Annotated in this window: 112 protein-coding genes and 2 tRNA genes (2 of these 114 only partly in view); 42 read left to right on the top strand and 72 right to left on the bottom strand. The window is 68.4% G+C overall.

The window, feature by feature from the left end; all coding sequences use genetic code 11:
• The 3 genes from GT347_RS09010 to xdhC all read right to left on the bottom strand — a co-directional run.
• On the bottom strand, positions 1-102 hold the beginning of the coding sequence (locus tag GT347_RS09010; RefSeq protein ID WP_160551634.1) for an 8-oxoguanine deaminase. It extends 1,293 nt beyond the left edge of the window; 102 of the gene's 1,395 nt are visible here — the first part of the coding sequence; the start codon lies at positions 100-102; the stop codon falls past the left edge of the window.
• Positions 99-1,307, bottom strand: a complete 1,209-nt coding sequence (locus GT347_RS09015; RefSeq protein WP_160551635.1) for a urate hydroxylase PuuD — start codon at positions 1,305-1,307, stop codon at positions 99-101. Before GT347_RS09015 ends, GT347_RS09010 begins: the two co-directional genes overlap by 4 nt.
• Before the next feature lie 137 nt (positions 1,308-1,444).
• Positions 1,445-2,272: a xanthine dehydrogenase accessory protein XdhC gene (xdhC, locus tag GT347_RS09020; protein WP_160551636.1), complete on the bottom strand. Its 828-nt coding sequence runs from the start codon at positions 2,270-2,272 to the stop codon at positions 1,445-1,447.
• Between the two features lie 53 nt (positions 2,273-2,325).
• Between xdhC and GT347_RS09025 the strand changes: the two genes are divergently transcribed.
• Positions 2,326-2,838, top strand: a complete 513-nt coding sequence (locus tag GT347_RS09025; RefSeq protein WP_160551637.1) for a hypothetical protein — start codon at positions 2,326-2,328, stop codon at positions 2,836-2,838.
• A 13-nt stretch (positions 2,839-2,851) separates the two neighbouring features.
• Here GT347_RS09025 and uraH read toward each other — a convergent pair whose 3' ends face one another.
• Positions 2,852-3,202, bottom strand: a complete 351-nt coding sequence (gene uraH / locus GT347_RS09030) for a hydroxyisourate hydrolase (protein WP_160551638.1) — start codon at positions 3,200-3,202, stop codon at positions 2,852-2,854.
• A gap of 127 nt (positions 3,203-3,329) precedes the next feature.
• Here uraH and GT347_RS09035 point away from each other — a divergent pair, with 127 nt between their 5' ends.
• The 6 genes from GT347_RS09035 (at position 3,330) to GT347_RS09060 (ending at position 10,507) form a co-directional block, all read left to right on the top strand.
• Entirely contained in the window at positions 3,330-4,010 is a 681-nt protein-coding gene (locus GT347_RS09035; RefSeq protein ID WP_160551639.1) for a GntR family transcriptional regulator, read from the top strand.
• A 16-nt stretch (positions 4,011-4,026) separates the two neighbouring features.
• A complete protein-coding gene (puuE, locus tag GT347_RS09040) occupies positions 4,027-4,977 on the top strand; it encodes an allantoinase PuuE (RefSeq protein WP_160551640.1) in 951 nt (316 codons plus the stop codon).
• A gap of 2 nt (positions 4,978-4,979) precedes the next feature.
• Entirely contained in the window at positions 4,980-6,755 is a 1,776-nt protein-coding gene (gene uraD / locus GT347_RS09045) for a 2-oxo-4-hydroxy-4-carboxy-5-ureidoimidazoline decarboxylase (protein ID WP_160555278.1), read from the top strand.
• A 26-nt stretch (positions 6,756-6,781) separates the two neighbouring features.
• Positions 6,782-8,038, top strand: a complete 1,257-nt coding sequence (locus GT347_RS09050) for a M20 family metallopeptidase (RefSeq protein WP_160551641.1) — start codon at positions 6,782-6,784, stop codon at positions 8,036-8,038.
• A 131-nt stretch (positions 8,039-8,169) separates the two neighbouring features.
• Positions 8,170-9,177 carry an AAA family ATPase gene (locus GT347_RS09055; RefSeq protein WP_160551642.1) on the top strand — a complete coding sequence of 336 codons (1,008 nt, stop codon included), beginning with the start codon at positions 8,170-8,172 and terminating at the stop codon, positions 9,175-9,177.
• 40 nt (positions 9,178-9,217) lie between these two features.
• Complete coding sequence (locus GT347_RS09060; protein WP_160551643.1) at positions 9,218-10,507, top strand: hemolysin family protein; 1,290 nt, start codon at positions 9,218-9,220, stop codon at positions 10,505-10,507.
• A 5-nt stretch (positions 10,508-10,512) separates the two neighbouring features.
• Here GT347_RS09060 and GT347_RS09065 read toward each other — a convergent pair whose 3' ends face one another.
• The 3 genes from GT347_RS09065 to GT347_RS09075 are packed head-to-tail and all read right to left on the bottom strand — an operon-like array spanning position 10,513 to position 13,104.
• The gene (locus GT347_RS09065; protein ID WP_160551644.1) at positions 10,513-10,692 is read right to left on the bottom strand and encodes a hypothetical protein; all 180 of its coding nucleotides are present in this window, start codon (positions 10,690-10,692) and stop codon (positions 10,513-10,515) included.
• Positions 10,693-10,735: 43 nt separating this feature from the next.
• Positions 10,736-11,356 carry a lytic transglycosylase domain-containing protein gene (locus GT347_RS09070; protein ID WP_160551645.1) on the bottom strand — a complete coding sequence of 207 codons (621 nt, stop codon included), beginning with the start codon at positions 11,354-11,356 and terminating at the stop codon, positions 10,736-10,738.
• A 2-nt stretch (positions 11,357-11,358) separates the two neighbouring features.
• Positions 11,359-13,104: a proline--tRNA ligase gene (locus tag GT347_RS09075; RefSeq protein WP_160551646.1), complete on the bottom strand. Its 1,746-nt coding sequence runs from the start codon at positions 13,102-13,104 to the stop codon at positions 11,359-11,361.
• Between the two features lie 178 nt (positions 13,105-13,282).
• On the opposite strand from GT347_RS09075, the gene GT347_RS09080 reads away from it, so the two are divergent.
• Positions 13,283-13,933, top strand: coding sequence for an RNA pyrophosphohydrolase (locus GT347_RS09080; protein WP_160551647.1), 651 nt, complete (start codon positions 13,283-13,285; stop codon positions 13,931-13,933).
• Positions 13,934-13,943: 10 nt separating this feature from the next.
• Entirely contained in the window at positions 13,944-14,465 is a 522-nt protein-coding gene (locus tag GT347_RS09085; RefSeq protein ID WP_229722807.1) for a CNP1-like family protein, read from the top strand.
• Positions 14,466-14,477: 12 nt separating this feature from the next.
• Here the strand turns inward: GT347_RS09085 and proB are convergent, their stop codons facing one another.
• From proB to rplU, 4 genes are all read right to left on the bottom strand, one after another.
• Positions 14,478-15,644, bottom strand: a complete 1,167-nt coding sequence (proB, locus tag GT347_RS09090) for a glutamate 5-kinase (RefSeq protein ID WP_160555279.1) — start codon at positions 15,642-15,644, stop codon at positions 14,478-14,480.
• A gap of 26 nt (positions 15,645-15,670) precedes the next feature.
• Positions 15,671-16,765, bottom strand: a complete 1,095-nt coding sequence (gene cgtA, locus GT347_RS09095; RefSeq protein WP_160551649.1) for an Obg family GTPase CgtA — start codon at positions 16,763-16,765, stop codon at positions 15,671-15,673.
• 121 nt (positions 16,766-16,886) lie between these two features.
• Positions 16,887-17,147 (bottom strand): 50S ribosomal protein L27, encoded by a 261-nt coding sequence (rpmA, locus tag GT347_RS09100; protein WP_160551650.1) that lies wholly within the window; start codon positions 17,145-17,147, stop codon positions 16,887-16,889.
• 12 nt (positions 17,148-17,159) lie between these two features.
• Complete coding sequence (gene rplU / locus GT347_RS09105) at positions 17,160-17,471, bottom strand: 50S ribosomal protein L21 (protein WP_160551651.1); 312 nt, start codon at positions 17,469-17,471, stop codon at positions 17,160-17,162.
• A 242-nt stretch (positions 17,472-17,713) separates the two neighbouring features.
• Between rplU and GT347_RS09110 the strand changes: the two genes are divergently transcribed.
• Both GT347_RS09110 and GT347_RS09115 read left to right on the top strand, forming a co-directional pair.
• Positions 17,714-18,640, top strand: a complete 927-nt coding sequence (locus GT347_RS09110; RefSeq protein WP_160555280.1) for a polyprenyl synthetase family protein — start codon at positions 17,714-17,716, stop codon at positions 18,638-18,640.
• A gap of 61 nt (positions 18,641-18,701) precedes the next feature.
• A tRNA-Pro gene (locus GT347_RS09115) sits at positions 18,702-18,778 on the top strand.
• Between the two features lie 107 nt (positions 18,779-18,885).
• Here the strand turns inward: GT347_RS09115 and GT347_RS09120 are convergent.
• On the bottom strand, positions 18,886-19,143 hold the full coding sequence (locus GT347_RS09120; RefSeq protein WP_160551652.1) for a hypothetical protein: 258 nt from the start codon (positions 19,141-19,143) through the stop codon (positions 18,886-18,888).
• Between the two features lie 198 nt (positions 19,144-19,341).
• On the opposite strand from GT347_RS09120, the gene GT347_RS09125 reads away from it, so the two are divergent.
• Positions 19,342-20,151 (top strand): alpha/beta fold hydrolase, encoded by an 810-nt coding sequence (locus GT347_RS09125; protein WP_160551653.1) that lies wholly within the window; start codon positions 19,342-19,344, stop codon positions 20,149-20,151.
• Between the two features lie 38 nt (positions 20,152-20,189).
• Positions 20,190-21,311 (top strand): sensor histidine kinase, encoded by a 1,122-nt coding sequence (locus GT347_RS09130; RefSeq protein ID WP_160551654.1) that lies wholly within the window; start codon positions 20,190-20,192, stop codon positions 21,309-21,311.
• Here the strand turns inward: GT347_RS09130 and GT347_RS09135 are convergent.
• Together GT347_RS09135 and GT347_RS09140 are read right to left on the bottom strand one after the other, a co-directional pair.
• Positions 21,308-22,063 carry an EAL domain-containing protein gene (locus GT347_RS09135; protein WP_229722808.1) on the bottom strand — a complete coding sequence of 252 codons (756 nt, stop codon included), beginning with the start codon at positions 22,061-22,063 and terminating at the stop codon, positions 21,308-21,310. The genes GT347_RS09130 and GT347_RS09135 overlap by 4 nt on opposite strands.
• Before the next feature lie 97 nt (positions 22,064-22,160).
• A complete protein-coding gene (locus GT347_RS09140; RefSeq protein WP_160551655.1) occupies positions 22,161-23,135 on the bottom strand; it encodes a Bug family tripartite tricarboxylate transporter substrate binding protein in 975 nt (324 codons plus the stop codon).
• A gap of 114 nt (positions 23,136-23,249) precedes the next feature.
• Here GT347_RS09140 and GT347_RS09145 point away from each other — a divergent pair, with 114 nt between their 5' ends.
• The 3 genes from GT347_RS09145 (at position 23,250) to GT347_RS09155 (ending at position 25,465) form a co-directional block, all read left to right on the top strand.
• Positions 23,250-24,233, top strand: a complete 984-nt coding sequence (locus tag GT347_RS09145; RefSeq protein ID WP_160551656.1) for an ABC transporter substrate-binding protein — start codon at positions 23,250-23,252, stop codon at positions 24,231-24,233.
• Positions 24,234-24,248: 15 nt separating this feature from the next.
• On the top strand, positions 24,249-24,965 hold the full coding sequence (locus GT347_RS09150; protein ID WP_160551657.1) for an MgtC/SapB family protein: 717 nt from the start codon (positions 24,249-24,251) through the stop codon (positions 24,963-24,965).
• A gap of 101 nt (positions 24,966-25,066) precedes the next feature.
• The gene (locus tag GT347_RS09155; RefSeq protein WP_160551658.1) at positions 25,067-25,465 is read left to right on the top strand and encodes a virulence factor; all 399 of its coding nucleotides are present in this window, start codon (positions 25,067-25,069) and stop codon (positions 25,463-25,465) included.
• A gap of 9 nt (positions 25,466-25,474) precedes the next feature.
• On the opposite strand, the gene GT347_RS09160 is transcribed toward GT347_RS09155, so the two are convergent.
• A complete protein-coding gene (locus GT347_RS09160; protein WP_160551659.1) occupies positions 25,475-25,972 on the bottom strand; it encodes a Spy/CpxP family protein refolding chaperone in 498 nt (165 codons plus the stop codon).
• A 294-nt stretch (positions 25,973-26,266) separates the two neighbouring features.
• On the opposite strand from GT347_RS09160, the gene pilB reads away from it, so the two are divergent.
• Entirely contained in the window at positions 26,267-28,009 is a 1,743-nt protein-coding gene (gene pilB, locus GT347_RS09165) for a type IV-A pilus assembly ATPase PilB (protein WP_160551660.1), read from the top strand.
• A 43-nt stretch (positions 28,010-28,052) separates the two neighbouring features.
• On the top strand, positions 28,053-29,270 hold the full coding sequence (locus tag GT347_RS09170; RefSeq protein WP_160551661.1) for a type II secretion system F family protein: 1,218 nt from the start codon (positions 28,053-28,055) through the stop codon (positions 29,268-29,270).
• A gap of 50 nt (positions 29,271-29,320) precedes the next feature.
• On the opposite strand, the gene GT347_RS09175 is transcribed toward GT347_RS09170, so the two are convergent.
• Positions 29,321-30,196: a Gfo/Idh/MocA family protein gene (locus GT347_RS09175; protein WP_160551662.1), complete on the bottom strand. Its 876-nt coding sequence runs from the start codon at positions 30,194-30,196 to the stop codon at positions 29,321-29,323.
• Between the two features lie 157 nt (positions 30,197-30,353).
• Here GT347_RS09175 and GT347_RS09180 point away from each other — a divergent pair, with 157 nt between their 5' ends.
• From GT347_RS09180 to GT347_RS09195, 4 genes are read left to right on the top strand one after another with little or no spacing between them, the layout of a single operon-like run.
• Positions 30,354-31,232, top strand: coding sequence for a prepilin peptidase (locus GT347_RS09180; protein ID WP_195812407.1), 879 nt, complete (start codon positions 30,354-30,356; stop codon positions 31,230-31,232).
• A gap of 16 nt (positions 31,233-31,248) precedes the next feature.
• Positions 31,249-31,848: a dephospho-CoA kinase gene (coaE, locus tag GT347_RS09185; protein WP_160551663.1), complete on the top strand. Its 600-nt coding sequence runs from the start codon at positions 31,249-31,251 to the stop codon at positions 31,846-31,848.
• An 8-nt stretch (positions 31,849-31,856) separates the two neighbouring features.
• Positions 31,857-32,612 (top strand): cell division protein ZapD, encoded by a 756-nt coding sequence (gene zapD, locus GT347_RS09190; RefSeq protein WP_160555283.1) that lies wholly within the window; start codon positions 31,857-31,859, stop codon positions 32,610-32,612.
• Positions 32,613-32,640: 28 nt separating this feature from the next.
• Complete coding sequence (locus GT347_RS09195) at positions 32,641-32,862, top strand: DNA gyrase inhibitor YacG (protein WP_160551664.1); 222 nt, start codon at positions 32,641-32,643, stop codon at positions 32,860-32,862.
• A 101-nt stretch (positions 32,863-32,963) separates the two neighbouring features.
• Here GT347_RS09195 and GT347_RS09200 read toward each other — a convergent pair whose 3' ends face one another.
• The 4 genes from GT347_RS09200 to secA are packed head-to-tail and all read right to left on the bottom strand — an operon-like array spanning position 32,964 to position 38,273.
• On the bottom strand, positions 32,964-33,395 hold the full coding sequence (locus GT347_RS09200; protein WP_160551665.1) for an NUDIX domain-containing protein: 432 nt from the start codon (positions 33,393-33,395) through the stop codon (positions 32,964-32,966).
• Positions 33,388-34,260 (bottom strand): ATP-binding protein, encoded by an 873-nt coding sequence (locus tag GT347_RS09205; protein ID WP_160551666.1) that lies wholly within the window; start codon positions 34,258-34,260, stop codon positions 33,388-33,390. The genes GT347_RS09200 and GT347_RS09205 overlap by 8 nt, the downstream gene beginning before the upstream one ends.
• Before the next feature lie 4 nt (positions 34,261-34,264).
• The gene (argJ, locus tag GT347_RS09210; RefSeq protein ID WP_160551667.1) at positions 34,265-35,494 is read right to left on the bottom strand and encodes a bifunctional glutamate N-acetyltransferase/amino-acid acetyltransferase ArgJ; all 1,230 of its coding nucleotides are present in this window, start codon (positions 35,492-35,494) and stop codon (positions 34,265-34,267) included.
• Positions 35,495-35,513: 19 nt separating this feature from the next.
• Entirely contained in the window at positions 35,514-38,273 is a 2,760-nt protein-coding gene (secA, locus tag GT347_RS09215) for a preprotein translocase subunit SecA (RefSeq protein WP_160551668.1), read from the bottom strand.
• Positions 38,274-38,547: 274 nt separating this feature from the next.
• Between secA and GT347_RS09220 the strand changes: the two genes are divergently transcribed.
• On the top strand, positions 38,548-38,853 hold the full coding sequence (locus GT347_RS09220; RefSeq protein ID WP_160551669.1) for a DciA family protein: 306 nt from the start codon (positions 38,548-38,550) through the stop codon (positions 38,851-38,853).
• 21 nt (positions 38,854-38,874) lie between these two features.
• On the opposite strand, the gene GT347_RS09225 is transcribed toward GT347_RS09220, so the two are convergent.
• The 7 genes from GT347_RS09225 to GT347_RS09255 all read right to left on the bottom strand — a co-directional run bounded on the left by GT347_RS09225 (position 38,875) and on the right by GT347_RS09255 (position 48,273).
• Positions 38,875-42,606, bottom strand: a complete 3,732-nt coding sequence (locus GT347_RS09225; protein ID WP_160551670.1) for a pilus assembly protein — start codon at positions 42,604-42,606, stop codon at positions 38,875-38,877.
• The gene (locus tag GT347_RS09230) at positions 42,603-43,223 is read right to left on the bottom strand and encodes a pilus assembly PilX family protein (protein WP_160551671.1); all 621 of its coding nucleotides are present in this window, start codon (positions 43,221-43,223) and stop codon (positions 42,603-42,605) included. Before GT347_RS09230 ends, GT347_RS09225 begins: the two co-directional genes overlap by 4 nt.
• 1 nt (position 43,224) lies before the next feature.
• Complete coding sequence (locus GT347_RS09235) at positions 43,225-44,418, bottom strand: PilW family protein (protein WP_160551672.1); 1,194 nt, start codon at positions 44,416-44,418, stop codon at positions 43,225-43,227.
• Entirely contained in the window at positions 44,415-44,915 is a 501-nt protein-coding gene (gene pilV / locus GT347_RS09240; RefSeq protein ID WP_160551673.1) for a type IV pilus modification protein PilV, read from the bottom strand. Before pilV ends, GT347_RS09235 begins: the two co-directional genes overlap by 4 nt.
• A gap of 19 nt (positions 44,916-44,934) precedes the next feature.
• A complete protein-coding gene (locus GT347_RS09245) occupies positions 44,935-45,588 on the bottom strand; it encodes a GspH/FimT family pseudopilin (RefSeq protein WP_160555284.1) in 654 nt (217 codons plus the stop codon).
• On the bottom strand, positions 45,588-46,067 hold the full coding sequence (locus tag GT347_RS09250) for a type IV pilin protein (protein ID WP_326830395.1): 480 nt from the start codon (positions 46,065-46,067) through the stop codon (positions 45,588-45,590). The genes GT347_RS09245 and GT347_RS09250 overlap by 1 nt, the downstream gene beginning before the upstream one ends.
• A gap of 205 nt (positions 46,068-46,272) precedes the next feature.
• Positions 46,273-48,273 (bottom strand): helix-turn-helix domain-containing protein, encoded by a 2,001-nt coding sequence (locus tag GT347_RS09255; protein ID WP_160551675.1) that lies wholly within the window; start codon positions 48,271-48,273, stop codon positions 46,273-46,275.
• Between the two features lie 182 nt (positions 48,274-48,455).
• On the opposite strand from GT347_RS09255, the gene GT347_RS09260 reads away from it, so the two are divergent.
• The 8 genes from GT347_RS09260 (at position 48,456) to GT347_RS09295 (ending at position 57,128) form a co-directional block, all read left to right on the top strand.
• The gene (locus tag GT347_RS09260) at positions 48,456-49,247 is read left to right on the top strand and encodes an SDR family oxidoreductase (protein ID WP_160551676.1); all 792 of its coding nucleotides are present in this window, start codon (positions 48,456-48,458) and stop codon (positions 49,245-49,247) included.
• Between the two features lie 45 nt (positions 49,248-49,292).
• Positions 49,293-50,546, top strand: a complete 1,254-nt coding sequence (locus GT347_RS09265) for a branched-chain amino acid ABC transporter substrate-binding protein (RefSeq protein WP_160551677.1) — start codon at positions 49,293-49,295, stop codon at positions 50,544-50,546.
• 13 nt (positions 50,547-50,559) lie between these two features.
• Positions 50,560-51,501 carry a branched-chain amino acid ABC transporter permease gene (locus GT347_RS09270; protein ID WP_160551678.1) on the top strand — a complete coding sequence of 314 codons (942 nt, stop codon included), beginning with the start codon at positions 50,560-50,562 and terminating at the stop codon, positions 51,499-51,501.
• Positions 51,502-51,505: 4 nt separating this feature from the next.
• Entirely contained in the window at positions 51,506-52,771 is a 1,266-nt protein-coding gene (locus tag GT347_RS09275; RefSeq protein ID WP_160551679.1) for a branched-chain amino acid ABC transporter permease, read from the top strand.
• Positions 52,768-53,526, top strand: coding sequence for an ABC transporter ATP-binding protein (locus GT347_RS09280; RefSeq protein WP_160551680.1), 759 nt, complete (start codon positions 52,768-52,770; stop codon positions 53,524-53,526). Before GT347_RS09275 ends, GT347_RS09280 begins: the two co-directional genes overlap by 4 nt.
• Positions 53,523-54,257, top strand: coding sequence for an ABC transporter ATP-binding protein (locus GT347_RS09285; RefSeq protein WP_160551681.1), 735 nt, complete (start codon positions 53,523-53,525; stop codon positions 54,255-54,257). The genes GT347_RS09280 and GT347_RS09285 overlap by 4 nt, the downstream gene beginning before the upstream one ends.
• A 46-nt stretch (positions 54,258-54,303) precedes the next feature.
• Positions 54,304-55,245, top strand: a complete 942-nt coding sequence (locus GT347_RS09290) for a BKACE family enzyme (RefSeq protein ID WP_160551682.1) — start codon at positions 54,304-54,306, stop codon at positions 55,243-55,245.
• Positions 55,246-55,376: 131 nt separating this feature from the next.
• Positions 55,377-57,128 (top strand): tannase/feruloyl esterase family alpha/beta hydrolase, encoded by a 1,752-nt coding sequence (locus GT347_RS09295; protein WP_160551683.1) that lies wholly within the window; start codon positions 55,377-55,379, stop codon positions 57,126-57,128.
• A 10-nt stretch (positions 57,129-57,138) separates the two neighbouring features.
• Here the strand turns inward: GT347_RS09295 and GT347_RS09300 are convergent, their stop codons facing one another.
• Positions 57,139-57,990, bottom strand: coding sequence for an aldo/keto reductase (locus GT347_RS09300; RefSeq protein ID WP_160551684.1), 852 nt, complete (start codon positions 57,988-57,990; stop codon positions 57,139-57,141).
• Positions 57,991-58,178: 188 nt separating this feature from the next.
• On the opposite strand from GT347_RS09300, the gene GT347_RS09305 reads away from it, so the two are divergent.
• Both GT347_RS09305 and GT347_RS09310 read left to right on the top strand, forming a co-directional pair.
• The gene (locus GT347_RS09305) at positions 58,179-59,024 is read left to right on the top strand and encodes an SDR family oxidoreductase (protein ID WP_160551685.1); all 846 of its coding nucleotides are present in this window, start codon (positions 58,179-58,181) and stop codon (positions 59,022-59,024) included.
• Positions 59,025-59,120: 96 nt separating this feature from the next.
• A complete protein-coding gene (locus GT347_RS09310; protein ID WP_160551686.1) occupies positions 59,121-60,092 on the top strand; it encodes a LysR family transcriptional regulator in 972 nt (323 codons plus the stop codon).
• Between the two features lie 13 nt (positions 60,093-60,105).
• Here the strand turns inward: GT347_RS09310 and GT347_RS09315 are convergent.
• The 10 genes from GT347_RS09315 to GT347_RS09360 all read right to left on the bottom strand — a co-directional run bounded on the left by GT347_RS09315 (position 60,106) and on the right by GT347_RS09360 (position 68,089).
• Positions 60,106-60,181 (bottom strand) — tRNA-Thr (locus GT347_RS09315).
• 46 nt (positions 60,182-60,227) lie between these two features.
• Entirely contained in the window at positions 60,228-61,256 is a 1,029-nt protein-coding gene (locus tag GT347_RS09320; RefSeq protein ID WP_160551687.1) for an Ig-like domain-containing protein, read from the bottom strand.
• A gap of 50 nt (positions 61,257-61,306) precedes the next feature.
• Positions 61,307-61,657 carry a hypothetical protein gene (locus tag GT347_RS09325; RefSeq protein WP_160551688.1) on the bottom strand — a complete coding sequence of 117 codons (351 nt, stop codon included), beginning with the start codon at positions 61,655-61,657 and terminating at the stop codon, positions 61,307-61,309.
• Positions 61,658-62,082: 425 nt separating this feature from the next.
• Positions 62,083-62,634: a ClpXP protease specificity-enhancing factor gene (locus GT347_RS09330; RefSeq protein ID WP_160551689.1), complete on the bottom strand. Its 552-nt coding sequence runs from the start codon at positions 62,632-62,634 to the stop codon at positions 62,083-62,085.
• 13 nt (positions 62,635-62,647) lie between these two features.
• Positions 62,648-63,259 carry a glutathione S-transferase N-terminal domain-containing protein gene (locus GT347_RS09335; protein ID WP_160551690.1) on the bottom strand — a complete coding sequence of 204 codons (612 nt, stop codon included), beginning with the start codon at positions 63,257-63,259 and terminating at the stop codon, positions 62,648-62,650.
• A 102-nt stretch (positions 63,260-63,361) separates the two neighbouring features.
• Entirely contained in the window at positions 63,362-64,123 is a 762-nt protein-coding gene (locus GT347_RS09340) for a cytochrome c1 (RefSeq protein WP_160551691.1), read from the bottom strand.
• Between the two features lie 20 nt (positions 64,124-64,143).
• A complete protein-coding gene (locus GT347_RS09345; protein WP_160551692.1) occupies positions 64,144-65,544 on the bottom strand; it encodes a cytochrome b in 1,401 nt (466 codons plus the stop codon).
• Positions 65,545-65,556: 12 nt separating this feature from the next.
• The gene (gene petA / locus GT347_RS09350) at positions 65,557-66,174 is read right to left on the bottom strand and encodes a ubiquinol-cytochrome c reductase iron-sulfur subunit (RefSeq protein WP_160551693.1); all 618 of its coding nucleotides are present in this window, start codon (positions 66,172-66,174) and stop codon (positions 65,557-65,559) included.
• A 104-nt stretch (positions 66,175-66,278) separates the two neighbouring features.
• Entirely contained in the window at positions 66,279-67,313 is a 1,035-nt protein-coding gene (pdxA, locus tag GT347_RS09355; RefSeq protein WP_160551694.1) for a 4-hydroxythreonine-4-phosphate dehydrogenase PdxA, read from the bottom strand.
• On the bottom strand, positions 67,310-68,089 hold the full coding sequence (locus tag GT347_RS09360) for a Nif3-like dinuclear metal center hexameric protein (RefSeq protein WP_160551695.1): 780 nt from the start codon (positions 68,087-68,089) through the stop codon (positions 67,310-67,312). Before GT347_RS09360 ends, pdxA begins: the two co-directional genes overlap by 4 nt.
• A gap of 96 nt (positions 68,090-68,185) precedes the next feature.
• Here GT347_RS09360 and GT347_RS09365 point away from each other — a divergent pair, with 96 nt between their 5' ends.
• The 6 genes from GT347_RS09365 to GT347_RS09390 all read left to right on the top strand — a co-directional run bounded on the left by GT347_RS09365 (position 68,186) and on the right by GT347_RS09390 (position 74,045).
• Entirely contained in the window at positions 68,186-69,358 is a 1,173-nt protein-coding gene (locus GT347_RS09365) for a S1C family serine protease (RefSeq protein WP_160551696.1), read from the top strand.
• Positions 69,359-69,549: 191 nt separating this feature from the next.
• Positions 69,550-70,677: an ABC transporter substrate-binding protein gene (locus tag GT347_RS09370; protein ID WP_160555285.1), complete on the top strand. Its 1,128-nt coding sequence runs from the start codon at positions 69,550-69,552 to the stop codon at positions 70,675-70,677.
• A gap of 109 nt (positions 70,678-70,786) precedes the next feature.
• Positions 70,787-71,668 (top strand): branched-chain amino acid ABC transporter permease, encoded by an 882-nt coding sequence (locus GT347_RS09375; RefSeq protein WP_160551697.1) that lies wholly within the window; start codon positions 70,787-70,789, stop codon positions 71,666-71,668.
• A gap of 3 nt (positions 71,669-71,671) precedes the next feature.
• Positions 71,672-72,535, top strand: a complete 864-nt coding sequence (locus GT347_RS09380) for a branched-chain amino acid ABC transporter permease (protein ID WP_160551698.1) — start codon at positions 71,672-71,674, stop codon at positions 72,533-72,535.
• Positions 72,532-73,317, top strand: a complete 786-nt coding sequence (locus GT347_RS09385) for an ABC transporter ATP-binding protein (protein WP_160551699.1) — start codon at positions 72,532-72,534, stop codon at positions 73,315-73,317. Before GT347_RS09380 ends, GT347_RS09385 begins: the two co-directional genes overlap by 4 nt.
• Entirely contained in the window at positions 73,314-74,045 is a 732-nt protein-coding gene (locus GT347_RS09390; RefSeq protein ID WP_160551700.1) for an ABC transporter ATP-binding protein, read from the top strand. Before GT347_RS09385 ends, GT347_RS09390 begins: the two co-directional genes overlap by 4 nt.
• A gap of 56 nt (positions 74,046-74,101) precedes the next feature.
• Here GT347_RS09390 and tatC read toward each other — a convergent pair whose 3' ends face one another.
• From tatC to GT347_RS09540, 30 genes are all read right to left on the bottom strand, one after another.
• Positions 74,102-74,902, bottom strand: coding sequence for a twin-arginine translocase subunit TatC (gene tatC, locus GT347_RS09395; protein WP_160551701.1), 801 nt, complete (start codon positions 74,900-74,902; stop codon positions 74,102-74,104).
• A gap of 51 nt (positions 74,903-74,953) precedes the next feature.
• The gene (gene tatB, locus GT347_RS09400) at positions 74,954-75,415 is read right to left on the bottom strand and encodes a Sec-independent protein translocase protein TatB (RefSeq protein ID WP_160551702.1); all 462 of its coding nucleotides are present in this window, start codon (positions 75,413-75,415) and stop codon (positions 74,954-74,956) included.
• A gap of 34 nt (positions 75,416-75,449) precedes the next feature.
• Complete coding sequence (gene tatA, locus GT347_RS09405; protein ID WP_160551703.1) at positions 75,450-75,698, bottom strand: Sec-independent protein translocase subunit TatA; 249 nt, start codon at positions 75,696-75,698, stop codon at positions 75,450-75,452.
• A gap of 58 nt (positions 75,699-75,756) precedes the next feature.
• Positions 75,757-76,131 carry a histidine triad nucleotide-binding protein gene (locus tag GT347_RS09410; protein WP_160551704.1) on the bottom strand — a complete coding sequence of 125 codons (375 nt, stop codon included), beginning with the start codon at positions 76,129-76,131 and terminating at the stop codon, positions 75,757-75,759.
• 5 nt (positions 76,132-76,136) lie between these two features.
• On the bottom strand, positions 76,137-76,502 hold the full coding sequence (locus GT347_RS09415) for a DUF4870 family protein (RefSeq protein WP_160551705.1): 366 nt from the start codon (positions 76,500-76,502) through the stop codon (positions 76,137-76,139).
• A gap of 4 nt (positions 76,503-76,506) precedes the next feature.
• A complete protein-coding gene (locus tag GT347_RS09420; protein ID WP_160551706.1) occupies positions 76,507-76,902 on the bottom strand; it encodes a phosphoribosyl-ATP diphosphatase in 396 nt (131 codons plus the stop codon).
• Positions 76,899-77,288 (bottom strand): phosphoribosyl-AMP cyclohydrolase, encoded by a 390-nt coding sequence (gene hisI, locus GT347_RS09425; protein ID WP_160551707.1) that lies wholly within the window; start codon positions 77,286-77,288, stop codon positions 76,899-76,901. Before hisI ends, GT347_RS09420 begins: the two co-directional genes overlap by 4 nt.
• 147 nt (positions 77,289-77,435) lie before the next feature.
• Positions 77,436-78,215 carry an imidazole glycerol phosphate synthase subunit HisF gene (gene hisF, locus GT347_RS09430; protein WP_160551708.1) on the bottom strand — a complete coding sequence of 260 codons (780 nt, stop codon included), beginning with the start codon at positions 78,213-78,215 and terminating at the stop codon, positions 77,436-77,438.
• A 29-nt stretch (positions 78,216-78,244) separates the two neighbouring features.
• On the bottom strand, positions 78,245-79,093 hold the full coding sequence (locus GT347_RS09435; protein ID WP_160551709.1) for a D-hexose-6-phosphate mutarotase: 849 nt from the start codon (positions 79,091-79,093) through the stop codon (positions 78,245-78,247).
• A gap of 11 nt (positions 79,094-79,104) precedes the next feature.
• Entirely contained in the window at positions 79,105-79,845 is a 741-nt protein-coding gene (hisA, locus tag GT347_RS09440; RefSeq protein ID WP_160551710.1) for a 1-(5-phosphoribosyl)-5-[(5-phosphoribosylamino)methylideneamino]imidazole-4-carboxamide isomerase, read from the bottom strand.
• Between the two features lie 48 nt (positions 79,846-79,893).
• Positions 79,894-80,562, bottom strand: coding sequence for an imidazole glycerol phosphate synthase subunit HisH (gene hisH, locus GT347_RS09445; protein ID WP_160551711.1), 669 nt, complete (start codon positions 80,560-80,562; stop codon positions 79,894-79,896).
• Positions 80,563-80,614: 52 nt separating this feature from the next.
• Entirely contained in the window at positions 80,615-81,235 is a 621-nt protein-coding gene (gene hisB, locus GT347_RS09450) for an imidazoleglycerol-phosphate dehydratase HisB (protein WP_160551712.1), read from the bottom strand.
• Positions 81,232-82,368 (bottom strand): pyridoxal phosphate-dependent aminotransferase, encoded by a 1,137-nt coding sequence (locus GT347_RS09455; RefSeq protein WP_160551713.1) that lies wholly within the window; start codon positions 82,366-82,368, stop codon positions 81,232-81,234. Before GT347_RS09455 ends, hisB begins: the two co-directional genes overlap by 4 nt.
• Positions 82,365-83,684, bottom strand: a complete 1,320-nt coding sequence (gene hisD / locus GT347_RS09460; RefSeq protein WP_160551714.1) for a histidinol dehydrogenase — start codon at positions 83,682-83,684, stop codon at positions 82,365-82,367. Before hisD ends, GT347_RS09455 begins: the two co-directional genes overlap by 4 nt.
• Before the next feature lie 8 nt (positions 83,685-83,692).
• Complete coding sequence (hisG, locus tag GT347_RS09465) at positions 83,693-84,349, bottom strand: ATP phosphoribosyltransferase (protein WP_160551715.1); 657 nt, start codon at positions 84,347-84,349, stop codon at positions 83,693-83,695.
• Positions 84,346-85,629 (bottom strand): UDP-N-acetylglucosamine 1-carboxyvinyltransferase, encoded by a 1,284-nt coding sequence (gene murA / locus GT347_RS09470; protein WP_160551716.1) that lies wholly within the window; start codon positions 85,627-85,629, stop codon positions 84,346-84,348. Before murA ends, hisG begins: the two co-directional genes overlap by 4 nt.
• A complete protein-coding gene (locus GT347_RS09475) occupies positions 85,629-85,877 on the bottom strand; it encodes a BolA family protein (protein WP_160551717.1) in 249 nt (82 codons plus the stop codon). The genes murA and GT347_RS09475 overlap by 1 nt, the downstream gene beginning before the upstream one ends.
• Before the next feature lie 122 nt (positions 85,878-85,999).
• The gene (locus GT347_RS09480) at positions 86,000-86,758 is read right to left on the bottom strand and encodes an ABC transporter permease (RefSeq protein WP_160555286.1); all 759 of its coding nucleotides are present in this window, start codon (positions 86,756-86,758) and stop codon (positions 86,000-86,002) included.
• 8 nt (positions 86,759-86,766) lie between these two features.
• On the bottom strand, positions 86,767-87,705 hold the full coding sequence (locus GT347_RS09485; protein WP_160551718.1) for an ABC transporter ATP-binding protein: 939 nt from the start codon (positions 87,703-87,705) through the stop codon (positions 86,767-86,769).
• 79 nt (positions 87,706-87,784) lie between these two features.
• Positions 87,785-88,105, bottom strand: coding sequence for an STAS domain-containing protein (locus GT347_RS09490; RefSeq protein WP_160551719.1), 321 nt, complete (start codon positions 88,103-88,105; stop codon positions 87,785-87,787).
• 5 nt (positions 88,106-88,110) lie between these two features.
• On the bottom strand, positions 88,111-88,761 hold the full coding sequence (locus tag GT347_RS09495) for an MlaC/ttg2D family ABC transporter substrate-binding protein (RefSeq protein ID WP_160551720.1): 651 nt from the start codon (positions 88,759-88,761) through the stop codon (positions 88,111-88,113).
• Between the two features lie 135 nt (positions 88,762-88,896).
• The gene (locus GT347_RS09500) at positions 88,897-89,688 is read right to left on the bottom strand and encodes an MlaA family lipoprotein (RefSeq protein WP_160551721.1); all 792 of its coding nucleotides are present in this window, start codon (positions 89,686-89,688) and stop codon (positions 88,897-88,899) included.
• Positions 89,685-90,170: an outer membrane lipid asymmetry maintenance protein MlaD gene (mlaD, locus tag GT347_RS09505; protein ID WP_160551722.1), complete on the bottom strand. Its 486-nt coding sequence runs from the start codon at positions 90,168-90,170 to the stop codon at positions 89,685-89,687. Before mlaD ends, GT347_RS09500 begins: the two co-directional genes overlap by 4 nt.
• Before the next feature lie 59 nt (positions 90,171-90,229).
• Positions 90,230-91,012 carry a lipid asymmetry maintenance ABC transporter permease subunit MlaE gene (gene mlaE / locus GT347_RS09510; RefSeq protein WP_160551723.1) on the bottom strand — a complete coding sequence of 261 codons (783 nt, stop codon included), beginning with the start codon at positions 91,010-91,012 and terminating at the stop codon, positions 90,230-90,232.
• Positions 91,009-91,872, bottom strand: a complete 864-nt coding sequence (locus GT347_RS09515; protein WP_160551724.1) for an ABC transporter ATP-binding protein — start codon at positions 91,870-91,872, stop codon at positions 91,009-91,011. Before GT347_RS09515 ends, mlaE begins: the two co-directional genes overlap by 4 nt.
• Positions 91,873-91,964: 92 nt before the next feature.
• Positions 91,965-93,443, bottom strand: coding sequence for a glutamate synthase subunit beta (locus GT347_RS09520; RefSeq protein ID WP_160551725.1), 1,479 nt, complete (start codon positions 93,441-93,443; stop codon positions 91,965-91,967).
• A gap of 26 nt (positions 93,444-93,469) precedes the next feature.
• Entirely contained in the window at positions 93,470-98,203 is a 4,734-nt protein-coding gene (locus tag GT347_RS09525; RefSeq protein WP_160551726.1) for a glutamate synthase-related protein, read from the bottom strand.
• Between the two features lie 176 nt (positions 98,204-98,379).
• A complete protein-coding gene (locus tag GT347_RS09530) occupies positions 98,380-99,081 on the bottom strand; it encodes a transposase (protein ID WP_160551727.1) in 702 nt (233 codons plus the stop codon).
• 25 nt (positions 99,082-99,106) lie between these two features.
• Positions 99,107-100,012 (bottom strand): class I SAM-dependent methyltransferase, encoded by a 906-nt coding sequence (locus GT347_RS09535; protein WP_160551728.1) that lies wholly within the window; start codon positions 100,010-100,012, stop codon positions 99,107-99,109.
• Positions 100,009-100,581: a DUF1415 domain-containing protein gene (locus GT347_RS09540; protein ID WP_160551729.1), complete on the bottom strand. Its 573-nt coding sequence runs from the start codon at positions 100,579-100,581 to the stop codon at positions 100,009-100,011. Before GT347_RS09540 ends, GT347_RS09535 begins: the two co-directional genes overlap by 4 nt.
• Before the next feature lie 129 nt (positions 100,582-100,710).
• Here GT347_RS09540 and GT347_RS09545 point away from each other — a divergent pair, with 129 nt between their 5' ends.
• From GT347_RS09545 to GT347_RS09555, 3 genes are read left to right on the top strand one after another with little or no spacing between them, the layout of a single operon-like run.
• Positions 100,711-102,105 (top strand): hypothetical protein, encoded by a 1,395-nt coding sequence (locus GT347_RS09545; RefSeq protein ID WP_160551730.1) that lies wholly within the window; start codon positions 100,711-100,713, stop codon positions 102,103-102,105.
• Positions 102,106-102,116: 11 nt separating this feature from the next.
• The gene (locus GT347_RS09550) at positions 102,117-103,496 is read left to right on the top strand and encodes a hypothetical protein (RefSeq protein ID WP_160551731.1); all 1,380 of its coding nucleotides are present in this window, start codon (positions 102,117-102,119) and stop codon (positions 103,494-103,496) included.
• 10 nt (positions 103,497-103,506) lie between these two features.
• Entirely contained in the window at positions 103,507-104,943 is a 1,437-nt protein-coding gene (locus GT347_RS09555; protein ID WP_160551732.1) for a hypothetical protein, read from the top strand.
• Between the two features lie 30 nt (positions 104,944-104,973).
• On the opposite strand, the gene GT347_RS09560 is transcribed toward GT347_RS09555, so the two are convergent.
• The 4 genes from GT347_RS09560 to GT347_RS09575 form a co-directional block, all read right to left on the bottom strand.
• Positions 104,974-106,140 (bottom strand): deoxyguanosinetriphosphate triphosphohydrolase, encoded by a 1,167-nt coding sequence (locus GT347_RS09560; protein WP_160551733.1) that lies wholly within the window; start codon positions 106,138-106,140, stop codon positions 104,974-104,976.
• An 8-nt stretch (positions 106,141-106,148) separates the two neighbouring features.
• On the bottom strand, positions 106,149-107,288 hold the full coding sequence (gene aroB / locus GT347_RS09565) for a 3-dehydroquinate synthase (protein WP_160551734.1): 1,140 nt from the start codon (positions 107,286-107,288) through the stop codon (positions 106,149-106,151).
• Between the two features lie 77 nt (positions 107,289-107,365).
• The gene (locus tag GT347_RS09570) at positions 107,366-107,896 is read right to left on the bottom strand and encodes a shikimate kinase (protein WP_160555287.1); all 531 of its coding nucleotides are present in this window, start codon (positions 107,894-107,896) and stop codon (positions 107,366-107,368) included.
• 8 nt (positions 107,897-107,904) lie between these two features.
• On the bottom strand, positions 107,905-109,567 hold the 3' portion of the coding sequence (locus GT347_RS09575; protein WP_160551735.1) for an Ig-like domain-containing protein. It continues 365 nt past the right edge of the window; only the last 1,663 of its 2,028 coding nucleotides appear in the window; the start codon falls outside the window, past its right edge; its stop codon occupies positions 107,905-107,907.

The following is a 109,567-nucleotide window of genomic DNA, read 5'->3' on the forward strand; positions in this document are numbered from 1 at the left end:
GATGGTGTGGCCGCGCACCAGGATGGAGGCGTTGCGCAGCTCGGTGCCCGCGTCGTCCTGCGTGGCGATGCAGGCGGCGTTGCGGATCAGCAGGGTCTTCATAGGGCGATGCTGGCGCCGGACTGGAACCAGCGGCCGATCAGGGCGCGCTCGGCATCGGTGATGCCGGTGGCGTTGTTCAGCGGCATGGTCTTCATCACCACCGCCTGCTGGTAGACCGCGTCGGCGTGCTGCTTCAGGCCCTCGGGCGAATCCAGGCGCACGTTCTTCATCTGCATGGTGGCGCCGTGGCACATGTAGCAGCGTTGCTCCAGCACGGCCTTGACCTGGGCGTAGCCGGCCGGTGCGGCGGCTTCCTGCGCGGACAGCGGCGCCACCGGCGCCGGCCGCAGCCACCAGATGACGGCGGCGATCACCGCCACGCCCACCAGCGCATAGGCCACCGGATGCCGGTTGCGACCCAGCTTGTAGCCATGGCGCAGCACGAAGAACTGGCGGATCGCCGCGCCCGCGAACATCATCAGGATCAGCACCAGCCAGTTCTGCGGATGGCCGTAGGTGAAGCTGTAGTGGTTGGACAGCATCGCGAAGATCACCGGCAGCGTGAAGTAGGTGTTGTGCACGCTGCGCTGCTTGCCGCGCTGGCCGTGGATCGGGTCCACGGGACGTCCGGCCTTGATGGACGCCATCACCTGCTTCTGGCCGGGGATGATCCAGAAGAAGACATTGGCGCTCATGGTGGTGGCCAGCATCGCGCCCACCAGCAGGAAGGCCGCCCGGCCGGCGAACCAGTGGCAGGCCAGCCAGGAGGCGATGCACACCAGCACCAGCAGGATGGCGCCCACGATGGCATCGCCATTCTTGCGTTTGCCGAAGGTCTGGCAGACGAAGTCGTAGAGCATCCAGAACACCACCAGGAAGGACAGCGCCACGGCGACGGCCGCGCCCGGCTGCCAGTCCATCAGCGACTTATCGACCAGGTAGGTGCCGGCGTTCCAGAGATAGCTCACGGTGAACAGCGAGAAGCCGCTCAGCCAGGTGCTGTAGCTCTCCCAGAAGAACCAGTGCAGGTGCTTGGGCAACGCGGGCGGCTGCACCTGGTACTTCACCGGGTGGTAGAAACCGCCGCCATGCACCGCCCAGAGTTCGCCGGTGGCGCCCTCGCCGCGCAGCTTTTCCTCCTCGGGGGTGGTGAGGCTGCTGTCGAGAAAGACGAAGTAGAAGGACGACCCCACCCAGGCGATCGCGGTGATGACGTGGACCCAGCGCAGCAGCAGGTTGGCCCAGTCGAGAAGATAGCTTTCCATCGGTCCTGACCTTGAACTGCTCACCACTGCGGGCGCTCTGAGCAGCATGGGCCGCGAACCGGGGTCATCGTGGAAGAAAACCCATGCTCCGCTGCGGCCGGAATTTTTGTGCGCGCGAGTGTATACAAAAAGCTGGCTTACGGCCCGCGCGCTGCTTCCAGCGTTTGCAATAACTGTGCCGCCACCGCCACGGCGATCACCTCGGGCTCCTTGCCGTGGATGCCGGGCACGCCGATGGGGCAGGTCACGTGCTGCAGTTCTGCCTCGGTGAAGCCGCGGGCCAGCAGGCGGCTGCGGAAGGTGGCCCATTTGGTTTTGCTGCCGATCAGGCCGATGAAAGGCAGGTCGCCGCGGCTGCGCTGGCGCTGCAGGCAGGCGGCGACCACGTCCAGGTCCTCGGCATGGCTGAAGCTCATGATCAGCACCCGCGATTGCGGCGCCAGGCCGGGCACGGCGGCATGGACGGGGTCGGAATGCTCGCAGACGAGGTCGCCGTCGCCCTGGGCCACGTCCAGCGGGAAGATCTCGTCGCGGCTGTCGATCCAGCTCAGCGAGAAGGGCAGCGCGGCCAGCACCCGCGCCAGGGCGGCTCCGACATGGCCGCCGCCGAACAGGGCCACGGGCACCTGCCGGCCGGCCAGGCGCGAGCGCAAAGCCGGGATGTCGTCCTGCCCGACGGCGGTGTAGCGCAGGAAGACCACGCCGCCGCAGCACTGGCCGAGCGAGGGGCCCAGGGCGTAGCGCCGCAGCGGCTCGCCCGCCGGGCCGCCGTCCAGCAGGCGCCGCGCTTCGGCGATGGCATCGAATTCGAGCCGCCCTCCGCCGATGGTGGCCACGGTGCGGTCGGCGAAGACGGCCATCCAGGTGCCGGCCTCGCGCGGCGCCGATCCCTGGGTGGATTCGACCTCGACCAGCACCGCCCTTTCATCCACCAGGGCCGACAGCAGGCGGCGCAGCGCGCTCATGCGGGCAAGCCCCTGCCCGACAGGGCCTTCGACTGCTGCCACACTAGCCGCCTATGTCCGTACCCCGTTCGCTGCTCCGCCGCATCGCCGCGCTGTTCGGCGGCATCGCCGCCCTGCTCGCGTCCTGCCGCTCCGCCCCGCCCGACCTGGTGCCGCCGGCCGCCACCGACCAGCCGGCGCCGGCGGTGATAGGCCCCATCCCCGGCAACAAGGGATCGGCCCGCATCTCCGCGGCCACCACCGAACGCGCCTACCGGCAGGACGGCGCCTCGCACCTCTACGGCCTGAACGCCGAACGCATCTACAAGGGGCAGCTGCCGCCGCTGCTCTACGCCATCGGCACCTTGCAGGTGCATCTGGACGCCACCGGCCGGGTCACCGGCCTGAGCTGGATGCGGGCGCCGCGCCATGCGCCGGAAGTCATCAAGGAGATCGAGGCGACCGTGCGCCGCGCCTCGCCCTTTCCCGCGCCGGCGCGTATCGGCCGCATGACCTATACCGACACCTGGCTCTGGGACAAGAGCGGCAAGTTCCAGCTCGATACCCTGACCGAAGGCCAACGCTAGTCCCCTGCCCGCTTCAGGAGCCGCGGTAGGTCGAATAGGCCCAGGGGCTGACCAGCAGCGGCACGTGGTAGTGCTGGGCGGCATCGGCCACGCCGAAATCGAGCTGGACCCTGCCCAGGAAACTGGGCTGCGGCAGCGCCACGCCGCGCGCCGCGAAATACGCCGCCACCTCGAAGACCAGGCGGTAGGTGCCGGTGCGCAGGGAGTCGGCATCGAACAGCGGCGTGGCGGTGCGGCCGTCCGCGTTGAGGGTGTGGCGCTGCAGCAGCGTGGCCTGGTCGCCTTCGGTGCGGTACAGCGTCACCGCCATGCCTTCGGCCGGGCAGCCGTGCATGGTGTCGAGAACGTGGGTGCTGAGGCCCATCGGAATGCTCCTTGCTTGTATCGAATCCCATACCGTAACCGCCTGGAGAGCCTGCTCTCCGCGGCACTCACGGTCGACCAAAAGTGTATACACTTTTAACTTCCTGCCAGGACAGATCCTCACCTTCATGCAGACCACCCCCACCGGCTCCACGACCGCCGCGATCGTCGAATCGCTCACCCGGGCCATCGTGGAGCACCGGCTCCATCCGGGCGCCAAGCTGGCCGAGCAGAAGCTGGCCGACCATTTCGGCGTGTCCCGCACCCTGGTGAGGCAAGCTTTGTTCCAGCTCGCGCAGAACCGCCTGGTGCGGCTGGAGCCTGCGCGCGGGGCCTTCGTCTCGGCGCCGTCTGCCGACGAGGCCCGCCAGGTCTTCGCGGTGCGCCGCATGCTCGAAGCGGGCATGGCGCGCGATTTCGTGCGCGGCTCCACCCCCGCCCGCATCAAGGCCCTGAAGCAGCATGTGGCGCTGGAAAAGGCCGCCGTCGAACGCGAGGACGTGGCCGACCGCACCGCCCTGCTGGGCGACTTCCATGTGCGCATGGCCGAGCTGATGGGCAACACCGTGCTGGCGCAGCTGCTCGACGACCTGATCTCGCGCTGCGCCCTCATCACCCTGATGTACCAGTCCTCCGCCGCCGCCACCCATTCCTACGAGGAGCATGCCGAGATCGTGAAGGCCCTGGCCGCACGCGACGGCGAGCTGGCCGCGCGGCTGATGGACGAACACCTGCGGCATGTCGAGGAGAACCTGGCCTTCGACCGCCGCCCGCCGAGCAACGACATCGCCAAGGCGCTCGCCGCCTGAGCCCCGCACCACGACCATGGCCCAGAACTTCGACACCACCCTGCCCTATCCCCGCGACCTGGTCGGCTACGGCCGCAACCCGCCGCAGGCCCGCTGGCCCGGCAAGGCACGCATCGCCGTGCAGTTCGTGCTGAACTACGAGGAAGGCGGCGAGAACGCCACGCTGCACGGCGACCCCGGCTCCGAGCAGTTCCTCTCCGAGATGTTCAACCCGGCCTCCTATCCGGACCGGCACCTGAGCATGGAGAGCATCTACGAATACGGCTCGCGTGTGGGCGTGTGGCGCATCCTGCGCGAGTTCGAGAAACGCGGCCTGCCGCTGACCGTGTTCGGCGTGGGCATGGCCCTGCAGCGCCATCCGGAGCTGGCGCGTGCCTTCGGCGAGCTGGGCCACGAGATCGCCTGCCACGGCTGGCGCTGGATCCACTACCAGGGCATGGACGAGGCGCAGGAGCGCGAACACATGCGCCTGGGCCTGGACGCCATCGAGCAGCTCACCGGCACCCGCCCCCTGGGCTGGTACACCGGCCGCGACAGCCCCAACACCCGCCGCCTGCTGGCCGACGAGGGCAGCACGCTCTACGACAGCGACAACTATGGCGACGACCTGCCCTTCTGGATGAAGGTGGCGCGCAGCGACGGCCGGGTGGTGCCGCGCCTCGTCCTGCCCTACACCCTCGACACCAACGACATGCGTTTCGCCATGCCCCAGGGCTTCGTGCAGGCCGAGGATTTCTTCATCTACCTGCGCGACAGCTTCGATGCGCTCTACGCCGAGGGCGCCGAGACGCCGCGCATGCTCAGCATCGGCATGCACTGCCGGCTGCTGGGCCGGCCGGGCCGGCTGGTGGCGCTGCAGAAGTTCCTCGACCACATCGCCAGGCATGACCGCGTCTGGGTCTGCCGCCGCCTCGACATCGCCCGCCACTGGATGGCCGAACACCCCTACCAGGAGGCTGCATCGTGAGCATGCTGACCCTTGAACAGATCAACGCCGCCACCCCCGCCGAAGCGGCCATCCTGCTCGACGGGCTGTACGAACATTCGCCCTGGATCGTGGAGCGCACCGTGGCGCGCGCCGCGCCCTTCGCCTCGCTGGTGCAGTTCAAGCATGCGTTGACGCAGACCGTGTCCTCGTCCTCGCTGGACGAGCAACTGGCCCTGATCCGCGCCCATCCCGAGCTGGCCGGCAAGGCCATGGTGACCCGCACGCTCACCGCCGAATCGACCGGCGAACAGGCGCGCGCCGGCCTGACCGACTGCACGCCGGAGGAGTTCGCGCGCATCCAGCAGCTCAACGCCGACTACAACGCCAGGTTCGGCTTTCCCTTTATGCTGGCCGTGCGCGGGCCGCGCGGCACGGGCCTCTCGCGCCAGCAGATCATCGACACCTTCGCCCGGCGCCTGGCCCACCATCCGGACTTCGAGCGCGAGGAGGCCCTGCGTAATGTGCACCGCGTGGCCGAGATCCGCCTGGCCGACAAGTTCGGCATGCAGCCGGTACTGGGCAACGAGGTCTGGGACTGGCAGGAGCGCCTGGCCGAGGAGAGCGACCCCGGCTTCAAGGAGCAGGGCCAGCTCACCGTCACCTACCTCACCGCCGCCCACCGCGCCTGCGCGCGGCGCATCGTGCAGGACATGCAGGAAGCCGGCTGCGACCGCGTGACGATCGACGCGGTCGGCAACGTGGTCGGCCGCTACGAGGCCAGCCGGCCCGATGCGCCCGCCCTGCTGACCGGCTCCCACTACGACACGGTGAGGAACGGCGGCAAGTACGACGGCCGGCTCGGCATCTATGTGCCGCTGGCCTGCGTCAAACAGCTGCACGCCGCCGGCACACGCCTGCCCTTCGGCATCGAGATCGTGGCCTTCGCCGAGGAGGAAGGCCAGCGCTACAAGGCGACCTTCCTCGGGTCCGGCGCGCTGGTCGGCCACTTCAATCCCGAATGGCTGGACCAGCAGGACGCAGACGGCATCCCCATGCGCCAGGCCATGGCCGAGGCCGGCCTGCGTTTCGAGGACATCCCCGCGCTGCAGCGCGATCCGGAGCGCTACCTGGGCTTCGTGGAAGTGCACATCGAACAGGGGCCGGTGCTCAACGAGCTGAACCTGCCGCTTGGCATCGTCACCTCGATCAACGGCGGCCTGCGTTACCTGGGCGAATACACCGGCATGGCCAGCCATGCCGGCACCACGCCGATGAACCGCCGGCGCGATGCCGCCACGGCCGCGGCCGAGCTGGCCCTGTACCTGGAAAAACGCGCGGCGCAGGACGGCGATTCCGTCGCCACCATGGGCCAGCTGCAGGTGCCGGCCGGCTCCATCAACGTGGTGCCGGGCCGCTGCCGCTTCAGCCTGGACCTGCGGGCGCCCACCGATCCGCAGCGCGACGCGCTGGTGGCCGATGTGCTGGAAGAAGCCCGGGCCATCGCGGCGCGGCGCGGTGTGTCGCTGCAGCTGGAGGAAGCCATGCGTGCCTCGGCCGCGCCCAGCGCGCCGGCCTGGCAGCAGCGCTGGGAACGGGCCGTGGAAGCCCTGGGCCTGCCCCTGTTCCGCATGCCCAGCGGCGCCGGCCACGACGCGATGAAGCTGCACCTGGTGATGCCGCAAGCCATGCTCTTCGTGCGCGGCGAGAACGCCGGCATCAGCCACAACCCGCTGGAAAGCACCACCAGCCACGACATGGAGCTGGCCGTGCTGGCCTTCGGCCATCTGCTCTCGGGCCTGGCCGCCGACGCGACCTGAGCCTGCCTCCTCACCGACTGCCTTCGATGTCCGACCAATCTCCCGATCACGCCCCCGACTACGCCCGCCTCGACGCCTGGATCGACACCCACTTCGACGAGGAAGTGGCCTTTCTGCAAGCCCTGGTCCGCGTGCCCACCGACACGCCGCCGGGCAACAACGCGCCGCATGCCGAACGCACGGCCGAACTGCTGCAGGCCTTCGGTTTCGAGGCCGAACGCCATGCGGTGCCGGCCGAGGAAGTGCAGGCCGCCGGCATGCAGTCGATCACCAACCTGATCGTCCGCCGTGCCTACGGCGCGGGCGGCCCGACCATCGCCCTCAACGCCCACGGCGACGTGGTGCCGCCGGGCGATGGCTGGACGCATGACCCCTACGGCGCCGAGATCGTCGACGGCAAGCTCTACGGCCGTGCATCGGCGGTCAGCAAGAGCGACTTCGCCAGCTTCAGTTTCGCGGTGCGGGCGCTCGAATCGCTGGGCGCGCCGCTGGCCGGCGCGGTCGAACTGCACTTCACCTACGATGAGGAATTCGGCGGCGAACTCGGCCCCGGCTGGCTGCTGAAGAAGGGCCTGACCCGGCCCGACCTGCTGATCGCCGCCGGCTTCAGCCACGAGGTGGTCACCGGCCACAACGGCTGCCTGCAGATGGAGGTGACGGTGCATGGCCGCATGGCCCATGCCGCCGTGCCGCATACCGGCATCGATGCGCTGCAGGGCGCGGTGGCGGTGCTCAATGCGCTGTATGCGCAGAACGCGCTCTACCGGCAGGTCACCTCGGATGTCGAAGGCATCGAGCATCCCTACCTGAACGTGGGCCGCATCGAAGGCGGCACCAATACCAATGTGGTGCCGGGCAAGGTCGTGCTCAAGCTCGACCGCCGCATGATCCCCGAGGAAGACCCGGCCACCGTCGAGGCCGACATCCGCCGCGTGATCGCCGAGGCCGCGGCCAGCGTGCCCGGCATCACGGTGGACCTGCGGCGCCTGCTGCTGGCCCGCTCGATGCGGCCGCTGCCGGGCAACCGGCCGCTGGTCGAAGCCATCCAGCGTCATGGCCAAGAGGTGCTGGGCGAGGCCATTCCCGCCATGGGCACGCCCCTCTACACCGATGTGCGCCTGTACGCCGAGGCCGGCATCCCCGGCGTGATCTTCGGCGCCGGCCCGCGCACCGTGCTGGAGTCCAACGCCAAGCGCGCCGACGAACACCTGGACCTGCAAGACCTGCGCGCCGCCACCAAGGTCATCGCCCGCACCCTGCGCGATCTGCTGACGGCCGGCTGACCTTTCGCGCGCGTCGGCATCCGCCGATAAGCGGGGTAGGAATCGCGCAACACCGGCCGCCGGTCCATGGACGCATGGCACGCCTTGTGCTGCAATGAATCCGTCATGGCTCAGCGAACAAGGAGTGCACGATGGATACCCGTCAACTCACAGCGACCAGCTCCTTTGTGCTGCCGGTCGCCCAGGTCCGCAGCGTGTTCGACCCCAACGAGGTCGAACGCAGGCTCGACAAGCTGCACGGCATGAACGGCGATCCGCGCGAGCATGAAAGCCTGCGCAACACCTACGAGCGCATGCTCGAACGGGGGCCGCAGCGCTTTCATGTGAAGCCCGCCGGCATCCCCGACATGGCCAGCCTCTACGACGATCTCCCCAACTTCACCGAGGTGCTCGACGACGTGCGCCGCCATGTCGCCCTGGCCCAGGACAGCCGCGACGGCCTGGAGGTCACGCCCATGCTGCTGCTCGGCCCGCCGGGCGTGGGCAAGACCCATTTCGCGCGTGCCCTGGCCGACCTGATCGGCACCGGCATGAACCTGGTGCCCATGGGTTCGATGACGGCCGGCTGGCTGCTCTCGGGCTCGGCCTCGCAATGGAAGGGCGCGCGGCCGGGCAAGGTGTTCGAGGCGCTGATCGACGGCCAGTACGCCAATCCGGTGATCGTGGTCGACGAGATCGACAAGGCCAGCAGCGACGCGCAGTACGACCCGCTGGGCGCCCTCTACGGCCTGCTGGAGCACGACACCGCCGGCGCCTTCGTCGACGAGTTCGCCGAGGTGCCCATCGATGCCAGCCAGGTGGTGTGGATCACCACGGCTAACGACACCCGCGGCATTCCGGACCCCATCCTCAACCGCATGAACGTGTTCGAGGTGCCGGCGCCCACGGCCGAGCAGGCGCGCCACATCGCGCGGCGGCTCTACCAGACCATCCGGGCCGCGCACGACTGGGGCCGGCGCTTCGACGAGGAGCCGGGCGAGATGCTGCTGGAGCGCCTCTCGGCCCTGGCGCCGCGCGAGATGCGGCGGGCGCTGATGGTGGCCTTCGGCAACGCGCGGCTCGACGGCCGCAGCGCCCTGGGCTCGGCCGACCTGCCGCGCGGCGCCAGCGCACGCAGCCGCATCGGTTTCATGAACTGAGCCCCCGGGCAGGGACACGAGCGGCGAGAATGCCGGGCTCATGTCCCTGTCCACCAGCCTGCTGCTCATCGTCCTGCTGATCGCCGCCAGCGCGTTTTTCTCCGTCGCGGAGATCTCGCTGGCCGCCTCGCGCCGCCTGCGCCTGAGGCAGCTCGCCGACGAGGGTGAGGCGCGCGCCGAGCGGGTGATGCGCATCCAGGAGCAGCCCGGCCCCTACTTCACCGTGGTGCAGATCGGCCAGAACGCCATCGCCATCCTGGGCGGCATCGTGGGCGAGGGTGCGCTGAGCCCGGCCTTCACCCAGCTCTTCTCGATCGGCCTGGGCGCGGAAGCGGCGGCATCGGCGGGTTTCCTGGCCTCCTTCCTGGTGGTGACCTCGCTCTTCATCCTGTTCGCCGACCTGTTTCCCAAACGCCTGGGCATGACCGCGCCCGAGCGCCTGGCGGTGAAGGTGGTACGGCCGATGAAGCTGTTGATGCGGGTGTTCGCGCCGCTGGCCTGGATCTACGCCAAGGCGGCCGACGGCCTGTTCGCCCTCTTCGGACTGCCGCAGCAGCGCGACGACAAGGTCACCTACGAAGACATCCTGGCCATGACCGAGGCGGGGGCCCTGGCCGGCGTGCTGGCGGCCGGCGAGCAGCAGCTGATCGCCAATGTGTTCGAGCTGGACACCCGGGTGATCTCCAGCGCCATGACGCAGCGCGACCGCATCGCCTTCTTCCGCCGCGACGATCCGGATTCGGTGATCCGCCTGCGCATCGCCGCCGAGCCCTTCAGCACCTATCCGGTGTGCGACGGCGACATCGACCAGGTCATCGGCTATGTGGACGCCAAGGACCTGTTCCAGCGGGTGCTGAACAACCAGCCGATCTCGCTGGCCGATGACGCCCTGGTGCGCAAGGTGCTGATCGTGCCCGACCGGCTGACCCTGGCCGAGGTGCTGGAGCAGTTCCGCCTGGTCGGCGAGGACTTCGCGGTGATCGTCAACGAATACAGCCTGGTCGTCGGCGTGGTGACGCTGAACGACGTGATGAGCACCGTGATGGGCGACCTGATCTCGCCGCTGGACGAGGAGCAGATCGTGCGGCGCGACGAGAACTCCTGGCTGATCGACGGCGTGACGCCCATCCAGGACGTGATGCACGCGCTGGATCTGGAATCATTGCCGCACCAGGGCGAGTACGAGACCCTGGCCGGCTTCATGATGGTGATGCTGCGCCGCGTGCCCAGGCGAACCGACAGCGTGAGCTGGGGCGGATACAAGTTCGAGGTGCTGGACGTGGACAGCTTCCGCATCGACCAGGTCATGGTGGCGCGGCTGCCCGCTTAACGCTCCTAGCCGGCCTTCTTGTGGGCCTTGGCGGCCTTGGTGGTCTTGGCCGACTCCTTGAAGGCCTTGGCGCTGGGCGCTCCCTCGCTGCCGGGCTTGCGCATCTTCTCGCCGCTGCCGTGGGCGATGCGTTCCTGCTTGGCGTGGATGTTGGCGTAAAGGCCGGGCTTCTTTTTCGCGGGCATGGCGGGCTCCTGATGGATGGCAGGCCAGTCTGCGGGCCGTGCCTCAGGCGGGCTTGTCGGCGAAGACCCATCGCTTCTGCGCGCCGAAAACCGCATCGGGATACGGCGCCCGCCCCCGGCTGCCGTTGTAGCGGCCCAGGGCCATGAACATGTCGCCGCGCTCGCGCTCCAGGTAGAAACGCAGGATCACGCAGCCGAAGCGCAGATTGGTCTGCATGTGGAACAGGCGCTCCGGCTCGCCGTTGCCGATGGTGCGCATCCAGAAGGGCATCACCTGCATGAAGCCGCGCGCGCCCACGCTGGACACGGCGAACTTGCGAAAGCCGCTCTCCACCTGCACCAGGCCCAGCACCAGCGATTCCTCCAGGCCGGCGCGGTGCGCCTCGTACCAGAGGGTCTGCAGGAATTCGTGGCGGGTGGGGCCGTCGGCCATCCTGGGCCGCAGGCGTTCGGACATGGCCGTCAGCCAGCGCAGATAGGCCAGGCGCCGGGCCGTGTCGCGGAACTCGGGGATGGGCGGCGCGCTGTCGCCCACCGAGGCGCTGAGCGCGGTGCGCACCGCGTCGGCCAGGGGCTCCTCCAGCTGCGCGCCGGCCCGGGCGGCTTGCCAGGGCGCGGCCAGCAGGCAGGCGCCGCCGCCGGCCAGCCAGCGGCGCCGGTCCATGGTCACAGGACGATGCGGCCCTTCACATGGGCCGCTGCGTCGGCCAGCGCGATCTTGCTGGCTTCGGTGTCGCGGCGGTGCTGGTACTCCACCGTGCCTTCCTTCAGGCCGCGGTCAGACAGCACCACGCGGTGCGGCACGCCGATCAGCTCCCAGTCGGCGAACATCGCGCCGGGGCGCTCGCCGCGGTCGTCCAGCAGCACGTCGATGCCGGCGGCCTGCAGCTCGGCGTAGAGCTGTTCGGCGGCCTGGCGCACGGCCTCGCTGCGGTCCATTCCGATGGGGCAGATCACCGCCGTGAAGGGCGCGATCGCATCGGGCCAGACGATGCCGCGCTCGTCGTGGTTCTGCTCGATGGCCGCGGCGGGCAGGCGGGTCACGCCGATGCCGTAGCAGCCCATCTCGAAGTGGCGCGGCTTGCCGTCCTCGTCGAGGAAGGTGGCGCTCATGGCCTTGCTGTACTTGGTGCCGAGGTAGAAGACATGGCCGACCTCGATGCCGCGTTCGATGGCCAGCGCGCCCTTGCCGTCCGGCGAGGCGTCGCCGTCGACCACGTTGCGGATGTCGGCCACGAAGTCGGGCTCGGGCAGGTCGCGGCCCCAGTTGATGCCGGTGACGTGGAAGTCGGCTTCGTTGGCGCCGGCGATCCAGTCGGCCATCAGGGCGACCTCGCGGTCGGCGACGATCTTCAGCGGCAACTTCAGGCCGACCGGGCCCAGGTAGCCGGGCTTGGTGCCGAAGTGGGCGTCGATCTCGGCCAGGCTGGCGAAGCGGAAACCGCCGCCCAGGCCGGGCAGCTTGCCGACCTTCACTTCGTTCATGTCGTGGTCGCCGCGCAGCAGCAGCAGCCAGACTTCCGAACCCTTGATCTCGCCCTGGTCGTCCAGCACGTCGGTGGCCAGCACGATGGACTTGACGGTGCGCTTGATGTCCAGATTCAGCAGCGCGGCCACGTCGGCGCAGGTGCTCTTGCCGGGCGTGGCGACCTTTTCCATGGCCTGGGCGGGCGCCGGACGGGCATGGGTGGGCGCCAGGGCTTCGGCCTTCTCGATGTTGGCCGCGTAGTCGCTCTGCGGGCAGTAGACGATGGCGTCCTCGCCGGTGGCGGCGATCACCTGGAACTCTTCCGACAGGTCGCCGCCGATGGCGCCGCTGTCGGCCGCCACGGCGCGGTAGCGCAGGCCGAAGCGGTCGAAGATGCGGCGGTAGGCCGCGGCCATGTTCTGGTAGCTGGCCTGGGCGGCTTCGGGGCTGCGGTCGAAGCTGTAGGCGTCCTTCATGATGAACTCGCGGCCGCGCATCAGGCCGAAGCGCGGGCGGCGCTCGTCACGGAACTTGGTCTGGATCTGGTAGAGGTTCTTGGGCAGCTGCTTGTAGCTGCGGAACTCCTGGCGGGCGATGTCGGTGACGACCTCCTCGCTGGTCGGCTGCACGACGAAGTCGCGGCCATGCCGGTCGCGGATGCGCAGCAGCTCGGGACCCATCTTCTCGAAGCGGCCGGTTTCCTGCCAGTACTCGGCCGGCTGCACCACCGGCATGGCGACCTCGACGGCGCCGGCGCGGTTCATCTCCTCGCGCACGATGGCCTCCACCTTGCGGATCACCCGCAGGCCCATGGGCATGTAGTTGTAGATGCCGGCGCCGAGCTTCTTGATCATGCCGGCGCGCATCATCAGCCGGTGGCTGGCCACCTCGGCATCGGCAGGCGCTTCTTTGAGGGTCGAGACGAGGAAGGAGGAGGCTTTCATGGGGCGTGCGGGCGGTCTGGCGGACGGTCTGGCAAGAGACGGGAGCAGTCGGGAGCAGGCGCGAAATGGCGCACGAAACAGGCCGTCGCAGGCCTTCGCTGACTGAGTACTTCCCTGCTGATTCACGCGCAGAACGCGCGTGCATAATGGTCTCAGTTCACAAAATTGGGGTTTGATTATGCTTGACCGGGAAGGCTTCAGGCCCAACGTCGGCATCATCCTGCTCAACCAGCGCAACCAGGTTTTCTGGGGCAAACGCATACGCACGCACAGCTGGCAGTTCCCACAAGGCGGCATAGATCGCGGCGAGACACCGGAACAGGCCATGTTCCGCGAATTGCATGAGGAAGTCGGACTGCGTCCGGAGCATGTGCGGGTCGTCGCCCGCACCCGCGACTGGTTGCGCTACGAGGTGCCGGATCGATTCATCAGGCGCGACGCGCGCGGACACTACAAGGGCCAGAAACAGATCTGGTACCTGCTGCAGCTCATGGGCCACGACTGGGACCTGAACCTGCGGGCCACCAACCATCCCGAGTTCGACGCCTGGCGCTGGAACGACTACTGGGTGCCGCTCGATGTCGTGGTCGAGTTCAAGCGCGGCGTCTACGAGATGGCGCTCACCGAACTCGCCCGTTTCCTGCCGCGCCAGGACCCGCGCAACCGCTATCTGCGCAGCAGCATGCGGCCGCCGCGCGAAGGCGATATGCACGGCATGCAGCCCGACAACTTCGAGCTGCCACCGGGCGCCACCTTCGATCCCGACCCTTCCGGCGCCCCGGTGCCGGCCCAGGGCCTTCTGCTGGAGCCGCGCCATGCGCCGCGCTGATTCGTTTCCCATGCCCCAACGTTTTTCCCGCCTCGCCGCGGCCTGCGGGCTGTCGGCCCTGATGCTGGCCGGCGCCGCCCATGCCGGCCTGCTGTTCGACGACAAGGAAAACGCCAAGCCCGAATTGGCGGCGCCCGTGCCGCCGCCCTTCAATCCCGACAAGACCATCGCCGTGGATGCCCGCGTGGGCCGCTCGCTCGATGTCGGCATCGATCCGGACACCCTCACCTCCGACAGCGACGGCGTGGTGCGCTACGTGATGGTGGCCCGCACCTCCAGCGGCGCGATCACCGCGACCTACGAAGGCGTGCGCTGCTCGACCGCCGAGGTCAAGCAGTACGCCCGCCACTACCGCGACGGCGACTGGCAGCCGGTGGCCGAACCCCGGTGGCAGTCGCTGTTTTCCGGCGGCTCGGTCAATTACTCGCTGATGGCCGCCAAGGCCGGCGTCTGCCAGGACGCATCGAGCGGCGGGAGCAAGCAGCGCATCCTGCAGAACCTGCAGAACGATGTGATGCGCAACATGCCCTGAGCGCGGCGCGGCTCAGGCCAGCGCGCGGCTGGTCAGCACCAGGTTGTCGCGGTGGACCATCTCGGGCTCCGCCGCATATCCCAGCAGCCGCTCGATCTCGGCCGAGGCCTTGCGGCACAGCAGGCGCGCCTCGGCGCTGGCGTAGTTGGCCAGGCCCCGCGCCACTTCCAAACCCTCACCGTCCAGGATGGCGATCACGTCGCCGCGCGAGAACTCGCCCTCGACAGCCACCATGCCGATCGGCAGCAGGCTGGCCGTGCCGGCGCGCAGGCGGCTGGCGGCGCCGTCGTCCACGGCCACCGAACCGCGCAGCTGCAGGTGGTCGGCGATCCACTGCTTGCGCGCCTGCTGCTTGGCCGTCTGGGCCAGCAGCACCGTGCCGATCGGCTCGCCGGCCACCAGGCGCAGCAAGGCGTCGGGCTCACGGCCCCAGGCGATGACGGTGGAGGCGCCCGAGCCTGCCGCCCGTCGCGCCGCCAGGATCTTGGTCAGCATGCCGCCCCGCCCCAGCGCGCTGCCGGCGCCGCCGGCCATGGCTTCCAGCGCCGGGTCGCCCGCCCGCGCCTCGTGCACGAAGCTGGCGGCCGGATCCTTGCGCGGATCGGCGGTGTAGAGGCCCTTCTGGTCGGTCAGGATGACCAGCAGATCGGCCTCGATCAGGTTGGCGACCAGGGCACCGAGCGTGTCGTTGTCGCCAAACTTGATCTCGTCGTTGACCACCGTGTCGTTCTCGTTGATCACCGGCACCACGCCGAGCTTGAGCAGGGTCAGCAGCGTGGAGCGGGCATTGAGATAACGCTCGCGGTCGGCCAGGTCGGCATGGGTCAGCAGGATCTGCGCGCTGCCGATGCCGCTGTCGCGCAGCAAGGTCTCGTACATCTGCGCCAGGCCCATCTGGCCGACGGCGGCGGCGGCCTGCAGCTCGTTGATGGCGGTCGGGCGGCTGCCCCAGCCCAGGCGCTTCATGCCCTCGGCGATGGCGCCGCTGGAGACCATCACCACCTCGCGTTTGACGCCGCCCTCCAGCCCGTTCACCAGGGCCGCCAGCTGGCGGCACCATTCGCCGATGGCGGCGGCATCGAGCCCGCGGCCCTCGTTGGTCACCAGGCTGGAGCCCACCTTGACCACGATGCGCCGCGCACCGCGCAGCATCGCGGCGGATGCGTTGGTCGTGATCATGGTCATCGGCGCGGCACTCCGTCTGCTCAGTCGTTGCGGTCTTCTGGGGCCGGGGTTTCCCGGGCTTCGTCGAAACGCGGATCCACATCCACCGGCGGCTGCGCGGCCTTCTGCTCGGCCTCGACATGGCGGAAGATGGCCTGGATCAGCGGCTCGCAACCCTCGCGTGTCAGCGCCGAGATCTCGAAGACCGGGCCCTTCCAGCGCAGGCGCTTGACGAAGTCCTTGACCAGCGCGGCGCGGTCGTCCTTGGCCACCATGTCGAGCTTGTTGAGCACCAGCCAGCGCGGCTTGTCGAACAGGGCCTTGTCGTACTTCTTCAGCTCGCCGACGATGGCCTTGGCCTGCGCGACCGGATCGACCGAATCGTCGAAGGGCGCCATGTCGATCACATGCAGCAGCAGCCGGGTGCGCTGCAGATGGCGCAGGAACAGGTGGCCCAGGCCCGCGCCTTCGGAGGCGCCTTCGATCAGGCCGGGAATGTCGGCGATCACGAAGCTCTGCTCGGGCCCGACACGCACCACGCCCAGGTTGGGATGCAGGGTGGTGAAGGGATAGTCGGCGATCTTCGGCCGGGCGTTGGAGACCGCGGTGATCAGCGTCGACTTGCCGGCGTTCGGCATGCCCAGCAGGCCCACATCGGCCAGTACCTTCAGTTCGAGCTTGAGGCTCTTGCGCTCGCCCGGATGGCCCAGCGTCTTCTGCCGGGGCGCACGGTTGATGGCGCTCTTGAAACGCAGGTTGCCGAAGCCGCCGTCGCCGCCGCGCGCCAGGGTGATGACCTCGTCGGGCACCAGCAGTTCGTAGAGCACGTCGCCGGTTTCCGCGTCGCTGATGATGGTGCCCACGGGCACCTTCAGCGTGACGTCCTCGCCGGCGGCGCCGAACATGTCCGAGCCCATGCCGTGTTGCCCGCGCTTGGCCTCGTGGCGGCGCGAGAAACGGAAATCGACCAGGGTGTTCAGATTGACGTCCGCCACCAGGAACACATGGCCGCCTCGGCCGCCGTCGCCGCCGTTGGGGCCGCCGAATTCCTTGAATTTTTCGTGCCGGAAGGACACGCAGCCGTTACCGCCATCGCCTGCCGCGACATCGATGAAGGCTTCGTCGACGAATTTCATGGGATCTCCTGTCTAGGGAAACAGCGAGCGGCGTACATCACGGACAAGCTGCGGCCGGATTCGGCCAGAAAGCACAAAGCCCCGACCAGCGGGGCTTCGCGGGGTCAGCGACAACCGAGCCTTAGGCTGCGGGCGTCACGAAAACCGTCTGCTTGCTCGCTGCACCCTTGATGGCGAACGACACGTGGCCGTCAACCAGGGCGAACAGCGTGTGGTCCTTGCCCACGCCGACATTGGTGCCGGCATGGAAACGCGTACCACGCTGGCGCACGATGATGGCGCCGGCAGTGATGAGTTCACCGCCGAAAGCCTTCACGCCGAGCATCTTGGGCTTGGAATCGCGCCCGTTTCGCGTAGAGCCGCCGCCTTTTTTCTGTGCCATGACCTGGACTCCTTAACCGGCGATCGCGCCGATTTGCAGTTCGGTGAACTGCTGGCGATGGCCTTGACGTTTCTGGTAGTGCTTACGACGGCGCATCTTGAAGATGTGCACTTTGTCGTGCTTGCCATGCGACACGACAGTCGCCGTGACGGTAGCGCCGGACACCAGGGGTGCGCCGATCTTGATTTCAGCGCCGTTGCCGACTGCCAGAACCTGATCGATCACGATTTCCTGGCCTACGTCCGCAGCAATCTGTTCTACTTTAATTTTTTCGCCGGAAGCAACGCGATACTGCTTGCCGCCGGTTTTTATGACCGCGTACATACAACCTCTTTATGTGAGTATCCGCAGACGAATTTCTGCAGAGCCCTCGATTGTAGCGCGCGCCGCCGATCCTGCCAAGATGCCCCCAATGAACCGTGGCTGAACGCCCGGGGCGGCAGTTCCTATAATGCGCCGCGCGAGACCTTTTCCGCAGCAAAATCTCCTTACTTTTGACAGCCATCGCCACACCCCCGGCCACGGCCGCGAGCCCTGCCGCCACCCTTGCCCTGATCGTCGACGACATGCGCGAGGTGGACGCCGTCATCGCGCAGCGCCTCGACTCCGGCGTTCCGCTGGTCGGTGAAGTGGCCCGCTACATCATCGCGGCCGGCGGCAAGCGCCTGCGCCCCGCCCTGCTGCTGCTGACCGCCGGCGCCCTCGGCAGCCGCGCGCCGCTGCGCCACACGCTGGCCGCGGTGGTCGAATTCATCCACACCGCCACCCTGCTGCACGACGACGTGGTCGATGCCTCCACGCTGCGGCGCGGCCGCTCGACGGCCAACGAGGTCTTCGGCAACCCGGCCAGCGTGCTGGTGGGCGATTTCCTGTACTCGCGGGCCTTCCAGATGATGGTCGAGTCCGGAAACATGCGGGTGATGAGCATCCTCGCCGAGGCCACCAACGTGATCGCCGAGGGCGAGGTGCTGCAGCTGATGAACATGCACGACGCCGGGCTCGACGAGGCCGGCTACCTGCGTGTGATCCGCTCCAAGACCGCCAAGCTGTTCGAGGCCAGCGCCCGGCTGGGCGCCATCGTGGCCGGCGCCGACGCCGCCACCGAGGAGGCCTGCGCCACCTACGGCCAGGCGCTGGGCACCGCCTTCCAGGTGATCGACGACGTGCTCGACTACGACGGCGACGCGGTCGAGATGGGCAAGAACCTGGGCGACGACCTGCGCGAGGGCAAGGCCACGCTGCCGCTGATCATCGCGATGCAGCGCGGCACCCCGGCCGAAGCCGCGCTGATCCGCACGGCCATCGAGGGCGGCGAAGGCGACCTGGCCGCCATCGTCGCCATCGTGCGCGATACCGGCGCCCTGGACGCCACCCGCGAAGCCGCCGCGGCAGAAGCCCAGCGCGCCATCGACGCAATTTTTCCGCTGCCCCAGAATTTGTACTCGAAAGCCCTGCTAGAATTAGCGGCTCAGCTTTTGACGCGCCGGTCGTAAGACCGCAGTCGCCGATCGAGAGTTGAACGATTCAAGCCCGCCTCCACGGCGGGCTTTTCATCGGGGTGTAGCTTAGCCTGGTAGAGCGCTACGTTCGGGACGTAGAGGCCGGAGGTTCGAATCCTCTCACCCCGACCATTCGGTTGGCCCTCTTTTCAGAGGGAGACCGGGTTTCCCAAGGGAAACCAAAAACCTTGAATCCTGCCAGCCGCGACGTCAAAACGGCGATGCGTCGCCCTGCATGGCTAGTGCTTGCCGGTGGCGTCGCGGCGGGCATCGTGTTCCAGCGCCTGGACTCCGGCGCTGCGCGGCGCGACTTCCTTATCCGTCAGCCGGCGCCACTTGCCTGTCTTGGGGTCGGGGCCGAAGTGGATCGTTCCGGGCAGCGCGGAAGGCGCCGCGTCCGCGGAGTTCGCGGGCGGTTTCCTGGGGGTCTTCGAAGCCGCGTGGGCCACACCGCAACAAGCGAAGGCGGCAACGAGCAAGACGGCATAAGGGCGCATGGGGGACTCCTGTGATTCGAGCATGCCCAACAAGGCCTTCGAGCTGGTAGCCGGCGGTAACGGCGCACCCTGCCAGCGTGCCCACCGGCATATCGAGGCACCACCATCCGGCAGCCTTTGCACCGTCGGCAGCTCCGATGTGACAATGGCGCGGTATGCATCTCGCCTCGGGATGTGACCCAACCAGGATCACTTTCCATGAGCGTGAAAGACCGCAACAACGTCCATGTTCAGGGCGCCGGCACTTCCACCATTTTTTTCGCCCACGGTTTTGGATGCGACCAGAACATGTGGCGCCTGCTGGCTCCGTCCTATGCCGGCCGCTACCGGGTGGTGCTGTTCGACCTGGTGGGTTCTGGCATGTCTGAGGAGTCGGCCTTCGACAAACGCAAGTACGACAGCCTGCACGGCTATGCCGATGACCTGGTGGAAGTGGTGCGGGAGTTCGGCCAGGGGCCGGCGGTGCTGGTGAGTCATTCCGTCTCGGGAATGATCGGCGCCCTGGCGGACATCGCGCAGCCCGGCCTCTTCGCGGCCCATGCGATGGTCGGGCCGTCGCCCTGCTACATCAACGACCCCGCCACCGGCTATGTCGGCGGCTTCAACCGCGCCGACATCGACTCGCTGCTGACGACGCTGGAGAGCAATTACCTGGGCTGGTCCAGCACCATGGCGCCGGCCATCATGGGTTCGCCGGAGCAGCCCGAGCTGGGCGAGGAGCTCACCAACAGCTTCTGCCGCACCAACCCGGAGATCGCCAAACACTTCGCGCGGGTCACCTTCAATGCCGACCACCGCGCCGAGCTGCCGAAGCTGCGCACACCAACGCTGATCCTGCAGTCGGACGACGACCTGATCGCCCCGGTCGATGTCGGGCAGTACATGCAGGCCGCGATGCCGAATGCGCGGCTGCGTATCGTCGAGAACGTCGGCCACTGCCCGCACCTGAGCCAGCCGGGCGCCTGCGCGGCCGCCATCGACGAATTCCTGAAGGACTGCGCGCTTTGAGCATTCCCGGCCCGGACTCGCCAGAGGTAGGCGCAGACATGTTCGACGATGTCCCCTGCGGTCTCGTCAGGACCGACGGCAGGGGCACCTTTCTGCGCGTCAACCGACTGTTCTGCGAATGGGTCGGTTACTCCGCGCAGGCGCTTGTCGGTCGCCGCCGGCTGCAGGACCTCTTCAGCATGGGCGGCCGCATCTTCCACCAGACGCACTGGATGCCCTTGCTGCAGATGCAGGGCTCGATTTCCGAGGTGAAGATCGACCTGGTCTGCGCCCACGGGCCCGATCTTCCGGTGGTGATGAACGCCAGCCGCCGCGAGCGCGAAGGCGCCTGGACCCATGACATCGCACTCTTCGTGGCCCGCGACCGCGACCGGTACGAGAAGGAGCTGATGGCAGCCCAGAAGCGGCTCGAGTTTCTGGTGGAGTCGGAGCGGCAGCTCTCGGAAGAGGCGGTGAACCGGGCGACCTATGCGGAGCAGCTCGTCGGCATCGTCAGCCACGACCTGCGCAATCCGCTCTCCGCCATCCAGCTGGGCGTGGTGGCGCTCAGCCGCAGCAAACCCAGCGAGCAGCAGCAGCGGATCCTGGACCGCATCAGCCGGTCGGCGAACCGGACCAACCGCCTGATCGCCGACCTGCTCGATTTCACGCAGGCCCGCCTGGGCACCGGCCTGGTGGCGCATCGGCTGCCGATCGACCTGCATGCGGTCGTGACCGAAGCCATCGACGAACTGAGCACCGTTTTCCCGCAACGCCTGTTCAAGCACGTGACGAGCGGCGCGGGCGAGGTGCACGGCGATCAGGACCGCCTGGCGCAGCTCATCGGCAACCTGGTGGCGAATGCCGCGGCCTACGGCGAGCCCGGCACGCCCATCATGGTCACTTCCGACATGGACGAGGAACACTTCGCCATCAGCGTGCACAACGAAGGCCGGCCGATACCGGCGGACTTGCTGCCCCGGCTGTTCCAGCCGCTTGTGCGCGGGGTGGAGAACGCCGGGGAAGCCAGCAGCGTCGGCCTGGGGCTCTACATCGTCGACGCCATCGTCAAAGCCCATGGCGGCGCGATGTCGGTGTCCTCCTCGGCGGAGTTCGGGACCAGCTTCATCGCCACCTTCCCGCGCGCCTGCGGCCCTGAAGTGCCCGACGGGCCGGCCTAGCCCGCCGCGCTCCAGTCCACCTCGGGCAGGCATTCGAGTCCGGGCCTGGCGAACAGATAGCCCTGGAAGAACTCCAGGCCCAGATCCGTCAGCACACGCAATTCCTCGCGGGTCTCCACGCCTTCGGCCACGGTACGGATCTTCAGTTCCGAGCAGAGCCCGACCATGGCCGCGACGATGGACCGCTTCACGCGGTTGCCGTCGATGCCGCGCACCAGGCTCATGTCCAGCTTGATGACATCGGGCTGGAAGGCGGCCAGGAATTCGAAGCCGGCAAAGCCCGCGCCGAAATCGTCGATGGCCGTGATGAAGCCGCGCCTTCGGTATTCGGTGAAGATCGACTCCAGGTGCACCAGGTCCTTGGAGCGCTCGTCTTCGGTGAGTTCGAAGATGATGTTCTCGACCGGAAAGCCGTGTTGCTCGGCCGTCGCCAGGGTCAGCCGGATGCAGGCTTCCGCACGGTAGACGGCATTGGGCAGGAAATTGATGCTGAGCTTGGAGCTCATCTGCAGCCGCGCCGCCAGCTCGATGGCCTTGACGCGGCATGCCTGGTCGAAGGCATAGCGGTTGTCCGGCCCGACCTGCGACAGGATGGAATAGGCGCCCTGCCCTTCGGGCCCGCGCACCAGCGCTTCATGGGCATACACCACGCGCCTGGGCAGGTCGACCACGGGCTGGAAGGCCATGGTGAAGGGGAACAGCTCGGCTCCATTACGACAACCCTGGCAGCTGCTGGGACTGGTATCGGCCATTTGAACCTCTCAAGAAACTGAAGAGATTCTGCCGCGTGTGCGCCCTGACGATCCGAGCGAAAAAGCCGCGTCGGACTGCCAGAAAATCCGCCAGCCCCTACAGCCGGATGCCGGCACCCTTGACCGTCGGCCCCAGCACCGCCACCTGATCCCGGACGAAGTCGTTGAACATCGCCGGCGTTTCGGGCTTGGCCACGATGCCCAGTTCGGTCAGCTTCTGCTGGATCTCCGGCATCACCAGCACCTCGTTGCAGGCGGCGTTGAGCCGCGCCACCACCTCGGCCGGCAGTTTGGCGGGGCCGGCCAGGCCGAAGAAGTTCTCCAGCACCAGCGAGGGCTGCTTGAGTTCGACGATGGTCGGCACCTCCGGCATCAGCGGCGAGCGCTGAGTGCCGGTCACCGCCAGCGGCACCAGCTGGCCGCTCTTGAAGAAAGGCACATAGGAGGTGATCACGTCGATGCCCAGCGGAATCGTGTTGGCGATCAGGTCGGTGGTCATCGGCGCGCCGCCGCGGTAGGGCACATGCACCATGTTCAGGCCGGTGGTCTTCTTCAGCAGCTCGCCGTGGATGTGGCCGATGGAGCCCGGACCGCCCGAGCCGAAGTCCATATGGCCCTCCTTGCGGGCCAGGGCGACGAAGTCGGCATAAGTCTTGATGCCCGATGGCTTGCTGGCCATGATGACCAGCGGCGCCGCGCCCAGGTAGGCGATGTTGGTGAAGGCCGCCACCGGATCGTAGGGCTGCTTCTCCAGCGCGAAGGGGCCGAGGGCGATCGGCGTGGTGTTGGACAGCATCAGGGTGTAGCCGTCCGGCGCCGCGGCCGCCACCTGCGCGCCGCCGATGGTGCCGCCGGCACCGGGCTTGTTGTCGACGACGACCGGCTGGCCCAGCTTCTTGGCCAGCTGCTCGGCCATCAGCCGGGCCAGCACGTCGCTGGATCCGCCCGGGGGGAAGGTCACGATGATCTTGATCGGCTTGTCCGGCCATTGGGCGAATGCAGGCAGGGCGGCGGCGGCCATGCCGGCGGCCAGGAATTGCAGTGCGGAGCGTCGTGTCGGATGGAAGTTCATGGCAGTCGTGCGCCTGGGGTGGGGGATATCCGGGCGAAGCAGGAAACGAGCCCGGGCAGGCAGGACCGAAGCTTGCTAACGTCCACTTCCATGACCGTTCAGGAGGAGCGCACCATGACCATGACGACCGCCACCGAGCCCCTGCTGCTGCGCTTCATCCTCAACACCTTCTATTCCGGGCCGCAGGCCTGGTTCTTCATGGCCGACGACCGCGGCTATTTCGAGGAAGAGGGGCTGCAAGTCGAGTTCACCGAAGGCGACACCCTGGCCAACGCCGTGCCCAAGCTGATGGGCGGCGCCTACGACGCCGGCTATGGCGACATGAACGCCTTGGTCGAATGGGCCTCGGCCCGGCCCGGCGAGACACCGGTGGGCGTGTTCGCCCTGCACAACCGCTCGCCCTACACCATCGCCGTGCCGGCATCGGGCGCGCTGCGCCAGCCCGCCGACCTGGCCGGCCGCACCCTGGTCACGCATCCGAACGACGCGGCCTGGCGCATGTTCCCCGAGTTCTGCGCGGCCTGCGGCATCGATCCGGACAGCGTGAAGATCGAGGTGTCGGACCTGCCGCATCGCGCCATCGTGCCCCTGATGCTGCAGGGCCGCTGGGACGGGCTATTCGGCTTCGTCAACACCATCCGCGCGCAGACGTTGGAGGCCGGCATCGCGCCGGACAGCACCCTGCGCCACTTCGAATGGCAGCACCATGTGCCCTCGCTCTACGGCGCGGCGCTGATGGTCACCCCGGTGCTGCGGCGCGACCATCCCGCGGCGGTGGCCGGCCTGGTGCGGGCGGTCAACCGCGGCCTGGCCGATACCGTGGCCGACGTGGATGCGGCCATCGAGGCCGTGGCCCGGCGTAATCCCGCGCTGGACCGGCGCGCGAACCGGGAACGGCTGGCCGGCACCCTGGCGCTGGAGATGGCCCACCCGGAAGGCTCCACCCTGGGCATAGGCGCGGTCGACACAGCCCGCCTGGCCACCACCATCGAGCTGATGGCACGCGCCAAGCAGCTCGCCCGCCCGCCACGGCCCGAGGATCTGTTCGACAGCCGTTTCCTGCCGCCGCCGTCGGAACGGGTACGCTCGCTGGCCTGATCATCAGGGGCTGAAGTGACCGCCTTCCACAACATCAATCTCGCCTCCCTGCTCGACACGCTGCTCAGCCTGTCGGTGGCCTTCGTGCTCGGCGGGCTGATCGGCCTGGAGCGCCAGTACCGGCAGCGCACCGCCGGCCTGCGCACCAATGTGCTGGTCGCCATCGGCGCGGCGGCCTTCGTGGACACCGCCAACCGGCTCAACGGCCACGACGGCGCGGTGCATGTGATGGCCTATGTGGTCTCCGGCATCGGCTTTCTGGGCGCCGGCGTGATCATGCGCGAGGAGGGCAATGTGCGCGGCCTGAACACCGCCGCCACGCTCTGGGGCTCGGCGGCGGTGGGCGCCACGGCGGGCGCCGACCTGATCGTGGAGGCCACGCTGGCCACCCTCTTCGTGCTGGCGGCCAACACCCTGCTGCGGCCCATCGTCAACGCCATCGCCCGCACGCCGCTGGACGTGGCCTCGGCGGAAGTCACCAACACCGTGTACGTGATCGCCGCCCACGGCCAGCAGAAGGCCGCCCTGGCCCAGCTGGAGGAAGCCCTGGGCCGCGAGAACCTGCATCCGCGCGACCTGCGGGTGCACGCTTTCGGCCCGGAGGAGATCGAGATCGAGGCGACGCTGGCCGCCACCTCGGTCGATGGCGAGGCGCTCGATGCGCTGGTCGGCCGGCTGGCCGGCTTTCCGGGCGTGCGGCAGGCCTTCTGGAGCCCCAGCACCTCGGACTGAACCGGTCCGTGCGGCGCCTTTACATTCCAGCAGTATTCGCCCCTGAAGCCTGCCGCGTTGACCAAGCCTGGCAGGCAATACTGCTCATCCTGGAGCTGACGATGAAAACGGATCTCGCATTGAAATGGCTGGGTGTCTCGGTGGCCGCGGCGGCCGCCCTGGCGTTCTCGACGGCGGCCTCGGCCCGCGTCGGTTTGTCGATCGGCATCGGCGTTCCGGGCTATGTCGCACCGGCCTATGCGGCGCCGGTCTATGTGCCGCCCCAGCCCGTCTATGTGGCGCCGCCGGCTCCCGTCTATGCGCCGGCCCCGGTGAGCGGCTACTACGGACAGCCCCAGCCGGGCTATGTGGTCTCGGCCCCGGCCTACGCCCCGCCGGTCTATGCCGCGCCGGTGTACGCGCCGCCGCCTCCACGTCCGGTCTACTACGCCCCGCCCCCGCCTGTGTACTACGGCCATCCCTGGGGCCCGCCACCCGGCGCGTGGCGCCGCGGCTGGTAGGCCGGCGCCTCAGGGCATGGCGCCGACGAACTGGGCGTCCGCCGTGAGGCGCTGCTCGGGTGTCATGGCCGCATAGAGCCGGTCGGCCGCCTGGCTGAATTCACGCAGGCGCCGGGCGTTCTCCTCGGCCTGATCGGCCTTCAGGCGGAAGACTTCGAGCGCGGAGGCCCGCCCGTCTGGCTCCGGCGCCGGCCGCACCGAAGGATGGCCGGCCAGGTTCCACACCGCATTCGAAAACCCCGTCCAGGCCGGACCCTGCTCCGGCGTGATGCGCAGCAGCAGCCGCAGGTCCAGCAGGCGCTCGCGCAGGCGGGCAGCGGCCTCGGCGGGGCTCTGGGGCTGCACCACGGCGGCCGCTTCGTCACCACTGCCGCCGCCTCTCTGGCCGCGGCCTTTTCCCCCGCCGCCCATCCCGCCTCCCCCCATGCCTCCGCCGAACTGCGCGTGGCTGCAGGTGGTGGCAAGCACCAGCACGAGGGCGAGGACAGGGCGCGGGATCTTCAACATGGCGGCATTCGTGCGAGGGGCCGCGTCGCGGCAGACCCGGCATTTCAACCGCCCGGACGCTCGGCACGACGTCCTGGCGGTGAAGCCCGGGTAAAGCCGTGCGACCGCGCCTTCCCACCATTTGCGATGCGCCGCGGGTCCGCGCGGCGGGCAGGGCGGGAGCCGGCGTGCAGTGGGCGATCGCTCGCCACATGTAACGCCCACCCGTGGATTCGTATCCCTGCGCCACCAATGGCGCCAGGGCGGCGATGGTAGGATGTATTTTTTACCCGTAACCACCTGCTACCCGGGACCATGGCCGCGATTGACGCCCTCAGCAAAGACAGCGCCCCGGTCGCGCTTCCCGGCGTAGGCCGCACGCTGATCGCGGCTGGCCTGCTGAGCCAGAAGACCGCCGAAGACCTGGTGCGCAAGGCGGCCGCGTCGCGCACCAACTTCATCGCCGAACTCACCGGCTCGGGCGTGGTGTCCGCCGCCGACCTGGCCCATGCGGTGTCGGCAGCCTTCGGCGCACCGCTGCTCGATCTCTCGGCCATCGATCCGCTGCGCCTGCCCAAGGACCTGCTGGACATCAAGATCTGCCACGACTACCGCGTGGTCGTGCTCAGCAAGCGCAGCAACCGCCTGATCGTGGCCACGGCCGATCCTTCGGACCAGGAAGCCGCCGAGAAGATCAAGTTCTCCACCCAGCTCGGCGTGGACTGGGTCATCGCCGAATACGACAAGCTCTCCAAGCTGCTGGAGACCACCGGCACCTCGGCCTCCGAGCAGCTCGACAACATGGTCGGCAGCGGCGGCGAATTCGAGTTCGACGAGGAGCCCGAGGCGCTCGACCCGAACGCCACCGACAACGGCAACCTGGCCGAGGTGGAGGACGCGCCGGTCGTCAAGTTCCTGCACAAGATGCTGATCGACGCGTTCAACATGCGCGCCTCCGACCTGCATTTCGAGCCCTACGAACACAACTACCGGGTGCGTTTCCGGGTCGACGGCGAGTTGCGCGAGATCGCCTCGCCGCCGGTGGCGATCAAGGAGAAGCTGGCCTCGCGGATCAAGGTGATCTCGCGCATGGACATCTCCGAGAAACGGGTGCCGCAGGACGGCAAGATGAAACTCAAGGTCGGTGCCGACCGGGTCATCGACTTCCGGGTGAGCACCCTGCCCACGCTCTTCGGCGAGAAGATCGTGATCCGTATCCTGGACCCGAGCAGCGCCCGCCTGGGCATCGAGGCGCTCGGCTACGAGCCCGAGGAGAAGGAGCGCCTGCTGCAGGCCATCGGCCGGCCCTACGGGATGATCCTGGTCACCGGGCCGACGGGCTCGGGCAAGACGGTGTCGCTCTACACCTGCCTGAACCTGCTCAACAAGCCGGGCGTGAACATCGCCACGGCCGAGGACCCGTCGGAAATCAACCTGCCGGGCGTCAACCAGGTCAACGTCAACGACCGTGCCGGGCTGACCTTCGCCGTCGCGCTCAAATCCTTCCTGCGCCAGGATCCGGACATCATCATGGTCGGCGAAATCCGCGACCTGGAAACCGCCGACATCTCGATCAAGGCCGCGCAGACCGGCCATCTGGTGCTATCCACCCTGCACACCAACGACGCGCCGACCACACTCACGCGCATGCGCAACATGGGCATCGCGCCCTTCAACATCGCGTCCAGCGTGATCCTGATCACCGCGCAGCGCCTGGCGCGCCGGCTGTGCCCGGTCTGCAAGCAGCCGCACGAGGTGCCGCGCTCGGCCCTGCTCGACGCCGGCTACACCGAAGAGCAGCTCGACGGCAGCTGGCAGCCCTACCGCGCGGTGGGCTGTTCGGCCTGCAACAACGGCTACAAGGGCCGGGTCGGCATCTACCAGGTGATGCCGGTGAACGAGGCCATGCAGGAGATCATCCTGCGCGACGGCAGCGCGCTCGAAATCGCCGCGCAGGCCAGGCGCGACGGCGTGCGTTCGCTGCGCGAATCCGGATTGCACAAGGTGCGCCTGGGCATGACCTCGCTAGAGGAAGTGCTGGCCGTGACCAATGAATGAAACCCGGCCGGCCATGAGCCGCCCGAGCAGGAGCTAGAGCACTATGGCAACCGCCGCGTCGCGAGGCATCAAGGACTTCGTCTTCGAATGGGAAGGCCGCGACCGCCAGGGCAAGCCGGTGCGCGGCGAGCTGCGCGCCAGCGGCGAGAACCAGGTCACCGCCACCCTGCGCCGCCAGGGCGTGGTGCCGGTGAAGATCAAAAAGCGCCGCATGAAGAGCGGCAAGAAGATCCGGCCCAAGGACATCGCCGTCTTCACCCGGCAGCTCGCCACCATGATGAAGGCCGGCGTGCCGTTGCTGCAGTCCTTCGACATCGTGGGACGCGGCAACGCCAACCCCAGCGTGGCCAAGCTGCTCAACGACATCCGCCAGGACGTGGAGACCGGCACCTCGCTGTCGGGCGCCTTCCGCAAGCATCCGATGTACTTCAACAGCCTCTACTGCAACCTGGTGGAAGCGGGCGAGGCCGCCGGTATCCTGGAATCGCTGCTCGACCGGCTGGCCAGCTACATGGAGAAGACCGAGGCGATCAAGAGCAAGATCAAGTCGGCGCTGATGTACCCGATCTCGGTGCTGGTGGTGGCGGCCGTGGTGGTGTCGGTGATCATGATCTTCGTGATCCCGGCCTTCAAGCAGGTCTTCAGCTCCTTCGGAGCCGACCTGCCGGCGCCCACGCTGATCGTGATCGCCATGAGCGAGTTCTTCGTCTCCTACTGGTGGCTGATGCTGGGCGTGCTGTTCGGCATCTTCTACTTCGTGCGCCAGGCTTGGCGGCGCAGCGAGAAGTTCCAGCGCAACGTGGACCGCTGGATCCTGAAGGTGCCCGTCTTCGGCCCGCTGATCGACAAGGCCTGCGTGGCCCGCTGGACCCGCACCCTCTCCACCATGTTCGCCGCCGGCGTGCCGCTGGTCGAGGCGCTGGACTCGGTGGGCGGCGCCTCGGGCAATGCGGTCTACCTGGTGGCCACCGAGAAGATCCAGCAGCAGGTCGCCACCGGCACCAGCCTGACGGCGGCCATGACCAATGCCAATGTGTTCCCGAACATGGTGCTGCAGATGAGCGCCATCGGCGAGGAATCCGGCGCGCTCGACCACATGCTGGCCAAGGCCGCCGACGTGTACGAGGCCGAGGTCGACGAGATGGTGGCCGGGCTCTCCAGCCTGCTGGAGCCGATCATCATCGTGTTCCTGGGCACGCTGATCGGCGGCATCGTGGTGGCCATGTACCTGCCCATCTTCAAGCTCGGCCAGGTGGTCTGAGGCCGGCGGCGGCGCGGATGCGGTCCAGGGTCTGCGCCACGTCGATGCTGTCACCCCAGGGCATGGTCTGGCTCTCCAGCGCGCCGCGCATCACGCAGGCGCGCACGCAGGTCGAAGCGCGCTTCCTCCGCCGGGCGCGGCGGCAGACGCAGGATGTCCAGCCCCTCGGGCCGGACGATGGCGCCGCGCAGGGCGATGCTGCCATGCGTGCCCGACACCCGGAAGGCATCGGGCGCCCAGGAACGCAGGCTGACGCAGAAGGAGGCCATGGCGCCGCCCGGATAACGCAGCTGAAACGCGGCATCCTCATCCACGCCGCCAGGGCCGGTGGTGGCCATGGCCTGCACCACCTCGGGCGTGCCCAGCAGCCATTGGCCCAGCGACAGCGGATACGCCCCCAGATGCGCCAGGGCCCCGCCGCCCAGGCGGCTGTCGAAGATGCCGCCGGGCTCGGGCCGCTGCGACAGGCAGAAGTTGCCGGTGAGCAGGCGCGGCTCGCCGATGGCCTGCGCCGCCAGCTGCGCCCGCAGGGCCTGCGCGGCGGGCAGGAAGCGGGTCCACATCGCCTCCATCGCGAAGACACCGCCGGCGCGCGCCGCCTCGGCGATGCGCCGGGCCTCTTCGGCCGTGGCGGCGAAAGGCTTCTCGACCAGCACCGGAACGCCGACCGCGATGCACATCAGGGCATGGCGCAGGTGCTCCGACGGCGGGGTGGCGATGTAGACCGCATCCACGCCCGGATCGGACAACGCGGCCTCGTAGCCCTCGACCGCCCGCCCGGCGCCCGCTGCCGCCACCAAGGCCTGCGCCCGCTGCAGCGAGCGCGACGCGACGAAGCCCAGTTCCGCCTGCCGCGCGCTGCGCAGCCCGGCGATGAATTTGGCCGAGACGGCTCCGGTGCCGAAGACTCCCCATCGAAAGCGCATGCGTGTTCCTTGCGTCGGTCGTCCCGAGGGCCGGGACGGGCCAGTGTAAGAACCCTGGCGCGGATCGGCTGGCACGGCATTTTCAGGATCCGGGAAAAATGCTTTCTAATGCCTGCCCAGCGCTGTCCCCGCCGCCCCTCATGAACGCCCTCCTCCCATGTCCTTGCCCGCTGAGCTGATCGTCCCCGCCGCCGTGGTGCTGGGCCTGCTCATCGGCAGCTTCCTCAACGTGGTGATCCACCGGCTGCCCCTGATCATGGAGCGGCAATGGGCTGACGAGATCGCCCAGGCGCAGGCCGAACGCGACGGGCCGGCCGCCGAGCCGTCCTCCTACCGCGTCGAGCCCGAGGCGGAAACATTCAATCTTGTCGTGCCACGTTCGCGCTGCCCGCACTGCGGCCACCAGATCCGCTGGTACGAGAACCTGCCCATCCTCAGCTGGCTGGCGCTGCGCGGGCGCTGCTCGTCGTGCAAGGCGCCGATCAGCGCGCGTTATCCGCTGGTCGAGGCGGCCACCGGCCTGGTCTTCGGCTACTGCGCCTGGCGCTGGGGCCTGGGCTGGACGACAGCGGCCTGGTGCGGCTTCGGTGCCGCGCTGATCGCCCTGGCCATGATCGACTGGGACACCACCCTGCTGCCCGACGGCATCACCCTGCCCCTGCTCTGGGCCGGGCTGATCGCGGCCACGCTGCAATGGACCGCCCTGCCCCTGGCCGATGCGGTCTGGGGCGCCGTGGGCGGTTATCTGTCGCTGTGGCTGGTGTACTGGGGCTTCAAGCTGCTGACCGGCAAGGAGGGCATGGGCTACGGCGACTTCAAGCTTTTCGCGGCGCTCGGCGCCTGGTTCGGCTGGCAGGCGCTGATCCCGCTGATCCTGATCGCCTCGATCACCGGCGCCATCGTCGGCCTGGTGCTCAAGCTGCGCAGCGGCCTGCGCCCGGGCGGCTACGTACCCTTCGGGCCCTTCCTGTCGCTGGCCGGGCTGGTGGGCATGGTCTTCAGCCCGGCGGCGCTGCTGCCGCTGGGCGGACTCTGAAGCGCGCGCCGCCGCGATGCGAACCCTGGGCCTGACCGGCGGCATCGGCAGCGGCAAGAGTACCGCCGCGGGCCTGCTGGCCGCGCGGGGCGCGTCCATCGTGGATGCGGATGCGCTCTCGCGCGCGACCACCGCCGCGGGCGGTCCGGCCATCCCGGCGATCGCGCAGGCCTTCGGGCCGGACTTCATATCCGCCGACGGCGCGCTCGACCGTGAACGCATGCGCCGGCTGGTCTTCGAGCAGCCCGCCGCCCGCCACCGGCTGGAGGCCATCGTGCATCCGCTGGTGCGCGCCGCCACCGACGCCGCGGCCGACGAGGCGCGGCGCGCCGGTGCCGCCCTGCTGGTGTTCGACGTGCCGCTGCTGGTCGAATCCGGCCACTGGAGCGACCGGGTCGACCGGGTGCTGGTGATCGACTGCGAGGTCGCCACGCAGCTGGCCCGGGTGCTGGCCCGCAGCGCGCTCGACGAGGCCACGGTGCGCCGCATCGTCGCCTCGCAGGCCAGCCGCATCGAGCGCCGCCGGGCCGCCGATTTCGTCGTCTTCAACGACGGGCTTGACATTACGCAACTCGATGTTGCGCTCGGGGCGATCGCCCGCAGCATGGGACTATGATGGCCGCCGTGATCTTGTACGAATACCCTTTCAACGAACGTATCCGGACCTATCTGCGGCTCGAACAGCTGTTCCGCCGACTGGGCGAACTGGTTCCCCGGGAGCATCCGCTGGACCATCACTTCGCCCTGGTCTCGGTCTTCGAGATCATGGACGTGGCCGCCCGCGCCGACCTCAAGGCCGACGTGATGAAGGACCTGGAAAAGCAGAAGCAGCAGCTCGACAGCTTCCGCGGCAATCCGGCCATCTCTGCGGGGGTGCTCGAAGGCGTGATCGCCCAGGTCGACCAGTGCCTGGCCTCGCTCACGCAGCTGGTGGGCCGCGCCGGCCAGTCGCTGACGGAGAACGATTTCCTCATGGCCATCCGCAGCCGCGCCGGCATCCCGGGCGGCACCTGCGGCTTCGATCTGCCGGCCTACTACGCCTGGCAGCACCAGAGCGCCACGGTGCGGCGCCACGACGTGTCCAACTGGGCCTCGACGCTCGCGCCGCTGGCCGAAGCCATCTACCTGCTGTTGAAGATGCTGCGCGACTCCGGCGTGCCGCAGAAGGTGATGACCCAGCACGGCGGCTTCCAGCAGACCCTGCCGCAGGGCCGCAGCTTCCAGCTGCTGCGCCTGCGCATGGACCCGGCCAGCGGCCTGGTGCCCGAGATCAGCGGCAACCGGCTGATGGTGTCGGTGCGGCTGATGAAGCAGGAAGGCGATGGCCGCCTGCATGCCGCGGGCGAGGACGCGGGTTTCGAGCTCTCGCTTTGCGCCTGAGCGCGCGAGCCGGCAGAATCCGCTGTCCATGAGCCAGCCTACCGACCCCGTATCCGTCCCCAAACGCATCGTGCGCTGCCCTGCCTGCGGCGGCGACAGCGTCTATAGCGTGGACAACGCCTACCGCCCCTTCTGCAGCGCTCGCTGCCGCGGCATCGACCTGGGTGCCTGGGCCAGCGAGAGCTTCCGGGTACCCACCGAAGTCCCGCCCGAAGACGAGATCTACGGCGATCCGCGGCATCAACATTGACCTCCCGGCTTCTCACTACGCTTCGCTTCGTGTAGTTCGCCACCTCCCGAGGAGGAGGCGCGGCCGCCTTGGGGCGGCCCGGCGGCGGCCGCAGCGCCCGTCTACACGTCCTGGTGTGTGGCACCCTGGAAGCCCTGTTCCTCGGCCATCCAGGCCAGCACCGGGAAGGCGCCGGGCAGCACCGGCGTGACGGTCAGCGGCAGACTCTGCCACTGCATCTGCTGGCCTTCGCGCATCTCGAATGCGCCGGTCCACTCGCGGACACGGCACCAGTGCAGGCGCACCAGCGCATGCGGGTAGTCATGCTCGGTGACCTTCCAGACCTCGCACAGGCCGATGACGATGCCCAGCTCTTCTTCCAGCTCGCGGCGCAGGGCCTCTTCGACCGTCTCGCCGGCTTCGAGCTTGCCGCCGGGGAACTCCCAGTAACCGGCGTAGGGCTTGCCCTCGGGGCGGCTGGTCAGCAGCATCTCGTGCTCGCCGCGCAGGAGGATGCCGACCGCCACCTCGGTGTGCTTGCGGGCCTCAGCCATCGGCACGCCCGGCCCGGTCCCGGGCGAACTGCCAGGCCACCCGGCCGCTGCGCGAGCCGCGCTCCAGCGCCCAGACCAGCGCATCGGCGCGCGCTGCCGCGATCTGCTCTGCCGTCTGGCCGAAGGAGGACAGCCACTGGCCGCAGATGGTCAGGTATTCGTCCTGGGTGAAGGGATAGAAGCTCACCCACAGGCCGAAGCGCTCGGACAGGGAGATCTTCTCCTCGATCACCTCGCCCGGATGGATCTCGCCATCGGGCGTGTGGGTGTAGCTGAGGTTCTCGGCCATGTACTCCGGCAGCAGGTGGCGCCGGTTGCTGGTGGCGTAGACCAGCACATTGGCGGTGGAGGCCGCGACCGAACCGTCGAGGATGGACTTGAGCGCCTTGTAGGCCGGCTCGCCGTCCTCGAAGCTCAGGTCGTCGCAGTAGACGATGAATTTCTCGGGCCGCTCGGCCACCATCTCGACGATGTCGGGCAGGTCGATCAGGTCGGCCTTGTCCACCTCGATCATGCGCAGGCCCTGGGGCGCGAAGGTCTTCAGGCAGGCCTTGATCAGCGAGGACTTGCCGGTGCCGCGCGCACCCGTCAGCAGCACGTTGTTGGCCGGGCGGCCCTCGACGAACTGGCGGGTGTTGCGTTCGATCTTTTCCTTCTGCGGCTCGATCTCGCGCAGCTCGGACAAGGCCAGGCCGGAGATGTGCTTCACCGCATCCAGCCGCCCCACGCCGTTGCCGCGCCGGCGGTAGCGCCAGGCGATGGCCTGGCTCCAGTCGGGGGCCGAGAGCGGCTGCGGCAGCACGGCTTCGAGCCGTTCGAGCACCTGTTCGGCGCGGGTGATCAAGCGTTCGAAATGCTCGTTCATGCCTTCAGCTGCGGTAGTCGGCGTTGATCGAGACGTAGTCGTGGCTCAGGTCGCAGGTCCAGACGGTATCGCTGGCATCGCCACGGCCCAGGCCGACACGGACGGTGATCTCGCTCTGCTTCATCACACGCTGGCCGTCTTCCTCGCGGTAGTCGGGGTTGCGGCCGCCTTTGGTGGCGACATGCACGTCGTCCAGGAACAGTTCGATACCGGTCTGGTCCAGGTCGCCGATGCCGGCGTAGCCGACCGCCGCCAGGATGCGGCCCAGGTTCGGGTCGCTGGCGAAAAACGCCGTCTTGACCAGCGGCGAATGCGCGATCGCATAGGCGACCAGGCGGCATTCGGCGGCATCGCGGCCGCCTTCGACGGCGATGGTGATGAACTTGGTCGCGCCTTCGCCGTCGCGTACGATGGCCTGGGCCAGCAGGCGCGCCACGCCCAGCAGCGCCTGGTAGAGCGCCTGGCCTTCATCGCTGTCGATGGATTCGACGACGGCATTGCCGGCACGGCCGGTGGCGATCACCACGAAGGAGTCGTTGGTGGAAGTGTCGCCGTCGATGGTGACGCGGTTGAACGAGGCCTCGGCCAGCTGCGATGCCAGCTGCTGCAGCACCGCGGGCGCGACGGCCGCGTCGGTGGCCAGAAAGCCCAGCATGGTCGCCATGTTGGGGCGGATCATGCCGGCGCCCTTGCTGATGCCGGTGACCGAGACGGTCTTGCCGCCGACCATGGCCTGGGCGCTGAAGGCCTTGGGCACGGTGTCGGTGGTCATGATGCCTTCGGCGGCGCGCGCCCAGTGGGCGGGCTGGGCATCGGCGATTGCCGCGGGCAGGCCGGCCGCGATGCGGTCCACCGGCAGCGGCTCCATGATCACGCCGGTGGAGAACGGCAGCACCGCGTTCGCCGGCAGGCCGAGCAGGCCGGCCAGCGCTTCGCAGGTGGCGCGGGCACGCGCCAGGCCGTCGGCGCCGGTGCCGGCGTTGGCATTGCCGGTGTTGATCACCAGGGCCCGCACCGGCTGGCCACCGGCCAGGTGTTCGCGGCAGACCTGCACCGGCGCGGCGCAGAAGCGGTTCTGGGTGAACACGCCGGCCACCTGGGTGCCTTCGTCGAGCAGGAAGACGCTCAGGTCCTTGCGATGGGCCTTGCGCACGCCGGCTTCGGTGATGCCGATACGCACGCCGGCGATGGGAAGCAGCGCCGCGGCGTCGGGCGCGGAAAGATTCACGGGCATAAGGAGTCCTTGGCCCGGCTCAGCTCAGCTGGCCGTGGCAGTTCTTGAATTTTTTGCCGCTGCCGCAGGGGCAGGGATCGTTGCGGCCCACCCGCGTGCCGTCCGGCATCATGCCGTTGGCCTGCACTTCCACCGGCTGCAGCGTGGTCTCGACCTCGCCGGTTTCGGTGGGCGCCTGGTAGGTGATGTTGCCGACATGCTCGGCACGGCTTTCCATGTCCTCGGCGGCCTGGCCCAGTTGCTCGGGCGACTGGATGCGCACGGTCATCAGGGTCTTGGTGACTTCGTTCTTCACGCCGTCGAGCATCTGGCCGAAGAGTTCGAAGGCCTCGCGCTTGTATTCCTGCTTGGGCTGCTTCTGGGCGTAGCCGCGCAGGTGGATGCCCTGGCGCAGGTAGTCCAGCGAGGCCAGGTGTTCGCGCCAGCTGGAGTCCATGGACTGCAGCAGCACCACCCGTTCGAACTGGGTGAACTGCTCGCCGCCCACCTGGGCCACCTTGGCGGCGAAGGCTTCGTTGGCGCCGCCGACGACCTTCTCCAGCACTTCCTCGTCGCTGATGGCGCTGGCCGATTCGACCTCGGCCTTCAGCGGCAGCACGACCTGCCATTCCTCGGCCAGCACCTTTTCCAGGCCGGCGATGTCCCACTGCTCCTCGACCGATTCTGCCGGCACGTACTGGCGGGTCAGGTCGGTGAAGGTGCTTTCGCGCAGGCCGTCGATCTGCGGGCCGAGGTCGGCCGCGTCCAGGATCTCGTTGCGCTGGGTGTAGATGACCTTGCGCTGGTCGTTGGAGACGTCGTCGTACTCCAGCAGCTGCTTGCGCACGTCGAAGTTGCGCGCCTCCACCTTGCGCTGGGCGCTGGCGATGCTGCGGCTGACGATGCCGGCCTCGATGGCCTCGCCGTCGGGCATCTTCAGGCGCTCCATGATGGAGCGCACCCGGTCGCCGGCGAAAATGCGCATCAGCGCGTCGTCCAGGCTCAGGTAGAAGCGCGAGCTGCCGGGGTCGCCCTGGCGGCCGGAGCGGCCGCGCAGCTGGTTGTCGATGCGGCGCGATTCGTGGCGTTCGGTGGCGATGATGCGCAGGCCGCCCTGGGCCGAGACCAGGGCATGGTCCTTTTCCCACTGCGCGCGGGTTTCGGCGGCGCGCTGTTCCTTCGTGGCGTCGTCGAGCGAATCGTCGGCCTCGATGGCGGCGAGCATCTTCTCCAGCGAGCCGCCGAGCACGATGTCCGTGCCGCGGCCGGCCATGTTGGTGGCGATGGTGATCATCTTGGGCCGGCCGGCCTGCGCCACGATGTCGGCCTCGCGGGCATGCTGCTTGGCGTTGAGCACCTGGTGCGGCAGGTTGGCGGCCTGCAGCAGCTGGGAGATGATTTCCGAGTTCTCGATGGACGTCGTGCCGACCAGCACCGGCTGGCCGCGTTCGTAGCATTCGCGGATGTCGAGGATGGCGGCCTCGTACTTCTCGCGGGTGGTCTTGTAGACGCGGTCCTGCTGGTCGTCGCGCTTGCTCGGGCGGTTGGGCGGGATCAGCACGGTTTCCAGGCCGTAGATCTCCTGGAACTCGTAGGCCTCGGTGTCGGCCGTGCCGGTCATGCCGGCGAGCTTGCCGTAGAGGCGGAAGTAGTTCTGGAAGGTGATCGAGGCCAGGGTCTGGTTCTCGGCCTGGATCTCCACGCCTTCCTTGGCCTCGACGGCCTGGTGCAGGCCTTCGCTCCAGCGGCGGCCGGCCATCAGGCGGCCGGTGAACTCGTCGACGATGACGATCTCGCCGTTCTGCACCACGTAGTGCTGGTCGCGGTGGTAGAGGTTGTTCGCACGCAGGGCGGCGTACAGGTGGTGCATCAGCGAGATGTTGGCCGGGTCATAGAGCGAGGCGCCGTCCGCCAGCAGGCCCTGGGCGACCAGGATGCGCTCGGCGCTCTCGTGGCCCTGCTCGGTCAGGAAGACCTGGCGGCTCTTCTCGTCGAGGGTGAAGTCGCCGGGCTTTTCCACGCCTTCGCCGGTGCGCGGGTCGGCCTCGCCGATCTGCTGCACCAGGAGGGGCACGACCTTGTTCATGGCCACGTAGGTGGCGGTGTGGTCTTCGGCCTGGCCGCTGATGATCAGCGGGGTGCGGGCCTCGTCGATCAGGATGGAGTCCACCTCGTCGACGATGGCGAAGTTCAGGCCGCGCTGCACGCGGTCGCCGGACTCATACACCATGTTGTCGCGCAGGTAGTCGAAGCCGTATTCGTTGTTGGTGCCGTAGGTGATGGCGGCGCCGTAGGCCATCTGCTTGTCTTCGCGCGGCAGGCCGGGCAGGTTGATGCCGACGGACATGCCCAGGAAGTTGTAGAGCCGGCCCATCCACTCGGCGTCGCGCTGCGCCAGGTAGTCGTTGACGGTGACCACATGCACGCCCTTGCCGGACAGCGCGTTCAGGTACACCGGCAGCGTGCCGGTGAGGGTCTTGCCCTCGCCGGTGCGCATCTCGGCGATCTTGCCGTAGTGCAGGGCCATGCCGCCGAGCATCTGCACGTCGAAGTGGCGCATCTTCATGACGCGCTTGGAGCCCTCGCGCACCACGGCGAAGGCTTCGGGCATGAGGGCGTCGAGCGTCTCGCCCTTGGCGATGCGTTCGCGGAACTCGTCGGTCTTGGCGCGCAGGGCCGCGTCGTCGAGCTTTTCCAGCGCCGGCTCCAGGGCATTGATGCGTGCGACCACGCCCCGGTATTGCTTGAGCAGCCGATCGTTGCGGCTGCCGAAGATTTTGGTCAGAAAGTTGGTAGCCATGCGTGTGGAGCATTCCGCCGCGGGTGCGGCGGGGCTCGTCCATCCTCAGAGTGAAGGGTGCCCGACAGGAGCGACAGGCCCGTAAAAAGCGCCTCGGGACACGCGCGCGCCAGGCGCGGGCGGGTACCCGGTCAAACGGCAAATTCTAGCCGTGCGGCCGGGCGCTTGCGGATAATGGGGATGCCACCCTGGCCCGACAAGACCAGCGGCCCGTTTCCGGGCCCCTCGTCCCACTCCTGCTCCCGATACCGCTCCCGATCCCGCGCCCGACTCCATGTACCGCCGCCACCAAGCCGTCACGCTGCAGAAAGCCGCGTCCGAATCGCCCGGACTGCACCGGCTGGTGGCGCTGGCGCGCGAGTCCGGCGAGCGGCTGCGCCGCTGCGAATCGCTGATCCCGCCGATGCTGCGCGCGCGCATCCAGGCCGGGCCGGTGGAGGGTTCCGAATGGTGCCTGCTGGCGGAGAACAACGCGGTGGCCGCCAAGCTGCGCCAGCTGCTGCCGGCGCTGGCGGCGCATCTGCGCAGCCATGGCAGCGATGTGCAGTCGATCCGGGTCAAGGTGGTCAAGCTGCGCTGAAAGCCGGCGCTCACAGTCGGGTCACTGGCTGTCGGTGAGCCGGCGCCAGGAGATGCGGCGGGTGCCGGTGCTCGATCCGGCGACCGGCACCGGCGTGGTGGCCACGCTGCCGTCCGAGGACTTGATCACCGCGATCACCGAGCCGGTGGTGGTGCGCGCCAGCACCACGCCGCTGGCCAGGCTGGTCGAGGACAGCAGCGTGCCCGAATTGGTCGCCCCCGCCACGGCCAAGCCGGTGCTGTAGTTGACGTAGTTCTTGTAGCTGCTGCCGCCGACGCTGCAGGCGCCGGCCGTGCTGGGCGCGTTGGAGACGAAGAACAGGGTGCTGAGCTGCAGGATCGGGTCCACGTCCATGCGCTCGCCGGTGGTGGGCATGTCGATGTACCAGCCGTTCATGGTGGCCAGGCTCCAGGAATAACTCACCGAACTGGAGGAGGTGCGGGTGCCGCTGGCGTCGGTGAGGATCTGCCGCACGAAGCAGCCGGACGAGGTGGCCGCGGCGGCGCAGGTGTTGGCGCGCGGGCTGCCGTAGAGGCTGCCGGTGGCGGTCGCCAGCGTGTCCTTGATGGCGTACATGGTCTGCGACTGGGTGGTGCTGATGTCCGACACCCCCAGATAGGCGCCGGTGCCCTGGTAGACCATGCGCACATTGCTGGCCAGGCCCAGCTCGGGTGTGGAGGTGATCGGCTGGCGGTTGCCCGAGGCGTCGGCCAGCGTGGCCAGCAGCTGCACGGTGGCGGTGCCGCCGCTGGCGGTGAGCGCGCTGATGTCGAAGCGCCAGAGGTTGCCGTAGAGGTCGCCGCCGTAGACCTGGGTGCCGGTGGCGTTCTGCTCGGTGTCGGTCCACACGCCGATCTTGGCCAGGCCGCTCGGGCAGGGCGCCGTGCTGCAGCCGGTGACGGTGCCGCCGGTGGCGGTGGTGCCCACTCCCGTGTCGATCTTCTTGATGACCGCGCCGGTGCGTGCGTTGAGCACCCACAGGATGCCGTGGCCGCTGCCGGGCGAGACGTTGTTGTAGCCCGATGTCACCAGCACCACCCAGGTGCCGTCGCCCAGCTTGGTGACCACCGGCTGGCCGTAGGTGTAGCCCAGGTCCTGATCGACGATGTAGGGCGAGGATTTGGTGGTGTCGGCGGTGAACTCCCACAGCAGCGTGGGCGACGAAGGCGTGGTCACGTCGAGCGCGTAATAGCCGCGTCCGCCGCTGCCCAGGCCGCCGACCAGGATGGTGCGCCAGGCGCTGCTGGCGTAGATGTCGGCCTGCACCAGGGGGCCGTCCACGAAGGGCTGGTGGGTGGCGGCGTAGTTCTTGTCCGCCAGCTTGTAGAGCGAGGGCAGCAGCATCGAGGGGATGTAGGCCCAGGCCTCGGCGCCGTTGTCGGAATTGAAGGCATGCAGCATGCCGTCGTTGGCGCCCACGTAGACCATGCCCTGGCGCGCGGACTGGGCCGACTTGAAGGCGGTGTAGCCGCTGTCGGAATAGTTGTAGCTCGGCGCCTGCACGTACACCGGCTGCGAGTTGACGATGTCGCCCAGCACATGGGTGCGGGGGAAGTAATAGCTGGTGTTCGAGCTGCCCTCGTTGCTGCGGTCCCCGCGCAGGTAGTTGACCAGGTTGATGCCGCCCGCGCCGGTGGTGGTGCCGGCGGTGCTGCTGTCGACCTGCGCGGTTGGGATCAGGCAGTTGCTGGCCGAGCTGCAGATCTGCGAGAGGCCGCCGATGGCCGCCATCTGGAAGTAGCCCTTGACCGTGCTCGACAGCGAGGACCACTGGAAGGGCAGCAAGGCGGTGCTGGTGGCCGGGTCGTAGGTGTAGATGGTGCGCGAGGCGAAGCCCAGCCTGTCCAGCAGCGGCGTGGTGGTGAGCGCGCCGGTGGCGTCCACGCAGTCGCCGCCCGCGCCGGACTCCGCCCAGCTCGCCGAGCTGCTCGGCTGGCCGGTGGTGCCGTCGATGCTGTAGCGGATCAGGTCGCCGAACCACTTGGCCGAGCAGAACACGGTGGAGAAGACATAGTTGCCGCTGCCAGAAACCAGGTTGGGCGTGTAGAGCGTGGGCGATGCCGAGCTGGCCGCCGTCGCCACCACCGCGTTGAGGAAGTTGCTCAGGCCCGCCTTCAGGTCCGACGAATTGGTCGCGCTGTAGTAGGTGCCGCGGCCGTTCACGGCGGCATGCCAGAGGTCGTCGATGGTGGTCTGGCTGTTGTTGACCGGCACCGGCCAGTTGCAGTTGCCCGAGCTCTGCCAGCTGCAGACGCCGCTGGCCAGGGTGCTGCTGCTGGTGGCGGTGACGTTGGCCACGTTGTAGTAGTCGCCGCTGCTGGCGGTGGCGTAGCCGCTCAGGTACTGCATGTAGCCCGAGGCACCCAGGCCGATGGTGTAGGTGTTCATGCGCTGCTGCTTGTTGGAGTAGCTGTTGCTGGAGACATCCACGCCGCTGGCGTTGGTGACGTTGCCCAGGGTGGAGGAGCGCAGGTCGGTGGCGTAGAAGTACTCGGCCACGTCGGCCAGGGTGTTGGGGGTGGCGTTGCCGTCGAGATAGGGGCGGGTTTCGCCGCCGTCCTGGTCGCCGATGGCGGTGGCGCCGTCGATCTGCACCGGGTTGGCGCTTTCGTTCCAGTAGCCGTCGGTCGCCAGCATGGTGTAGTTGCGCTGGCAGGCGTACTGGATCGGGTCGACGGCGCTCTGCGAATTGATGCTCGTGAGTTTGCCGGCGTAGTAGCGGCCGGCGGTGGACAGCGACCGGCGCAGCGGCGTGCTGTTGCTGGGCAGGGCGCGGAACAGCTTGGCGTACCAGGCCGCCTTCTGCCCGCTGCTGCCGGTGGTGATGTCGGAGATGTTGAGGAAGTCGTTGCCGTTGTTGTTGTTGATGGTCATGAAGCCCAGCCGGTAGCTGGTGCCCAGCACATTGAAGGACTGGGAGATGGCCGTCTTGGTGGCCTGCATGCGGGTCTGGTAGTAGGCATACCAGTTGGCGTAGTTGGTGATCTCCTCCGCATAGGTGCAGGTGGTCCCGGCGCAGTCGGTGCGGCTGGAGGCCTTGGCCGAAGTGCCGGGGTAGACGTAGCTGTTCTGCAGGATGTTGATCGTCGTGAGTACCTGGCTGCCCGGCACGGTGCCGAGCAGCGCGCCGGGATAACGCGGGTTCAGGTAGGTGCTGCCGCCGGCGGGCGCGGTCTCGATGCGGGTGGCCTGGCAGTTGGTCAGCAGCACCGAGCTGCACCAGCGCAGGTAGGCCGGATAGGGATAGGCGGTGCTGGGCGCGCTCTGCGTGACGCAGGTGCGCAGATTGGGCGAGTTGCAGTATTCGCCGGCGATGAAGGTGTAGTAGGAGACCCCGGTGGTCAGGATGCCGGTCAGGGTGGACTGCACGCCGAAGCCGTCCATCGGCACCCGCAGCCAGGACGTGGTGTTGGCCGAAGTCATGCTGGGATAGCTGCTGCCGTCGTACTTCAGGGGCGGCGTGTAGGTGACCGCCGGATCGTAGGCCTGGCCGTTGAAGCGGCTGTTGAGGAACAGGCCGGTGAGCGAGGGATACAGGGGCACCCAGTCGGGCAGGTAGTTGTAGTCCATGCTGCCCGAGTCGTCGAGCACGAAGAAGATGTTGGGCTTGACCAGGGTGGCGGTGGAGGTCTCCAGCGGCGCGTTCGCCAGGTCGGTCACCGCGGCCTGGGCGGCGCCCGCCAGCAGGCCCGCCGCCAGGAGCCAGCCGGCGGCCGCGCGGACGGATCGGATCAGGAAGCTGTGCAGGTTCATAGGGCCACCATTGCCTGGATGTAGCTGGTCGTGCCGCGCGGGCCGGACACCTGGACGGTGATGCGGTAGTAGGTCGAACTGGTGCAGCTGATGTTGCCGGCGCCGGCATTGCTGTTCTGGCGCTTGCTGTTGCCGCAATAGGCCGAGGACGGCGCGCTGGAGCAGCCCAGGCTGACGCTGGCGTCTCCCTGCTGGCCGCACATGCGCTGGATCAGGTAGGAGGCCGTGTTGCCGGCGGCGTCGGCGGACAGCACCTGCGGCGTGGCATTGGAGGTGCCGACCAGGATGCCCCACACGGTGGCCCAGCTCTGGGTGGACGTCGGATCGAGCCGGGTCGAGACATAACCCTTGGCCGGCTGGTCGCAGGACAGCACGGTGGTGCCGCCGCCGGTCGGACAGCTGGCCGCCACACCGGTGTTGTTCTCCAGCCAGGCGATGGCGGCTTCGGTGCCCGCGTCGGCCCCGGTCACCGCCGCCTGTTCGAAAGCCAGGTTGCCGCTGACCAGCGTGGCCGTCGAGACGGTGCGCATCAGGCTGACCGCGGCCAGCGCCATGATCACCAGGGCCACCAGCGCGACGATGAGCGAGAAGCCCTGTTGCGGGTGGCGCGGCATCATGTCAGCAGCCTCCCGATCCGCCCTGGTAGGCCGGCTGGCTGCCCTGCCAGATGGCGTTGCGCAGCGGGATGGTGGTCTGGCTGACGACGTAGCGGTAGCGGTCCCAGTCGGCGATGCCGCTGCTCAGCGTGATGGGCACGGCGGTCGGATTGAGCGTGCCGGTCGATGAACCATCCCAGACCGGCAGCGGCAGCACGGACTTGGCGGTCGATGCATTCGAGGTTCCGGTGTAGCTCAGCGTCTTGTCGTACTGCTGCCCGCGCCCCACCACCGCCGCGCGGATGCCCACCACCCGCGCCCACTGGCAATACAGCGGAATGGTCACCGCCGCGACGCTGCCCGGCGTGGCCTGGTCGTAGGTGTCGACGATGCCGTCCATGGTCGAGGTGCTGCCGCTGATGCCCGAGGTGTCGCGTGCGTACTGCGCCCGCAGCGAGGCGATGTTGTTGGCCACCGGCACCCACACCGAGGGGGTGACGGTGGAGGTGTAGGTGCTCGATCCGCAGTTGTAGGCCAGGTAGTCGCAGACGGTCAGGTCGCCGTTGCGCACCGCATAGGCCCGCACCGTGGGCGTGCCGCCCAGGTTGTAGACGATGCTGCCGCTGGGCAGGCCCGAACTGCCGTTGCTGACGGTGAGGACGGAGCCCGAGACGCCGCCGACCGTGGCCAGCTGCAGCGCGCAGGTGGCGGCGCGTGTGGCCGGCGCCACCACCACCCGGTCGTTGGCGATGAAGGAGGCCGGTGTGGTGACCACATAGGCGGTGGAGGCGGTGGCCGAGGTCACCGCATCGCCCTCGGACGGGCTGCCCGAGTTGCCGGAGACGACCAGCAGCGTGTCGGTATTGGCATCGCCCGCCGGCACCAGCGAGGTGGCCGGGTTGATGGTCACCGGCGCCAGCGGCAGCGTGACCGAGGCGCCGTCCGACGAGGTCGTATAGCTGACGCTGCAGCCGGAGATGTTGAAGGACTGCAGGCCGAGGCCGGCATGCTCCACATCCAGCGTCATCGCCCGCACCGCCGCCAGGCCGTTGAGCTGCGCGTCGCCGCCGGCCACCGCGATGCGCCGGCTGGTGGCCGTGTTGCCGAGCACCTGCAGGATCACCAGCACGCTGAACATGCCGATGATCACGGCGATCATCAGCTCCAGCAGGCTGAAGCCGCGCTGGCCGCGGGCAGGACGAGAACGCGGCTTCATTTGATCTGCGCCGTTTCGATGTATTTGTGCGCCTGCGTCTCGCCCGGCGCCTGCCAGAAGACGGTGACGATGACATTGCTGCTGGCCACCGGGCTGCTGCCGCCGCCGGCCACCGGCGAGACCCTGACGGTGGGCAGGTTCGTGTTCGTGCTCACGTTCACTCCGGGCAGGCCGGAGCCGGCCACCGCCGCCAGCCAGGGAGCGAAACCCGGGACGGTCTGCGAACTGGTGTTGTCGAAGTTGGCCGCCAGCGTGGCCGGCGTGCGGTCGCTCATCCACATGCGCGAGATGAGGTTCTTGGCCAGCAGCGAAGCAGTGGAGCGCGAGGCGGCCGCGCTCGTCTCCTGCACCGCGGCCGACTGCAGCCGGGCGATGCCGAGCACGCCGGTGGAAAAGATCAGCAGGGCGATGACCGCCTCGATGAGCGAGAAACCCCGCTGGCGCGCGCCGCGCGGATGAACACGTGTCCCAAATGGAAGGCGGCGGCGGGGCTGCATGGTCGTCACGCTCCTGGTGTCAGCAGCGGGTGGGATCGGTGGCGCTGGTCTGGGCGGGGTCGCACATGCGGACCTCGCCGGCGGGGTAGACCACCAGGCGCAGGCAGCGGACCGTGCCGCTGCTGACGACGCAGGCCGAGCCCGGGAACTGGATGTCGATCTGCGTCTTGGGCACCGGCGCCGCCACCGTCGGATTGAGGGTGGGCGAGAGCCGCCCGCTGGCATCGAAGGCCACCACGGCGGTCGCGGGCAAGGCGGCGATGCTCACCTTGCTGCTGGCCGCCGTCATCGGTCCCTTCTGGATGATGTTGGGCCCCGTGCCGCTGCCGGCCAGCGCGCCGCAGGCGCCCGCGGGCGAGACCGCCGAACCGATATTGACCACCCAGTACGGCCCCGAGGCCGACAGGGCGCAGCTGTTATCGAGCGTGGACACCAGCTGCATGCGCACCCGGGTGTTGCGCTTGAGGGCTTCGGAGCGGGCCAGCTGCAGGCCCTCGCGCAGGGTCTCGGCCGTGCTGCGCACCTGGTTGTTGCGCATCCAGTCGGAGAAGGACGGCAGGGCCAGGCCCAGCAGCACCGCCAGCATGCTGATGCCGACCAGCAGTTCGATCAGGCTGAAACCGCCTGGCGGGCCCGCCGCGCCCGGCCGACCGTGGAGACGGTCGGGGCCCATCAGCAGTTCCCGCCCTTGGTGGTCACCCAGCAGGCGGTGTTGCCGGTCCAGCCCGAAAGCCCGGTGACGGTGCTGGACATGTTGTTGGACTGGTCCACGACATAGCTGAACGCCGCCATGGGCCCGGTGGCGATGCCGGTGGCGGTGAGCGTGTACGCGGTCGCGCTGCTGGCCGAGCAGGTGATGGTGAAGTACTTGAGACCGGTGGGCATCGCCACGCCGCAGGTCGTGCCGCTGACCGGGGTCGGCTGGTAACTCTTGGAGTCCTGGAACCACTGCTCCAGTCGCACCTGGGTGGAGCTCAGGTTGGAGGTCGCCTCGGGGATGCGCCCGCGCCGGATGTAGTCGGTATACGCGGGCAACGCGATCGCGCTCAGGATGCCGATGATGGCCACCGTGACCATCACCTCGATCAGGGTGAAGCCGGCCGCCATGCGGCGCGGCGGGACGGAAGATCGGCAGGCAATTCGGCGACGCATGAGGAATACCAAGGAACGGCTCCTGAGTCTGCTTCCGGACTACCGGGAGTTTCTTTTCATTCGGTAACCTGTCTGAAAAGCAGGCCATCGGCGACAAATATCTCCGCGCCATGATCCGCGCAAGCAGCGGGATAACCCGTCTTCGTCAACGCAATTGCGAATATCTCCTACGTTTGTAGAGAAATATTCCTACAAATCCACGTTTTTATTCAACAGAACTCACGTTTCCAGCGCCGAGGCTCCACAGCCGCAGGGCCATGTGGATCTCCAGCGCCCGGCTGGCGTTGCCCCAGTGGCCCAACAGCTCCTCCACGCTGTTCAGGCGCTGGCGCACCGTGTTGACATGGATGCCCATGCGCGCGGCCGTCAGCTTGGCGTTCTGGTTGCAGTCGAAATAGGCCAGCAGGGTGGAGGCCAGCTCCGAGCCCTTGCGGCGGTCGTGCGCGGTGACGGCGCCGATGGTGGCGTCGAGGAAGGCCGCGAGGCTGGCCTGGTCGTGGGTCTCGAACAGCACCGAATACAGCGCCATCTCGTTCTGGCCGACGATGCCGGATCGCATGCCCAGCCGCTCCAGCACCGAGAGCCCGCGCCGCAGGGCGGCATACAGCGGCGGAAACTCCGCCGCCGCCGCGACCGGGCGCGACAGCACGCCCTGCCAGGCCTGGCCCGATTCCCGCCGGGCGAAGGCCGAGAACTTCTCCACCAGCTCGTGCGCCCGCGGCGCGGCGCAGACCAGCACCAGCACACCATCGACCTCGTCGAGCACCTGCTGCTGCCAGGCCGGATCCGAGCGCAGCCGCCGGGCCCAGAAGGCCGCGCCGGGCTGCGTCGTCTGCGCCACCAGCAGGGACATGGGCAGTGACAGGTCGAGCCCGAAACGCTCGGCGCGTTCGCGCGCCAGCCGCGGCTCGCCCTGGCGCGGCGAGACCAGGGTGCGCAGCAGCGCGGACAGGTCGCGGTGCTTCTCCGCCTCCATGCGTTCGTGCGACAGCAGCACCACGCCGATCACGCTCGAACTGCGCTCGAAGGTGCGCAGCGAGATGCCGCTCAGGTCCTCGTGCCGCAGCAGCAGCACCGCGCCCAGCAGCTCGTTGCCGCCGATCACCGCGATGGCCCGGCACCGCTCGCCCGCCTCCTCGAAAGCCAGGGCCGAGCGGCCGGCCTGCCGGCTCTCGCGCAGGGCGCGGGCGATGTCCGCGCTGTGCGGGCCGCTGGGCGAATAGGCCTGGGCGAGGCTGCCGGCGTAGCCGGGCGCGGACGCGCTGGCGATGGCATCTCCGGCTTCGTCCAGCACCAGCACGCTGCCGTGCAGCAACTGGGCGATGGAGGCGCAGAGTTCGCCCAGCGAGGCGCCGCGCGCCAGCAGCGAGGTCAGCTGCTCGTGCGCCTCGGCGGCACCCTGCACCTCGCGGGCATGGCGCTCCAGCGCGGCGCGGGCGGCGTCGGCGTCGGCCAGCGCGCTGCGGGCCTCGGCGAAGGCCCGGGCGTTCTCGATGGCCAGGGCCGCATGGGTGGCCAGGGTGCAGAGGATGGAGACGTTGAGCGCGGTGTGGGTGCGGTGGTAGCGGTCGGCCACGAACAGCAGGCCGACCACCCGGTCCTCGCAGATCAGCGGCGCGCCGACCAGGGCCGCCACGCCTTCGTCGCGGAAGGTGTCGTCCAGCGCCGGATCGTGCACGAAGCGGGTGTCGTGCAGGTAGTCGGGGGTGGCGAAGGGCAGGCGCGTGGCCATCACCACGCCGGCCACGCCGAGCTTGCGGCCGGCGGTCATCCGACCGGTGCGCTGGGAGATGGCGCCGTCGGCCACGACCACGTGGAATTCGCCGCTTTGTGCATCGACCAAAGTCAGCCAGCACAGGTGCGCGCCCATCAGCTTGCGGGCGCGCTGGGCGATGGCTTCGAGCAGGCCCTGCAGGTCGCGGCGGCTCGACAGGTCTTGCGCGGACTCGATCACCGCCAGCATGCCGCGCTCGCGCTGCTCGTGCAGCTCCTGCCGGTTGCGCAGCGCCATGGCCATGCGCACCTGTTCGACCGCGCCGGGCTTGCCGGGCCAGGCGTCCGGCAGGGCCTCGACCTTCAGCAGGCGCGAGGCGAACTCGTCCGCCCCGGCGCTGCGGTGCAGCATGGCCAGCAGGTCGGGAGCGATGTCGGCGGCTTGCGGCGGTACCGCCTGCATCCGCCTTGCTTCGGGGGCCAGGGAAGACATGAGGCGGCAAAGGCTAGCAGAACATCGCCATGCGGACATGGGCGCAAGCCCTGAGGCGGGCGCCCATCGGCCGCAGTGCGCGCAGCACATCGGCACCCGGCCTGCGGTGTGCGCGGCACACATAGGCGCGCCGGCCGGTCTTGCGGACACTGGCGCCATCCGTCCACGCCCTGACTGCCTCCATGAGCATCCTCGATTCCCTGCGACCCCTGCCCGGCCTGCGTGTCCTCGTCACCGCGGGCGCCTCCGGCATCGGCGCGGCGATCGCGCTGGCCTTCCGCGAGACCGGCGCCCGGGTGCATGTCTGCGACATCGACCGGGCCGCGCTCGACCGGCTGAACCGGCAGGCGCCCGAGATCGGATCGAGCATGGCCGATGCCTCGCTGCCCGACGATGTGGACCTGGTCTTCGACGACGTGCAGGGCACGCTCGGCGGGCTGGACGTGCTGGTCAACAACGTCGGTGTGGCCGGGCCCACCGGCGCGATCCAGGACCTGCGCCGCGGCGACTGGGAGCGCACCGTGGCGGTCAACCTCAACAGCCAGTTCTACTTCGCCCAGCGCGCGGTGCCGCTGCTGCGCCAGTCCACGCAGAATCCCTCGCTGATCGCCATGAGTTCGGTGGCGGGCCGGCTCGGCTATCCGCTGCGCACGCCGTATGCGGCGACCAAGTGGGCGGTGGTCGGGCTGATGAAGTCGCTGGCCATCGAACTCGGGCCGCACGGCGTGCGGGTCAATGCCATCCTGCCGGGCACGGTGGAGGGCGAACGCATGGACGGCGTGATCGGCGCCCGCGCCGCCGAGCAGGGCGTGTCGGCCCAGGCGATGCGGGCGCAGTACCTGGACAAGATCTCGCTGCGCCGCATGGTCACGCCCGCCGACGTGGCGGCCATGGCACTCTTTCTGAGTTCGCGCGCGGCGCGCAACATCACCGGACAGGCGATCAGCGTGGACGGGAACATGGAATACCTCTGAGCGGGCCGCCCGCCGGATTCGAGCAACAAATCAAAGGAGACACCCATGCCACTGAAGACAAGCCTCGCGCGCCGCCTGCGGCCCGCCCCTCTCGCCGCCCTGCTGCTGTGCGCCGCCGCTTCGGCCGCGCCGGTGAAGATCGGCCTGGTCGAAACCCTCTCCGGCCCGCAGGCCTCCTCCGGCCAGGCCTACCGCAGCGCGGTGCGTTACGCGATCGACCAGATCAACGCGGCCGGCGGCTGGAACGGCGAGCCGGTGCAGCTGCTGGAGTACGACAACCAGGGCGGCCCGGCCGGCGCCGCCGACAAACTCAAGGCGGCCGCCGCCGACGGGGTGCAGATGGTGGTGCAGGGCGCCTCCTCGGCCATCGGCGGGCAGATCACCGAGGACGTGCGCAAGTACAACCTGCGCAATCCCGGCAAGGAGATGCTCTACTTCAACATGGGCGCCGAGGCGCTGGAGCTGACCGGCGAGAAGTGCAACTTCCACCACTTCCGCTTCGCCGGCGATGCGCAGGTGCGCACCAAGGCACTGGTCGGCGCGATGAAGCAGGCCCATGCCCTGGGCACCCGGGTGTATTCCATCAACCAGAACTACTCCTGGGGCCAGGACATGGAGCGCGCCATCTCCGACAACGCCGCCGCCGGCGGCTACCAGGTGGTGGAGAAGACCCTGCACGACGTCAACAAGGTGCAGGACTTCGCGCCCTACGTGGCCAAGATCGCCGCGTCCAGGGCCGACTCGGTGCTCACCGGCAACTGGTCCAACGACCTGCTGCTGCTGATGAAGGCCTCGAAGTCCGCCGGCCTGAAGGTGCGTTTCGGCACGGTGTATCTGGACCAGCCGGGCAACCTGGCCAATGCCGGCGACCTGGCCATCGGCCACTTCGTGGTGCACACCTTCAACCCGGAATCGGGCGGCGCCGACGGCGCGCGTTTCATGGCCGACTACCAGGCCAGGACCGGTCATGCGCCCACCTTCATCGAGCCGCAGACCGTCTACGGCATGGCCATGGTGGCCGATGCCCTCAAACGCACGCCGCCCGAGAACGGCATGCTCAACGTAAACGCCTTCGCCAAGGCGCTGGAGAACACCCGCATCAAGTCGCCGATGGGCGAGATGAGCATGCGCGCGGCCGACCACCAGGTGCAGATGCCGATGGTGGTCTCCACCGTCGCCAGGGATGCGCGCTACAAGGCCGACGGCACCGACATGGGTTTCAAGCCGGTGAAGCTGTTCACCGCGGCCGAGGCCTCCACGCCGGCCCAGGCCAGCTGCGTCATGAAGCGGCCGGGCTGAGCGGCGCCGCGGCATGGACCAGTTCCTCGTCTCCCTGATGAACGGCATCGTCTACGGCCTGCTGCTGTTCATGGTGTCGGCCGGGCTCACCCTCATCTTCGGGATGATGGGTGTGCTGAATTTCGCCCATGCCTCCTTCTACATGCTGGGCGCCTACTTCGCCTACCTGCTGCAGGGCTGGCTGGGCTTCTGGGGGGCGATCCTGGTGTCGCCGCTGCTGGTGGGGCTGCTGGGCGTGGTGGTGGAGCGTTTCTTCCTGCGCCGGGTGCACCACCACGGCCATGCGCACGAGCTGCTGCTGACCTTCGGCCTGTCCTTCATCGTGGCCGAGTCGATCAAGCTCTTCTTCGGCAACTATCCGGTGGACTACCGCATTCCCGCCGCGCTCGACGTGCCGGCCTTCGCCATCGGCGGCGCCAGCTATCCGGCCTACCGGCTGCTGATGGGCGGCATCGCGATCGCGATGTTCCTGCTGATCTACCTGCTGCTGACGCGCACCCGCGTCGGCATCGTGGTGCGCTCTGCCATCTACCGGCCGCGCATGGCCGAGGCCCTGGGGCACAACGTGCCGCTGGTGTTCATGGGGGTGTTCGGCGTGGGTGCGGCGCTGGCCGGCCTGGCCGGTGCGGTGGCCGGCGCCTTCTACACCACCAACCCGAACATGGCGCTGGAGCTGGGGGTGATCGTCTTCGTGGTGGTGGTGGTCGGCGGGCTGGGCTCGCTGGGCGGGGCGATGCTGGCATCGCTGCTGATCGGCGTGGTCACCTCGCTGGCGGTGAGTGTGGACCGCAGCCTGGCGGACCTCTTCGCGCTCGTCGGCGCGGGCGACTGGGCGCGCGATGTGGGCGGGTTGATGACACTGAAGATCTCCAGCCTCTCCGCCACCCTGCCCTTCGCGCTGATGCTGCTGATCCTGCTGGTGCGGCCGCGCGGCCTGATGGGCGAAAAAGGCTGAACCGATGAAGACCGTCTCCTTTCTCGTCGGCGCTGTCGTCGCGCTGCTGCTCGCCCTGCCCTGGCTGCTGTCGCAGGGCCTGCTCAACGCGGCCGTGCAGATGCTGATCGCCGCGCTGTTCGCCAGCGCCTACAACCTGCTGTGCGGCCAGGCCGGCATGCTGTCCTTCGGCCATGCGGCCTATTTCGGCGTGGGCGCCTTCGCGACGGTGCATGCGATGAACGCCGTCGGCGGCGCGGGCCTGCTGCCGACGCCGCTGCTGCCGCTGGCCGGCGCGCTGGTCGGGCTGCTGGTGGGCGCGGTGGCGGGCTGGTTCGCCACCCAGCGCAGCGGCACCTACTTCGCCATGATCACCCTGGCCATCGCCGAGCTGGTGCATTCGCTGGCGCCGCACTTCAAGGGGCTGTTCGGCGGCGAAGCCGGCATCTCCTCCATGCGCATGCCGGCCTGGGGCCTGGATTTCGGCTCGACCACGCAGGTGTACTACCTGACGCTGGGCTGGACCCTGCTCTGCCTGGCCCTGCTCTTCTTCTTCACCCGCACGCCGATGGGCCGGCTCACCCTGGGCCTGCGCGAGAACAGCCACCGCCTGCGTTTCCTGGGCTACCAGGTGCACGGCCTGGGCATGGCGGTGTTCGCCATCTCGGCCATGTTCTCCGGCGTGGCGGGGGCGCTGCAGGTGCTGTCCAACGAGTCGGCGAACTATGTGCTGTTCGACCCGGGACTGTCGGCGGCGGTGATCCTGCACAGCTATATCGGCGGCATCGGCATGTTCCTGGGACCGGCGCTGGGGGCGGCGATCATGACCTTCTTCGGCTATGCGGTGTCGGACCTGACGCAGTCCTGGCTGCTCTACCAGGGCATCGTGTTCGTGCTGGTGATGATGTTCCTGCCGGCCGGGCTGGCCAGCCTGCCGGGCCGCGCGCTGGGGCTGGCGCGGCGCTTCGGCATGGCGCGGCTGGTGCCGCTGCTGCTGCTGGGCCTGGGCGCGGCGCTGCTGCTGGCCATGGGCGCCGTCTTCCTGGTGGAGCTGCTGCAGCGCCTCTTCTCGCAGGACTACCGGGCCGCCCTGCGCCTGCATCCGGGCGATGCCTGGCCGGCGGTGGCGCTGCTGTCGCGCCAGTGGCTGCCGGCATCGCCGGCGACCTGGTCGCTGCCGCTGGCGCTGCTGGCCGGCGGCGGGCTGCTGACATGGCTGGCGCGGCGGCGGCGTGCCGCGCTCGACGAGCCGGATCGCACCGTGGCCGCGGGCGGGGAGGTGGCGGCATGAGCAGCGACACCATCCTCAGCGTTCGCGGCCTGCGCAAGTCCTTCGGCGCGACCGAGATCATGCGGGGCGTGGACCTGGACCTGCTGGCCGGCGAGCGCCACGCGCTGATCGGCCCCAACGGCGCCGGCAAGTCCACCCTGTTCCATCTGCTCTCGGGCCAGCTGGCGCCGAGCGGCGGCGAGATCCGCTTCGACGGGCGCGAGATCGGCGGGCGTTCGCCGCAGGCGATCAACCGGCTCGGCCTGGCGCGCTCCTTTCAGATCACCAACATCTTCCCCAGGCTCAGCGTGTTCGAGAACATCCGCCTGGCGGCGATGCGGCCGCACGGCCTGCAGTACGCCTTCTGGAAGCGCATAGACCGCGACCGGCGCATCCGCGCGGAGACCGAGCGCCTGCTGGAGCTGGTGCGGCTGGCACCCCGGCGCTCGACCCTGGCCGGCGAGATGGCCTACTCCGAACAGCGCTCGCTGGAGATCGCCATGACACTCGCCTCGGACCCCCGCCTGATCCTGCTGGACGAGCCCATGGCCGGCATGTCCACCGAGGAGACGCACTACACGGCAGCGCTGATCCGCGAGGTCACGCAGGGCCGCACGCTGCTGATCGTGGAGCACGACATGGACGTAGTGTTCTCGCTCGGCGACCGCATCAGCGTGCTGGTCTACGGCCAGGTGATCGCCACCGGCACGCCCGACGAGATCCGCGGCAATGCGGCGGTGCAGGAGGCCTACCTGGGCCAGGAGGCCCACGCATGAGCGCTGCCGGCAAGAACGACCAGGGCAGCCTGCTGGAGGTCGCCGAACTGCATGCCCACTACGGCAAGAGCCACATCCTGCACGGCGTGAACCTGCGGGTGGGCGAACGCGAGGTGGTGAGCCTGCTGGGCCGCAACGGCTCCGGCCGCTCGACTACGATGAAGGCCATCATGGGCCTGGTGGCGCCCTCCGCCGGCCAGGTGCGGCTGCGCGGCCGGGAGCTGGCCGGACAGCGGCCCTACGCCATCTGCCGCGCCGGCATCGCCTATGTTCCCGAGGAGCGCGAGGTGTTCGCCAACCTCACGGTGGAGGAGAACCTGCGCATGGGCGAGCAGCCGGCGCCCGCGGGCGCGCACCGCTGGCGCATGGCCGACATGTTCGACTACTTCCCCCGGCTCAAGGAGCGGCGCGGCACCCGCGCGGGCAGCCTGTCGGGCGGCGAGCAGCAGATGCTGACCATCTGCCGCTCGCTGCTGGGCAATCCGCGCCTGATCCTGATCGACGAACCCACCGAAGGCCTGGCGCCGAAGATCGTGGCGCAGGTCGGCGAATGCATACGCGACATGCATGCCAAGGGCGTGTCGGTGCTGCTGGTCGAGCAGAAGCTGGCGATCGCGCTGAAGGTGGCCACACGCGTGTGTGTGATGGGCCATGGGCGCATCGTGTTCGAAGGCTCGCCGCAGGCGCTGGCGGCGGACCAGGCGCTGGTCGCCCAGTGGCTGGCGGTGTGAGCCGGCCGCTTCTTTTTCACTTTCCTTTTCGATCCACGAGACCCCCATGGCAAGCACTTCCGACAAGGTCATCATCTCCTGCGCGGTCACCGGCTCGGTCCATACGCCGACCATGTCCGAATACCTGCCGCTGACCCCCGACGAGATCGCCGAACAGGCGATCGCGGCGGCCGAGGCCGGCGCGGCCATCCTGCACCTGCATGCACGCGATCCGCGCGACGGCCGGCCCTCGTCCGACCCCGCCGTGTTCGACCAGTTCGTGCCGCGCATCCGCGACGCCACCGACGCGGTCATCAACATCACCACCGGCGGCAGCACCCGCATGACGCTGGAGGAGCGCCTGGCCTATCCGCTGCAGGCCAAACCCGAGATGTGCTCGCTCAACATGGGCTCGATGAACTTCTCCATCCACCCGGCGGCGCGGCGCGTGTCGGAATGGAAATACGACTGGGAGCAGGCCCATGTGGAGGGCATGGAAGACCTGATCTTCCGCAACACCTTCCGCGACATCAAACACATCCTGAAGGTGCTGGGCGAGGACTGCGGCACCCGCTTCGAGTTCGAGTGCTACGACCTGGGCCACCTCTACAACCTGGCGCATTTCGTGGACGAGGGGCTGATCCAGGGGCCGCTCTTCATCCAGAGCATCTACGGCATCCTCGGCGGCATGGGCCCCGACCCGGAGAACCTGGTCACCATGCGCAGCACGGCCGACCGGCTGTTCGGCCGCGACGGCTACCGCTTCTCCATCCTGGGCGCCGGCCGCCACCAGATGCGGCTGCTGACCATGGGCGCGGTGATGGGCGGCAATGTGCGGGTGGGCCTGGAGGACAGCCTCTATCTCGGCAAGGGCCAGCTCGCGAAGACCTGCGCCGAGCAGGTGCAGAAGATCCGCCGCATCCTGGAGGAACTCTCGCTGGAGATCGCCACGCCCGACGAGGCCCGCGCCACGCTGGGCCTGAAGGGCCGGCACGCCGTGGGCTTCTGAGCCCGGCCGCGGCCGCACGGTAGCCGCCCCGCACATCGGCGACGGCGGATCGGTGTGGCGCCTGCACATTGGTTGGCGGACCGGGCGGCGGGAAACTGCCCTGCCCCCATTACTAAGAAGGCAGGAGACATATGAAAACCGGCATCCACAGACTGGCGCTGCTCGCCACCGCCTGCGCCAGCACCAGCGCGGTCTTGCTCGCATGCGGCGGCGGCGGCAATACCACCGTCGCACCGGCCGCTGCCGCGCCGGACGGCCCCGGCATCGTGGCGCCCGGCCAGCAGGCCACCCTCAGTTGCGCGCAGCTGCAGGGCATGGCGATCGCCGCGGCGGCCATCGGCCTGCCCACCTCCGGCGCGACCGTGACGGCCACCCGCTCGGTGGCGGCCAGCGGCAGCGGCGCCGCCGCGCTGCCGGCCTACTGCGAGGTCTCCGGCCAGATCGCGCCGGTCGACCCCACCGCGCCCAACATCCTCTTCCAGGTCGGCCTGCCGGAGACCTGGAACCGGAAGGCGGTGATGCTCGGCGGCGGCGGCTTCGACGGCACCATCCCCAGCATCAAGGGCAATGTGCCCAACGGCCCGGCCGACCAGCTGACGCCGCTGGGCCGCGGCTATGTGACATTCGCCAGCGACTCCGGCCACCAGGCCAATGCGCTGGGCTCGCAGGACGGCCGCTTCGGGCTCAGCGACGAGGCGGTGCGCAACTTCGGCGGCGATGTGCTGAAGAAGACCCGCGACACCGCCATGGCCATCGTCCAGGCGCGTTATGCCGCCAGCCCGGTGAAGTCCTATTTCGCCGGCGGCTCCACCGGCGGGCGCGAGGCGCTGGCCGCCATCCAGCGCTGGCCGGCCGACTGGGACGGCGCCATCGCCTGGTACCCCGCCTGGAACGACGCCGCCGCGCTGCTCGGCGGCCATCGCATGAGCCGCGCGCTGGCGCAGCCCGGCGCCTATCCCAGTGCCGCCAAGCGCCAGCTGCTCTACCAGGCGGCGATGGAGGCCTGCGATGCGCTGGACGGCGCCAGCGACGGGCTGATCGCCAACCAGAACCTGTGCAACGCGCGCTTCGATCCGGCCACCGCCACCGTGGGAGGCGCTCCGCTGCGCTGCGCCGGCGGCGCCGACACCGGCGACGGCTGCCTGTCGGATGCGCAGATCGCCGCGATGAACACCATCAACACGGCCACCCGCTTCAACTTCACCCTGGCCAGCGGCGAGACCGGCTACCCGGGCTACAACATCTGGGGCGCCGACCCGGGCATCAGCACCCGCACATCGGCGCTGGAGCCCACCGTGACCTTCCTGGCCTTCGGCACGGTGCAGCCCGCGATGCCGATGCCCGCCGGCGCGCCCTACATCAGCACCTTGACGGACCAGTGGATCAAGTACTTCGTCACCCGCGACGCCAGCTACGACTCGCTGTCGCTGGACCCGGAGAACCCGGGCGCCTGGGCCGGCCGCATCAGCGCGCTGAGCACCCAGCTCGACACCAGCACCGACATCTCGGCCTTCCAGGCGCGCGGCGGCAAGCTGCTGCTGGCCCACGGCCTGGCCGACGTGCTGGTGAGCACCCGGGCCACCGAGCAGTACTACCAGCGCCTGCAGTCGGCCATGGGACCGTCGCGGGTCGATTCCTTCGTGCGCTACTACGAGGTGGCGGGGCTGGGCCATGCGGTCAGCAGCGTGTTCAACGCGACCTGGGATTCGCTGACCGCGCTGGACCAGTGGTCCTCCACCGGCAGCGCGCCCAGCGGGCAGGTCACGACCGATACGGCCGGCGTGCCGGGCCGCACGCGGCCGCTCTGCGACTATCCGAAATGGCCGCAGTACCGGGGTTCGGGGGATGTGAACCTGGCCGCCTCGTTCCAGTGCGTGGACTGAACGCACAGCCTCAGACGTCCAAGCGGCGCTCGCTCATCCACTTCACCATGGCCGGGTCGCGGTGCGAGAAGAAGCTGCTCGCCGCGGTCTCCAGCGTGGCGATGCGGGCGATGTCCGCGTCGTCCAGCTGGAAGCCGAACAGGTCGAAGTTCTCGGCCATACGTTCCTTGCGGACCGACTTGGCGAGGGACACCACCCCACGCTGCACCAGCCAGCGCAGCACCACTTGGCCGACGGACTTGCCGTAGCGTCCCGCGATGCTCAGCAGCACCTCGTTCTGGAACAGCCCGTTGCGGCCTTCGGCGAACGGCGCCCAGGCCTCGGCCTGCACGCCGTTTTCGCGCATGAAGGACAGGGCTTCGTCCTGCTGGTGGAAGGGGTTGATCTCGATCTGGTTGACCGCCGGCTTCACCGTGTTGAAGCCCATGATGTCCATCAGCCGGTCCGGCTGGAAATTGCTCAGGCCGATGGCGCGCAGCTTGCCGGCGCGGTGGGCCTCCTCCATCGCGCGCCAGGAGCCGTGCACATCGCTGTAGGGCTGGTGGATCAGGTAGAGGTCCAGGTAGTCCAGTTGCAGCCGGTTCAGCGACTTGTCGATGGCCAGGCGGGTGCGTTCGTAGCCGGCGTCCTGCACCCAGAGCTTGGAGGTGACGAAGAGATCGCCGCGCGCCACGCCACTGGCGCGCAGGCCGCGGCCGACGGCCTCCTCGTTCAGGTAGGAAGCGGCGGTGTCGATGAGGCGGTAGCCCACGTCGATGGCATCGAGCACGCTGCGCTCGCACTGCGCGGGGTCGGGGATCTGGAAGACGCCGAAGCCCAGGAGGGGCATCCGGGCGCCGGTGTTGAGGGTGACGTATTGCATGTGGCTTTCCTTAGCATGGTGCCGATGGCCGGCAAGGCATGGGGAAAGTCTAGAAGGCCCATTCGCATGCGAATAGACCCGGATCGCTTGCTGGATTGGCAAGCATCACTTGTTTCTGGTTCAAGCGGAAGCGGCATTCCCGACGGGTCGCGCGATGCCTACAGTGACGGGCATTCCCAGGAGAAAACATGAAGAACGTCATCGTCGTCATCGGGGCCGGTTCGATCGGCCAGGCCATCGCACGGCGGGTGGGCGCCGGCAGACACGTATTGCTCGCGGACCTGGACACCGGCCATGCCGACGCCGCCGCCCGGGTGCTGGACGAGGCCGGCTTCGAGGTGAGCACCACGGCGGTCGATGTGTCCTCGCGCGCATCGGTCGAGGCGCTGGCGGCGCTGGCCACCGGCCTCGGCGACATCGTCGGCGTGATCCATGCGGCGGGGGTCTCGCCGACACAGGCGGCGCCCGCCACCATCCTGGCGGTCGATCTGTACGGCACGGCACTGGTGCTAGAGGCTTTCGGCATGGTCATCGCACGCGGAGGCTCCTGCGTGGTGATCGCCTCGCAGTCGGGCCATCGCATGGGCGCCCTGACAGCCGAGCAGGACCGTGCCCTGGCGACCACGCCGGCCGACGCGCTGCTGGCGCTGCCGATGCTGCAGCCCGGGCAGGTCACCGATGCGCTGCATGCCTACCAGCTGTCCAAGCGCGGCAACTCGCTGCGGGTGAAGGCCGAGGCGGTCCGCTGGGGCAAGCGGGGCGCTCGTGTCAACACCATCAGCCCCGGCATCATCATGACGCCGCTGGCCAAGGACGAGCTTTCCGGCCCGCGCGGCCCCGGCTACCGCCGCATGCTGGAGCTGTCCCCGGCCGGCAGGGCCGGCACACCGGACGAGGTTGGCGCGGTGGGCGCCTTGCTGATGGGCCCCGACGGCGCCTTCATCACCGGCAGCGACTTCCTGATGGACGGCGGAGTCACCGCCTCGTACTTCTACGGCGAACTGGCGCCGCCACAGGCCACGGCCGCCGCGTGAAGCGGGCGTGCCATACCCGCCCGGCTGGTCACCAGACCCCGATTGATACATCATGGTTTGCTTGTCGATCAACCCGGGCCAGAGGCTCTTGAAACCGTGGCCTTCAATGAACTCCGAGCCATCGCCACCTTCGTCAAGGCAGCGGAACTGGGCAGCCTGCGCAAGGCGGCCGCCGCGCAGGGCGTGACGCCCCAGGCGGCCAGCCAGTCGCTGAGCCAGCTGGAGTCGCATCTGGGGGTGCGGCTGTTCCATCGCACCACCCGCAAGCTGAGCCTGACGGAGGAAGGCGAGGCATTTCTCTCGGCCGCCAAGCCGGGGCTGCACACGCTGGAGCGTGCCCTGCACGGCGCCCGCCAGGGCAGCGATGGCGTGGCCGGGCCGCTGCGCATCGTGGGTCCGCGCTCGACCATGCTGCAGGTGCTGCCGCCGGTCCTGCAGGAGTTCTGCCAGCTCCATCCGGAGGTGCGGCCGGATGTCCAGCTCGACGACATGCTGGGCAACTGGGTGGAGAGCCGGGTGGATGTGGGATTCCGGGCCGGCAGCCCGCCCGACAACGGCGTGATCGCCCGCCGCCTGATGCCGCTGCAGCTCATCGTCTGCGCATCCCCGGCCTACCTGCGGGCGCATGGCGCGCCGGCCAGCATCGACGACCTGGCCCATCACCGCTGCAGCGGCTTCCGGTCGCCGCAGATACCGAACGTCCGCGCCTGGGACTTCCAGGTGGGCGACGAGATCGTCTCGCGCACCATTCCCGCCGTGTTCACCACCAACGACCTGGACGTGGAAGCCAGCGCCGTGGTGGCCGGAGAAGTCATCGGCCAGATCGACGGCGTGACGGCCACCCCGCTGGTGCGCAGCGGCGCGCTGGTGCCGGTGCTGGGCCAGCACATGGTCGACCACCTGGGGCTCTACATCTATTACGGAAGCCGGGTGGCGCTGCCCCGGCGGGTACGTGCCTTCATCGACCTGGCGGTGGAACGCCTGGTGGACAACGACCGGTTCTTCCTGCATCCGCACGAACTGCAGCCCGGGCTGGCCGCGAAGAAACCAAGGCGCCGGTCGGCGTGAGATGCAGAGGAAATGGTGCCGCTTGTCGGAATCGAACTGACGACCTACCGCTTACAAGGCGGTTGCTCTACCAACTGAGCTAAAGCGGCGGGGTGGCGGGCATTTTATGCGAAATGGCGGCCACCCCATGCCGACCTATCGGCCGGAAGAACGCTGCCCGCCGCTGCGCCGTGTGGCCAGGCCGGCCAGCAGGTTGCGGGTGGCGTCGGCCACATGGAGCAGGGGCGAGGACAGCTGCGGCGCCGCTCTTTCGGCGCCCTGCTCCGGCAGCGCATGCGGCATGCGGGGCGGCGCGCTGCGCAGCACGAAACGACCTTCGCTGTGGCTGGTGTTGCCTGCCGCGTCGGTGCAGGCCATGACCACCGTCTTGAAGCCCTCGGCGCCCAGGTGCAGGGTGCCGGAACCGGGCAGGGTGACGGCGGTGTCCAGGCTCCAGCGGCCCTGCTCGTCCGCCTGCGCGCGGAACACCGCGCCGCCCACGCCGACCATCACGCTGATGCCCGGCTCGGCGGTGCCGGCCAGGACCGGCGTGGCGGATCCCACCACCAGCGATTCGAGCACCGGCGGCTGCGGCGGCCGGGTGTTCAGCGTGAAGACGCCGGCCACGCCGCAGCTGTGGCCCTGGGCGTCGATGCTGGTCACGACCAGGCGCTTCTCGCCGTCTTCGCCGAGGTCGAAGCTGCCGGACATGGGCGCCACGGAGGCGGTGTCCAGCGACCAGGTTCCCGCCGCGCTGGCCGTGACGCAGAACAGCGCACCGCCGACCCCCACCATCACCACGCTGCCCGCCTGCGCGGTGCCGCCCAGCAGCGGCGTGCGGTCGTTGGTGGCCTGGCCGAAGAAGCTGGGCGCCTCGGCCGGATCCAGGCCGCCGCCGGCGTAGGGCCGGCCCGCCGGTATCCAGCCGCCGCCTTCCAGCACCACGCCGGGGGAGTCGTCGAAGCCGGCCATCTCGACCACCGTCTGGCCATCGACCTGGATGATCATGGCGGGGCCGTCGCGTTCGGTGTCCCATGCACTGCCCAGCGGACGGACGGTATCCGCGGCCAGGCCCAGGTGCGCATCGGCCTGCGGTCTGACCCGGCCGGGCTCCCCGCCTGCCAATTGCATTTCCGGGCAATGGAATGCCTGCGCAAGACCTGCGTTGACAATCTCGATATGCATGCTGCCTCCAAGCTGCTGATTGAGGGTTAGGAACGCGACGAAACCGAGGATCAGGAAGAGACCCCGCTTTCGCCCTTCGCCGTGGTGCGGCGATAGCGGGGGGCGGCCTGGCCCGAGACGATGGACTGGCGCACGATGCGCGCGCGCTGCCGGGCCACACGCTTGCGCTCCAGCCATTCGGCCAGCAGGCCGCGGCCGCCCTCCTTGGCCGACTGGACCAGGATGCGCAGGGCACGCAGCGCCAGGCCCACGGCCGCCAGGGCGATCGCCAGCGCGAGCGCGATCAACACATGGTCCGCGGTGAGCGGCAGCGAGGGCAGGCAGATCGCACCGGCGAAACAGCATTTGCCATTCGAGCCCGCATTCGGAGAAAACCAGGCATATCGGATCGTGCTAGGCATAAGGACGTCTGGAAAAAGGCCGCAGTGGATTCAGGTAAGCCACTCGGTCGTGGCGTGTGTCTTCGTTTCCAGAAAGATTAACGCAGCCGCCAACCTCGCAACCATTAGGTCGTGCACCTTTCAAATAATACAAATACAATATATTTGTACAATGCGATACATTTATATGGAATATTCTCGCACCGAGTGGGCGAGTGTTCGCATTCTCCGAAAACATCGCGTTTGCGCGAGAATCCGGCGCCCAAACCGGCACGGCGATGCAGGCCTGGGGATTCGACTCCACAGCCCGCGCATTAATCGCAATGCAGCAAAACCCTGTTGGTTACTTGTTGCGTTTCAAAACGGGAAAAAATGCCGCTCAAGCGCACGGCGCCTGGACAGACGGCCTCGGAGGCAGGCTGCTCAGGCGCCGTGGAAGGCGCGTCTTACTTGACGCGCTTCAGGCTGGGACGGCTGCCACCGCCACCGGGACGGGGCGGCTCCTGGCCCTCCTCGGGGCCCGGCGCGGCATCGGACAGGGGTTTGTCCGCGGACACGGCGGCGTCGCGGCCGCCGTCATCGCTCGCCACCAGTTGCACGACACGGTTTTCCGTCTCGTCCACCGTGGTGTTGCCCAGCCCGTTCGGCACCGGCTGGGGGGTGGCCGGCTGCGGCGCGTCCAGCAGGGGAAAGGCCATGCCCTGGCCGTTTTCCCGTGCGTAGATCGCCATCACCCGGCCGACCGGCACCATGATCTCGCGCGGCTTGCCGGCGAACCGTGCCTTGAAGGTGATGAACTCGTTGCCGATCTGCAGGGCGCTGGTGGCGTCGTAGCTGATGTTGAGCACGATCTCGCCATCTTTGACGTATTCGCGCGGCACCTGCACGCTGTCGTCCACGGCCACCGCCACATACGGGGTGAACCCGTTGTCGCTGCACCATTCGTACAGCGCTCGCAGCAGATAAGGGCGCGTGGAAGGAGATTCCAGGGCGTTCATGCCGGTATCCGTATTACTTGCGCATGACCTTTTCGGAGGGCGTCAGCGCTTCGATGTAGGCCGGGCGCGAGAAAATGCGTTCGGCATATTTCAGCAGCGGCGCGGCATTCTTGCTGAGGTCGATGCCGTAGTAATCCAGGCGCCACAGCAGCGGGGCGATGGCCACGTCGAGCATCGAGAAATTCTCGCCCAGCATGTATTTGTTCTTGAGGAACACCGGGGCCAGCTGCGTCAGGCGGTCGCGGATATGGGCGCGGGCCTTTTCCAGCGCCTTCTCGTTGCCCTTGACGGCGCGCGCTTCGAGTGCGCTGACGTGCACGAAGAGTTCCTTCTCGAAGTTCAGCAGGAACAGGCGCACGCGGGCACGGTCGACCGGGTCGCCGGGCATCAGCTGGGGATGCGGGAAACGCTCGTCGATGTACTCGTTGATGATGTTCGACTCATACAGGATCAGGTCGCGCTCGACCAGGATCGGCACCTGCCCGTAGGGGTTCATCACATTGATGTCTTCGGGCTTGTTGTAGAGGTCGACGTCGCGGATCTCGAAGTCCATTCCCTTTTCGAACAGCACGAAGCGGCAGCGATGGGAGAAAGGGCAAGTCGTTCCGGAATAAAGCACCATCATGGCGGGAGGCTCCTGAAAATCGAAGGAGCGGGCATTGTGTAATGCCCGCTCCCGGGGGGAAAAGCCGCGCGGGCCGAAAGCCCGCACGAATGCGTTGAAAAACTAGCGCACCGCGCGCCAGTACGAAGCGTTGAGCCGCCAGGTGATGAAGGACAGGATCGCCAGGAATATCAGAACCCCCACGCCCACCCGGATCCGGGTGTTGGCTGCGGGCTCGCCCATCCACTGGAGATAGTTGACCAGATCGCCGACCGCCTGCTCGTATTGCAGGGGCGTCATTGTGCCCGGAGTGAGTTGCTCCCATCCAGCGACCGCCTGAACCTTCTCTCCATGCTCTTCGCGTTCTTCGTACACCGGACGACGCTGGCCCTGCAGTTGCCAGAGGGGATTGGGCATGCCGACATTGGGAAATGCCAGGTTGTTCCAGCCCGTGGGGCGCGTGTCGTCGCGGTAGAAGCTGCGCAGGAAAGTGTATAGGTAGTCGGGACCGGTGCCGCCGTGGCCCGATCGCGAGCGGGCGATGACGGTGAGATCGGGCGGGTTCGCGCCGAACCAGTCCTTGGCCTGCTTGGGGTCGATGGCCGACTTCATGGTCTCGCCCACCTTGTCGGTGGTGAACAGCAGGTTGGCCTTGATCTGCGCCTCGGTCAGGCCCAGGTCGGTCAGGCGGTTGTAGCGCATGAAGGCGGCCGAGTGGCAGCCGATGCAGTAGTTGACGAAGAGCTTGGCGCCGTTCTGCACCGACTGCAGGTCGGTGGTGCGGTCGGGCGCCTTGTCCCAGGCATAGCCGCCCTCTTCGGCCCGGGCGGATGCGCCCAGCGCCAGGGCCAGCACTGCGATCATCGTGAGGATGGTTTTTTTCATGTGCGGGTGTCCGGCTCTGCTCAGTGGGCGTGGAAGACCACCCGGTCCGGCGGCGTCTTGAAGCTGCCCTTCTGGCTCCACCAGGGCATCAGCAGGAAGAAGCCGAAATAGAAGAAGGTGCCGACCTGCGCGATGCGCCCGCCCAGGTCCGAGGGCGGCTGCACGCCCAGGTAGCCCAGCACCAGGAAGTTGACGACGAAGACGCCGTACACCCACTTGTGCCAGTCGGGCCGGTAGCGGATCGACTTCACCGGGCTGTGGTCCAGCCAGGGCAGGAAGAACAGGATGACGACCGCGCCGCCCATGGCCAGCACGCCCCAGAACTTGGCGTCGATGTTGAGCATCATGGCCACCACGCCCAGCGCCACCAGGCCGATCAGCACCTTGAAGAACAGCGCCATGCGGCTCTTGATGGCCACGAACACCGTGGCGCCCACCACCGCGGCGATCAGCGCGTACATCATCTCGCTGGTGATGGCGCGCAGCATCGAATAGAAGGGCGTGAAGTACCAGACCGGGGCGATGTGGTTGGGCGTCTTCAGCGAGTCGGCGGGGATGAAGTTGTTGTACTCCAGGAAGTAGCCGCCGGCCTCGGGCGCGAAGAAGATCACCGCGGTGAAGGCCATCAGGAAGACGCTGACCGCGAAGATGTCGTGCACCGAATAGAAGGGATGGAAGGGAATGCCGTCGAGCGGGATGCCGTTCTCGTCCTTGTGCTTCTTGATCTCCACGCCGTCGGGATTGTTCGAGCCCACCTCGTGCAGCGCCACGATGTGCGCCGCCACCAGGCCCAGCAGCACCAGCGGAATGGCGATGACGTGGAAGCTGAAGAAGCGGTTGAGCGTGGCATCGCTCACCACGTAGTCGCCGCGGATCAGCAGCGCCAGGTCGGGGCCCACGAAGGGAATCGCCGAGAACAGGTTCACGATGACCTGAGCGCCCCAGTAGGACATCTGGCCCCAGGGCAGCAGGTAGCCCATGAAGGCCTCGGCCATCAGGCACAGGAAGATGGCGCAGCCGAACAGCCAGACCAGCTCGCGCGGCTTGCGGTAGCTGCCATACATCAGGCCGCGGAACATGTGCAGGTAGACCACGATGAAGAAGGCCGATGCACCGGTGGAATGCATGTAGCGGATCAGCCAGCCCCAGGGCACGTCCCGCATGATGTATTCGACCGAGGCGAAGGCGAGCGTCGCCTCGGGCTTGTAGTGCATCACCAGGAAGATGCCGGTGACGATCTGGATCACCAGCACCAGCAGCGAGAGCGAGCCGAAGACGTACCAGATGTTGAAGTTCTTGGGCGCGTAGTACTCGCTCATGTGCTCCCGGTAGAGCTTGCTGGCCGGGAAGCGGTTGTCCACCCAGTTCAGCAGCTTGGCGCCCGCGGGAGCGTTCGGGGAGATCTCCTTGAATTCAGACATCGTGCGGGCCCCTCAGGCGTCTTTTTTGTCTTCGCCGATCAGCAGCCGCGTGTCGCTCAGGTAGACATGCGGCGGGATGGGCAGGTTGTCGGGTGCGGGTTTGTTCTTGAAGACGCGGCCGGCCAGGTCGAAGGTGGAGCCGTGGCAGGGGCAGAGCCAGCCGCCCGGCCAGTCGCCGGGCAGCGAGGGCTGCGGGCCGGCCTGGAACTTGTCGGTGGGCGAGCAGCCGAGGTGCGTGCAGATGCCGACCACCACCAGGATCTCCGGCTTGATCGAGCGGTGTTCGTTGCGGGCGTATTCGGGGGTGAACTCGTCCGGATTGCGCTTGGATTGCGGATCGGCGAGCTGGCCGTCGTGCTTGGCCAGGTCGGCCACTTCGGCGGCCGAGCGCTTGACGATCCAGACCGGCTTGCCGCGCCATTCGACGGTGATCTTCTCGCCTTCCTTCAGGCCGGCGATGTCCACCTCCACCGCCGCACCGGCGGCCTTGGCCTTTTCCGAGGGCTGGAAGGTGCTGACGAAGGGCACGGCGGTGGCCACGCCGCCTATTGCGCCCGCACAACCCGATGCGATGAGCCAAACCCGTTTGCCGCTGTCGATCTGTTTGCTGTCGACCACTGATGCACTCATGGATTTCCTCGAATGTTCATCGCTTATGGGGGGAGTCAGCCGAAGATTGTAGGTGCGCAGCAACGCTCGCAGACCGCGTGGTAGCCCTTATACGGCGCGGCTTTTCAGGCGGCCAGCAGGCGTGCCAGACGCACTGCGGCGAGCAGGCTGGAGGCGTCGGCGCGGCCGCTGCCGGCCAGGTCGAAGGCCGTGCCGTGGTCGGGGCTGGTGCGCACCAGCGGCAAGCCCAGGGTGACGTTCACGCCCTGCTCGATGCCCAGGTACTTGACGGGGATCAGGCCCTGGTCGTGGTACATCGCCACGACCGCGTCGAAGCCCCCAGGCTGGCCGTGTTGGGCGCGGGCGCGCATGAAGATGGTGTCGGGCGGATAGGGGCCGGACGCCTGGATGCCCTCGGCCTTCGCGGCGGCGATGGCCGGGGCGATGGTGTCGATCTCCTCCCGGCCGAACAGGCCGCCCTCCCCCGCATGGGGATTGAGCCCGGCCACCGCCAGCCGGGCGGGCCGGCCCAGCATGCGCGACAGGGAGGCGTGGCTGATGCGCAGCGTCTGCAGCACGTTGTCGAAATCGACCGCGTCCAGCGCCCGCCGCAGCGACATGTGGATGCTGACCAGCACGGTGCGCAGCTCCTCGTTGGCCAGCATCATGCGCACCGGCACCTCGGCGATGCCGCGTCCCAGGTGGGCGGCCGCCTCGGCCTGCAGCAGTTCGGTATGGCCCGGGAAATCCACGCCGGCCGCCGACAGCGCCTCCTTGTGCAGCGGCGCGGTGACCAGGGCGGCGATCTCGCCGCGCAGCGCCGCGCGGGCGGCCCAGGTCACGGCCTCGGCCGCCTGGCGCCCGGCCTCGGCGGAGATCTCACCCCAGGCGACCGGCCCCTGCGCCCGCACCACCGGCAGCACCGGCAGGCAGCGCGGCGGCACATCCCAGGCTTCTGCCGCCGATTCCAGCAGCGCCACCGGCAGGCCGGGCGTGCCCCAGCAGGCGGCGGCGCGGCGCAGCACGTCGGGATCGCCCACGGCGAAGCAGCCGCGCATCTCCTCGGCATGGTCGCGGAACAGCCGGGCGACGATCTCGGGGCCGATGCCGGCGGGGTCGCCGGCCGTCACGGCGATGGGCAAGGGATGGGCGGATTTCATGCGGGGTTGTCGATATCGATGAAGGTATGGCGCAGCCCCAGCTCCGCCGCCACATGGCCGGCCACGGCGGGTGCGCCGTAGCGCTCGCTGGCATGGTGGCCGCAGGCGATGAAGGCCACGCCCAGTTCGCGGGCGTAGTGGGCCTGCGGTTCGGAGATCTCGCCGGTGACGAAGGCGTCCGCCCCGGCGGCGATGGCGGCCTCGAAAAAGCCCTGCGCGCCGCCGGTGCACCAGGCGACGCGGCGGATCGGCCCGCGGACAGGATCGACCAGCGTCACCGGCCGCTCCACCACCCGCTCCACATGGCGGGCCAGCGCTGATGCGTCCTCGAAGTGCGTATCGCCGATGCTGCCCAGGTCCTGCTCGCCGAAATGCCCGTCGGCCACCCAGCCCAGGCGGGCGCCCAGCTGGGCGTTGTTGCCGAACTCCGAATGCCCATCCAGCGGCAGGTGGTAGGCGAAGAGGCTGATGTCGTGCGCCAGCAGCAGCGCCAGCCGCTGCTTGAGCCAGCCGGTGACCCGGCCGTCGTGGCCGCGCCAGAACAGGCCGTGGTGCACGAAGACCGCGTCCGCCCGGGCGTCGATCGCCGCCTCGATCAGCGCCCGGCTGGCCGTCACGCCCGAGACGATGTGGCCGATCTCCGCGCGCCCCTCCACCTGCAGGCCGTTGGGGCCGTAGTCCTTGAAGCGGGCGGGTGACAGCAGGGCGTCGAAGCGCCGCAGCAGCGCGTCGCGGCCGGCGGTACGGCCGCTGGGAAGGGGGTCGTGGGCTTGCATGGCGGGGATTGTCTCCGAGCGTCCCGGTACTCCCCGTTTCGCGGACAATCGCCGATTGCCTTTTTCCACCGCCACGGCCAACGCCCACCCGACTTCATGAAACGCACCTGGCTGCTGTTCGCGCAAACCGTCACCATCCTGCTCGCGGCCTATTTCGTGGTGGGCACGCTCCATCCGCAGTGGCTGGGGCGGCCGCAGTTCGGCGGCGGCGTGGTTTCGCTGCTCGAAGCGCCCACCACGCCGCTGTCGGCGCCGGAGCCCGGCAGCCTGTCCGGCGCGGCCAAGAAGGCGGCGCCGGCCGTAGTCAGCATCACCACCAGCAAGGCCGCGGTGCGCAATCCGCGCATGGACGACCCCTGGTTCAAGTTCTTCTTCGGCGACCAGGGCCAGTCGCCGCAACAGCAGCAGGCCGGCCTGGGCAGCGGCGTGATCGTCAGCCCGGACGGCTACATCCTCACCAACAACCATGTGGTCGAGGGCGCCGACGAGATCGAGGTGCTGCTGGCCGACAGCCGCCAGGCGCGCGCCAAGCTGATCGGCACCGATCCGGAGACCGACCTGGCCATCGTCAAGATCGACCTCGACAAGCTGCCCATCATCGTGCTGGGCGACTCCGACCGCATCGACGTGGGCGACCGGGTACTGGCCATCGGCAACCCCTTCGGCGTCGGCCAGACCGTCACCAGCGGCATCGTCAGCGCGCTGGGCCGCAACCAGCTGGGCATCAACACCTTCGAGAACTTCATCCAGACGGACGCGGCCATCAACCCGGGCAACTCGGGCGGCGCGCTGGTGGATGTGCACGGCAACCTGCTGGGCATCAACACCGCCATCTTCTCGCGCTCGGGCGGCAGCATGGGCATCGGCTTCGCCATCCCCGTCTCCACCGCCAAACGCGTGCTGGAGAGCATCGTGCGCGACGGCCGGGTCACCTACGGCTGGATCGGCGTGGAGCCGGGCGAGCTCTCGCCGGAAGTGGCGCAGACCTTCGGCGTGAAGGCCTCCCAGGGCGTGATCATCACCGGCGTGCTGCAGGGCGGCCCGGCGGCGGCGGCCGGCGTGCGGCCGGGCGACGTGATCGTGAAGGTGGGCGAGAAGCCGATCGCCAACGTGGCCGAACTGCTTTCCTCGGTCGCCGCCTTGCGGCCTGGCACGCCGGCCGCCTTCGGCCTGATGCGGGGCGACAACACGCTGGACCTGTCGGTCACGCCCGCCGTGCGCCCGGCGCGCCAGCGCGGCCAGCTGCAGCGCCAGCAGCCAGAGGAATAAACGCCAGAACCCCGGTTTTGCAGCGCATCCGGGGCCAATAACGCAGCGCAACGGCCTGTCATTGGGACAGGCCCGGGGTGTACGCGCATACGCGCCGGATAGAATCCGCGGTTCGCTTTTGCCGCGACTCTCTCCAAGGAAGACATCCCATGACCTCGATTTCCCTCCAGCGCCGTGCCCTTTACGCCCTGATGGCAAGCGTCGGCCTGGTGAGCCTGGCACCGGCCGCCCAAGCCGCCGACATCAAGATCGGTGTCGCCGAAGCCCTGTCCGGCGGCGCCGCCCAGTACGGCATCGCCATCCGCAACGGCTTCCAGCTGGCGGCCGACGAGATCAATGCCGCCGGCGGCATCAACGGCAACAAGGTCGCCCTGGTGATCGAGGACGAGCGCGGCAACAAGGAAGAGGCGATCAACGTCTTCAAGAAGCTGATCTTCCAGGACCAGGTCCTGATGGTGTTCGGCCCCACCCTGTCGAACTCGGCCCAGGCGGCCGACCCGATCGCCCAGGCCTCCAAGACCGTGGCCTTCGGCACCTCCAACACCGCCGACGGCATCACTTCCATCGGCAACTTCGTGTTCCGCAACTCGGTGACCGAGGCCGACGTGCTGCCCGAGACGCTGAAGATCACCGCCGCCAAGACCGGCCTGAAGAAGGTCGCCGTGCTCTACGGCAACGACGACGTCTTCACCAAGAGCGGCTACGACAACTTCAAGAAGGCGCTGGAAGACCTGAAGATCCCGGTCACCACCACCGAGACCTTCGCCAAGGGCGACGTCGACTTCAAGGCCCAGCTCACCAAGATCAAGGCCACCAACCCCGACGCCATCGTGCTGTCGGCGCTGATCGCCGAAGGCGCGCCCATCATGGTGCAGGCCCGCCAGATCGGCCTGAACGTGCCCATCATCGGCGGCAACGGCATGAACTCGGTCAAGATCTTCGACCTGGCCAAGGAAAAGGCCGAAGGCCTGTGGGTGGGCAGCCCCTGGTCGATCGAGAACCAGACCGATCAGAACCGCAAGTTCATCGTCGCCTACACCGCCAAGTTCAAGGCCGCGCCCGACCAGTTCGCCGCGCAGGCCTACGACGCTCTCTACATCGCAGCCCAGGGCCTCAAAAAGGTCAAGCTGTCGGGCTCCGTGCCGGCCGACCGTGCCGCGCTGCGCGACGCCCTCCCCTCGGCCAAGTGGACGGGTGCCACCGGCACCTTCGAATTCACCCAGGCCAAGGATCGCGCCGGCAAACCCGCCGGCTACGACGCCAAGCAACAAGCCATCGTCAGCGTGACCCGCGGCGGCAAGTTCGCGATCGAAAAATAAGAGACTTCTCGCAGCGAATGGACGGCTCCTGACGGCGCCGTCCTTTTGCATTTCTGGCTCTTGCCTTATCTGGCGCCGCGAACGGCGGCGCTACCGCAGGATTTCCATCGTGCTGGAACAGCAGTTAATCAATGCCTTGTCGCTGGGGTGCGTGTATGCGCTCTTCGCGCTCGGCTTCACCCTCATCTTCGGCGTCCTCGGCGTCATCAACCTCTCGCATGGGGCGGTCTTCATGGTCGGCGCGTATGCCGCCGTCGAGGCCATCACCCACCTGCACCTGCCGCTGTGGGCGGGCCTGGCCTTCTCCTTCCTGGTCTGCGGCGTGCTCGGCGTGCTGATCGACGTGCTGGTGCTGCGGCCGCTCAGAAAGCGCAACGCGCCCCACCTGATCCCGATGATCGCCAGCATCGGCGTGGCCATCGTGCTGAACAACGGCGTGCAGGGCCTCTTCGGCGCGGAGAACCTGCGTTTTCCGGCCGGCATCGTCTCCACCGATTCGATGGACCTGGGCGGGCTGCACCTGACGGCCCTGGAGCTGGGCATCATCCTGCTGTCCTTCGTGCTGATGGCCGTGCTGATGGTCACGCTCAAGCGCACCCAGCTCGGCCGCGCACTGCGCGCGATCGCCGAATCGCCCAAGGCGGCCTACTTGGTGGGCATCAACGTCGAGGGACTGTTCCTGCTGACCTCCTTCGTCGCCGCCGGCCTCGGCGGCGTGGCCGGCGTGCTGATCGGCCTGTATTCCAACGCGCTCTTCCCGCTGATGGGCCAGCCGATGCTGCACAAGGGCATCGCGGTGATCATCCTGGGCGGCATGGGCGACATCCGCGGCGCGATGCTGGGCGGGCTGTTCCTGGGCTTCGCCGAGGTGCTGTCGGTGGCCTATATCGGCTCGAACATGCGCGATGCGGTGGCCTTCGGCCTGCTGTTCCTGGTCCTGCTGGTACGCCCCAAGGGCCTGTTCGGCACGCTGCAAGAACGGAAGGTCTGAGCGATGGCCTGGTTCGACAACTTCTGGGCGGTCTACAGCAACCTGGTGCTGGGCCTGGGCATCAACGCCCTGCTCGCGCTCTCGATCTACCTGACGCTCTCCTGCGGCATGCTGGCCATGGCCAATGCCGCCTTCATGGGCATAGGCGCCTACACGGCCGCCTTGCTGACCATGAACTACGACACGCCCTTCCTGGTCTCCATCCTGGCCGGCATGGTCGCGCCCGCGGTGGTCGCCTTCCTGATCGGCAAACCCACGCTGCGCCTGTCGGGTGTGTACCTGGCGATGGCGACGCTCGCCTTCGGCGAGGTGGTGCGCATCGTGGTGCTGAACACCGAGTCGATCACCGGCGGTGCGCTGGGCCTGAACGGCATCCCGCAGTCCACCCAGTGGTGGCATGTGGTGGCGGCGCTGGTCGCGGTGCTGGCCGTGCTGTGGCGCCTGCGCCATTCGCGGGTGGGCCGGGCCTTCGAGGCGATCAAGGAAGACGAGACCGCCGCCGGCCTGATGGGCATCGACGTGGGGGCGCACAAGATGCTGGCCTTCGTGCTGGGGGCTTCCATCGCCGGCCTGGCGGGCACGCTCAACGCGCATCTGACCTTCTTCATCGGCCCGAACGAGTACGGCTTCGACCGCGGCGTGGACATCCTGACCATGGCCATCCTCGGCGGCATCAACAGCCTGGCCGGCCCCGTGCTGGGCAGCACCATCCTCACGCTGCTGCCGGAGCTGCTGCGCGGCTTCTCGGACTTCCGCCTGATGGTCAACGGCCTGATCCTGGTGCTGATCGTGCTGTTCCTGCCCAAGGGGCTGTGGGATCCGGCGCGCATCCGCCAGTGGTTCGGACGGGGAGGGAAAGCCGCATGAGCGCGAACCTCGAACTCAAGAACATCTCCCGCCACTTCGGCGGCCTGAAGGTGCTGCAGGACGTGAACCTGAAGATCCCGCAAGGCGGCATCTTCGGCCTGATCGGACCCAACGGCGCCGGCAAGACCACCGTGTTCAACCTGATCACCGGCCTCTTGCCGCCCACCTCGGGCACCATCAGCTTCGACGGCCGCGACCTGGCCGGCCAGAAGCCCTACGAGATCACCCGCGGCGGCATCGCCCGCACCTTCCAGAACATCCGCCTCTTCAAGGAGATGAGCCTGCTGGAGAACGTGATGGTGGGCATGCATGCCCAGCTGCGCTACGGTAACTGGGGCCTGCTGGCGACTTCCGGCCTGTTCCGCAGCGAGGAAAAACGCGCCCGCGAACGCGCGCGCGAGCTGCTGTCCTGGATGAAGCTCGACCACAAGGCCGAGGACACCGCCGACAACCTCTCCTACGGCGAGCAACGCAAGCTCGAACTGGCGCGTGCGCTGGCCACCGAGCCCCGCCTGCTGCTGCTCGACGAGCCGGTCGCCGGCATGAACGCCAACGAGAAGACCGACCTGATGCGCGAGATCGAGCAGATCAGCGCACGCGGCTACACCATCTTCATGATCGAGCACGACATGCGTTTCGTGATGGGCCTGTGCCAGGAGATCGCAGTGCTGAACTTCGGCCGCATCATCGCCCAGGGCGACGCGGACCAGATCCGCAACGATCCCCAGGTGATCGAGGCCTATCTGGGCCGCGAGGACGACGAGCCGGAGGCCGCAGCATGAACGACGCCGTGACGAACAAGACCATTCTCTCGGTCGAGGGCCTGAAGGTCTCCTACGGCCATATCGAGGCTGTGAAGGGCATCGATTTCGCGCTGCAGGAAGGCCGGATCACCACCCTGGTCGGCGCCAACGGCGCCGGCAAGTCGACCACGCTGCTGGCCCTGTCGGGCCTGGTGAAGAAGGCGGCCGGCAGGATCGTCTTCGACGGCCAGGACATCGGCTCGCTGGCGCCGCACCGCATCGTCGGCGGCGGCCTGGTGCAGGTGGCCGAGGGCCGCGCCACGCTGACCACGCTGACGGTGCACGAGAACCTGGAGCTGGGCGCCTACACCCGCCGCAACCGCGCCGAGCGTGCCCAGGACCTGGACTATGTCTACGGCCTGTTCCCGCGCCTGGCCGAGCGCCGCGCGGGCCTGGCGGGCAATCTGTCGGGCGGCGAGCAGCAGATGCTGGCCATCGGCCGCGCGCTGATGGCACGCCCGCGGGTGCTGCTGCTGGACGAACCCTCGATGGGCCTGGCGCCCATCATCGTGCAGGACATCTTCCGCACCCTGCGCACCATCAACCAGGGCGGCCTGACCATCTTCCTGGTGGAGCAGAACGTGCGCCAGGCGCTGAAGATCGCCGACCGGGGCTACGTCATCGAGACCGGCAAGATCGTGCTGGCCGACTCGGGCGCCGCGCTGCTGGGCAATCCCAAGGTGCAGGACGCCTACCTGGGCGGCTGAGCCCCGCGTTGGCGGGCATAAAAAAAGGGCGGACACTGCGACCGCCCTTTTTGTTTTCAGCCCGCCGTATCGGCCGGCGTCGTCTCTTTCTCATCTTCCGGCGCCTTGGTCTGCCGGATGAAGATGCGCGCCGCGATGATGCCCAGCTCGTACAGGATGCACATGGGCACCGCCAGCGAGAGCTGCGACACCACGTCCGGCGGCGTCACCACGGCGGCCACCACGAAGGCGCCGACCACGAAGTAGCCGCGGAAGGACTTGAGCTTGTCGATGCTTACCAGGCCCATGCGCGCCAGCACCACCACCACCACCGGCACCTCGAAGGCGATGCCGAAGGCCATGAACATGGTCAGCACGAAGCTGAGGTATTCCTCGATGTCTGGCGCCGGCGTGATGCTCTTGGGCGCGAAGCTCTGGATGAAGGCGAAGACCTTGCCGAACACGAAGAAGTAGCAAAACGACATGCCGATGAAGAACAGCAGGCTCGACGACACCACCAGCGGCAGCACCAGCTTTTTCTCGTGCAGGTACAGGCCCGGCGCCACGAAGGCCCAGACCTGGTAGAGCACCACCGGCAGCGCGATCACGAAGGCCGCCATCATCAGGATCTTCAGCGGCACCATGAAAGGCGAGATCACCGAGGTGGCGATCAGCGTGGCGCCGGCGGGCAGGTGGGCGATCAGCGGCGCGGCCAGCAGGTCGTAGAGCGCGCCCGGGCCGGGATAGAAGAAGAGCACCCCGCCGGCGATGGCGACCGCGATCAGCGCCTTCACCAGCCGGTCGCGCAGCTCCATCAAATGCTCTACGAAGGGCTGTTCGGTGCCGGCGAGTTCGTCTTCGCGGGAGGGATCAGGCATGGGGCTCCGGCAACGCACGTACGGGTGACGGCGCGCCTGTTCTCGGTTGGATTATTTGGGCCGGTAACGGGCCACGCGTGCGGCGCCCGACAGGACTTTGCCGCGCACGCCGGCGCGCGCCTTGTACCACTGCGGCGTGGCACCGCGCTTGACGCGCCAGTTCTTGCCCGGATGCCGGTATTGCGGCGGCACCGGCTCCACATGGGTGCTGGGCGGCGCGATGCTGTTGGCGCTGTCCTGGCCGCTGTCCCAGGAACTCTGGAACTCGCTGGCGTGTGTCTGCACCGACTGGTGCACGTCGCGCGCGGCGGACTCGACCGTGTCCTTCATCTTGCGGAGCTCGTCGAGCTCCATGGAACGGTTGACCTCGGACTTGACGTCGTTGACATAACGCTGGGCCTTGCCCAGCAGCGTGCCCACGGTGCGCGCCACGCGCGGCAGCTTCTCCGGCCCGATGACGATCAGCGCCACCGCGCCGATCAGCGCCATCTTGGAAAGACCGATGTCGATCACGGTGCGCGTTCGCCTTCAGCTGCGCCGCGCGGGCTCAAGAACGGGTCTTGGTTTCGACGTCGATCGGCGCCTTGTCGGCCGCCGCGGGCGTGTGCGCCACATGCGCCGAGGACGGCGGGACCGCGGGCGATGCCGGATCGGCCGAGCCGTCCTTCATGCCGTCCTTGAAGCCCTTGACGGCGCCGCCGAGGTCCGAGCCCATGTTCTTGAGCTTCTTGGTGCCGAACACCATCACCACGATCAGCAGCACGATCAGCCAGTGCCAAATGGAAAAAGAACCCATGGATATCTCCTAACGATGTCTGCGATTCTAGGCCCGCCAAAAGGCCCTCAAAACCGAATTAGCCACGCGACCAGGGCCGTTTACCGCCCATGACATGCACATGCAGGTGGTGCACCTCCTGGCCGCCCTCGGCGCCGGTGTTCACCATGACCCGGAAACCACCTTCGGGATAGGGGTTGCAGCCCTGCTCCAGCGCCAGTTTCGGCGCCAGCAGCATGATGCGGCCGAGCAGCGCGCCATCCGCCTCGGTGGCCTGGGCCAGCGAAGGGATGTGCGCCTTGGGCACGATCATGAAATGCACCGGCGCGGCCGGATGGATGTCGTGGAAGGCGAAGAGTTCCTCGTCCTCGTAGACCTTCTTCGACGGAATCTGGCCGGCGATGATCTTGCAGAAGATGCAGTCCGGATCGTGGCGTGCAAGGGTGGCGCTCATTTTTTTCAGACGTCCATGGCCTGGCGGCGGTTCATGCGGACCATGCCGAGCAGGATGCGGTAGAGGAACCACAGCGAGATCAGCGTCCAGGCGATCCAGCCGGGGATGAAGAACAGCAGCCACAGCCACGAAGTGAGCAGGTAGAGCGCGCCGCACCACAGCACCGAGCGCAGGCGCCAGCGGTAGTGCGATTCCTGCCAGGTGCCGGCGGCGTCGCCGCGCTTGACCAGGTCGATCACCAGGGCGATCAGCAGCAGCGTGATCGAAGCCTGCGCGCCCGGCACCACCGCGGCCACGGCCACGATCAGGTGCAGGACGTAGCTGACCCAGCCGAAGGTGGCCAGGCTGTCGTCGGTGGTGGTTTCGGCCATGGCTTTAACGTGCGCCTTCCGCGGCCTCGCGGGCCACGGCCTTGCGCAGGGATTTTTCCTCGATGCCGCTGGTGCCTTCGCGGCGCGCCAGTTCCTGGATCACGTCGGCCGGCGTCAGGCCGTAGTGGGCCAGCGCCACCATGCAGTGGAACCACAGGTCGGCCACCTCGTAGACGACCTTGCTGCGGTCGCCGCCGTGGTCGGCATCCTTGGCGGCCAGCACCACCTCGGTGGCTTCCTCGCCGATCTTCTTCAGGAAGGCGTCCGGGCCCTTGTGCAGCAGGCGGGCGACGTAGCTGCTGTCCGGATCGCCGCCGCGCGCGGGCAGGCGGCTTTCGATGATCTGGGCCAGCCGGGCCAGGACTTCGGCCTGGGGTGCGTTGTCTTGCGTCGTGCTCATGAGTAGATGGATTCCGGGTCTTTCAGCACCGGATCGACCGGTGTCCAGGCGCCGTCCTTCAGCACGCTGAAAAAGCAGCTGTGGCGGCCGGTGTGGCAGGCGATGCCGGGCTCGTGGCCGAGTTGCGTGACCTTGAGCAGCACCACGTCGTTGTCGCAGTCGAGCCGGATCTCGTGCACCTGCTGCACATGGCCGGATTCCTCGCCCTTGAACCACAGGCGCTGGCGCGAGCGGCTGTAGTAGACGCCCCGGCCCAGCTCGGCGGTCTTTTCCAGCGCCTCGCGGTTCATCCAGGCGAACATCAGCACGTCGTTGCTGCCCTGCTCCTGCGCGATGACGGGGACCAGGCCCTGCGCATCCCATTTGACTTCGTCTAACCAATTCATTTAATGATTATGGCTCGCCCCCAGGCTTGCCCACTTCGTGTGGCCGCCAACCCCCTACCGGGGGCGCCGGGCTGCTCGGCATAGCCTCGCCACCACGGCCCTGAGGCAGTCGGCCTAGCTTCGCTGTGCCTCCCAGCGGCGGTTTGCTCAGAGCCGGATCGGGATGCCCCGCGCGGCCATGGCCGTCTTGGCCTCGCCCACGGTGTGCTGGCCGTAGTGGAAGATGCTGGCCGCCAGCACCGCGTCGGCGCCGCCCTGCTGCACGCCGTCGGCCAGGTGTTCCAGGTTGCCGACGCCGCCGGAGGCGATCACCGGCACCGGCACCGCGTCGCTGACGGCGCGGGTCAGCGCCAGATCGAAACCGATCTTGGTGCCGTCGCGGTCCATGCTGGTCAGCAGGATCTCGCCAGCGCCGCGGCGCGCCATCTCGGTGGCCCAGGCGACGGCGTCCATGCCGGTGTTCTTGCGGCCGCCGTGGCTGTAGACGTCCCAGCCGGGGCCGCGCGCGATCTCGTCCTCGCCGCTGCGGCGCTTGGCGTCGATGGCCACCACGATGCACTGGGCCCCGTAGCGGGCCGAGGCATCCTCGATCACCTGCGGATTGGCGATGGCGGCGGAGTTGAAGCTGGTCTTGTCGGCGCCGGCGTTGAGCAGGCGGCGCACGTCGTCCACGGTGCGCACGCCGCCACCGACGGTCAAGGGGATGAAGACCTGCGAGGCGACCGCCTCGATGATCGGCAGGATCAGGTCGCGGCCGTCGCTGGTGGCGGTGATGTCGAGGAAGGTCAGCTCGTCGGCGCCCTGCAGGTTGTAGCGGGCGGCGATTTCCACCGGGTCGCCGGCATCGCGCAGTTCCAGGAAATTGACGCCCTTGACGACGCGCCCTCCGGTGACGTCGAGGCAGGGAATGATGCGTTTGGCGAGCATGGGAAAAGGTTCAGGGGCCGTTCGGCCGTTCAGGCCGGGACGACGGAAAGCTTCTGGGCGCCGGCCCAGACCTCGCCGGGCGCCACGCGCACCGGCGTGTCGACCACGGCGGCCTCCACGCACAGCATCTGGCGGTAGCCGTCGGCCGGCATCTGGGCGAGCTTGGCGCAGAGTTCGGCGCCGGGGTTCCAGACGGTGGTCTGGGCGTAGACCGGGTCCTGCGCGATGGACAGCCGGCCCAGGCCGTCGGCCAGGGTCAGCGGCGCGGGCGCGGCTTCGTAGACACGGTCGGTCTGGCCCTGGATGGCCAGCGCGGCGCCGGATGGCAGCGGCGCGGGATGGGTGTCGGTGACGGCGTCCCAGTAAGGCAGGCCGCCCAGGCCGTGCAGGCGCACCGCATCGATGTCGTCGATGCGCAGATAAGTGTGCAGCGCCATGGTGAACGCGAAGGCCTCGCGGCCGGTGTTCTCCACCATCAGGCCGATGGTGAGCGACTGCGGCGCCAGGCCCACCTCGATGCGGGCATTGAAGGCATGCGGCCACATCGCGCGGGTGGCTTCGCTGTCGCGCAGGGCCAGCACCACGGTATGGTCGTCGCCGGCCTCGGGCACCGGGCTCCAGGCCAGGTTGCGCACGAAGCCGTGCTTGGGCAGTGGGCCGCGTTCGTTGAACTGCGGCCAGCACACCGGCACGCCGCCGCGGATCGCGGCCTGGCCGTCGAACAGGGCTTCGGGGCTGAGATAGAGCCGCTCGGGTCCGCCGGCCGGTGTCCAGGACAGCACCTGCGCGCCGTGCAGCGCCACGATGGCGCGGTCGCCCTCGGGCAGGCTCAGCTCGATGGCGGGCTGGCCGTGGAAGGTGATGTTGCTGGACGCCATGTTCGCCGGTCTCAGACCGCCAGTTCGTCGGCGCGAACCTGCGCCGCGGAAAAATCGAGGTCGCCCGAGTAGATCGCCCGGCCGCAGATCACGCCTTCGACGCCTTCGGACTCCACCGCGCAGAGCTGCTCGATGTCCTGCATGTTCGACAGGCCGCCCGAGGCGATCACCGGGATCGTCAGCGCCTGCGCCAGCTTGACGGTGGCGTCGATGTTGATGCCCGAGAGCATGCCGTCGCGGCCGATGTCGGTGTAGATGATGGATTCCACGCCCCAGTCCTCGAACTTCTTGGCGATGTCCACGACCTCGTGGCCGGTGAGCTTGCTCCAGCCGTCGGTGGCGACCTTGCCGTCCTTGGCGTCCAGGCCCACGATGATGTGGCCGCCGAAGGCGCTGCAGGCGTCCTTCAGGAAACCCGGGTTCTTCACTGCGGCGGTGCCGATGATCACGTAGCGCAGGCCGGCGTCGATGTATTTCTCGATGGTGTCCAGGTCGCGGATGCCGCCGCCGAGCTGCACCGGGATCTCCGAGCCCACCTCACGCAGGATGGAACGGATGGCGGCCGCGTTCTGCGGCTTGCCGGCGAAGGCGCCGTTCAGATCCACCAGGTGCAGGCGGCGTGCGCCGGCCTCCACCCATTTGCGCGCCATGGCGGCCGGGTCTTCGCCGAAGGTGGTGGATTGGTCCATGTCGCCTTGCTTGAGGCGCACGCAGTGACCGTCTTTGAGATCGATGGCGGGGATGAGAAGCATGGTGCCGTCTGCAGCAGATGGAAGGGGAGACTGGAGGAAGGCCCCCGGTCAGGGGTTCCAGGAGAGGAAGTTGCGGTAGAGCGCCAGGCCATGATCGGCGCTCTTCTCCGGGTGGAATTGGGTCGCAAAAATGTTATCGCGTGCAACGGCTGCGGTAAAGCGTGCGCCGTAGTCCGCCTCGCCCGCGCTGTAGCGGCTCTCGGCGGGGCGGGCGTAGAAGCTGTGCACGAAATAGAACCAGGCGCCATCGGGCACGCCGGCCCAGACGGGATGCCGCGCGGCGTCGCCGAAAGGCATCTGGAACACCTGGTTCCAGCCCATCTGCGGCACCTTGAAGCGGCTGCCGTCGGGCTGCAGCCGGCCGGCCAGGTCGAACTTGACGACCTCGCCGGGGATCAGCGCCAGGCCGTCGGTCGGGCCTTCGGCGCTGCGATCGAGCAGCATCTGCATGCCCACGCAGACGCCGAACAGCGGCTTCTGCGCTGCGGCTTCCAACACCGAGGCACGCAGGCCGGAATCGGCCAGCTCACGCATGCAATCGGGCATGGCGCCCTGGCCGGGCAGCACCACGCGGTCGGCGGCGCGCACGGTTTCGGGCTCGGCCGTCACCACGACGTTCCAGCCGGTGCCCAGAGCGGCGTGCTGCACCGCCTGCGACACCGAGCGCAGGTTGCCCATGCCGTAATCGACCACGGCGACGGTCTTGGATGAAGTCATGTCACCTGGCCACCGGCAAGATACGCGCCAGCGGCCTTTCCTTGAAGTCGGTTCAGAGCGAACCCTTGGTGGACGGAATGACGCCGGCGGCGCGCGGATCGCGCTCCAGCGCCGCGCGCAGGGCGCGGGCGAAGGCCTTGAAGATGGTCTCGGCCTGGTGGTGCGCGTTGACGCCCTTCAGGTTGTCGATGTGCAGGGTGACGCCGGCGTGGTTGACGAAGCCCTGGAAGAATTCCCAGGTGAGCTGGGTGTCGAAGGCGCCGACCATGCCGCTGCTGAACTTCACGTCCATATGCAGGCCCGGGCGGCCGGAGAAATCGACCACCACCCGCGACAGGGCCTCGTCCAGCGGCACGTAGGCATGGCCGTAGCGGCGGATGCCGCGTTTGTCGCCCACCGCCACGGCGAAGGCCTGGCCGAGGGTGATGCCTACGTCTTCCACCGTGTGGTGGCCGTCGATGTGCAGGTCGCCCTGGCAATCGATGTCGAGGTCGATCAGCCCGTGGCGGGCGATCTGGTCGAGCATGTGGTCGAAGAAGCCGATGCCGGTGGCGAGCTGGGCCTTGCCGCTGCCGTCGAGGTTGATGCGCACGGTGATGCGGGTCTCGGCGGTGTTGCGGCTGACCTCGGCGGTGCGGTCGGCGCTGGCGGATACGGAAAGGGCGGTGGTCATGGGGTTTTATGCAGGCAGGCGCTGAGCGCGGCGATCAGCTGCGTGTTCTCGTCGGCCGTGCCGACGGTCAGGCGCAGGCAGCCGGTGAGCGAAGCGTGCATTGTAGAAACGTTCTTGACCAGCACCCCGGCGCTGCGCAGCGCCTGGAAGGCGCGCAGGGCGCCGGCGTCGTCCGGCGCCAGGCGCAGCAGCACCATGTTGGCGTCGCTGTCCCAGGCCGTCACGCCCGGCAGGGCGCGCAGCGCGGCGAGCAGCCGGGTGCGTTCGGCGATCACCTCGGCCGCCTGGGCCGCGAACACGTCCGCATGCTCCAGGGCGAAGAGCGCGCATTCGGCGTTGAGGGTGCTGATGTTGTAGGGCGGGCGTAGCTTGTCGATCTCGGCGACGAGTGCGGCCGGGCCCATGAGGTAACCGATGCGCACGCCGGCCAGGCCGAACTTGCTGAGGGTGCGCAGCAGCAGCACGTGTTCGTGGGCCTGCGGCTCGGCGCGGATGCTGTCGATCCAGCTGCGACCGGCGAAGGGCTGGTAGGCCTCGTCGATCACCGCGATGCCGCCATGCTCGGCCACGGCGGCGATCACCCGGCGCATCGCGGCTTCGTCCCACAGGCCGGCAGTGGGGTTGTTGGGCCAGGCCAGGTGGACGATGGCGGGTTTTTCCTTCGCGATGGCGGCGCACATGGCGTCGGCGTCGAGCTGGAAGTCGTCCGGCCGCAGCGGCACGCCGACGAAACGCAGGCCCAGCAGCTTCGCGCTGAAGGCGTACATGACGAAGCCGGGTTCGGGCGCGAGTACGGCGGGCAACTGGCCGTTCGCTGTCTCGGACGGCGGGATCGCGCAGGCCAGGGTGACCAGCGAGATCAGTTCGTCCGAGCCGTTGCCCAGCATCAGCGACCAGCCGGCCGGCGGCGCCGCGTAGGCGGTGAGCGCGGCGCGCAGGTCGGCCACGCGGTCGCCGGGATAGCGGTTGAGCGCGACGGCGCCCAGTCGGGCTCCCAGCTCGGCTTGCAGCGCGGCCGGCAGCCCGTGCGGGTTCTCCATGGCATCGAGCTTGACCAGCCCCGTCGAGTCCTGCACCGCATAGGCGTGCAGTCCCTGGACGTCGCGCCGGATGCGTGCCAGCGCGGCCGTCATGGCTTCAGCCGCATCTCGGCCGCGCGGGCATGGGCCTGCAGGCCTTCGCCATAGGCCAGCGTGGCGGCGATGCCGCCCAGCGACTGGGCGCCCTGCTCGCTGACTTCGATGATGCTGCTGCGCTTCTGGAAGTCGTACACGCCCAGCGGGCTGGAGAAACGCGCGGTGCCGCTGGTCGGCAGCACGTGGTTGGGGCCGGCGCAGTAGTCGCCCAGGCTTTCGCTGGTGAAGGCACCCAGGAAGATGGCACCGGCGTGGCGCAGCAGCGGCTCCCAGCGGTGCGGGTCATTGCTGGAGATCTCCAGGTGTTCCGGGGCGATACGGTTGCTGATCTCGCAGGCCTCTTCCATGCTGCGGGTGAGGATCAGCGCGCCACGGCCGTTGAGGCTCCTGGCGATGATCTCTGCGCGCGGCATCTCGGGCAGCAGGCGGTCGATGGCTTGCTGCACGGCCTCGATGTAGGCGGCGTCGGGGCAAAGCAGGATGCTTTGCGCCAGCTCGTCGTGCTCGGCCTGACTGAACAGGTCCATGGCCACCCAGTCGGGCGGCGTGCTGCCGTCGGCCAGCACCAGGATCTCGCTGGGGCCGGCGATCATGTCGATGCCCACCGTGCCGAACACCCGGCGCTTGGCCGCGGCCACGTAGGCATTGCCGGGGCCGGTGATCTTGTCCACCGCCGGCACCGTCGCCGTGCCGTAGGCCAGGGCCGCCACGGCCTGCGCGCCGCCGATGGTGAAGGCGCGGCTGACGCCGGCCACATGGGCAGCGGCCAGCACCAGGGCGTTGCGTTCGCCCTTGGGCGTGGGCACGACCATGATGATTTCGCGCACGCCCGCCACATGGGCCGGCACGGCGTTCATCAGCACCGAGGAGGGATAGGCCGCCTTGCCGCCCGGCACATAGATGCCGACCCGGTCCAGCGGCGTGACCTTCTGGCCCAGCAGGGAGCCGTCGGCATCGCGGTAGCTCCAGCTCTCGCCGGAGGCCTTTTTCTGCGCTTCGTGGTAGCTGCGCACCCGGGCGGCGGCCGTCTGCAGGGCGTGGCGCTGCACTTCGGGCAAAGAGTCGAAGGCGGCCTTCAGTTCGTCCTGGGTGATCTCCAGTTCGGCGAGGCTGGCCGCCTGCAGGCCGTCGAAACGCGCGGTGTATTCGAGCACCGCCGCATCGCCGCGCGACTGCACGTCGGCCAGGATGTCGGCCACCCGCTGCTCGATCGCCGCATCGGTATCGGCCGACCAATGCAGCCGTGCCTTGAATGCGCGCTCGAAATCGGCGTCGGCACAGGACAGGCGGGCAGGTCGGGCGAGGAGTTCCATGGCTTTCTTCAGTCGGGACGGATGGCGGACGCGAAGGCGTCGATGATCTGGCGGATGGGTTCGCGCTTGAGCTTGAGTGCGGCCGGGTTGACGACCAGGCGGGAGCTGATGTCCATGATGCGTTCCACCTCGACGAGATGGTTGGCCTTCAGGGTGTTGCCGGTGGAGACCAGGTCGACGATGGCATCGGCCAGGCCCGTCAGCGGCGCCAGCTCCATGCTGCCGTAGAGCTTGATCAGGTCCACGTGCACACCCTTGGTGGCGAAGAATTCCCGGGCGATGCCGACGTACTTGGTGGCCACCTTCAGGCGGCTGCCCTGGCGCACGGCATGGGCGTAGTCGAAGTCGCTGCGCACGGCGACACTGACGCGGCATTTGGCGATGCGCAGGTCCAGCGGCTGCACCAGGGAGGCACCGCCGGGGTGCTCCATATTGTGTTCGAGCAGGGTGTCCAGGCCGGTCACGCCCAGGTCGGCGCCGCCGTATTCGACATAGGTCGGCACGTCGCTGGCGCGCACCAGCACCACCCGCACTTCGGGGCGGCTGGTCGGCAGGATCAGCTTGCGCGACTTTTCCGGGTCCTCCAGCACTTCGATGCCGGCGGCGGCCAGCAGCGGCAGGGTCTCCTCGAAGATGCGGCCCTTGGACAAGGCAAGTGTGATCACGGCACGAGCCTTTCGATGTCGGCGCCGATGGCGCGCAGCTTTTCTTCCATGCGGTCGTAGCCGCGGTCCAGGTGGTAGATGCGGTCGACCACCGTCTCGCCCTCGGCCACCAGGCCGGCGATGACCAGGCTGGCAGAGGCGCGCAGGTCGGTCGCCATCACGGTGGCGCCGGAGAGCTGCTTCACGCCCTCGACCATGGCGACACGGCCTTCGATGCGGATGTCCGCACCCAGGCGCACCAGCTCGTTCACATGCATGAAGCGGTTCTCGAAGATGGTCTCGGTTGCCATCGAGGCGCCCTGCGACACGGCGTTGAGCGCCATGAACTGTGCCTGCATGTCGGTCGGGAAACCCGGGTACTCGGTGGTGCTGAAGCTCTGGGCATTCAGGCGGCCATGGGCCGGGCCGGCCGAGCGCACTCGCACGCCGCCCTCTTCGGCCACCACATCGACACCCGCGTCGCGCAGCTTGTCGATCACGGCTTCGAGATGGTCGGCCCGGGCCTGGCGCAGCAGCACGTCGCCGCCGGTGGCCGAGACGGCGCACAAAAAGGTGCCGGCCTCAATGCGGTCGGCCACCACGGTGTGTTCGCAGCCGTGGAGTTTTTCCACGCCCTGGATGGTGATGTGGCTGGTGCCGTGGCCCTGGATCTTCGCGCCCATCTTGATGAGCATTTCGGCCAGGTCGCCGATCTCGGGCTCCTGGGCGGCGTTCTCCAGCACCGTCTCGCCTTCGGCCAGCGCGGCGGCCATCAGGAAGTTCTCGGTGCCGGTGACGGTGACCATGTCGGTGCTGATGCGCGCGCCCTGCAGCCGGGTGCGGCCTTCGGGCAGGGTGGCGATCATGTAGCCGTGCTCGACCTTGATCTCGGCGCCCATGGCCTGCAGGCCCTTGATGTGCTGGTCCACCGGCCGCGAGCCGATGGCGCAGCCGCCGGGCAGCGAGACGGTGGCGCGGCCGAAGCGCGCCAGCAGCGGGCCCAGGGCCAGCACCGAGGCCCGCATGGTCTTGACCAGGTCGTAGGGGGCTTCGGGCTTGTCGAGCGAACCGGCGTTCAGCCGCACGGTGGAGCCGCCCTCCTCCCGCTCGGCCGACACGCCCATGTTGCGCACCAGCTTGAGCATGGTGGAGACATCCTGCAGGCGCGGCACGTTGTGCAGCACCACCGGATCTTCGGTCAGCAGGGCGGCGCAGAGTTCGGGCAGGGCGGCGTTCTTGGCGCCGGACACGGTCAGCTCGCCCTGGAGCATGCGGCCGCCGCGGATCAGGAGCTTGTCCATCATGCGTCTCCGCCCTGGGCCAGCCATTCGGCGGGCGTGAAGGTCTTCATCGACAGGGCGTGCACCTCGTTGGTCTGGATGCGTTCGCCGAGCGTGGCATAGACGCGCTGGTGGCGCTGGATCGGCCGCAGGCCGGCGAAGCCCTCGGAGACGATGGTGGCGTACCAGTGCGCACCGTCGCCTTCGACGGCGAGGTGTTCGCAGGGCAGGCCGGCGGAAATGATCGAACGCAGTTCTTCGGCGGTCATGTTGGAATTTCAGTTATTCAGCGCAAAGGCAAGCACAGGCGGCCGCCGCCGGGCCGCCCCAAGGCGGCCGCGCCTCCCCCTCGGGGGGTGGCGCCGACACGAAGTGCGAAGCCGGGGGCCATTCAATGTCGGATCTTGTAGCCGGTGGTCAGCAGACGCAAGGCGATCGCGCTGGTCACGAGCCAGGCCACGCCGACCACGCCCAGGCTGACCCAGGGCGAGACGTCGCTGTGGCCGAAGAAGCCATGGCGGAACCCGTCGATCATGTAGAAGAACGGGTTGAAATGGCTCACCGCCTGCCAGAAGGGCGGCAGCGAGTGGATCGAGTAGAAGACGCCGGCCAGGAAGGTCATGGGCATGACCAGGAAATTCTGGAACAGGGCCATCTGGTCGAACTTTTCCGACCACAGCCCGGCGATCAGGCCCAGCGTGCCCATGAGGGCCGCGGCCAGCACCAGGAACACCACGATCCACACCGGCGCCGCGAAGTCCGGCCGCACGAAGAAGACCGCCGTGACGACGAACACCCCCAGCCCCACCACCACGCCGCGCACCAGCGAGGAGCCGACATAGGCCAGGAACATGGCCAGCGGGCTCAGCGGTGTCAGCAGCACGAAGACCAGGCTGCCCATGACCTTGCTCTGGATCAGCGAGGAAGAGCTGTTGGCGAAGGCGTTCTGCAGCACGCTCATCATCACCAGGCCGGGCACCAGGAAGGCGGTGTAGGGAACGGAGCCGTAGACGGTGACATGCGTGCCCAGCGCGTGGCCGAAGATCAGCAGGTAGAGGACGGCGGTCAGGATGGGCGCGCCCAGGGTCTGGAAGCCGACCTTCCAGAAACGCAGCACTTCCTTGTAGAAGAGCGTCTGCCAGCCGGTGATATCGAGGTTCATACGGGCACCTGCCAGCGGTTGCCGCCGCTGCTTTCATCGGCCGACATGACCTGCAGGAACACATCCTCCAGGTCGGCCTTGCGGATCTCCACATCCTCGACGGTAAGGCCGGCGGTGCGCACGGCCGCGAGGTACTGCTCGATCTGCAGCGCGCCCGGCGCGGGCAGCTGCACGATGCGGCCGGTGATGCGGGCCTGGGCGGCGAGTTCGGGCGGCAGTTCGCCGTCGACCTTGAAGCGCAGCACGTTGCCGGTGGCCAGGCGCAGCAGGTCGCTGGTGCGGTTGAGGGCCACCAGTTGGCCTTTCTTGAGCATGGCGATGCGGTTGCACAGCGCCTCGGCTTCTTCCAGGTAGTGGGTGGTCAGCAGCACCGTGTGGCCTTCGCGGTTCAGGCGGGCGACGAACTGCCAGAGCGTCTGGCGCAGTTCCACGTCCACGCCGGCGGTGGGCTCGTCCAGCACGATGATCGGCGGGCGGTGCACCAGGGCCTGCGCCACCAGCACCCGGCGCTTCATGCCGCCGGAGAGCTGGCGCATGTTGGCGGTGGCCTTGTCGGCCAGGCCCAGGTTTTCGAGCAGCTCGTCGATCCAGGCCTCGTTGTTCTTCACGCCGAAGTAGCCGGACTGGATGCGCAGGGTTTCGCGCACATTGAAGAAGGGGTCGAACACCAGTTCCTGCGGCACGATGCCCAGGCGCCGGCGGGCGATGGCGTAGTCGGCCAGCACATCGTGCCCATCCACCAGCACCCGGCCGCCGGTGGCCTTGGCCAGGCCGGCGAGGATGCTGATGAGCGTGGTCTTGCCCGCGCCGTTCGGCCCGAGCAGGCCGAAGAATTCGCCGGGCTCGATGTCGAAGCTGACGTTGTCGAGCGCCTGGAGGGTGCCGCGCGCGCTGGCGTAGCGCTTGGAGACGGACTGGAAGGAGATGGCGGCCATGGGGAGCGGGGGATTCTAAGTGGTCGGCCCGCGGCCGCCGGGCGAAGGGGTATCGGCGCCCTGCGGGGGCGCGATGGGCTCAGCCCGCGGGCAGCAGGGCCGCGACGCCGTAGAGCGCGGCCAGGCCGGACAGGCGCGGATGCAGGCCGCGCACCACGAAGCTGCGGCCCAGGGACAGCACCTCGCGGCGGCAGGCCAGCAGCACGGCCAGCGCGGAGGAGTCGAAACGCACCAGGGCGGAGGCATCGGCCACCACCGGCTCCTGGCCGCGTCCCAGGCCCTGGGTGAGCATGCGCAGGCAGGTCTGGGCCTGGGCATGGGTGAGTTCGCCGGGCAGCACCAGGACCTGGGCTATTTCGCCGAAGGTGGAGTGCGGCGCCGCCGCGGCGGTTTCGGCCATGGCGATCAGCTCTTCTTGCCCGCCTGGTTGGCGGTGTTGCGCGAGGACAGCGCGGCGATCAGGCCGTCGATGCCCTTGGAGTTGATCTCCTGCGCGAACTGGCTGCGGTAGGTTTCCACCAGCCACACGCCGAGGACGTTCAGGTTGTAGATCTTCCAGCCGGCGCCGTCGCCGGGGGTCTTTTCCAGGCGGTAGTCGAGCTGGATCGGGTCGCCGCGGCCGGTGACCTCGGTGCGCACGACGACTTCCTTGTCGGCGGGATCGGCACGCAGGGGCTTGATGTTGACGGACTGGTCGCTGACCTGCGACAGGGCGCCGGCATAGGTGCGCACCAGCAGCTTCTTGAACTCGTCCTGCAGCTTCTGCTGCTGTTCGGGCGATGCCTGGCGCCACTGCGGACCGACGGCGGCGGCGGTCATGCGGCGGAAGTCCAGGTTGGGCATGATCTTGGTGTCGACCAGGGCCATCACCTTGTTCAGGTCGCCGTTGCGCAGGGAGGCGTCGGCCTTGATCGCGCCCAGGGTTTCTTCGGACAGGCGCTTGATCATCGCGTCCGGGGCTTCGTCGGCGGCGAACACGGACAGCGGCAGGGCCAGGCTGGCGGCGGCGGCGAGGCCGCAGATTGCGCGGGTGAGGAAACGTCGGTTCATCTGCATTGGGTGTACTCCTTGGTCTTGCGGTGGCGCCAGGATGGCCGCCACGGCGCGGATGCGGTTCGAACGCAGCATCGCATGCATGTTCCGCATGGTGACGCCGGACTTGCAACTGCCTGCAACCCGGCGCCCCTGGGCTTACTTGCCGATGGCGGCGGCGGCGCCCGGTCCGCTCTCCACGCCAGCTTCGGCGGCGTCGTCGAGATCGCCGTCGTTCTCGGTGGTGTCCTTGCGCTGGTTGCGGCGCAGCTGCAGGAAGGCGTCGCGGGTGAAGCTGTACTGGTCGAGCGCGGCGCCGTCGAGCACCGAACTCACCCGCAGCAGGCTGGCGCGGGTGTCCACCACACGCAGGGCGTAGAGCGAATTGCGCACGGCCACGTCGTCCACCTGGGACAGCAGGTTGCCCTGCAGGTCCACCGGCAGCGCGGCGGTGTCGCGCACGGTCGAGGGGCCGAGCAGCGGCAGGATCAGGTAGGGGCCGGTGGGCACGCCGTAGAAGGCGAGCGTCTGGCCGAAGTCCTGCTTGTGGCGGTCGATATTGGCTTCACCGGCGATGTCGATCAGGCCGCCGATGCCGAACACGGTGTTGACCGCGAAGCGGATCCAGGTCTCGCCCGCATCCTGGATGCGGCCCTGCAGCAGGTTGTTGACCAGCGACCATGGCTCGGTCAGGTTGCGGAAGAAGTTGCCCACCCCGGTGCGCACCGGCGAAGGTGTCACGTCGCGGTAGACGGTGGCCACAGGCTTCAACACCGCGCGGTCGACCGTGTCGTTGAACTTGTAGACGCTGCGGTTGAAGGGCTCGAAGGGGTCGCGCGGGTTGCGCTCGGGCCCGGTGGCGCAGCCGGCCAGCACCAGGGCGGCGGCCACGGCCGCCAGCAGGCGCACGGGCACGGCCCGGTAGAAGCGGGAGATTTGTGTTTCGTTCATTTCTTGGCACCTGCCGCCGGCGTCGGGCCGTCGGCAGCCTTGTTGTAGAGGAACTGGCTGATCAGGTTCTCCAGCACGACCGCCGACTGGGTGGTCGTGATGACGTCGCCCGCCGCCAGGTTCTTTTCATCGGCACCGGCTTCCACGCCGATGTATTGCTCGCCCAGCAGGCCGCTGGTCAGGATCTTGAGGGAGCTGTCCTTGGGGAACACATAGCGGTCCTGCAGGGACAGCACCACCGAGGCCTGGTAGTTCTTGTCGTCGAAGTTGATCGACTCGACCCGGCCCACCACCACGCCGGCGCTCTTGACCGCCGACTGGGCCTTGAGCCCGCCGATGTTGTCGAAGCGCGCCGTCACCCGGTAGGTGGGCTGGAAGCTCAGCCGCAGCAGGTTGGCCGACTGCAGCGCCAGGAACAGCAGCGCGGCCGCGCCCAGCAGCACAAAGATGCCGACCCATACGTCGCTTTTGGATTTTTCCATTTTCCGAATATCTCCCTTGCGTCAATCGGCAAGTTTCAAGATGCAGCCCCGGCCCATGCCTACAGGCTGAACATCATCGCGGTCAGCAGGAAGTCCAGGCCCAGCACCGCCAGCGATGCCACGACCACGGTACGTGTGGTGGCCCGCGACACGCCTTCGGGCGTGGGCTTGGCCGAATAGCCCTGCAGCAGCGCGACGAAGGTCACGGTCAGCGCGAACACGATGCTCTTGACCACGCCGTTGCCCACGTCGGCCAGCACATCCACGCCGCCCTGCATCTGGCCCCAGAAGGAGCCCTCGTCCACGCCGATCAGCACCACGCCGACGACCCAGCCGCCCAGGATGCCGACCGCGCTGAACACCGCCGACAGCAGCGGCAGCGCGATCACGCCGGCCCAGAAGCGGGGTGCGAGGATGCGGCGCACCGGGTCGATGGCCATCATCTCCATCGCGGTGATCTGCTCGCCGGCGCGCATCAGGCCGATCTCGGCGGTGAGCGAGGTGCCGGCACGGCCGGCGAAGAGCAGCGCCGAGACTACCGGCCCCAACTCGCGCACCAGCGACAGCGCCACCAGCAGGCCGAGCGCGCTCGAGGCGCCGTAGCGCTGCAGCGTGTAGTAGCCCTGCAGGCCCAGCACGAAACCGACGAAGAGGCCGGAGACCGCGATGATCGCCAGCGAATAGTTGCCCAGGAAATGCAGTTGCTCGCCCACCAGGCGGAAGCGCCGCAGCGTGGGGCCGGCCAGCATGATCAGCCGGAAGAACAGCCGCGCGGCCGCGCCCAGGCCGGCCAGCCAGCCGCGGGTGGCGGCGCCTACGTCGGCGGGATGCCACCACCTCATGGCGCCTTCCTTCCATGGGTGGGCGGACCGAAGTCGGCCTCGGCGCTGACGCCGGGATAGTGGAAACGCACCGGCCCGTCGGGCTCGGCATGCACGAACTGGTGCACCAGGGGATCGGTGCTGTGGCGGATCGAATCGGGCGTGCCCTGCTGCGCGATGCTGCCGTTGGCCAGCACCACCACGTGGTCGGCGATGCCCAGGGTCTCGTCCACGTCGTGCGAGACGACGATGCTGGTCAGGCCCATGGCGTCGTTCAACTGGCGGATCAGGCGGGCGGAGATGCCCAGCGAAATCGGGTCCAGGCCGGCGAAGGGCTCGTCGTAGAGCACCAGCTCCGGATCGAGCGCGATGGCACGCGCCATCGCCACCCGGCGTGCCATGCCGCCGGAGATCTCGCTGGTGCTCAAGTTGCGCGCGCCGCGCAGGCCGACCGCGTCGAGCTTCATCAGCACGATGTCGCGGATCAGCGCGTCGGAGAGGTCGGTGTGCTCGCGCAGCGGGAAGGCCACGTTCTCGAACACGTTCAGGTCGGTGAACAGGGCGCCGAACTGGAACAGCATGCCCATGCGGCGGCGCGCGGCGAAGAGATCCTTCGAATCCATCGCGCCCACGTCCTTGCCGTCGAACAGCACCTGGCCGGACTGGGCCCGTGCCTGGCCGCCGATCAGGCGCAGCACCGTGGTCTTGCCGCCGCCGGAGGCGCCCATCAGCGCCGTGACCTTGCCGCGCGGCACGGCCAGGGTCACGCCGTCGAGCACCTTGCGCTGGCCATAGCCGAAGCTGACCTCGCGCAGCACGACCAGGTTGTCGGTGCCGGCGGGGTCAGGAGAAGGGGGCGATGCGGGCGCGGTGGGATCCATGCAAAGAAAAAGCCGGACGAAGGCCCGGCTTGGGATTGGGGATGATAAGGGATCGGCGTAACCCCTGAATACCCCACTGCAGCGCGCTTGTGCTAGCGAGGCAGGTCGCTGTATCCCATCAGGAACTCGTCGACCGAGCGCGCGGCCTGCCGGCCCTCGCGGATCGCCCACACCACCAGCGACTGGCCGCGGCGCACGTCGCCCGCGGCGAACACCTTGGGCACGTTGGTGGCGTAGCCCTTGTCGAAGTCGGTGGTGGCCTTGGCGTTGCCGCGGGCGTCCTTGTCGATGCCGAAGGCTTCCAGCACCGGCGCCACCGGGGCGACGAAGCCCATGGCCAGCAGCACCAGGTCGGCCTTCAGGACCTGCTCGGAGCCGGCCACTTCCACCAGCTTGCCGTCCTTCATCTCGATGCGCACCGTCTTCAGGCCGGTCACCTTGCCGCCCTCGCCAATGAACTCCTTGGTGGAGATGGCGAACTCGCGCTCGCAGCCCTCTTCGTGGCTGGAGCTGGTGCGCAGCTTGATCGGCCAGTAGGGCCAGGTCATCGGCCGGTTCTCCACTTCCGGCGGCTGGGGCATCAGCTCGAACTGGGTGACGCTGACCGCGCCGTGGCGATTGCTGGTGCCCACGCAGTCGCTGCCGGTGTCGCCGCCGCCGATGACGATGACGTTCTTGCCCTCGGCGCGCAGCTGGTTCTTCAGCTTGTCGCCGGCGTTGACCTTGTTCTGCTGGGGCAGGAATTCCATCGCGAAATGGATGCCGTCCAGCTCGCGGCCGGCCACCGGCAGATCGCGCGAGGTTTCGGAGCCTATGGTCAGCAGCACCGCGTCGAAGTCGGCCTTGAGCTGTTCGGGCGAAACGGTTTCCTTGGCGAAGTTGGTCACCTTGGAGCCCTTGCCCAGCGCGTCCTTGGCGGAGCCGACGACCACGCCGGTTCGGAAGACCACACCCTCGGCCTTCATCTGCTCGACGCGGCGGTCGATGTGGCTCTTCTCCATCTTGAAGTCGGGAATACCGTAGCGCAGCAGGCCGCCGACACGGTCGTTCTTCTCGAACAAGGTCACGTCATGGCCGGCGCGCGCCAGCTGCTGGGCCGCGGCCAGGCCGGCGGGGCCGGAGCCGACCACCGCCACCCTCTTGCCGGTCTTGTGCTTGGCCGGACGCGGGGCCACCCAGCCTTCGGTCCAGGCGCGGTCGATGATGGCGTGCTCGATCGACTTGATGCCCACCGCGTCGTCGTTCACGTTGAGCACGCAGGCCGCCTCGCAGGGCGCGGGGCAGATGCGGCCGGTGAACTCGGGGAAGTTGTTGGTGGAGTCCAGCGTCGCCCAGGCGCTCTTCCAGTCGTTCTGGTAGACCAGGTCGTTGAAGTCCGGAATGATGTTGTTGACCGGGCAGCCGTTGTTGCAGAAGGGCGTGCCGCAGTCCATGCAGCGCGCGCCCTGAATCTTGGCCTGTTCGGCATCGAGGCCGACGACGAATTCCTTGTAGTGCTTCAGACGCTCGTTGACGGGCTTGTAGCCCTCTTCAAGCCGTTCGAATTCCATGAAGCCGGTGACTTTTCCCATGATCGTGGTGTCCTGCTTTTTGTTCTTTACTTGGCGGGGACGGCTTCGCGCTTCGAAGCCCCGGCGGAAGGCACGGCCGGCGTGGCGGGGTCGGCCTGCACCTTGCGTTCGTACATCTCGGCGAGCGCGCGCTTGTATTCGGTCGGGAACACCTTCACGAATTTGGTGCGGGCCACGGCCCAGTGGTCGAGCAGGTCGCGGGCGCGCTTGCTGCCGGTCCAGCGGTTGTGCTGTTCCAGCAGCTTGCGCAGCGTGGCCTCGTCGGTCTCGCCCTGGTGCCAGATGCTTTCGTGCACGCCGGCGGCCTGTTCGGCCGAGCTGACGACCTTCTCCAGCGTGACCATGGACAGGTTGCAGCGCGAGGCGAACTGGCCGTCCTCGTCGTACACATAGGCGATGCCGCCGGACATGCCGGCCGCGAAGTTGCGGCCGGTCTGGCCCAGCACGGCGACGGTGCCGCCGGTCATGTATTCGCAGCCATGGTCACCCGTGCCCTCGACCACCGTGGTGGCGCCCGACAGGCGCACCGCGAAGCGTTCGCCGGCCACGCCCGCGAAGTAGGACTCGCCCGAGGTGGCGCCGTACATCACCGTGTTGCCCACGATGATGTTCTTCGCGGCCTCGCCGCGGAAGTCCAGGCTGGGCCGCACCACCACTCGGCCGCCCGACAGGCCCTTGCCGGTGTAGTCGTTGGCGTCGCCGATGAGATAGAGCGTGATGCCGTTGGTCAGGAAGGCGCCGAAGGACTGGCCGCCCGTGCCTTCGAGCTGGATGCGGATGGTGTCGTCCGGCAGGCCTTCGGGATGCACCTTGGTGACCGCGCCGGAGAGCATGGCGCCCACGGTGCGGTTGACGTTGCGGGTGTGCTCCATGAAGTGCACCCGCTCGCCGCGTTCGATGGCGGGTTTGGAGCGCTCGATCAGCAGGTTGTCCAGCGCCTTGTCCAGGCCGTGGTCCTGGAATTCGGTGTGGTACTTGCCCACCTCGGCCGGCACCTGCGGCTCGGCGAACAGGCGGCCGAAGTCCAGGCCGCGGGCCTTCCAGTGGGCGATGCCCTTGCGGGTATCGAGCAGGTCGACACGGCCGATCAGCTCGTCGAACTTGCGGATGCCCAGCTGGGCCATGATCTGGCGCACTTCCTCGGCGATGAAGAAGAAGAAGTTGACGACATGCTCGGGCTTGCCGGAGAACTTCTTGCGCAGCACCGGGTCCTGCGTGGCCACACCCACCGGGCAGGTGTTGAGGTGGCACTTGCGCATCATGATGCAGCCCTCGACCACCAGCGGCGCGGTGGCGAAGCCGAACTCGTCGGCGCCCAGCAGCGCGCCGATGGCGACGTCGCGGCCGGTCTTCATCTGGCCGTCGGCCTGCACCCGGATGCGGCTGCGCAGGCGGTTGAGCACCAGGGTCTGCTGGGTTTCGGCCAGGCCGATTTCCCAGGGCGAACCGGCATGCTTGATGGACGACCAGGGCGATGCACCGGTGCCGCCGTCGTGGCCGGCGATCACCACATGGTCGCTCTTGCACTTGGCCACGCCCGCGGCGATGGTGCCCACGCCCACTTCAGACACCAGCTTGACGCTGATGCCGGCATGCGGCGCGACGTTCTTCAGGTCGTGGATCAGCTGGGCCAGGTCCTCGATCGAATAGATGTCGTGGTGCGGCGGCGGGCTGATCAGGCCCACGCCCGGCACCGAGTGGCGCAGCTTGCCAATGTATTCCGAGACCTTGCCGCCAGGCAGCTGGCCGCCCTCGCCCGGCTTGGCGCCCTGGGCCATCTTGATCTGGATCTGGTCGGCCGACGACAGGTATTCGGCGGTGACGCCGAAACGGCCCGAGGCCACCTGCTTGATGCGCGAGCGCAGCGAATCGCCGGCTTCCAGCGCCATGTCGACCTCGACGTTGGCTTCGCCGATCACGCTCTTCAGGGTGTCGCCGACCTTGACCGGGATGCCCTTCAATTCATTGCGATAGCGATTGGCGTCCTCGCCGCCTTCGCCGGTGTTGCTCTTGCCGCCGATGCGGTTCATGGCGATGGCGAGCGTCGCGTGGGCCTCGGTGGAGATCGAGCCCATGGACATGGCGCCGGTGGCGAAACGCTTGACGATCTCCTTGGCGGGTTCGACTTCGTCGACGGGAATGGCCTTGGCCGGATCGATCTTGAACTCGAACAGGCCGCGCAGCGTCATGTGGCGGCGGCTCTGGTCGTTGATGATCTGGGCGTATTCCTTGTAGGTGTTCCAGTTGTTGGCGCGGGCGCTGTGCTGCAGCTTGGCGATCGCGTCGGGCGACCACATGTGCTCCTCGCCGCGGCTGCGCCAGGCGTATTCGCCGCCGGCGTCCAGCATGCCGGCCAGCACCGGGTCGTCGCCGAAGGCGGCCTTGTGCATGCGCAGGGCCTCTTCGGCGATCTCGAAGACGCCGATGCCCTCGACGCGGCTGGCGGTGCCGGTGAAGTACTTGCCTATGGTGTCGGTGTTCAGGCCGATGGCTTCGAACAGCTGGGCGCCGCAGTAGCTCATGTAGGTCGACACGCCCATCTTGGACATGATCTTCGACAGGCCCTTGCCGATCGCCTTGACGTAGTTGTAGATGGCCTTGTCGGCGGACAGGTCCGAAGGCATGTCCTTGTGCAGCTGGGCCAGGGTTTCCATCGCCAGGTAGGGATGGACGGCCTCGGCGCCGTAGCCGGCCAGCACGGCGAAGTGGTGCACCTCGCGGGCGGAGCCGGTCTCCACCACCAGGCCGACCGTGGTGCGGCGGCCTTCGCGCACCAGGTGCTGGTGGATGGCCGACAGGGCCAGCAGCGCGGGGATGGCGACCTGGTCCGGGCCGACCGCGCGGTCGCTGATGATCAGGATGTTGTGGCCGCCCTTGATCGCATCGACGGCTTCGGCGCACAGCGATGCCAGCTTGGCTTCCACGCCCTCGCGGCCCCAGGCGAAGGGGTAGGTGATGTCGAGCGTGGCGCTGCGGAACTTGCCCTGCGTGAACTTCTCGATCTCACGCAGCTTGGCCATGTCGTTGAAATCCAGGATGGGCTGGCTGACTTCCAGCCGCATCGGAGGATTGACCTGGTTGATGTCCAGCAGGTTGGGCTTGGGGCCCACGAAGCTGACCAGCGACATCACGATGGCCTCGCGGATCGGGTCGATCGGCGGGTTGGTGACCTGGGCGAAGAGCTGCTTGAAGTAGTTGTAGAGCGGCTTGTCCTTGGAGGACAGCACGGCCAGCGGGCTGTCGTTGCCCATGGAGCCTATGCCCTCTTCGCCGTTCCTGGCCATGGGCTGGATCAGGAACTTGATGTCTTCCTGGGTGAAGCCGAAGGCCTGCTGGCGGTCGAGCAGGGCCACGTCGGAGGCGGGCGCGTCGCCGCTGCCTTCCACGTCGTCGAGCTTGATGCGCAGGTTCTCGATCCACTGCTTGTAGGGCTTGCTCGAGGCCAGGTTGGCCTTGAGTTCCTCGTCGTCGATCATGCGGCCCTGGTCGAGGTCGATCAGGAACATCTTGCCGGGCTGCAGGCGCCACTTGCGCACGATGCGGTTCTCGGGGATGGGCAGCACGCCGGTCTCGGAGGCCATGATGACCAGGTCGTCGTCGGTCACGCAGTAGCGCGAGGGGCGCAGGCCGTTGCGGTCGAGCGTGGCGCCGATCTGGCGGCCGTCGGTGAAGACGATGGAGGCCGGGCCGTCCCAGGGCTCCATCATGGCGGCGTGGTACTCGTAGAAGGCCTTGCGGCGGCCGTCCATGGTGGTGTGCTGCTCCCAGGGCTCGGGAATCATCATCATCACCGCCTGGCTCAGCGGGTAGCCGGCCATGGTGAGCAGTTCGAGGCAGTTGTCGAAGGTGGCGGTGTCGGACTGGCCGGCGAAGCTGATCGGGTAGAGCTTCTTCAGGTCCTCGCCCAGCACCGGGGAGGACATCACGCCCTCGCGCGCCTTCATCCAGTTGTAGTTGCCCTTGACCGTGTTGATCTCGCCGTTGTGGGCGACATAGCGGTAGGGGTGGGCCAGCGGCCACTCGGGGAAGGTGTTGGTGGAGAAGCGCTGGTGCACCAGGCCCAGGGCGGAGACGCAGCGCTCGTCTTGCAGGTCGTAGAAATAGGTGCCCACCTGGTCGGCCAGCAGCAGGCCCTTGTAGACCACGGTGCGGCTGGACATGCTGGGAACGTAGTATTCCTTGCTGTGCTTGAGCTTCAGGCCCTGGATGTTGGCGCTGGCCGTCTTGCGGATGACGTAGAGCTTGCGTTCCAGGGCGTCCTGCACGATGACGTCGGCGCCGCGGCCGATGAACACCTGGCGGATGATCGGCTCCTTCTTGCGCACCTGGGGCGACATCGGCATGTCGCGGTTGACCGGCACGTCGCGCCAGCCCAGCAGCACCTGGCCTTCGGCCTTGACCGCGCGCTCCATCTCCTGCTCGCAAGCCAGGCGGGAAGCGTGCTCCTTGGGGAGGAAGATCATGCCCACACCGTATTCGCCGGGCGGCGGCAGGGTGACGCCCTGCTTGGCCATTTCTTCGCGGTAGAGCAGGTCGGGCAGCTGGATCAGGATGCCGGCGCCGTCGCCCATCAGCTTGTCGGCACCGACGGCGCCGCGGTGGTCGATGTTCTCCAGGATCTTCAGCGCCTGGGTCACGATGTCGTGACGCTTCTCGCCCTTGATGTGGGCCACGAAACCGACGCCGCAGGCATCGTGTTCGTCGGCAGGGGAATACAGACCGTTTTGTTGGAGATGCTGGATCTCGGCAGCCGTCGTCATGGGCGTGCTCCTTCGAAGAATGCGCGTGGGATGGCGAGCATAGGACACAGCAACAAGGGTGCCAAGAACTTTAAATTGGGGTCAGAACACTATTAATTTCCGATAAGTTCAGTTGGTTAAATAATTGGGGACATATTAAATTCGCCCGCAAGGCCATGAATTTCAACTGAAATTTCTTACGCGCCTGGTTTTTCGCGTTTGGGCGATGGTCGTCCGGCATTGCCCGGCGTCAGCCGGCGGTCGGTGGTTTTCGTGAGCTGCCCCAGGAATTCCGACCCGCCCAGTGCCCATCCGCCCAGGGTGGCCCCTTGAAGCTGCGCCTGCACCTCCCCCGGCACACCCGCATGCACCAGTTCGGCATAGGCCAGTTCGCGGGCGAAGGGGGTATTGCCCAGTTCCCAGCAAAGGGCGTGGGGCGTCACCAGCCGGTCGGTGAGACGGCCTATGTAGTGGCGGTGGCTGGACCAGGGCCAGGCCTCCGGCTGCGGGGCGAGGCCGGCGGCGACGGGCTTCAGGTCGAGCAGCGCCATGGCGTGCAGCAGGTAGGCCTGGGCATCGATCACGGTGCTGCGGTAACGGCCCTCCCACAGGGTGCCGCTGCGGCCGTGGCGGTCGTTGAAGTAACGCACGTAGCGCCGGCCGACGGCCTGCATGTAGCGCGGCAGCCGGTCGTCGACCGGTGTGAGCAGCAGCTGCAGGTGGTTGTCCATCAGCACGTAGCCGTGCACGGCGATGGCGAATTCGCGGGCATGGTCCTGCAGCAGCTGCAGCAGGCGCTCGCGGTCCTGGTCGTCGTGGAAGACGGCCTGGCCGTTGTTGCCGCGCAGGATCAGGTGGTGGACCTGGCCGGGGACGGTCAGCCGGGGCAGGCGCGCCATGGCGGGATTCGCGGGCCGGCTTGGCTCAGCCGGCCGCTTCCTCGGTTTCGGCAGCGGCGGCCGGCTCGGGGAGGGGCGCCAGCGGATAACGCTCCGCCGCCAGCGAGCCCAGGCCGAACTGCCCCAGCAGCGCATGCAGGCGGGCGGCGGCGCTGCGTTTCTTCTGGCCGGTATAGCGGGCGACGATCAGCTCGTTCTTCATGCTGTGCTCCCAGCCGACGAGTTCGGTCACGCTGACCGAGTAGCCGCAGGCTTCCAGGTACAGGCAGCGCAGCACGTTGGTGAGCTGGCTGCCGATCTCGCGGGTGTGCAGCGGATGGCGCCACAGCTCGGCCAGCGGCGTGCGCGACAGGGCCAGCGCCTTCTGGCCGCGCAGCTGTGCCGCCACCTCCGCCTGGCAGCAGGGCACCAGCACCATGGCGCGGGCCTGTTTTTCCAGGCCGAAGGCGATGGCGTCGTCGGTGGCGGTGTCGCAGGCATGCAGGGCAGTAACGACGTCGATGCGCTCCGGCAGGGCCTCGTCGGCGGCGGCATCGGCGGCCGAGATGTTGAGGAAGGACATGCGGCCGAAACCCAGCCGCTCGGCCAGCGCCTTCGAGCGTTCGACCAGCTCGGCGCGTGTCTCCACGCCGTAGATGCGGCCCTCCTCCAGCGACTTGAAGAACAGGTCGTAGATGATGAAGCCCAGGTAGGACTTGCCCGCACCATGGTCGGCCAGCGTGGCCGCCCTGCCCTGCTGCGGCAGCTCGCGCAGCAGCGGCTCGATGAACTGGAAGAGGTGGTAGACCTGCTTGAGTTTGCGGCGCGAATCCTGGTTGAGCTTGCCGTCGCGGGTGAGGATGTGCAGCTCCTTGAGCAGCTCGATCGACTGGCCCGGGCGGACTTCCGGCGGCAGGGTTTCCGTCGGCGCGGAGTGGGGCTTTTTCTTCATGCGGACTCCGGATCGGGCGCCGAGCCCCGGCCCACGTCCAGCGCGGCCCAGCCCTCGGCGCCCAGCTGTTCGAGGACTTCGATGTTGCGGCCGAAGATCGCTTCGGCGTCGGGAAAGGCTTCCACCGCCCGGTCGATGCTGGCCTCGCGCAGCAGGTGCAGCGTGGGCCAGGGCGAGCGGTTGGTGGCGTTGCCGATGTCGTCCGGCTCGGTGCCGCCGAACTGGAAGTCGGGGTGGAAGCTGGCCAGCTGCAGCTCGCCTTCGAAGCCTTCTTCGGCCAGGCGGTCTTCGGCCTCGCCGGTGAAATCGTTGAAGTCGAGGAAATCGGCCAGGCAGCCGGTGGCCACGAGCAGGGTGGTGTCGCGTTCGGCGCTGTCGAGTTCGGCCAGCGCGCGGGCCTCGATCAGCAGCGCCTCCAGCAGCTGCGCAGGATCGTCGCTGGCGCATTCGGCGTAGTGCACCTGGCCGCGCACCTGCACCGCCTTGGCGAAGGGGCAGAGGTTCAGGCCGATGACCGCGCGCTCGACCCAGCGGCGGGTGTCGGCGATGGCGGTGGAACTGGAAGGCATGGTGGGGACGGAAGGCGGAGTTTAGCCGCCAGCCGCATGGCAAGGCGTTCGGGGGCCATGCTTCGTCCGCGTGTACGCCCGCACGCGTCCGATGCAGGAGCCGGGCTGATGCACGGCTAAGTTGGCTGGATGTACGCCACCTTCCTCCACGCGTTCCGCTCCCTGACGGGCCGCAACCCACCCGCACCGGCAGCGCAGGCCCTGCCGCAGACGCCACCGAACACGGTCAAGCACATCGCCATCGCCGGCTTTCTCGACGAACAGCGCACCGCCCATCCCGCAGGCGCCGACAACGGCATGTTCGCGGCTCCGCCCGGCGACGTGCTTGCCGCGGTGTCCGCCCGCGGCATCGCAGCGGGCGGCTCGCCCGATGCCATCGCCGCGGTCCTGCGGCAGATCGAAGAACAGGTGAAAGACCCGGACACGCGCAGCTCCCTGGGCGTGCGGCAGTGCATTCCCGCCTTCGCCGCATTGCTGGAATGCGTCAGCCTGGCGCACGGCACGGATACCTTGCAGGCCGTCCTGCAGTGCGCCGTCCGGCTGGTGGATGGCGCCCGGGCCGACGACCAGGGCGCCCTGGCGCTGTGGTCCGTGGTGATCGACGGCTTCGCGCAGCGGCTTCGCCTCGAAGAACACGAGCTGTTCGAGCCATTGCTGGCGGAAGTCCGCCGCAGACCTGCGCACTGGCAGACAGCGGCCGTCATGCTGGCCTCGAGCCAGTCCTTCGGCTACCTGCTGCGCGACGGCGCCGGCCGCCTTCCCACCGCCCGGGTGCGGACGCATTACCACCAGCTGCACCGCCTGCTCGCCTCGCGCCCGCAGCCCCAGGCGGACTTTCGGGCCTGGGCCTGCATGGTCATGCACGCCTGGCACCTCGCCTCCCACGGCCACCTCCAGGAGGAATTCAGCCGCGACGAATTCGTGGAGATCTTCGACCAGCTGATGGCCCAGGCCGAAAGCTGGCCGGAACATGCCCGTGGATCGCTGCTCGACCCCATCGCCAGGCGCCTGCTGTACTTCATTCCCTCTTCCAGGCTGGGCACCACGCTGGCCCGCTTCCGCCAGGCCGCCGCCGGGCTGGACGCGGTACAGCGTTTGCGACTGACGGGGTCCATCCTCTCACCGCTGCTGTGCGATTTTCTGGCGCACGAACCGTATGAAGCCGAGGTTCACCGGGCCTGCCAGAAGACCATGGACGACGCCCTCGTGCATCTGGAGCCGCAGCATTGCAGCGCCTTGGCGTGCAAGGTGCTGGCACTGACGCCGCCGCACGATGGAATCTACGAGGCATCGGAGCCGAACCAGGCGACACGCATCCATGTGGAGCAGGTGCTTTATTTCCTGGAAAGGCTGCCGCCCACGCAGTTGCCGGAGATGGACTTGAAGATCATGCGCGCCTGGTGCTGCATGCCACCTGACCTGGTGCAGCGCTTCTCCGCGCTGGTGCGCAAGCAGGACCTGGCCGCGAAAGAAACCGCAGCCGCCGCGCGGTCCCGGGCCGGCATCTGGTGTGCCACCCAATAGCGCCGGGCCGGATGTTCGCCGCTTTCGCTCACGCCGCCCGGACGCTGGGCGGATTGCGCCCACCGCCGTCCTCGCCGGGGCTGGGGCAGATGCCGGCCGAGATGATCCGCCAGATCGCGCTTCATCTCGATGTACAGGACACGGCCAACCTGGCGCACGCCGGCAGCGCCATGTTTCTGGCGCTGCCCGGCGCCACGACCGCCGCGGCGCTGATCCGCGGTGCAGAACAGGCCGATTCACCCGGCGCCGTCGCCGCCGTGCTTCGCAAGCTCGAACACCGGATGGACCACGCGGGCCCCGGCGGCCGGCTGAGCCTGCCGCAGTGCATCCCGACTTTGCGCGCATTGCTGGAGAACCCCGACATCGACGAGGAAGGCACGCAGACCGTGGACCTCGTCCTGCAGTCCGCATGCCGGCTGATCGACGGCCTGGACAGCCGCGCGGATCGCGACGCCGCCGAGCTCTGGTCGACGGTGATGATCGGCATCGCGAGCCGGCTGGAGCATGTCTCGCACCACCTGTTCGAACCACTGCTGGCGGAATTCCTCAGACGGCCGGCGCATTGGCATACGAGCGAGGTGGTGACGGCCTTGAGCCGGTGCGCGGAGGATGGATGGCACGGCTGCACGCGCTTTCCGACCGTCAGGGCCCGGGCGCACTATCACGTGCTGAACCGCTTGCTCGCTGGACGCGGGATGCCGCAGGCGGATTTGCCAGCCTGGTGCCAACTCGTGTGCCAGGCCTGGGCGTTGGGGAAGTTCGGCGTCGCCGACGGCGACTTCACCGAGCCCGAATTCCTCGCGATATTCGATGACCTGCTGTCCGCAGCCGAGCGGTTCGCCCTGCCGGACCGCGGATGGCTGCTCAAGGCCATAGCCGATTACCTGCTGCAACTGCTTGCGTCCTCGCGCCTGCCTGCCGCGGTGACGCGCATGCGGCAGGCCAGTCTCGGCATCGAACCGGTGCCGGGATTGAAGCTCGGCCAATCGATGCTGTTTTCTCTCATCGGCCATTTCCTCTGTGACAACCCGCATGATCCCCAGGTGCGACTGGCCTGCCAGACGGTCCTGCGCGGACTTCATGAGGACCTGCCGCCGCGCATGCGCAGCGCGGCGGCTGGCATCGTGCTCGGGCTGACGCCGCGGCCTTCCAGCGACCACGGGAGCATCTGCCTCGACGCGTGTCTCGTCTACCTGCGGATGGCGGTCGACTTCCTGGAGAACCTGCCGCCCCTGGCGCTGTCGCGCCGCGACCTGCGGGTCCTGTGTCGCTGGCCGGCGATGCCGCCGGACCTCCAGCAGCGGGTGGCCGCGCTGGCGGAGCGCTACGACGAAGCCGCGGCAGCAGAACCCGCTCGCCCCGCCGTGGGCGGCTGGTGCGCCACCCATTAGCAAGCGCCGCATGTTTGCGCAACTCACCCGCTCGATCTGCTGCTGGCAACGGCAGGTGCCCGCCGCGCCGGCGGCGGTGCCCGTCACGCTGGCGGACCTGCCGCATGACGTGCTGCGCACCATTGCGGATCGACTCGAGTCGCCCCGCGACCGCCTCAACACCGCGCTGGCATGCCGCGGCACCTTCGCCGCCCTGCCGGCGGAGGTGGCCGCCCACACGCTGCACCGGCGTGCCCGAAAGGCCGACTCCCTGAAGACCATCCAGTCCTGCCTGAGCAGGATAGAGCTGCGCGTTGCCACCCCCGGCCCCACCGGCCGGCTGCTGCTGTCGCAGTGCATTCCCGCCTTCGAAGCGCTGGCGATCTGCGCCAACACGCCGTACAAGCCGGGCGCCAACGAGGCCATCCTCGACAGCCTGGATCGCCTGATCGAAAAACGCATCGACCCGGACGCATACGCGCTCTGGGTGGCCGTGCTGACATGCCTGGCCCACCTGCGCGGCGAGGGCGCCTACACCGTGTTCGAGCGGCTGCTGGCGCAGGTCCGCTCGCGGGACATGCCCCGGCGCTGGCTGACCGGTCCGGCCATGGCCGCGCTGGCGCAGCTGATCCGCTCCGACACCTTCCTGCCCCAGGGCAGCCTGAGCCCGCTGCAGATCGCCCGGCGCCACCATGCCGTCCACCGCCTGCTGTGCGAACGCGGCACGCCGGAGCGGGACGAGGCGGCCTGGGTCATCCTGGCGCGCCATTCGGTGCATGTCGCCCTGTTCCAGACCCGCCGCGCCCTGTTGGCGCCGGCCGCCCTCGCGGCCCTGTTCGGCGCCATGCTGGGCGTGGCGCGCCAGCTGGCCGACCGCCAGAAAGGCGCGATGCTCGCGGTGGTGGCCGAACTGGTCCGCCTGTTCGACGCATCGCAGATGGCCGGCCTGTTCGCCACGCTGCGCGAGGCCGGCCAGCGGCTGGAGATGGAGGACCGCCTGATCCTGGCCGCCAGCAACTGCGATACGGCCTTCACCCACCTGCTGTTCGCCTATCCCGGCAGCGACGCCGTGCGCAGCGCCTGCGCAGGCCTCATCGACAGCTTCCGGGACGACCTGGACCTGGCCAGCCGGCGCGCGCTGGCGGCCTGCCTGATCGGCTGGATGGCCGATCGGCTGCGCGGTGTGCGCGCCATCGGGGCCAGCCACCAGGCCTGCCTGGAGTTGCTGCTGGCGATGCTGGAAGCCCTGCCCAGGCCCTGGCTGCCGGGCCGCGAGCTTCGGCTGCTGGCGGGCCACCGCCTGCTGAGCGAAGGCCTCAGGAACCGCTTCATCCTGCTGGAGCTGCGCTGCACCGATGCCTTGCTGGAGACAGCCCGCCCTTTTTCACGCCAGGCCCCGGCGCCGCGCGCCAGCCGAAGCCAGCGCCTGTCGGCCCGGCTGGCGGCGGCCGGCCGCCGTGCACGCTGACGACTCCGCAGGCGCCCGGCGGCGGGCCGCTCAGCCGAAGACGCGGTGGCCGGTCAGGCGTTCGTGCTCGCGGGTGGCGAAGCGGTCGGTCATGCCGGCGATGTAGTCGGCCACGATGCGCTGGCGCGGCATGGCCGGCTGCGCCGCCAGCGCCCGGGCGCCGTAGCCGCCGCGCATCTCGCCGGGCGCCTCCTGGTAGGCGGCGAACAGCTCGGCCACCACCTGCTTGCCGGCCTGCGCCATCGCCCACACCTGGGGATGGCGGTAGAGGTTGCGGAACAGAAAGCGCTTGAGCACCACCGCTTCGGCGCGCAGTTCGCGGCTGAAGCCGACCAGCGGGCGGTCGAGCGCACGCACCGCGTCGGCCGAGCGCGGTGCGGCCTCGGCGAGCGCGGCGGCGGTGGTGGCTATCACGTCGTAGACCTGGTCGCTGAGCATCAGCCGGATCGCCTCGGCCAGCAGGCGTCGCCGGCCCTGCGGCTCGGCCAGCGCCGGGTGGCGCTGCAGGGCGGCGCGGCGGTAGCGGTCGAACAGGCTCACCTCCTCCAGCTGCTCCAGGGTGATCAGGCCGGAGCGCACGCCGTCGTCGATGTCGTGGGCGTTGTAGGCGATCTCGTCGGCCAGGTTGCAGAGCTGGGCTTCCAGCGAGGGCTGGGTGCGGTCCAGGAAACGCCGGCCCACGCCACCGGGCTCGGCCGCCTCCAGCGCCTCGGCGGCCGGCCGGGCGCAGTGCTTGAGGATGCCCTCGCGGGTCTCGAAGCAGAGATTGAGGCCGTCGAAATCCGGATAACGCTCCTCCAGCGCATCGACCACCCGCAGGCTCTGCAGGTTGTGCTCGAAGCCGCCGTGCGCCTGCATGCAGGCGTGCAGCGCGTCCTGTCCGGCATGGCCGAAGGGCGTGTGGCCCAGGTCGTGGGCCAGGGCGATGGCCTCGACCAGGTCCTCTTCCAGGCCCAGCGATCGGGCGATGGAGCGGCCGAGCTGGGCCACTTCCAGCGAATGCGTCAGCCGGGTGCGGAACAGGTCGCCCTCGTGGTTGAGGAAGACCTGGGTCTTGTAGACCAGCCGCCGGAAGCCGGTGGAATGGACGATGCGGTCGCGGTCGCGCTGGAAGTCGCTGCGGGTGGGCGCCGGCGGCTCGGCAAAACGCCGGCCGCGGCTCTGGCGCGGATCGCAGGCGTAGGCGGCGAGCGGCATCCGGTGCGTCAGCCGGCGGCGCAGCAGTCGGCGATGACGGAGCGCACCAGGGCGTCCGGCGCGGGCCGCACCACCGCGCGGCCGGGGCCGTCGATCAGCACGAAGCGGATCTCGCCGCCCTCGCTCTTCTTGTCGCCGCGCATCAGTTCGAGGTAGCGGCCTTCGTTGTCCGCCGCATCGATGCGCGGCGCCACCACCGGCAGGCCCGCGCGTTCGACCAGCGTGCGCAGCCGCGCGACGAAGGCTGCATCGACCAGCCCCAGGCGTTGCGACAGCGTGGCCGCCATCACCATGCCGCAGCCCACGGCCTCGCCGTGCAGCCAGACACCGAAGCCCACGCCGGCCTCGATCGCATGGCCGAAGGTGTGGCCGAAATTCAGGATGGCGCGCAGGCCGGCCTCGCGCTCGTCGGCGCCGACCACCTCGGCCTTGATCTCGCAGCTGCGCCGCACCGCATGGGCCAGGGCGGCGGTGTCGCCGGCGCGCAGGGCTTCCAGGTTGGTTTCGATCCAGGCCAGGAAGTCCATGTCGTGGATCGGGCCGTACTTGATGATCTCGGCCAGGCCCGCGCTCATCTCGCGCGGCGGCAGCGTGGCCAGGGTGGACAGGTCGCACACCACCTGCAGCGGCTGGTAGAAGGCGCCCAGCAGGTTCTTGCCGGCGGGATGGTTGACGGCGGTCTTGCCGCCGACCGAGGAATCGACCTGCGCCAGCAGCGTGGTCGGCACCTGCACGAAGGGGATGCCGCGCATGAAGCAGGCGGCGGCGAAGCCGGTCATGTCGCCGATCACGCCGCCGCCGAGCGCGAACAGCACCGACTTGCGGTCGCAGCCGTGCGCGGCCAGGGCGTCGAACACGGTGTTGAGCGTGTTCCAGTCCTTGTGGTCCTCGCCATCGGGCAGCACCACCGTGTGGATCGCCGGGAAACGCCCGGCCAGGCAGTCGCGCAGGCGCTGGCCGTAGAGCGGCTCGACGGTGGTGTTGGTGACGATGACCGCCACCGCCGCGCGCGGCAGGCCGTCGAAGCTGGCCGGGTCGGCCAGCAGGCCGGCGGCGATGGTGATGTCGTAGCTGCGCTCGCCGAGGTCGATATGGACCGTGGCGCTCGGGCTGGTGGCTGCGGGGACGGAAGGGATCGCGGTAGACATGGAGGCCAGTCGGACGGGGGCTTGTTTTCGAAGCGGCCACGGCGGGCAGCGCAGCCGCAAAGTGTAGTGCGCGCCGCTCAGCCGCCGGGCGGTGCCTTGCCGAAGCCCGACAGTTCGAGCTGCATGACCACGGTGCTGACCATCATCGACACCGAGCGCCGCGCGCTGTCCACGCTGAAGCTGGCGACCTCGCGGTAGAGCGGGTCGCGGGCGGCGTAGAGCTCGCGCAGGCGCTGCAGCGGATCCACGCCCTGCAGCAGCGGCCGCTGGGTGTCGTGGCGCAGGCGGCGGGCCAGCTCGTCGGGCGCCGAGCGCAGGTAGATCACGGTGCCGGCGCGGGCCATGCACTGGCGGTTGGCCTCGCGCAGCACGATGCCGCCGCCGGTGGCCAGCACGCCGGTGTCGGGCGAGCCGCACAGGTCGGCGAGCGTGGCCTGCTCGGCATCGCGGAAGGCGTCCTCGCCTTTTTGCTCGAAGTACTCGCGGATGCTGCAGCCCAGGCGCTGCTCGATGACGGTGTCGGTGTCGGCGAAGGGCAGCTGCAGCCGGCGGGCGAGTTGCCGGCCCACGGTGGATTTACCGGAGCCGGGCAGGCCGATGAGGATGATCAAGACACTCAGAGGGTCACGGGGAAGGAGGTCTGCACCCCGCTCGGCGAGGTGACCAGGATAGTCACCACGTTGCCGGAAGCACAGCCGGTCAGCGGAATGTTGACCCCGGTGCTGCGGTCTTCGGTGGGGCCGGCGACGGTCGGGCTGCGGTTCACCACCGGCGTGCCGGCGACGGTGCCGATGCTGCAGTTGCCGGTGCCGCTCGCCGAGACGGTGGTCCCGGCCGGCATCGGCAGCAGCGGGTAGTCCGAGCTGCCGAGGTTGAAGGTGATGGCTCCGGTCGAGGCCGAGAAGTTCTTCAGCACCGGCGTGGACGAGGAGAAGAACAGCACCGTCTGCTGGCGCACGGTCGTCGCCAGACCGGTGTTGCAGCTGGTGGTCGATGGGAAGGGCCAGCCGGCCGCCAAGCAGGTGCCGCCCGAGACACCGCGCTGGATGATGAATTCGCCCGTATCGAAGACGTTGTTCTCGTTGTCATCGCGATAGGCGTCGCCGATGCCGCCGCCGGCGGTGGGCAGCAGCGTGTCGGTGCCCAGGTCGAAGACGTTGTTGGAGTTGACGTCGGTGTAGTCCTTGGTGCCTTCGGCATAGGCCAGCACCGAGACCCGGCCACCGGCCGGCCGTGGATTCTGCGACTGGAAGTTGACCGTGCACTGCGAGATGCCGCCGACGATGGCGGTCGCGCAACTGCTCGCCACCTGGCCGCCTTCGGCGGTGAAGTTCACCACCGTGCCGTCGACCACCGGGTTGCCCTGGCGATCGGCCAGGCGAACGGTCAGCGTGGTCGCGGCGCCGTCGAGGGTCGCACCCTCGATGTTGAAGGTCCCGACGGCAAGGCTCATGAAACGCTGCGACGGCGGGCCCGACGCGATGGTCAGGTTCTGCGTCTCGGCGAACACGGTGGAGTCCGAAACCAGTTGCGCCCGGACCTTCACCGGTCCGGGGATGGTGCCGGAGAAGATGGTGACCTGGGCATTGCCGCTCGAATCGCTGGTCACGGTCACCGGCGTGGCGGAGCCACGGGTGCCGATGCCGGCTCCGCCGGGATTGGTGGTCAGGCTGAAGGTGACGGAGGTACCGGGCAGCGCGGTACCGGAAGACAGTACCTTGAACACGGCGACGGACTGCTCGGCCGCGCCCGAGCCGGCGACGTAGATCTGGCCCGGCGTGGCGGAAGCGAAGGTGATGGCGTTTGCCACCGGGGCTGCGACGGTGATGGTCGCCGTCTTGGCGGTCGCGCCGGAACTGCTGGCGGTGATGGTGACTATGCCGCTGCACAGGGTGCCGTCGGTGGACACGGAGCTGTAGGTTGCCGACGCCACGCCCGAGCCGTTGGTCGTGACGCTGGCATTCAGCGCACTGGTGTTGATCTTGCCGCAGGAGGCACTGAACACCACGTTGACAGGCACGCTGCTGGATGCCGCGCCATTCAGAAGCGCGGTGACCGACAGGGTGGTCCCGCCACCGGATGCCAGGCCCGTCGATCCGATGGACAGGGCGGACAGCGTCAATGCGGGCATAGAAACCGCGAAGTCCGATGTGCCGGAAACGGAAGCCGAACCGATGGTCGCGGACGCGGACACGGTGACCGCCCCCACCGCCACCACCGAGACCGGCGTGACGCTGACCTGGGCGATGCCGGCGCTGTCGGTGAGCGCGGTGGCGCTC

Source organism: Xylophilus rhododendri (assembly GCF_009906855.1).
Lineage (GTDB): Bacteria > Pseudomonadota > Gammaproteobacteria > Burkholderiales > Burkholderiaceae_C > Xylophilus > Xylophilus rhododendri.

Bases quoted from the DNA above. Each gene is read 5' to 3' on its own strand.
- GT347_RS09015 (WP_160551635.1), bottom strand. From the start codon at position 1,307: ATGGAAAGCTATCTTCTCGACTGGGCCAACCTGCTGCTGCGCTGGGTC.
- xdhC (WP_160551636.1), bottom strand. From the start codon at position 2,272: ATGAGCGCGCTGCGCCGCCTGCTGTCGGCCCTGGTGGATGAAAGGGCG.
- GT347_RS09025 (WP_160551637.1), top strand. From the start codon at position 2,326: ATGTCCGTACCCCGTTCGCTGCTCCGCCGCATCGCCGCGCTGTTCGGC.
- uraH (WP_160551638.1), bottom strand. From the start codon at position 3,202: ATGGGCCTCAGCACCCACGTTCTCGACACCATGCACGGCTGCCCGGCC.
- GT347_RS09035 (WP_160551639.1), top strand. From the start codon at position 3,330: ATGCAGACCACCCCCACCGGCTCCACGACCGCCGCGATCGTCGAATCG.
- puuE (WP_160551640.1), top strand. From the start codon at position 4,027: ATGGCCCAGAACTTCGACACCACCCTGCCCTATCCCCGCGACCTGGTC.
- uraD (WP_160555278.1), top strand. From the start codon at position 4,980: ATGCTGACCCTTGAACAGATCAACGCCGCCACCCCCGCCGAAGCGGCC.
- GT347_RS09050 (WP_160551641.1), top strand. From the start codon at position 6,782: ATGTCCGACCAATCTCCCGATCACGCCCCCGACTACGCCCGCCTCGAC.
- GT347_RS09055 (WP_160551642.1), top strand. From the start codon at position 8,170: ATGGATACCCGTCAACTCACAGCGACCAGCTCCTTTGTGCTGCCGGTC.
- GT347_RS09060 (WP_160551643.1), top strand. From the start codon at position 9,218: ATGTCCCTGTCCACCAGCCTGCTGCTCATCGTCCTGCTGATCGCCGCC.
- GT347_RS09065 (WP_160551644.1), bottom strand. From the start codon at position 10,692: ATGCCCGCGAAAAAGAAGCCCGGCCTTTACGCCAACATCCACGCCAAG.
- GT347_RS09070 (WP_160551645.1), bottom strand. From the start codon at position 11,356: ATGGACCGGCGCCGCTGGCTGGCCGGCGGCGGCGCCTGCCTGCTGGCC.
- GT347_RS09075 (WP_160551646.1), bottom strand. From the start codon at position 13,104: ATGAAAGCCTCCTCCTTCCTCGTCTCGACCCTCAAAGAAGCGCCTGCC.
- GT347_RS09080 (WP_160551647.1), top strand. From the start codon at position 13,283: ATGCTTGACCGGGAAGGCTTCAGGCCCAACGTCGGCATCATCCTGCTC.
- GT347_RS09085 (WP_229722807.1), top strand. From the start codon at position 13,944: ATGCCCCAACGTTTTTCCCGCCTCGCCGCGGCCTGCGGGCTGTCGGCC.
- proB (WP_160555279.1), bottom strand. From the start codon at position 15,644: ATGATCACGACCAACGCATCCGCCGCGATGCTGCGCGGTGCGCGGCGC.
- cgtA (WP_160551649.1), bottom strand. From the start codon at position 16,765: ATGAAATTCGTCGACGAAGCCTTCATCGATGTCGCGGCAGGCGATGGC.
- rpmA (WP_160551650.1), bottom strand. From the start codon at position 17,147: ATGGCACAGAAAAAAGGCGGCGGCTCTACGCGAAACGGGCGCGATTCC.
- rplU (WP_160551651.1), bottom strand. From the start codon at position 17,471: ATGTACGCGGTCATAAAAACCGGCGGCAAGCAGTATCGCGTTGCTTCC.
- GT347_RS09110 (WP_160555280.1), top strand. From the start codon at position 17,714: ATGCGCGAGGTGGACGCCGTCATCGCGCAGCGCCTCGACTCCGGCGTT.
- GT347_RS09120 (WP_160551652.1), bottom strand. From the start codon at position 19,143: ATGCGCCCTTATGCCGTCTTGCTCGTTGCCGCCTTCGCTTGTTGCGGT.
- GT347_RS09125 (WP_160551653.1), top strand. From the start codon at position 19,342: ATGAGCGTGAAAGACCGCAACAACGTCCATGTTCAGGGCGCCGGCACT.
- GT347_RS09130 (WP_160551654.1), top strand. From the start codon at position 20,190: ATGTTCGACGATGTCCCCTGCGGTCTCGTCAGGACCGACGGCAGGGGC.
- GT347_RS09135 (WP_229722808.1), bottom strand. From the start codon at position 22,063: ATGGCCGATACCAGTCCCAGCAGCTGCCAGGGTTGTCGTAATGGAGCC.
- GT347_RS09140 (WP_160551655.1), bottom strand. From the start codon at position 23,135: ATGAACTTCCATCCGACACGACGCTCCGCACTGCAATTCCTGGCCGCC.
- GT347_RS09145 (WP_160551656.1), top strand. From the start codon at position 23,250: ATGACCATGACGACCGCCACCGAGCCCCTGCTGCTGCGCTTCATCCTC.
- GT347_RS09155 (WP_160551658.1), top strand. From the start codon at position 25,067: ATGAAAACGGATCTCGCATTGAAATGGCTGGGTGTCTCGGTGGCCGCG.
- GT347_RS09160 (WP_160551659.1), bottom strand. From the start codon at position 25,972: ATGTTGAAGATCCCGCGCCCTGTCCTCGCCCTCGTGCTGGTGCTTGCC.
- pilB (WP_160551660.1), top strand. From the start codon at position 26,267: ATGGCCGCGATTGACGCCCTCAGCAAAGACAGCGCCCCGGTCGCGCTT.
- GT347_RS09170 (WP_160551661.1), top strand. From the start codon at position 28,053: ATGGCAACCGCCGCGTCGCGAGGCATCAAGGACTTCGTCTTCGAATGG.
- GT347_RS09175 (WP_160551662.1), bottom strand. From the start codon at position 30,196: ATGCGCTTTCGATGGGGAGTCTTCGGCACCGGAGCCGTCTCGGCCAAA.
- GT347_RS09180 (WP_195812407.1), top strand. From the start codon at position 30,354: ATGTCCTTGCCCGCTGAGCTGATCGTCCCCGCCGCCGTGGTGCTGGGC.
- coaE (WP_160551663.1), top strand. From the start codon at position 31,249: ATGCGAACCCTGGGCCTGACCGGCGGCATCGGCAGCGGCAAGAGTACC.
- GT347_RS09195 (WP_160551664.1), top strand. From the start codon at position 32,641: ATGAGCCAGCCTACCGACCCCGTATCCGTCCCCAAACGCATCGTGCGC.
- GT347_RS09200 (WP_160551665.1), bottom strand. From the start codon at position 33,395: ATGGCTGAGGCCCGCAAGCACACCGAGGTGGCGGTCGGCATCCTCCTG.
- GT347_RS09205 (WP_160551666.1), bottom strand. From the start codon at position 34,260: ATGAACGAGCATTTCGAACGCTTGATCACCCGCGCCGAACAGGTGCTC.
- argJ (WP_160551667.1), bottom strand. From the start codon at position 35,494: ATGCCCGTGAATCTTTCCGCGCCCGACGCCGCGGCGCTGCTTCCCATC.
- secA (WP_160551668.1), bottom strand. From the start codon at position 38,273: ATGGCTACCAACTTTCTGACCAAAATCTTCGGCAGCCGCAACGATCGG.
- GT347_RS09220 (WP_160551669.1), top strand. From the start codon at position 38,548: ATGTACCGCCGCCACCAAGCCGTCACGCTGCAGAAAGCCGCGTCCGAA.
- GT347_RS09225 (WP_160551670.1), bottom strand. From the start codon at position 42,606: ATGAACCTGCACAGCTTCCTGATCCGATCCGTCCGCGCGGCCGCCGGC.
- GT347_RS09230 (WP_160551671.1), bottom strand. From the start codon at position 43,223: ATGATGCCGCGCCACCCGCAACAGGGCTTCTCGCTCATCGTCGCGCTG.
- GT347_RS09235 (WP_160551672.1), bottom strand. From the start codon at position 44,418: ATGAAGCCGCGTTCTCGTCCTGCCCGCGGCCAGCGCGGCTTCAGCCTG.
- pilV (WP_160551673.1), bottom strand. From the start codon at position 44,915: ATGCAGCCCCGCCGCCGCCTTCCATTTGGGACACGTGTTCATCCGCGC.
- GT347_RS09245 (WP_160555284.1), bottom strand. From the start codon at position 45,588: ATGGGCCCCGACCGTCTCCACGGTCGGCCGGGCGCGGCGGGCCCGCCA.
- GT347_RS09250 (WP_326830395.1), bottom strand. From the start codon at position 46,067: ATGCGTCGCCGAATTGCCTGCCGATCTTCCGTCCCGCCGCGCCGCATG.
- GT347_RS09255 (WP_160551675.1), bottom strand. From the start codon at position 48,273: ATGTCTTCCCTGGCCCCCGAAGCAAGGCGGATGCAGGCGGTACCGCCG.
- GT347_RS09260 (WP_160551676.1), top strand. From the start codon at position 48,456: ATGAGCATCCTCGATTCCCTGCGACCCCTGCCCGGCCTGCGTGTCCTC.
- GT347_RS09265 (WP_160551677.1), top strand. From the start codon at position 49,293: ATGCCACTGAAGACAAGCCTCGCGCGCCGCCTGCGGCCCGCCCCTCTC.
- GT347_RS09270 (WP_160551678.1), top strand. From the start codon at position 50,560: ATGGACCAGTTCCTCGTCTCCCTGATGAACGGCATCGTCTACGGCCTG.
- GT347_RS09275 (WP_160551679.1), top strand. From the start codon at position 51,506: ATGAAGACCGTCTCCTTTCTCGTCGGCGCTGTCGTCGCGCTGCTGCTC.
- GT347_RS09280 (WP_160551680.1), top strand. From the start codon at position 52,768: ATGAGCAGCGACACCATCCTCAGCGTTCGCGGCCTGCGCAAGTCCTTC.
- GT347_RS09285 (WP_160551681.1), top strand. From the start codon at position 53,523: ATGAGCGCTGCCGGCAAGAACGACCAGGGCAGCCTGCTGGAGGTCGCC.
- GT347_RS09290 (WP_160551682.1), top strand. From the start codon at position 54,304: ATGGCAAGCACTTCCGACAAGGTCATCATCTCCTGCGCGGTCACCGGC.
- GT347_RS09295 (WP_160551683.1), top strand. From the start codon at position 55,377: ATGAAAACCGGCATCCACAGACTGGCGCTGCTCGCCACCGCCTGCGCC.
- GT347_RS09300 (WP_160551684.1), bottom strand. From the start codon at position 57,990: ATGCAATACGTCACCCTCAACACCGGCGCCCGGATGCCCCTCCTGGGC.
- GT347_RS09305 (WP_160551685.1), top strand. From the start codon at position 58,179: ATGAAGAACGTCATCGTCGTCATCGGGGCCGGTTCGATCGGCCAGGCC.
- GT347_RS09320 (WP_160551687.1), bottom strand. From the start codon at position 61,256: ATGCATATCGAGATTGTCAACGCAGGTCTTGCGCAGGCATTCCATTGC.
- GT347_RS09325 (WP_160551688.1), bottom strand. From the start codon at position 61,657: ATGCCTAGCACGATCCGATATGCCTGGTTTTCTCCGAATGCGGGCTCG.
- GT347_RS09330 (WP_160551689.1), bottom strand. From the start codon at position 62,634: ATGAACGCCCTGGAATCTCCTTCCACGCGCCCTTATCTGCTGCGAGCG.
- GT347_RS09335 (WP_160551690.1), bottom strand. From the start codon at position 63,259: ATGATGGTGCTTTATTCCGGAACGACTTGCCCTTTCTCCCATCGCTGC.
- GT347_RS09340 (WP_160551691.1), bottom strand. From the start codon at position 64,123: ATGAAAAAAACCATCCTCACGATGATCGCAGTGCTGGCCCTGGCGCTG.
- GT347_RS09345 (WP_160551692.1), bottom strand. From the start codon at position 65,544: ATGTCTGAATTCAAGGAGATCTCCCCGAACGCTCCCGCGGGCGCCAAG.
- petA (WP_160551693.1), bottom strand. From the start codon at position 66,174: ATGAGTGCATCAGTGGTCGACAGCAAACAGATCGACAGCGGCAAACGG.
- pdxA (WP_160551694.1), bottom strand. From the start codon at position 67,313: ATGAAATCCGCCCATCCCTTGCCCATCGCCGTGACGGCCGGCGACCCC.
- GT347_RS09360 (WP_160551695.1), bottom strand. From the start codon at position 68,089: ATGCAAGCCCACGACCCCCTTCCCAGCGGCCGTACCGCCGGCCGCGAC.
- GT347_RS09365 (WP_160551696.1), top strand. From the start codon at position 68,186: ATGAAACGCACCTGGCTGCTGTTCGCGCAAACCGTCACCATCCTGCTC.
- GT347_RS09370 (WP_160555285.1), top strand. From the start codon at position 69,550: ATGGCAAGCGTCGGCCTGGTGAGCCTGGCACCGGCCGCCCAAGCCGCC.
- GT347_RS09380 (WP_160551698.1), top strand. From the start codon at position 71,672: ATGGCCTGGTTCGACAACTTCTGGGCGGTCTACAGCAACCTGGTGCTG.
- GT347_RS09385 (WP_160551699.1), top strand. From the start codon at position 72,532: ATGAGCGCGAACCTCGAACTCAAGAACATCTCCCGCCACTTCGGCGGC.
- GT347_RS09390 (WP_160551700.1), top strand. From the start codon at position 73,314: ATGAACGACGCCGTGACGAACAAGACCATTCTCTCGGTCGAGGGCCTG.
- tatC (WP_160551701.1), bottom strand. From the start codon at position 74,902: ATGCCTGATCCCTCCCGCGAAGACGAACTCGCCGGCACCGAACAGCCC.
- tatA (WP_160551703.1), bottom strand. From the start codon at position 75,698: ATGGGTTCTTTTTCCATTTGGCACTGGCTGATCGTGCTGCTGATCGTG.
- GT347_RS09410 (WP_160551704.1), bottom strand. From the start codon at position 76,131: ATGAGCGCCACCCTTGCACGCCACGATCCGGACTGCATCTTCTGCAAG.
- GT347_RS09415 (WP_160551705.1), bottom strand. From the start codon at position 76,502: ATGGCCGAAACCACCACCGACGACAGCCTGGCCACCTTCGGCTGGGTC.
- GT347_RS09420 (WP_160551706.1), bottom strand. From the start codon at position 76,902: ATGAGCACGACGCAAGACAACGCACCCCAGGCCGAAGTCCTGGCCCGG.
- hisI (WP_160551707.1), bottom strand. From the start codon at position 77,288: ATGAATTGGTTAGACGAAGTCAAATGGGATGCGCAGGGCCTGGTCCCC.
- hisF (WP_160551708.1), bottom strand. From the start codon at position 78,215: ATGCTCGCCAAACGCATCATTCCCTGCCTCGACGTCACCGGAGGGCGC.
- GT347_RS09435 (WP_160551709.1), bottom strand. From the start codon at position 79,093: ATGGCGTCCAGCAACATCACCTTCCACGGCCAGCCCGCCATCGAGCTG.
- hisA (WP_160551710.1), bottom strand. From the start codon at position 79,845: ATGCTTCTCATCCCCGCCATCGATCTCAAAGACGGTCACTGCGTGCGC.
- hisH (WP_160551711.1), bottom strand. From the start codon at position 80,562: ATGACTTCATCCAAGACCGTCGCCGTGGTCGATTACGGCATGGGCAAC.
- hisB (WP_160551712.1), bottom strand. From the start codon at position 81,235: ATGACCACCGCCCTTTCCGTATCCGCCAGCGCCGACCGCACCGCCGAG.
- GT347_RS09455 (WP_160551713.1), bottom strand. From the start codon at position 82,368: ATGACGGCCGCGCTGGCACGCATCCGGCGCGACGTCCAGGGACTGCAC.
- hisD (WP_160551714.1), bottom strand. From the start codon at position 83,684: ATGGAACTCCTCGCCCGACCTGCCCGCCTGTCCTGTGCCGACGCCGAT.
- murA (WP_160551716.1), bottom strand. From the start codon at position 85,629: ATGGACAAGCTCCTGATCCGCGGCGGCCGCATGCTCCAGGGCGAGCTG.
- GT347_RS09475 (WP_160551717.1), bottom strand. From the start codon at position 85,877: ATGACCGCCGAAGAACTGCGTTCGATCATTTCCGCCGGCCTGCCCTGC.
- GT347_RS09485 (WP_160551718.1), bottom strand. From the start codon at position 87,705: ATGGCCGCCATCTCCTTCCAGTCCGTCTCCAAGCGCTACGCCAGCGCG.
- GT347_RS09490 (WP_160551719.1), bottom strand. From the start codon at position 88,105: ATGGCCGAAACCGCCGCGGCGGCGCCGCACTCCACCTTCGGCGAAATA.
- GT347_RS09495 (WP_160551720.1), bottom strand. From the start codon at position 88,761: ATGCAGATGAACCGACGTTTCCTCACCCGCGCAATCTGCGGCCTCGCC.
- GT347_RS09500 (WP_160551721.1), bottom strand. From the start codon at position 89,688: ATGAACGAAACACAAATCTCCCGCTTCTACCGGGCCGTGCCCGTGCGC.
- mlaD (WP_160551722.1), bottom strand. From the start codon at position 90,170: ATGGAAAAATCCAAAAGCGACGTATGGGTCGGCATCTTTGTGCTGCTG.
- mlaE (WP_160551723.1), bottom strand. From the start codon at position 91,012: ATGAGGTGGTGGCATCCCGCCGACGTAGGCGCCGCCACCCGCGGCTGG.
- GT347_RS09515 (WP_160551724.1), bottom strand. From the start codon at position 91,872: ATGGATCCCACCGCGCCCGCATCGCCCCCTTCTCCTGACCCCGCCGGC.
- GT347_RS09520 (WP_160551725.1), bottom strand. From the start codon at position 93,443: ATGGGAAAAGTCACCGGCTTCATGGAATTCGAACGGCTTGAAGAGGGC.
- GT347_RS09525 (WP_160551726.1), bottom strand. From the start codon at position 98,203: ATGACGACGGCTGCCGAGATCCAGCATCTCCAACAAAACGGTCTGTAT.
- GT347_RS09530 (WP_160551727.1), bottom strand. From the start codon at position 99,081: ATGGCGCGCCTGCCCCGGCTGACCGTCCCCGGCCAGGTCCACCACCTG.
- GT347_RS09535 (WP_160551728.1), bottom strand. From the start codon at position 100,012: ATGAAGAAAAAGCCCCACTCCGCGCCGACGGAAACCCTGCCGCCGGAA.
- GT347_RS09540 (WP_160551729.1), bottom strand. From the start codon at position 100,581: ATGCCTTCCAGTTCCACCGCCATCGCCGACACCCGCCGCTGGGTCGAG.
- GT347_RS09545 (WP_160551730.1), top strand. From the start codon at position 100,711: ATGTACGCCACCTTCCTCCACGCGTTCCGCTCCCTGACGGGCCGCAAC.
- GT347_RS09550 (WP_160551731.1), top strand. From the start codon at position 102,117: ATGTTCGCCGCTTTCGCTCACGCCGCCCGGACGCTGGGCGGATTGCGC.
- GT347_RS09555 (WP_160551732.1), top strand. From the start codon at position 103,507: ATGTTTGCGCAACTCACCCGCTCGATCTGCTGCTGGCAACGGCAGGTG.
- GT347_RS09560 (WP_160551733.1), bottom strand. From the start codon at position 106,140: ATGCCGCTCGCCGCCTACGCCTGCGATCCGCGCCAGAGCCGCGGCCGG.
- aroB (WP_160551734.1), bottom strand. From the start codon at position 107,288: ATGTCTACCGCGATCCCTTCCGTCCCCGCAGCCACCAGCCCGAGCGCC.